This window comes from Alloalcanivorax mobilis (assembly GCF_002864685.1).
GTDB lineage: Bacteria > Pseudomonadota > Gammaproteobacteria > Pseudomonadales > Alcanivoracaceae > Alloalcanivorax > Alloalcanivorax mobilis.
Genome location: NZ_NMQZ01000012.1, coordinates 1 through 114973, shown reverse-complemented (window position 1 = coordinate 114973; position 114973 = coordinate 1). Strand labels below are relative to the sequence as shown.

Below are 114973 nucleotides of genomic sequence, written 5' to 3'. Positions count from 1 at the left end.
TGTGGGTGGCGAACGCCCAGATCACCGCGCCGCTGTAAACCAGGAACGAAAACACGGTGGCCGAGACCACCGCTTCGGCCCGGGGCATCGGCAGGGTCACCGCCAGCGCGGCGGTGCTGGCGGCGCTCAGCGCGTAACCGCCGAGCACCGCCGCCACGGTACGCGAGGCCACGGAAAGCCGGTAATAAAACAACCTGGAAGAGGCGGATCTGGACATGGGGCGCTCTTATTGGCGGGCTGGATAGGGCGCGAATGATAATTGTTATTAGGCGTAAATCGCAACGGCGTTGTGCACGGGGGCGGTTTTAGGGGCGGGAGCGGTCCTTGACCGCGAAGGGGCGCTGCCAGGCTGTTCCTCGCCTTCGGCTCGGTTCGCGGTCGGGGACCGCTCCCACGGCGGCTCCGTAGCCGGGGCCGAGCCTGGAGCGGGCACTGTGTTTTGTGGGAGCGGTCCTTGACCGCGAAGCGGCGCTGCCAGGCTGTTGCTCGCCTTCGGCTCGGTTCGCGGTCGGGGACCGCTCCCACGGCGGCGTTGTAGCCGGGGCCGAGCCTGGGGCGGGCACTGTGTTTTCGTGGGAGCGGTCCTCGACCGCGAAGGGGCGCTGCCAAGCTGTTGCTCGCCTTCGGCTCGGGTTCACGGTCGGGGACCGCTCCCACGGCGGCGTTGTAGCCGGGGCCGAGCCTGGAGCTGGCACTGTGTTTTCGTGGGAGCGGTCCTCGACCGCGAAGGGGCGCTGCCAAGCTGTTGCTCGCCTTCGGCTCGGGTTCGCGGTCGGGGACCGCTCCCACGGCGGCGTTGTAGCCGGGGCCGAGGCTGGGGCTGGCACTGTGTTTTTGTGGGAGCGGTCCTTGACCGGGAAAGGGCGCTGCCAGGCTGTTCCTCGCCTTCGGCGCGGTTCGCGGTCGGGGACCGCTCCCACGGCGGCGTTGTAGCCGGGGCCGAGGCTGGGGCTGGCACTGTGTTTTTGTGGGAGCGGTCCTTGACCGGGAAGGGGCGCTGCCAGGCTGTTCCTCGCCTTCGGCTCGGTTCGCGGTCGGGGACCGCTCCCACGGCGGCTCCGTAGCCGGGGTCGAGCCTGGAGCTGGCACGGCCTTCAGCCTGTTCCCGGTCCGCCTCAAGCGGCGCGTTCCACCTCGACCGGGCGAGACCTTTCCGGCAGGGGCTGGCGCAGGCGCCAGCGCAGGCGCAGGGAGAGCAGGGCGGCGGCGGCGGTGAGGCCGGCGAGCAGGCCGATCCAGAAGCCGGCCGGGCCCATGGCGGGCACCCAGAGGTCAGTGAGGGCGAGCAGATAACCCACCGGCAAGCCGACGCCCCAGTAGGCCAGCAGCGTCATCAGCATCGGCCAGGCGGTGTCTTCGAAACCGCGCAGGCAGCCGCTGGCGCTGACCTGGATCGCGTCGGAGACCTGATACAGCCCGGCGAACAAAAGCAGGTGCGCGGCCAGGGCAATGACTTCGGCGTTGTCGGTGTAGATGTGCGGCACCCAGCCGCGCAAGGCCATCAGCAGCAGGCCGGCGGCGACGCCGATGGTGGCGATCATCAGCATTGCGCAGCGCACCGCCAGATGCAGGCCGGCGGCGTCGCCACGGCCGCGCGCGTGGCCCACGCGCACGGTGGCGGCGAGCGCGAAGCTCAGTGGCAGCATGAAAATCAGCGAGGTGAAATTCAGGGCGATCTGGTGGCCGGCCACCACTTCCGGGCCCAGGCTGCTGATCAGCAGGGCGATCACCGCGAAGATGCTCACCTCGAAAAAGATCGACAGCCCCACCGGCAGCCCCAGGCGCAGCATATAGCCCATGCTGGCCAGCTCCAGGTGGCGCTGGCGCAGGGTCAGCCGCGCCGGGCGGTAGACCGGGTGACGGCGAATGTAGAACGCCATCATCAGCGCCATCGACCACATCACCAGGCTGGTGGCCCAGCCGCAGCCGGCGCCGCCCAGTGCCGGCAGGCCGAACTTGCCGTGAATCAGCACGTAGTTGGCGGGGACGTTGATCAGCAGACCGATCACGCTCACCCACAGCACCGGGCGGGTGTGGTTCATGGCTTCGGTGTAGCTGCGCATCGCCAGCAACAAGGCGGCGCCGGGCATGCCCCAACTGAGCCCGTGCAGATACCCTTGCACCTTCGGGAGCAGGGTCGGATCGACATCCATCCAGTGCAGCACCGGCCCCATTGAACGCAGGATCAGCGCGCTCACAAGCCCCAGGCCCAGCGCCAGCCACAGGCCCTGCTGGGCCAGCGGGTTGACCCGATGGTAAGCTTTGCCGCCCAGATGCCGGGACAGGATCGGCGTGGCGCTCATCAGTACGCCGGTCATGAACAGAAACAGCGGCACCCAGATGCTGGCGCCCACCGCCACCGCGGCCAGATCCGCGGCACTGACCCGCCCGGCCATCATGGTATCCACGAAGCCGTTGGCGGTTTGCGCCAGCTGGCCACCGAGAATCGGCAGAGCAAGTAACAGTTGGGCACGGAGTTCGTGACGATGGGCGGACATAACACGCAGCAGGGTAGTGGGCAAAGGGCGGCTACCATACCGCAAAGCGCCGCCGCTGGGCACCGGGCCGGCGATCTGGAGGCGCTGTTTCGCGCCAGTTTTTTCGCCGACTACCGGACCCTCCTGATTGGCGGCGCGGAAGAGCCCAGCTACCACCCCGGCGCCGAACTGAACACTGAAAACCGAACACTGAACACTGTGTCCACCATCCATTACACCCGCGATTATTTCCGCAGTGCCCTGCACGAAGTGGCCCACTGGTGCGTGGCCGGCGCCGCGCGCCGCGCCCGGGAAGACTACGGCTACTGGTACGCCCCGGACGGCCGCGATGCCGCCCAGCAACTTGAGTTCATGCGCGTGGAAGTGCGCCCCCAGGCCCTGGAGGCGTTGTTCTGCGCCGCCTGCGATCACCCGTTCCGGGTGTCCCTGGACAACCTGCACGGTGACCCCGGTGACGAGCGGCAATTCGCCGCCGCCGTGCGCGAGCACGCCGTCGAGCTGATCGCCACCGGCCTCGCCGAACGCCCACGGCGCTGGGTCACTGCGCTGGCCGGGCACTACCGTCCTGGCCCGTTCGATCTGGCCGCCGCGCTGGAGCGGGTGTGGCGGTAGAGCGGGGAAGCCGGGAATTGGGAGAGGCCGTGCCAGGGCGGGGGCTTCCACGTTGTCGATCGAGCAGGTAGCTGCAAGCCACAAGCTTCAAGCAAGAACAACGCAGTCCGTAAGGAGACAGCTACATCGCCGCCCTTGTAGCCTGCAGCTTGAAGCTTGAAGCTGCTCTCCTTGAAGCACCTTTTCACCGCCGGCACGGCCTGATCTCCCACCGCTCTCTACAGCACCCCTGTGGGAGCGATCCTTGATCGCGAACCGAGCCCGAAGGGCGACGAGGCCCGGCCAACGCCCGCCGCCCTGCCGGGCGGTTCGCGGTCAAGGACCGCTCCCACACCAGAATCAAATCCCGGCAGTAGGTCCGGCCCGCCTGTTCCCTTTAACCTGTTCCCTGTCCCCCGCTTGCCCGGCCGCGCTGCCCTCGTCTAGAATGATTCTCTATTAATAATCATTACCATTCCTGTCTGGCGCCGGGCCATTGTGGGTTCGCCGGGTTTTCCCATGAGCAAAGCACTGCAAAGTGAAATCGGATCGCTTTACCACGATCACGCCGGGTGGCTGTTTGGCTGGCTGCGCGGTCGTTTGGGGGGCGATACCGCCGATGCCGCCGATCTGGTGCAGGACACCTATGTGCGCTTGATGGTCTCGGGGCGTTATCCGGGGCCGGGGGAGTCACGGGCGTTCCTGACTCAGATCGCCAAGGGGCTGGTGATCGACATGCACCGGCGGCGGGCGCTGGAGTCGGCCTATCGAGAGGTGCTGGCGCAGCAGCCCGAGGCACAGGCGCCGTCGTCGGAGCGCCAGGCGATCACCCTGGAAACCTTGGCGCGCATCGATAAGGCATTGGACGCCTTGCCAGCCCGGGTGCGGCGTGCGTTTCTGTTGTCCCGGTTCGAGGGGCGCACCTACCCGCAGATCGCCGCCAGCCTGGGGGTATCACAGAGCGCGGTGCGCAAATACATGTTGCGGGCGTTGCAGGCCTGCCTGCTGACGTTGAACGAGGCATGAGCACGCCGGCGGCGTTGCGCGGCTATGCCGAACGTCAAGGGGTGGACCCGGCGCGGCTGCAGGCAGCGTTGGATTGGCAGGTGGCGCTGTGGGCCGGGGAGGGCGATGACACCGCTGTGAAGCGCGATTGGGCCGACTGGCTCGCCGCCGACGCCGCCAACCGCCGTGCCTGGGAGCAGGTCGAGCGGATGGCCCAGGCGCTGGAGGGCATCGCTCCGGAGGTGGGCCGGCACACTCTCAAGCCGGACAATCGGATTAGCCGCCGGCGCGCTCTGGGCCTGCTGGGCCTGGCCGGCGCCGGCGTGGTGTTGGGCCCGATGCTGGCCAGCTCCACGCCGGTGCGCCGGACGCTGGCGGATTATCGCAGCGGGGTCGGTGAGCGGCGCCGGTTCGCTCTGCCAGACGGCTCCGCGCTGATGCTCAACACCGACAGCGCGGTGGGTCTGGATTTCAGCGCCGGCCAGCGGCATTTGACCGTGTTGCCGGGCAGCGAGATCGCCCTGGACAGCCGCGCCGCCGGCGATCCACGGCCGTTGTCGGTGGCCCTGGGCGGGGCGCGTTTGCAGCCCGACCAGGCCCATGCGCTGCTGCGCGATGTGGGCGGCGCGCGTGAAGTGGGCGTGCTGGCGGGCACGGTGACATTGAGCCCCGGCGCCGGCCAGCCGCCGCAGCGGTTGGCGGCCGGCCAGCGTGCCCGGTTGTCCGCGGCCGGGGTTCGCATCGAGGCGCTCTCGGTGGCCCAGCGGCATGGCTGGACGGAAGGCGTGTTGCAGGCCGACCGCCTGCGCCTGGAAGACTTCCTTGCCGAACTGGGCCGCTATCGCCATGGCCTGTTGTATTGCGACGATCAGGTCGCCGATCTGGTGCTGTCCGGCGCCTATCCGCTGCGCGACACCGACTATGTGCTCGAATCCCTGGTCCAGGCGCTGCCGATCGCGGTGCACTATCGCACCCCCTGGCTGGTGCGGGTCAGCGCGCTTTCGTGACCGTTCTCATTAACAAATAAAAATTATTCTTATTTGGTGTCACTTTTCCGTTCCCGTTCGGGGTAGAGGTGTTTGGCCCGAAATCGAACGACGACTTTAAGGATCGGATGATGACCTGTTCTGACTTATTTTCCCGCCGGGTAGTAATGGGGCAGCGCCGGGGGCGCTTACTCATGGGGACGCGCCGGGGGCGCTCCGGCCTGGCGATTCTGGCGCTTTGCGCCACCCTGGGAGGCACGGTGGCGCTGGCTCCGCCCGCGTTGGCGCAGACCTCCGCGAGCCAGTCATATCGCATTGAAAGCGGCCGTCTCGACGCCGCGCTCAGCCAATACGCCAGCGAAGCCGGCCTCACCCTGGTGATCGACGGCGCCCTCACCCAGGGCAAGAGCAGTGCCGGCCTGAACGGCCGCTACGGCACCGAGCAGGGGCTGCGCACGCTGCTCGCCGGCACCGGCCTGCGCGCGGTCAAACAGGGTAACGGCAGCTATGCCCTGCAGCTTGACCCGGCCAACGTGAATCGCGGGGAGAACCGCGCGGATCGCCGCGAGCCGCGCCGCAACGCCCTGTCCACGGTGACGGTGACCTCGGCGTCCGCGTCGGGCCGGGCGGTGGACGTCACCAATGCCCCGGCCAGCATTTCCGTGATTGGCAAGGAAGAGCTGGAAGGCAAATCCTACCGCGACATCACCGAAGCACTGCAGGACGTGCCCGGCGTTTACGTGGACGATGGCCCCTCGGGCAAAGGCGGCACCGAGGAAATCTCGATCCGTGGCATGGATTCCAAGTACACCCTGATTCTGGTGGACGGCAAACCCCAGGGCTCCGGCCAGGCCTATTACAACGGCTTTGGTTCCGGCGCCGAGTTTGGCTGGCTGCCACCGATTTCGGCGATCGAACGCATTGAGGTGATTCGTGGGCCGATGTCGTCGTTGTACGGCTCCGACGCCCTCGGCGGTGTGATCAACGTGATCACCAAGCGGGTGCCGGACCAGTGGGGTGGCACCGTCACCGTGGATCGCATGATCCAAGAAGACTCCGAAGCCGGTGATCGTGACCAGCAGCGCTACTATCTCAGTGGCCCGCTGGTGTCCGACACACTGGCACTGACCGTGTTCGGCTCGCGCTTCCACCGCGATGAGGACGAGCGTGACACTGGCTATCTGCAGAACGACCGTGACAACACCACCGCCAAATTGAACTGGACGCCGAACCAGGCCAACAACATCGAACTGGAGGCCGGCTACGCCACCCAGGACGTGAACGGCACGGTGGAAGGCACCGGCAGCGCCCGGGATCTGGTCACCCGCCGTCGCCACCAGGCGATCACCCACGATCTGGAGTGGGGCGGTGACTTCAGCACCAAGAGTTACGTGCAGCACGAAGAAATGGTCAACGACACGCAGAGCGCCACCTACCAGCGCACCACCGCCAACACCGCCACGGTGTTGCCGTTCGCCAGCAACGTGCTGACCGTGGGCGGCCAGTACCGCACCCAGAAAACCGAGAACCCGGCGCGCGCCATCGGCACCCCGGATCTGGAACGCTGGGACATGGCGGTGTTCGCCGAGGACCAATGGTTCATCACCGATCCGCTGGCGTTGACCGGCGGCGTGCGCTGGGTCAAGGACGAAAACTACGGCGATGAAATCGTGCCGCGCGTGTACGGCGTGTACAACCTCAACCCGCAACTGACCTTCAAAGGCGGCGTCAGCGCCGGCTACCGGACGCCGGATCTGAAGCAGGGCGATTCCAACTGGATCGAAGGCGGTGGCGGCGGCTCCGTGGACGGCGGCGACATCGGCAACTCCGACCTCAAGCCGGAAAAGAGCCTGACCTATGAAATGGGCGCTTTGTGGAACGGCTACAACGGCGTTCAGGCGAGCCTGACCCTGTTTCATACCGACTACGAAGACAAGATCGAAAAGCCGGTGATCTGTGATCGCATCACTGGCCCGGACGCCACCTGTGTCTACCAGGGCTACGACTACGAGAAGCTCTACCAGTACATCAACGTGGACGAGGCGCGCATTCGGGGTGCCGAAGTGACCTTCGCCTTTCCCCTCGGCCATCGCGTGGAGGTGAACACCAACTACACCTTCACCGACAGCGAGCAATTGTCCGGCGACAACAAAGGCAACCCGCTCAACGACCAGCCCCGCCACCGCGCCAACATCGGCGTCAACTGGCGCGCCACCGAAAAAGCCCTGCTGTGGAGCAAAGCGCGCTTCAAAGGCCGATCCGAACAGATCGCCGGCCGAGGCGGCGCCCTGACCGAAAAATACCCCAGCTACACGATGGTCGACACCGGCGTGAAATACCGCCTCACCGACAACGTCGACGTCTACGGCGGCGTCTATAACCTGTTCGACAAAACCGTCGGCAACGACAATTTCGGACGGGTGTTGGATGGGCGCCGCTACAACGCCGGGGTGACCGTGAATTTCTGATCGGGCAGCGAGTGCGACGAAAGCAACTGATGATAGGAAACGGTGGGGCGGGGCGGAACGCCGGCGCCCCCTCTCCCTGTCCCTCTCCCGCAAGGGGAGAGGGAACCCTCCAGAACGGTATGTATTTCCAGCCCCTTCCCGCGAGGGAGAAAGAGCCCTTCAGAAGGGCGTATTACTAGCCCCTCTCCCCTCGCGGGAGAGGGGTTGGGGAGAGGGGGAGAGACAGTCAGCGGCACGGAATACTGAAAACCGAACACTGAAAACTGCCCGTTAACGAAGCATGTGCAGAAAATGCATGTGCTTCTCGTATTGATCGAGCACGTCGCTGATCACCTGTTCGCGGGTGTAGCCCATCAGGTCGTAGTCCTGGCCGCCTTCGCTGAGGAACACATCGGCGCGGAAATACTGGTCACGCTCGGCTTGCCGTTTGGAGTGGTCGAGCTGACGCATGGTGATCGACGGACGGGCGTAGCCGCGTACGCGCACGCCGTAGCTGAAGTCGATTTCCTGGCCGTGGCTGACCACCAGGGTGGCGCGGTCGTCGCCTTCGCGGACGTCCACTTCCAGGCCGTGGCCGCGCAGTTCGTCGGCCACCGCGTTGAGCGCTGGCGTGGCCACCTCGTTGAGGAAGGTCAGCACCTTGGCGCGGGTGGGGAAGTTGACCATGCCGCGCAGGCGCGCTTTCCAGCCGCCGCTGGGCGGGGTGTGGCCGACGTGCACGGCGGCCGCCGGGGCGGTGCCCAGGTTGGCCTGGAAGCTGACCTTGCGAATCCCTTCCACGCGCAGCGAGCGCAGTAAGCCGTAGCAACTGACCAGCAGCACCGCCGCGAACGGCAGCGCCGAGGCGATGGTGGCCGCTTGCAGTGCCTTGAGCCCGCCGGCGAACATCAGCGCGATGGCCACGAAGCCCTCGGTGCTGGCCCAGAAAATACGCTGCCAGACCGGGGTGTCGTCGTGGCCGCCGGAGGCGAGCATGTCGACCACCATGGAGCCGGAATCCGACGAAGTGACGAAGAACACCACCACCATCAGAGTGGCGACGCCGGAGATAAAGGTGGAGAACGGGAACTGCTCCAGGAAATGGAACAGCGCCACCGCCTCGCTGTCTTTTACCTGGGCCGCCAGCTCGGTGTAGCTGCCGTCCAGAATCATCTGAATGGCGGAGTCGCCGAACACGGTCATCCAGAACAGGGTGAAGGCGGCGGGCACCAGCATCACGCCGAGGGCGAATTCGCGAATCGTGCGGCCCCGGGAAATGCGCGCGATGAACATGCCCACGAACGGCGACCAGGACAACCACCAGCCCCAGTAGAACAGCGTCCAGCCACCCAGCCAGTCCTGCGGGCCGTCTTCCACTTTCGGTTGGTAGGTGTAGAGGTTGAACGTCATGTTGACGATCTCGGACAAATAGTCGCCGATGTTCTGAATGTAGGCCTTTAACAGGAAGGTGGTGGGGCCCAGCACCAGCACGAAGATCAGCAGAAGGAAGGCGAGGCCGAGGTTGAGCTCGGAGAGCCGGCGGATGCCGGCGTCCAGCCCGGTGACCACCGATAACGTGGCCAGGCCGGTAATGGCGACGATCAGAATGGTTTTACTGAGCTCGGTATTGGGCAGCCCGAACAGATAACTGAGCCCGCCGTTGACCTGTTCCACGCCAAAGCCCAGCGAGGTGGCCACGCCGAACACGGTGCCGACCACCGCGAACACGTCCACCGCGTGGCCGATGGGGCCGTAGATTTTCTTGCCGATTAGCGGGTAAAGCGCCGAGCGCAGGGTCAGTGGCAGGCCGTGGCGGAAGCTGAAGTAGGCGAGAATCAAACCGACGATGGCGTAGATCGCCCAGGCGTGCAGGCCCCAATGAAAGAAGGTGGCGCGCATCGCTTCCCGGGCGGCGTCGATGCCGCCCGGGTCGGCCATCGGCGGTGACATCAAATGCAGCACCGGCTCGGCGACGCCGAAGAACATCAGGCCGATGCCCATGCCCGCCGAGAACAGCATGGCGAACCAGGAGGTATAGCTGTATTCCGGCTCGGAATGGTCCTTGCCGAGCTTGATGTCGCCGTAGCGGCTGACCGACAAAAACACCACCAGCGCCAGGACAATGCCCACGGTGAGCAGGTAGAACCAGCCGGCGTCGGCGATCACCCAGGCCTTCACATTGGTAAAGAATGCCTGGGCGGTTTCCTGGGCGAGCACCGAAAACAACACCAGCCCGGCGATGATCACCACTGAGCTGTAAAACACCGGCGGGTTGATAAGAATCCTGGGTCGGGTCGAGGTTTCAGGCTGCTGATCGACGGGCGTGTTGGCCATGGCGCGCTCCTGCTTTTGGTCTTTTGCGTCGGGGTGCCTTCCCGACCCCATGGCGAAAGCGTAGCACAGCGCGCCGCCGCCATTTGTGAAGCTCTGTTATAAGGAGGTTCGCGGGTTCTACAGGCGGCCGCTGCTTTTGAGGTCGTGGTAGGCCTGGCCAAGGCGTTCGGAGAGGTGTTCCGGGGTGGCGGCCACCAGATGGGCGCCAGCATGGCGCAGACGCAGTTGCAGGTCGCGGCGGTGTTGTTGCTCCCAGGCGTCGGCGGCCACCGCGATGGCGTCCTCGAACTGGCGCACCGGCGCGTGGCGGGCGCTTTCCTGCTCTGGCAGTTGCAGGTCGGCGATCATCACCAGGTGGCGCTGGGCCAACAAACGCACGGCGGCGAGCAGATCGTCGCTGTCTTCCGGTTGCAGGCGGCTGACAATCACCACCAGCGAGCGGCGCGGCCAGCGCCGGTGGAAGTAACGCGCCGCCTGGCTGAAATCGCTGGCGTGGTCGCCGGGGTGCACGTCGAAGAAGCCTTTTAAAAGCTGGTGGATGCCACTGGCACCGCGCACCGGGTCGATCCAGCGCGGCGGCTCTGCGGAAAACAGCATGGCGCCGCTGCGATCGCCCAGGCGCAGGGCGGACCAGGCCAGCAACAGGGCCGCATTGAGGCCGTGGTCGAAAGCGGTCAATTCGCCAATCGGCAGGCCCATGCGGCGGCCGCCGTCGAGCAGAATCCACAAGGTCTGGTTTTGCTCATCCTGGAAATGCCGGGAGATCAGCCGCTGGCGGCGGGCACTGGCTTTCCAGTCAATGCGGCGCGGGCTGTCGCCGCTTTGATAATCGCGCAACTCATGGAATTCCAACCCCTCGCCGGAGCGCGGCTGCACACGCAGGCCAAACCGGGCGGTGCTTTTGTCCACCGCCAGGGCGGCGCGGGCAATCGGCGAGAAATCCGGATACACCGGCACCTGCCTGGCCGCCGGCACCTGGCAGCGGCCCTCCCAGAGACGGCCCGGCGAGGGCCGCCACAGCTCGATGTCGCCGAACGCCACCCGGCCACGGCGGGTGGGCCGGTAAGGGTAGCGAACTTCGGTGACTGGCTTGCCGGCGGCCAGCGCCACACGCACTGGCAAGCCGGTGTGTGGGTCGTCGGCGGGGTGGTGGTCGGCCACCAGCCAGTGTTCGTCGCGGCCCTGGCCGTGCAGGTGCAGCACCACGCTTTCGGCGACGCCCACCGACAATGCCGCTGGCAGCCGCCGCTCGGCAATGGGCATGGGGCGGGCGCGCAGGCGACGGGCGTCGTTCAACGCCCACAGGGCGCCGGCCAGACCGGCACCGAGCCAGGCCAGCAGCGCCGCCAGGGTCAGCTCCGGCAGCCAGGCCCGCGCCACCAACGGCAGCGCCCCCAGCGCCGCCCACGCCAGCAGACACTGAATCAAGCGCCGTCCTGGTCTTATAGCCATGCTCTCTCCAGCAGGTGACACTCCAGCAGGTGACAGGTGTGCCACTTCTCGCGGTAGCCCACCGAGACTCTCCGTTTGCGGTTAAGCGTCGGACGTCGGACGTCCGACGTCAGACCCAACAACACCGATCATTGCCGCGGTGCCTCTACCTGTTCCAGCAGGTGCACCAGCACCGATTCCACGGTCTGGCCTTCGATGTCGGCGTCCACGCCCAGGCGCAGGCGGTGGCGCAGCACCGGCGCGGCCACGGTTTTGACATCGTCGGGAATCACGAAGTCGCGGCCGCTGAGCAGCGCCTGGGTCTTGGCGCTGCGCGCCAGCGCGATGCTGGCACGGGGGCTGGCGCCCTGCACCAGGGCCGGGTGGTCGCGGGTGGCGCGCACCAGACGCAGCAGGTAATCGAGAATCGCCTCGTCGAGCAGAACCTGCCCGGCGGCGCGGGTCAGGGCAAGGATGCCAGCGGCATCGGTGACCGGGCTCAACGAGGCCGCTTCCAGGCTGTCCGGCAGGGTGCCGTCGAGCACCATGCTGACCATGCGGCTTTCGTGTTGCTGATCCGGGTAGCCGATCACGATCTTGAACAGAAAACGGTCCAGTTCCGCTTCCGGAAGCGGGTAGGTGCCTTCCTGGTCGAGGGGGTTCTGGGTGGCGAGCACCACGAACGGCGCGTCCAGGGCGAAGCTTTCGCCTTCAATGGTGATCTGCCGTTCCTGCATCACCTCCAGCAGCGCCGCCTGGGTTTTCGCCGGCGCGCGGTTGATTTCATCGGCCAGCAGCAGGTTGGTGAAGGCCGGGCCGCGCTGCACTTTGAAGCGCTCTTCGCGGGCGTTGTAGATGGAATGGCCGGTGACGTCCGAGGGCATCAGGTCGGGGGTGAACTGGATGCGCTGAAACGACAGCGCCAGCACCCGCGCCAGGCTGCGCGCCAGCAGGGTTTTGCCGAGCCCGGGCACGCCTTCGATCAGCACATGGCCGCCGGTGATCAGGGCAATCATCACCTGGCGGGTGACCGCCGGCTGGCCGATCAGAACCTGGTTGAGCTGGGTTTCGATGCGCCCGGCCAGCGCCGACGCCTCTTCAAGGGTTTGCGGGGCGGTCATAATCGACTCCTGATCTGTTGCAACAGGGCCACGCGCTCGGTCCATTGCGCGTGCTCCCTGGTGGGTGGGGCGAGTGCCTGATGAAGGCGTTCCGGGGGCACCGCGAGCCGCTCGGCGGCCAGTGTCAGGGCGGTGTCCGGGTCCGGGTGAAGCAGCTGAATGCGGCGCAGCGCCTGGTGTTGCAAGGGGTCGATCAAGGCCCGCGCCTGGCCGGTGCGCCAATGAAAGTGGCCCAGGGCACGCAGGTGGCCCAGGTAATCGGCGCCCTGGGCGACCGGCCGCTGCCAGGTCACGCCAGGGCGCGGCAGGCGCCGCCACAACCAAAATGCCAGCGCCAGCAGCAGGGCCAGCAACGGTGGCCAGGCGTGTTCCCACAGCCACAAGGGCAGCGGCGGCATGGCGATGCCCTGCACGAACCACACCGGCCCGGAACCGGCCAGGGCGGCCAGCAACCAGGCATGATCGAAATACAGCAGGTGGTCGTTGTCCCACAGGGCCAGACCGGTGAGCACGGTGACCTGGCCGGCGCCCACGCGCAGCGCCACCAGCTTGTCGCCCAGGTCGTTGTCGGCGCGGGCGACCACCGTCTGGTCGGCGCCGCCGGTGGGTTCGTGGATCAGCACCAGGGCGTCGTCGAGACCGAAGCGGCGCGGTTGAGTGTCCAGATCGCGGCTGGTCGCTGGCGGCGCGTACTCGGGCGCCTCGCAGGTGAGACGCTCGCATTGCGCCCGTTGCTCATCGGTGGGGTTGTTCAGGCAGTATTCCAGCAGCAGATCCTGGAGCGGCGTAAAGCGGTCGATCAGATCGTCCAGCGGTGCCGCCGCCGTCTGCCCGGGATCGGCGGGCTTGTCGTGGGCGGTGACGCCGACGTCGTAGAGCAGCGGGTCATGGCGCCGCCATTGCGGCGCGGTGGCGCGGGGGTCCCGGTCCCAATCCGGCACCGGCCGGGCCGCCACGATCAGGTGGCCACCGCGGTGCACCCAGCGCAGCAGCTCAGCCACCCGGTCGTCGCCCAGCTCGCCCCGGTTGCCGTCCAGCACCAGGGTGGTGCCTGGGTCGGGCAGGGGAAACAGGGCGCGCGTGCTGAACACCCGGCGGGTGTCGTGGCCCCATTGGCGCAGCAGCGCCTGGGCCGCGTAGTACGGATTGTGGCGCACGCTGGCGTCGAGCTCGCCAGCGACCACCCGGCGTACCGGTTCGGTCAGCGCGAAATAACCGCCTACCGCCGCCACCAGCAGCAGGGCGAACAGCCAGGGCCAGGCGCGCTTCATGGCTGCCCCCCGGGTTTGCCGTGCAGGTGTTGGCCCTGGTCGATCAGTTCATTGACCCGCTCGACGCTGGCCGGCCGGTGCGCCCAGGCGGTCAGCATCCAGGCCTGGGTGACCGCTTCCAGATGCAATACCCGTTCGCTGTCGCCGAGCGCCCGGTGGTAGGCACTCAGGCAGTCCTGTTCGGTGGCGCCGGGTCGCAGCGGCAGCGGGTGGCGCTGGAACAGATCGACCAGGGTCTGGCGCAGCAGTAACGCCAGCGCCGCGCGAACGTCGCCGGCGCGCAACGCCGCCCGGGCCGCGCCTTGCGGGTCCTCGGGCAGGGCTTCGGCGCGGGTGTCGAGCCCGGCCACCTGAACCGGCGTGCGGCGCCGGCGCGTCGGCAACGGTACGCCGCCGCGCGCCCGCTGCCAGAAAATCCACACCAGCAGGGCCGTCAGTGCCACCAGCACCAGGGCGCCGAGGGTCTGCACCAGCCAGTTGGGCATCGATAACGGCGCGTCACCGCGATCGGCGGGCGGCTCGCCGTCCATCAGCTTTCTGAGCAGACGTTCCCACCAGCTTGACGCGTCGCTTTCGTCGGCACCGCGTAACCGCCGCTGGTCACGGATTTCCAGGGGCATGAAGGTGTCCGAGGCGAGCAGCTCCAGGGCGTCGTGTTTCGGGTCCGGCGGCGGCGCGGCGCGGGCCGGCTCGACGCTCCAGGGCAGCAGCAGAACCGCCAGCAAAGCCAGGCTGACGGCGCTCAGCCGGCGCCGCCGCTCGCCGATGCGGGCCAGTCCCAGCTGCAGGTCCCAGCCTTCCAGCCAGGTGCGTTCGTTGAGATACAGCGCGAACGAGGTGGCCACGTAGAGCGGCTCGAGCACGCCCAGCACCAGGTACCAGGCGGCGGCGATCAGCGCCTGATGCAGCACGCCCTGCTGGTCGAACCAGGCGCTCCATTCCAGATTAAGCTGCCAGGGGATCAGGGTCAGGCCGAGCAGAATGACGGCGGCGGTCAGGCATTGTTCCAGCGTCACCATCACCATCATCAGCGTGCCGGCGCGCTGCCCGGGGCGGTGGCGCAGCGTTCGGGCGCGGGCGGCCGCCGCCTCGCCCTGGCTGCCTTCCAACTGCCAGATGCCGTTCAGAAACCCCCGGTTGGGGCTGAAACGGCGCCAACTGAGCTGGCCGCCCAGGCCATTCAGAGCATAGCCCCGGACGCCGCGCAGCAGTGCCAGCGGAGCGGGGTATTCGCCGAACAGCGCGCGGCTGAACAGGGCCAGTTGCGGGCGCTCCCAAAGGGGTTTGAGCCACCAGAACAGCAACAGTGGCCAGAACAGCCCGCCGCTGAAAACGCCGTAGCCGAGCAGGGCGGCGAACGGCACGGCGGTGAACAGCAACCACACCAGGGTGGCCCGTTTCCAGTGCTGCCGATAAAGCCGGGTGCCCAGGTCGATGGCTTGCCAGGGGCCGCGCGGCGCCAGCCGGGCATTGAGTTTATTCGGGTCCATGGCGGTTCCGTCCGGCCAGGCTCAGGTAAAGCGCCAGCGCCAGCCAGCACAGGGCGCCGACGCTGTATTTCACCGCCGGCGCCAACTCACGGGGCGACCAGAACGCCTCGATAAAGGCGGCGAGGATCAACAGCACGAGAACGCCGTACATCACCGGCAAGGTCTCCGCCGCGGCGCGGCGCAATGCCTCCACGCGGCTCCAGGAGCCGGGTGAGAGCACCGCCCAGCCCAGGCGCAGGCCGGCGCCGCCGGCGAGCATGATGGCGATCAGCTCGGGGGCGCCGTGGGCAATCACGAAGGTAAAGAACGGTTGCGCCGCGCCCACCAGGCTCAGGTGCCCGGCGGCGGCGCCGAAGAAACTGCCGTTGAAGAGCATCGCCAGCAACGCGCCCACTCCCAGCAGCAAGCCGCTGGCGAAGGTGCGAAAGGCGATGCCCACGTTGTTGTAGATGTAATAGCCGAACATGCGCAGGTCGGTGGCGCGGTCGCGTTCGGCGCCGTCGCGCAGATCCGGATGGTACATTTCTTCCAGGTTGGCGAGGCCGTCGCCGTCGACCACGGTGTGCACCAGCTCCGGGTCGTGAAGAATCATGCCCCACACCAGCAGCGCGGAGAGCAGGAACGCCAGGGTGCTGATCAGATGCCAGCGCCACAGGTGCCGCACGGCGCGCGGGAAGCCGCTGCCCAGAAACGTCGCCATGGCCGGCAGCAGCGGCGCGCGTTGCCGATAAAGCTGGCGGTGAGCCCGCAACATCAAGGCGTTGAGGTATTCCTGCAGCGCCAGGCTGTAGCCGCGTTCGCGGGCCAGTGCCAGTTGGTGGCAGAGGCTTTGGTAATCGGCGGCGAAGGCCGCCAGAGGCGCTTGCCGGCGCCGCCGACGCGAGCCTTCAAGCCCCTGCAGGGCGGCTTCCAGGCGTTGCCACTGGGGCCGGTAGCGTTGCTCGAACTGGCTTTGCTTCATGCCGCCCCCAGCACGTGGCGGGCCACTCGCCGCAGCCGTTGCAGGGCGGCGGCGGGGGGCAGATCCGGGTAGGCCAGCGCGGCAAGTTCCTGCTGGCGGGCCTCGCTGAGGGCGCCGGCGCGGTCGCTGAAGGCCAGCAGTACCTGTTGGTCCTGGCGGCTCAGAGGCCAGTCGGGCGGCTCCGCTTCACTGTCGGTGGCGCCGCTCAGCGCCGGCGGCGGCGGGCTGTGAATCACCAGGGTGTCGGCGGCCAGGTCGCCAAGCCGTTGTTGACGCGGGCTGATCAGCATCACCACGAAGCCGGTCAGATAAAACATTGGAAACAAGTCCGCGGCGCGCAGCAGATTGCGCACCAGGCTGCCGTTAAAACCCAACGGCGCGCCGTTGCTGTGCACCACCGCCAGCCCGAGCCGTTTTTTGCCCGGCGTGCGCCCCTGGTTGAACGCTTCAAAGAACACCGGGTAAAACCACTCCAGTAAAAACAGCAGCACCAGATAGACACCGCTGCCGCCTTCGCCGAACAGGGTCATCGGCAGCGCCACCACCAGCAGAATCACGCCACGGATCAGAAAATCGATGCCGTAGGCCAACGCCCGCGGCAGCGGGCCGGCCGGTGACAGAGTCAGCCGCGCGCCTTCCGGGGTGTCGATGTGGATCTGGTCATCAATCAGCACGGCTTCCCCGTCGGATCACCACCATGCACAGCACGAACAGCACCACCGTCAGCGAAATTTCCACCACCGCCAGGGTGCGCACCGGCGGTGGGTTGAACGCCTGCACCACATAGCCGCAGAAATAGAACAGCAGCAGGAAACACAGCCAGGTCAGCGAGCGGGGATGCAGGCGCATCGCCGCCAGGCCGACCAGCAGCAACGGGCCGTAAATAATCAGCGCCAGCAGAGCCGGCAAGGTAGCCGGGGCATTCGGTGGCGAGAACCAGAACAAACCGGCGCAGCCGATCACCAGCAGAAACAGGAAGGTCAGGCGCAGCAGGGTGTTCAGCATTGGGGGTCCTGGGGTTCGATTGGTTTTCAGTTTTCAGTTTTCAGTTTTCAGTGTTTGGTGGTTCAGGCGAGTTTGCGGGCCAGTTCGGCGAGGCGGCGGCCGAGGGTGCGGGCGATGGCGCTTTCGTCATCGCTGAGCGTGGCATCGCTGTCCGCGCCGGCCACATGGCTGGCGCCGTAGGGGGTGCCACCGGCGCGGGTTCTCATCAAGGCCGGTTCGGTGTAGGGCACGCCGGCGAGCACCATGCCGTGGTGCAACAGCGGCAGCATCATCGACAGCAGCGTGCTTTCCTGGCCGCCGTGCAGGCTGCCGGTGGAGGTGAACACGCCGGCCGGGCGGCCCACCAGGGCGCCGGACATCCACAGGTCACTGCTCTGATCGAGAAAGTACTTGAGCGGTGCCGCCATATTGCCAAACCGGGTTGGCGAGCCCAGCGCCAGGCCCGCGCAGCCGGCCAGATCCTGCTGGGTGGCGTAGGGCGCGCCGCTGTCCGGTATCGCCGGGGCCACCGCTTCATGATTGGCGGAGATCGGCGCCACGCTGCGCAAGCGCGCTTCCAGGCCAGCGCCTTCCACGCCGCGCGCCACCTGCCGGGCCAGATTGGCGAGGCTGCCGGTGCGGCTGTAATAGAGAATCAGGATGTAGTCGGCCATGCTCACTCCATGAGGGACATTGCGGATGCCGGCGGCGTGTCGCCCGGTTCAGCGATCCCGTGGGTCCGCGATCAGCGTAAGCACGTTTTCCGGCGGGCGCCCCAGCACCGCCTGGTCGCCCTTGACCACCACCGGGCGTTCCAGCAGTTTCGGGTGCGCCACCAGCGCCTGGATCACGGCGGCGTCGCCGGCGTCCGCGCTAAGGCCGGCCTCGGCGTATTCGCTCTCGCCGGTGCGCAACAGATCGTGGGCGCGCGCCAGCCCCAGCTTGTTGACCAGCGCGCGCAGGGTCGCCGCGTCCGGCGGCGTATCCAGATAGCGGATCACGCGCGGTTCAATGCCGTGTTGCTCAAGCAGCGCCAGGGTCTGGCGGGATTTCGAACAGCGCGGATTGTGATAAATCGTGTAATCGGCCATAACGTAACTGTTATCGATGCGAAGGTTCACGCATTGTACGGCAGCGGCTTGAAAAATCACCCGCGGCTCGAGGAAAAATGAGAGTGAGCGACGAACACGAAGACAATCAGGAACCGGTGATCCCGTTCCGCGCCCGCGCCGCGTCGGTGTGGGCCTTTCTGCGCCTGCTGGGGCGTCAGTTCGTGGACGACGGCTGTCAGTCCAGTGCCGCCGCTCTGACTTACACCACGCTGTTCGCCATCGTACCGATCATGACGGTGATGTTCGCGGTGATCGCCGCGATCCCCGAACTCAGTGACCGGGGCATGGTGATTCAGCACTGGGCGTTCGAGTATCTGGTGCCCACCGCCGGCAACCAGGTGCTTGAGCACTTGAGCGAGTTTTCCCGCCAGGCCACCAAGCTGACCGGCGTGGGCGTGGTGTTCCTGGTGGTGACCTCGGTGTTGATGCTGCGCACCGTGGAGCAAACGCTGAACCGCATCTGGAAAGTCAGGGAGCCGCGCAAGGGCCTGACCAGCATGCTCATGTATTGGGCGCTGTTGTCGCTGGGGCCGATGCTGCTCGGCGTCGGCTTGGGGATCTCTTCCTATTTGACTTCGCTGTCGCTGGTCAACGATACGGTGGCGTATTTGGGCGGCGTGCGTTTCTGGCTCTCGTTGTTGCCGTTTCTGCTTACCCTGACCATGCTGACACTGCTCTATACCGTGGTGCCCAATACCTCGGTGCCGTTTCGTCAGGGCCTGCTGGGCGCGGCGGTGGCGGCGTTGTTGTTTGAATTGGCGAAGACCGGCTTCGCCCAGTTCATCAAGCACGCGCCCAGCTATCAGGTGGTGTATGGCGCCTTCGCGGCGGTGCCGGTGTTCCTGCTGTGGGTGTATATCTCCTGGATTCTGGTGCTGCTGGGCGCCGAGCTGGTGCGCGCGCTGGTGGTGTTCGAGGAACATCGCCGCCGGGTGCCACGCCTGCAGGCAATGATGCGGCTGTTGCATGTGTTCTGGACACGCCAGCGCCAGGGCAAGGTGCTTAACGGTCACCAGGTGCGGCGGGTATTGCGCGAATCCGGTGTCACCCACTGGGATGAGTTCCGTAATCTGTTGCAGGACAGCAAACTGATCCGCCGCACCGACGACGGTGGCTATGTGCTGGTGCGTGACCTGCGCGGCATCACCCTGGGTCAGTTGGTGGCGATGATGCCCTGGCCGGTGGAGCAGCAGTTGAGTGTGCACGGCGCCGGCAAACACAGTTGGGAACACGAGCTGAAAAGCCGCTGTGACCTGGCCCGCCAGGGGCTGCACCGGCCGCTCAACCTGGATCTGGAAAGCCTGTTTCAGGAACAGACGGTGCCGATACCGGAAAGCCCGCCCGAGCACGGCGAAGACGGGACCGCGCAACCGGTGGCGGCGAAACCGGATGAGAGCCAAGAGGAAAGCCGAGAGGAAAACCGAGAGGAGAGCCGGGACGCGCCACCGGCCAACAACCCGGCGAAGCAGGGGCAGGCGAACCCGCGCCCGGCCGCGAACCGCCCGGACCAAAAGGAGGAATCCCGATGAGCACGATTGCCAGAGAGGTGCGGGTGCTTGGCCATGTGCAAGGCGTGTATTATCGCGCCAGTACCCGTGAGCAGGCCCGGCTGCTGGCGGTGGCCGGCGAGGTGCGCAATCTCTCTGACGGTGGCGTGCAGGCGTGGCTGGAAGGCGAGGAAGAGGCGGTCACCGCGTTGCTGAAATGGATGCGCCAGGGCCCGCGCCGGGCCCGGGTGGAAGAACTGATCGTCAACCAACGCGCCCCGCGCGGATTCACCGATTTCGAGGTCATTCAATGAACCCTTGCTGCGATCATCGGACACGGAGTGTTGTGTCATGGAGCGCCCAACCATGAAGCAGGTCGAACTGCTCAACGGGCATCTGCGTTTCCCGGCGCTGCTCGCCGGCGATGGCGAGCCGGTGATTCTGCTGCACGGCTTCCCGGACACCTGGGAGAACTGGGCGGTGCAAATGAACCTGCTCGCCGACGCCGGTTACACCGCGGTGGCACCGGCCCTGCGCGGCTATGCGCCCGGTTGTCAGCCCGGCGGCGGCAATTACTCATTGTCCGCGGCGGTGGAAGATCTGCTGGTGTTCGCCAACCAGCTCGGTGGCCGGGTGCATCTGATCGGCCACGACTGGGGGGCGGTGGTGGGCTATCTGGCCTGTGCCCGCTACCCGGACAGCTTCTGCAGTTTCAGCGCGCTGGCGATTCCGCCGCTGAAGAGGCTGCCCCAGGCGCTGCTGAAGGTGCCCGAGCAAGCGCGGCTGAGCGCCTACATGTCGTTTTTCCAACTGCCGCTGGCCCCGGAAACCTGGCTGTCGCGCAATGATCTGCAAGGGGTGGAAACCCTGTGGCGGCGCTGGTCGCCGGGCTGGGAACCGGGGCTGGCGCTGGAGAATGCCAAGCACACCCTGCGCGAGCCGGGTGTGCTGCCCGCCGCGCTGAGCTGGTATCGCCATATGCCGCGCCTGTGGCGGCGCGAGCAACGCGAAGCCCGGGGCTGGCTGGCTGGGAACATTCAGGTGCCCACCCAGGTGTTGATGGGCGAAAACGATGGCTGCATGAGCCCGCGCCTGCTCGACCACGCCGTCAACCACAAGGATTTCCCCGCCGGGCTGTGGCTGGAACGCATTGAAGGCACCGGCCACTTTCTGCACCTGGAGCGCCCGGAAACGGTGGGTGAGCGGCTGGTGGCGCACCTCAAGCGGGGGGAGTGCTCGAGCGTTTGAGGGGGGGGCGCTGGACGCTGGACGCTAAACCCGGGACGGGGATGAATGGCGTGTTTCCTGGAGGGTCGGGCGCGTCAGTAAACACACCCATGCTGCCAGTCGCGGGTTTTAGCGTCCGGCGTCCAGCGTCCAGCGTCGTGCGACAACCGCACCCAGGCGGTGCTCAAGGCCCGCCGCCTGGGTTTCATTCTCGACTGATCAATGGTTCTATTTTACTCTTTGAAATCATAGTTAATGAGCCCGACCATGCGTCTGACCGAAGAACAGCAGCGACAGATCCAACGGATTGTCCAAGCGCGGCTTGGCAACACGGTGGATGTGTCCGTGTTTGGTTCCCGGATCGACGACACGAAGCGGGGCGGTGATTTGGATTTGCTGATCGAATCGGAAGTCGCTGTTCCGCTATTACAGCGCGCGGCGCTGAAAATTGAATTGGAAAGAGCCTTGGCTCTGCCGGTGGACCTGGTTATTACTGAGCGGGGCAAGGCGCTCAGTTCGTTTCAGGCGTTGGCGAAAGCCCGTGCCAGACGCTTGCCGGAGGCCTTCTGATGGCGGATGCCCTGGCAGAAGAGCGTCGTCACCTTGCGCAGTTACTCGAAGCGCTACAGCGTTGCGCCTATTTTCTGGATCATTCCGAACAAAAAATTGATTGGCCGCTGGATGGGGCAACGTTAGCGCGCAAACGCAAGGACACGGAACTCTTCGAGACGCTGGCCGCGATCAATGAACGCTTCGCGAAACTTCAGGATACGTTGGCCGTCGCCATGCGCCACACGGCTTTGCTAATGAGCGAAGCGCCGGACAGTTTTCTCAAGGTTCTGGCGTTTTTCGAGAAACTGGGTGTGCTGGAATCGGCCGAGTACTGGCAGCAAAGCCGAATGGCTCGCAATATGGCGGCTCATGACTACGAAACCAACTACGACGCCATCGCGGAGCATTTCAATGCTCTGGAATCCTTAACCGGTTTGCTTCTCCGGACGGCTCGGAATCTTATTGGTCGCGTTGCGATGGACCTGGATATTCATCCTGCCAGCGGCGACTTCTCCACGGAGTTTGACCAGCTTTTCGACTGACGTCCCCGCGATAGAGTCACCGGGGTGGAGATCGCTCTGACGCTGGACGCCGGACGCCGGACGCCGGACGCCGGACGCCGGACGCTAAAACCCTTGACTGGCAGCAAGGGTGTGTTTACTGACGCGCCCGACCCTCCAGGAAACACACCCTTCATCACCGTTCCGGGTTTAGCGTCCAGCGTCCGGCGTCTGGCGTCCAGCATCCAGCGTGCCCAAACCCCAACGGTCCGCTATAATGCGCGCCCCGAATCCCAGCAGTCAGGAGTAGCCCCGATGACGGTGATCCGCCAGGACGATCTGATCCAGAGCGTGGCCGATGCGCTTCAGTACATCTCTTACTACCACCCGGTGGATTTCATCCGCGCGGTGAAGGAAGCCTACGAAAAGGAAGAGAGCAAAGCGGCCAAGGACGCGATGGCACAGATTCTGGTGAATTCGCGCATGGCGGCCATGGGCCACCGGCCGATCTGCCAGGACACCGGCATTGTCACCGTGTTCGCCAAGGTCGGCATGAACGTGACCTTTGAAGGCGACATGAGCCTGGACGACATGATCAACGAAGGCGTGCGCCGGGCCTACAACCACCCGGACAACGTGCTGCGCGCCTCGGTGCTGGCGGACCCGGACGGCAAGCGCGCCAACACCAAGGACAACACGCCGGCGGTGATCAATTACTCCATCGTGCCCGGCGACACCCTGGAAATCGACGTGGCGGCCAAGGGCGGCGGCTCGGAGGCGAAATCCAAGTTCGCCATGCTCAACCCGTCCGATTCCGTGGTCGACTGGGTGCTGGAACAGATTCCGAAAATGGGCGCCGGCTGGTGCCCGCCGGGCATGCTCGGCATTGGCATCGGCGGCACCGCCGAGAAGGCCATGCTGATCGCCAAGGAAGCGCTGATGGACCCCATCGACATCCACGAGTTGCAGGCCCGGGGCGCGCAAACCCGCGCCGAGGAACTGCGCCTGGAGCTGTTCGAGAAGGTCAACGCCCTGGGCATCGGCGCCCAGGGCCTGGGTGGCCTGACCACGGTGCTGGATGTGAAGGTGGCGGATTATCCCACCCACGCGGCCAACAAGCCGGTGGCGATCATCCCCAACTGCGCCGCCACCCGCCACGCCCACTTTATTCTCGACGGCAGCGGCCCGGCGGATCTGAAAGCGCCGGATCTGGAAGAGTGGCCGGACATTGCCTGGGGCAACGACGAGGGCGCCAAGCGCGTCAATCTGGACACGGTGACCCCGGAAGAGGTGCAGACCTGGCAGCCCGGCGACACCATTCTGTTGTCCGGCAAGCTGCTCACCGGTCGTGACGCGGCGCATAAACGCATGGTGGACATGATTTCCAAAGGCGAGGAACTGCCGGTGGACTTCACCAACCGCTTTATCTATTACGTCGGCCCGGTGGATCCGGTGGGCGACGAAGTGGTGGGCCCGGCGGGCCCCACCACCGCCACGCGCATGGACAAGTTCACCCGCACCATGCTGGAAAAGACCGGTCTGATCGGCATGGTCGGCAAGGCCGAGCGCGGCGACACCGCCATCGAGGCGATCAAGGACAACAAGGCGGTCTACCTGATGGCCGTGGGCGGCGCCGCCTACCTGGTGTCCAAGGCGATCCGCAAATCCCGCGTCGCCGCCTTCGAGGATCTGGGCATGGAAGCGATCTACGAATTCGAAGTGGAAGACATGCCGGTGACCGTGGCGGTGGATTCCAACGGCGAATCCGTGCACAAAACCGGCCCGGTGATCTGGAAAGAAAAGATCGCCGCGACAAGAGCGTAGATAAAGTGTTCAGTGTTCAGTTTTCGGTGTTCAGTCACTGAAAACTGAAAACTGAAAACTGAAAACTGAAAACCGGAGAACCCCCCGTTTCCATGCCCCGTATCCCGCCGTTTATCTTCGCCGCCCTGGTCTGCCCGTTGCTGTTGTCCGGCTGCGCCAGCCTGGGCGAGACCAGTGCTGGCTGGGTGGGGCGGGTTAAGGCGCCGGACTCGGTGGCCGGGCTGGATTACCCGTCGATCAAGGAATTGGGTGCGCTGCGCGGCGAATGCGCCGAGCTGGCCGAGGCACGGCGGCGCGGTGCTTATGTGTCCCGTCACTGGTTGAATGACACCGCGTTACCCGGCTGCCAGCGGCGCATTGACACGGCCCAGGCGCTGCGCCGCGAGCGACAGCTCGACGCCTTGGTGGACCAGGCCTACCGCGACCAGCAGGCCATCGCCGCGCAACGGGCACGCGCCGCCGCCGAACGGCGCCGCATCCAGGAGGACATGGAAAACCAGCGCCGCGAAGCACAAGCGCGCAGCCGGGCCGCCGATCACAAGGCGCTGACGGTGCTGCGCGAACGCCTCGACGACGCGAACATTCGCGCTTTGCTCAGTGACGTCCCCGATCAACCCCTGGCCTACGCCGTGGGCCAACCCTCGCAACGCAGCATGAAGGATTTTCTCTCTTGCCTGGAAGTGGGCTACCCCAACCAGGGCTATCGCATCGAACGGGACGACGGCCGGCTCAGCGTCACCGCGCTGGGCGCCAACATGCTGCGCGGCGATGTGGACATCCGCGCCCGCTTCGTCAATGTCTGGGACACCTGGCTGTTGGAATCCCTCACCGTGGCGGAAATGAACGCCACCACCCCCCAGGACCGTTTCCTGCTCGCCCAGAATCTGCTCGCCGGGCACTGCTACGGGATTGATGATTTGTTGTAGGGTTCGGGATTCGGGATCTGGGGAAGCGGTCGGCGGAGGCCTCGGGTTTGGCGAGGCCGTGCTTGCGGTTTGGGGTTGGGTTTTCAGTTTTCAGTGTTCAGTTTTCAGAAAAAAATCAAATCCAACTACGAAGCCGCTGTGGGAGCGATCCTTGATCGCGAACCGAGCCGAAGGCGAGGCGGGCCTGGCAAAGCCGATTCGCGGTCAGGGACCGCTCCCACACCGGAATCGAAACCGGGTGCGGGCCTGACTGTTTCCTGCATCCTGTTCCCTGTTCTGGCCAGGCTATAGCGCCGCTGTGGGAGCGGTCCCCGACCGCGAACCGAGCCGAAGGCGAGGCGGGCCTGGCAAAGCCGATTCGCGGTCAGGGACCGCTCCCACACCAGAATCCAACCCCGGCGCGGGTCTGCTGTTCCCTGCCTGCCGTTAAATCACCCCTCCACTGAACACTGAACACTGAAAACTATCGATCACCCCCTAAGAAACCCGCCAATGGCCCGATAGGTCTGCGCGCAGGCTTCCGGTACCAGATCTTCGAGGTTGAGGTAGGCGTGGATCATGTCGTCCAGGTGCAGGTGCTGGTTGGGGACGCGCGCCTGGTCGAGGCGCTCCAGGTAGGCGAGGGCTTCGTCGCGCAGGGGGCAGAAGCCGGCGGTGACCATCAGCGTTTCGGGAAGGCGTTCATTGACGCCCATGTGCAGGGGCGAGGCGGCGCGGCGGTCGTCGCCGGGTTTGAAGTAGGCGTCGAAGTACCAGTGGATGCGTTCTTCTTCGAGCAAATAGCCGCGTCCGTTTTCGTGGATCGAGGGATGTTCCAGGGCGTAGTCGAGGCTGGGGTAGATCAGCACCTGTTTGTCGATGTGCAGCGCGTCGTCGTCGCGGGCCAGGGCGCTCACCGAGGCGGCCAGGGTGCCGCCGCCGGAATCGCCGACCAGCGCCAGGCGGCGGCGCACTTTGCGTTGTTTGTGCTCCAGGGTTGGCCAGATATGGCGGGCCACCGCCAGGCAGTCTTCCAGGCCCAGCGGGTAGGGGCATTCCGGTGCCAGGCGGTATTCCACCGATACCACCAGTTGACCGCTGGCGCGGGCCAGCTTGCGGCAGATCGGGTCGTACACGGTAATGCTGCCGGCCATGTGGCCGCCGCCATGGAAAAACAGGCAGACCGGTTTTTCTTTCTCCGGTGCCGGGTCGTACAGCCGCACCGGCACGGGATAAGCGCCGGTGTCGACCATGGCGTCGCCGACCCAGGCGGTGTCCGGGCGCTCGCTGACCAGCGCGGCGGTCATGTTGGCGAGCGCTTCGCGCACGTTCACCGGGGTGGCGGTGGCGTGGCTGGCGCGGGCGGCGTCCATCAGTTGATTGAGATTGTCGAGCCAGGGGCGTAGCCCGGGGTTGACGGTACTCATTGTTCTCACTCCGGGGCTATTGCTCGAACAGGACCAGGGCGTCGCCGGCGCAGATGACACGGCCATCTTCCCCGGTGCACAACGTGTCCAGGTTGACCAGGGCCTTGCCCGGGCGCAGATGGGTGACGGTGACGCTGGCGGTGAGCGCTTCGCCGATGCGGCCTTGCTCTTCGAAGCGCATGTGCTGCTTCAAGTAGTTGGTGCCGTGGCCGGGCAAATGCTCGCCCAGCAGGTAGGAAAACAAGCCGGCGATGAGCGGTTCGGGGACCTGGTCGAAGGGGGCGTCGACGCCGGCCAGATCACACCACTCGCGTACATCCTCGGCGCTGAAAGTGCGCGCCACGGTGGCCTGGTCTTCCAGTTTCAAGGCGTGAAAGCGGGGCAGGGCACGGGCGTTCATGGTGTCTCCTCGGCGGTCAGGGTGAGGCGGCAGTGGCCTTCCAGGCAGCGCCGGCCATCGGCTTTGATCACGTGGGTGGCGAGCCGCAGCTCGCCATCCTGGGCCGGACCTTGCGGCTCCAGCACCAGGGTCAGCGTTTCGTCGGCGTAGGCCGGTGCCGGGAACTTCACGTCTTGCAGATCCAGGCGGGCGTTGGGGTAATGGCGGCTGAGCAGGCCGCGCAAGGCGCTGAACAGCAACATGCCGTGGGAGACGGTGGCGCCAAAGCGGCTGGCGGCGGCGAACACCGGGTCCACGTGAATCGGGTTGTGGTCGCCGCTGAGGCGGGCGAAACGGTCGAAATCCGCCTGGCGCAGGGTGCGTTTGACTTCCACGCGGCCGCTGGCCGGCGACGGGTTAGCGGGGGCGTGCGGCATCGCGCAACTCCTGTTTGGTCACTTTGCCCAGCGCGTTGCGGGGCAGCGCATCGACCACCTCGAACAGCTTGGGAATCTTGTAGCCGGCCAGCCGTTCGCGGCAGTAGGCGCGCAGGCTGTCCTGATCCGGCGTGGCGGCGCCGGGGCGCAGGCCAATGCAGGCCTTGCCCACTTCGCCCCAGCGATCATCGGCGATGCCGATCACCGCCACCTCGGCGATGTCCGGGTGCGCCTCCAGCACTTTTTCCACTTCGGCGGGGTACACGTTCTCGCCGCCGGAGATGAACATGTCTTTCCAGCGGTCAACGATGAAGTAGTAGCCGTCTTCGTCGCAGCGCGCCACGTCGCCGCTGCGCAGCCAGCCGTCCGTGCCGATCGCCTCGGCGGTGGCCTCCGGGCGGTTCCAGTAGCCGGGGGTGATGTTGGGGCCGCGCAGCAGCAGTTCGCCGGCCTCGCCACGGGGCAGGTCTTCGCCGTCGGCGTTGACAATGCGCACCTCGGTGAGCAGTTGCGGCCGGCCCACCGAGCCGATCTTGTTGATCACCTGGTCTTCGTCGAGCAGGAACACGGTGGGGCCGGTTTCGGTCATGCCCATGCCGGTGCGCACGCGAATGCCCTGGTCCACGTAGCGTTGCGCCACCGGCAGAGAGAGCGCCGCGCCGCCGCAGCCCCACGAGCGCACCCGGCGCAGCCGCTCGCCACTGAAATCGGGCTGTTCGAGCAATGCCTGGTAGACCGCCGGCACGCCGAAGAACACGGTGGCGCGCTGCTCCAGAATCGCCATGGCGTCGGCCGGCTCGAAGGCGCGCGATACCAGCACCGCGCCACCGACCATGAACACCGCCGAGGAATAAAGATTGATGCCGGCGGTATGAAACAGCGGCAGCACATTGAGCAGCACGTCGTCGCCGTTCAGGTTCACCGCCAGGCCGATGTTCAGATAATTGGCCAGCATCATGCGGAAGGTCTGAATCACGCCCTTGGGCTTGCCGGTGGTGCCGGAGGTGTACAGCAGGTACCAGGGCGTGTCCGGGCTTTTTTCCGGGTGCGCATTGAGGTCCGGCCGGGTGGCGGCCAGATCGCCGTGGTAATCGCGGCTGCGCCCGGGGGTGCCATCCAGGCCGATCAGGATCATGCCCGGATGGGTTTCGCCCAGGGTGGCGGCGGTGTCGTCGAACTCGCCGCCGTGAATCAAGGCGGCGGGCTGGCAATCTTCCAGCAGCACTTCCAATTCCGGCACCGCCAGGCGCCAGTTGGCCGGCACCAGGATCACCCCGGCTTTGGCGCAACCGAACAACATCACGAAAAATTCCGCGCGGCTGTGGCCCAGATACACCAGGCGGTCGCCGGGTTCCAGCCCCCAGGCGCCGAGCGCCGCCGCGGCAAACCGGGCGGCGCGCTCGTTGAATTGGGCATAGGTGTAACGGCTGCCGTCGTGCAGATCTTCCAACGCCAGCCGCTCCGGGGTTACCCGCGCGCGATGGGCGAGCAGGTCGAACATCTCCATGGAGACCTCCAGGTATAAAAAGTTTTCAGTTTTCAGTTTTCAGTGTGCGCTCGCGGAGGCCGCTTTATCGGGTGAGTTGCGGCAGGCGCGGGTGCCGCCGAAAGGCGGTGCCCGCGAACACTGAACACTGAACACTGAACACTGAACTCTGAACACTGAACACTGAACACTGAACACTGAACACTGAACACTGCTTCTAAGGTTCAATCTCGCTCCAGTCGAAGCGGGTAATGCGGTTGCTGATCAGCGAGAACACATAGATGTCGCCGCCGCCCACCGCCACTTGTTCGGTGTCGAACAGGCCGCCGGGGCGGGTGCCCAGCGCCGGGTCCAGCCATTGGCCTTGGTAGTCCGGGTCGATCACGCCGGCGCCGTTGGCGCTGTAGTGGTCCGGGTTGCTCCAGGCGCGGGCCGCCATGTTGAAGCCATCGGCGACGATCACGGCGTCGTGGTCGGCGTCGTAGGCGAGGCCGGCGGGCAGGAACAGGCGATCCGGGTCGAAGCCGTCCGGATGGTCGTAGGTGCCGCCGCCCACGCCGACCTGGCCGATCAGAGCGCCGGTGGCCGGGTTCAGCGCCTGCAGGCGCTGGTTGCGGCGGTCGGTGACGTAGATCCGATTGTTCAGGGCCAGCACGCCGCCGATCTGATCAAAGGTGCCGGCGTCGCCCTGGTTGAAGAAATCCGGGCCCAGGCTCCAGTTTTCGCCCAGGTCGTTGCCTTTGTCGTCGTCCACGCCGCCGGCGTACCAGTCGCCATTGAGGGTGCTGCTGCCGCTGTCGTAGTCGAAGCGCCAGACATAGTTGTCGAAGCTGGTGATGTAGATGGCGTGCTGATCGGCGGCGCCGTCCTGGATCACGCTCACCGCCACCGGGTAATTGGTGTTGCTGGTGGACAGGCCGATTTCCGGCACCGGCAGGCCACCGGTGCGGTAGCTCAGGTTGAACAGCTCTTCGAGATTGCCGTTGGCGTCGTAGATGCGCAGGCTGGCGTCGCCAATGTAGGGCCAGGGCAGGGTGGCGTCGGCGCCCACCAGCACCGCCACCGCCTCACCGATATTGGGGTCGGTGAAGGTGGCGATGCCGGTGACGCCGTAGCTGATGCTGGTGCCCGGGAAACGGCCCTGATAGTTGCCGGCGCTGTCGTACATATTGATGCGGGTGTTGGGAGTGTCGCTGACCAGCAGACGGTTCTTGCTGCCCAGCCAGGCCATGCCGCTGGCGGAATGAAGCTGGCCAGCCAGAGTGCGCGGGTAACCCCAGAATTCATGGTTGGCGACGGTGCCGACCCCGGCGGAGACCGAACAACGCAGCAGTGTGGTGCCGCTGGAATTGCTCCAGCACTTTTTGATGCGGTTGTTGCCGGAATCGCTGACCAGGTGCACCCGGGCATTGCTGTAGTAATAGCCGTAGGACCAGATGTTCTCGCGGTAGAAGCTGCCGTCGGCGCGCAGCACCGGCACCAGGTCGTTGGGCAGTTGGAAGGCGGCGTCTTCGTTGCCGGCGGTGGTGGGTGAGCGCATTTCCACCTGATGAATGCCGAGGTGGCCGTACATCCAGGTCGCTTCGGCGTCGGCGCTCAGGCTGGCGCGGTAGTGGATCGGCTGCGGATCAGCCAGATCGCCCTGATTGGGGAACAGGATAATGCGACCGTTGTAGGTGTCCGCCACGTAGAGATTGCCGTCGGCATCGGTGCGCACGCCACGGGGACGCTTGAGATGGTCCACGTTGCCGTGGTCGTCGCGGAAGCGGCCGAGCATGTCGCGCAGGGTGAGCTCGCCGGTGAGCGGATCAACCTGGAAAATCTTGATGCGGTTGTTGCCGTTGTCGGCCACGTACAGATAGGTGGCGTCGCTGGCGGGTGCCTTGTAATAGGTCATGCCCTGGGGAATGCGGAAGCCGTCGCGCTTGGCCGGCTCGCCGGCGTAGTCGTCGTAGTGGCTGGAATCGCTGCCGTAGTCCTTGTCGACACCGCGCAGAATCGGGCCGGCGCCGACGTAATCGCCGCTGCCGTTCTGATACCCCAGGGTTTCAATCAGCGTGGCCTGGTAGCCGTTGTCCGGGTCAATGCGAAACGACTTGATGCGGTGATTGAACTCATCGGAGACGTAAATAAAGCCCTGCGGGGTGATGGTCATGTTGCGAGGCAAGTGCAGATCGGTGCCGCCGCCGCTGCCTTCCTGGCCAATCGAGGTGACGTATTCGAACGCGCCGGGGCCGCTGGCGACGGTACGGAAGAAGTGGATCTGGTGGCGGCCCACGTCGTTCACGTAGAGCCCGGCGAGGCGGTCATCCTCGGCTTCGCTGGCGGACAGAAAGGCGATGCCCAGCGGCGCGCGAATGTCCGGCACGGCGCTGGCCGGGCTGTCCGCGGCCAGGGTCTGGTCGGCGTCGTCCAGAGTGCCGGTGAGCTGGCCGTTGAGGTTGAGCACCTGCACGCGGTGATTGCCCATGTCGGCCACGTAGACGCGCGCCGAGCTGGCGCCCAGGCTGACGGTGTCGCGGTCATAGGTGACCGTGGTGGGCGTATTGAACTGATAGCGTTGATGCGCCACCTCACCGCTCAGCTCGGCGCTGCGGTCTTCATCGGCGAAGGTGTCAAAAGCACTCGCGGCGATTGGCATGCCGGACAGCAAAAAAACGCCGCCGGCCAGCCAGGACAGACTTTTCTTGTTCATCTTCTCTCTCCCGGTTTTTATTTTTAATCTTTAAGAAAGTGTTCAGTTTTCAGTGTTCAGATAAGAGAAAAGAAAAAGTCAAAAACCGCCACAATCTTTTACTGAAAACTGAAAACTGAAAACTGAAAACTCTTTTTCCTATCTCTTCAAAAACTCTTTCATCCCCTGGTCAGCTTCGTCGCTGACGATCTGTTCGAGAAAATGGCGGTATTCCGCTTCCAGCCCGGCCGCCACGCGCTGGCTGTCGGGGCGGTTGAGCGTCAGGGTATGGGCGACACTGGCCGGTTTGGCGGCGGCGATGGTGGCGGCGATGGCGTTGGCCTGATCGAGCACGCCGTTGTCGTCCGCCTGGTATTGCAGCAGCCCCAGCCGCAACGCTTCGTCGGCGTCGATGGCGCGGTTGGTGAGCTGCGCGTCGAGCGCGCGGGCGCGGCCGATGCGCTCGGGCATCAGCGCGCTCCAGCCACCGTCCGGGCTGAATCCGACCACCGTGTACCAGGGCGCGAAGTGGGTTCGCGGGCCGCCCACGGCGATGTCGCAGGCCAGCACCAGGCCCACTGATCCACCGGTGACGGTGCCGTGCACCGCCGCCACCGTGGGGCAGGGCAGCGTGAGCAAATCCAGGATGGTGGCGTTCAGTTCGCCGACCACGCGGGCGGCGTAGTCGTAACGCTGGGCTGGCGGGGTGTCATAAAAGGCGCCGACGTCGCCGCCGGTGGAAAACGAACGGCCCGCGGCCGCCAGGATCAGTACCCGTGGCGGGTCGCGACGCAGTTCGGCGAGCGCGTCGCGCAGGGCGGTGAGCAAGTCCGGCACCAGGGCGTTGTGGCGCGCGCCGCGATTCAGGGTGAGCCGGGCAATGCCGTTGTCGCGCTCGGCGAGCACCAGGGGCGCGTTGTTGGTGGTCATGGTTTGTCGTCGCTCCGTGGTTGTGGAGCGAGCCCCAGGCGCAGCATGTCGTCCACGGCGGCGACCACGTCGTCGGGGGACACATCGGATTGCCACAGCCCGTAGCGCATGCCCAGAAAGTGGGACATGCCCATCAGCGCCCAGGCGCGCACCCGGTTGTCGCCGGGGCGCACTTCCCCACGGCTGACCGCGTCGGCGAGCAGGGTGGCGTAGGCGTCGCCAAAGGCTTCGTAATATTCCTGATAGATCTCTTCGTCGACGAACTGTGCTTCCTGGAGCACGCGGTACATCCACGGGTTTTCAGTAACGTAGCCGAGGAACGCCCGCAGGCCACGCGCCTCCGCATCGAGGCGGTCCTGGGCGCCATCCACGTGGCGGGCCAGGTGGGCGCGCACCTTGTGGCCCATGTCGCGAACCAGCTCGCGCAGGGTTTCTTCCTTGCCGGTGAAATAGCAATAGAAGGTGCCCTGGGCGACGCCAGCGCCACGGGTGATGTCGGTGATGCCGGCGCGGTAATAGCCGAGCGTGCCGAAGGCTTCCTCGGCGGCTTTGAGAATGCGCGCGCGGGTGCGGGCACCACGGGCGGTTTTCGGCGTGCCGGGGCCGGCGTCGGTGGCTTTGCGTTGGGGTGTGGAGCTCATGGCGCAGCGGGTATCCGGTCGGTTGTCGTTGTTTTGAAAACTGAATCAGTATTCAATAACGTTAAGGCTCGGCCGATAAGCTGTCAAGCAGGTCAAGCTTCAGACGCCGCCCGGACTTCCCGGTCAGCTTGTTCAAACGCCCTTGAATAAAGGGCTTGAGACGGATCAGGCGAAACCAGCGGGAGGGGGCCGGGAAGGCCGGCGTGGGAACGGCGAAATCTTTCGCGCTTGCAGAAAGGTGAATCAGTTGTCATATTGTGGGGTAAGCCGGTGCCGTAGACAATGCTCTCCGCCGGGCCGAACACTCCAACCATAATAACGCTGCACCCTGGCTCCGACGTTTTGGAGCCTGACGGTTCGAACAACAACGACAAGACTCACGGCCTCGGCCTGAGCGAGAAAGGGAGACATCACATGAAGCGTCTTTTGACCGCTACGGCGTTCACCCTCACTGCCCTTGGCGCCGCCACTTCGGCGAGTGCCGCGGAGGCGATCAAAATCGCCCACGTCACCGGTTTTACCGGCGCGCTGTCCGCCTACGCGGAACAGCTGCAGGTCGGCATGGAGATGGGCTTCGAATACGCCACCGACGGCAAGATGGAAGTGGATGGCCGCAAGATCGAGCTGATCAAGAAAGACACCCAGCTCGATCCCGCCCGTGCCCGCGCCCTGGTGGAAGAAGCCTACGCCGAGGACGATGCCCAGATCGTGGTGGGGCCGGTGGCCTCCGGCGTGGCGTTGGCGACGCTGCCGATCGCCGAGGAATATGAGCGCATCATCATGCCCGAGGGCGTGGCGGACGCGATCACCGGGGATCAGTGGAACCGCTACGTGGTACGGATCGGGCGTAACTCTTCCCAGGACGCCGTTTCCAATGCGGTGGCGTTGGGTATGCCGGGGGTGTGCGTGGCCACCATCGCTCAGGATTACGCGTTCGGTCGTGATGGCGTGTCCGCGTTCAAGAAAGCCATGAAGACCCAGGGCGGCGAAGTGGTGCATGAGGAATATCTGCCCACCGACGCCACCGATTTCACCGCCGCCGCGCAGCGTTTGTTCGCGGCCCTGAAAGATCGTAAAGGCTGTGACGAAGGCAAATACATCTTCGCCATCTGGGCCGGCAGCGCCAACCCGCTGAGCCGTATCCAGGATCTGCACCCGGAACGCTACGACATCAAACTGGCCACCGGCGGCAATATTCTGCCAGCGCTGGTCAGCTACTCTGAGTTCCCGGGCATGCAGGGCGCCGGCTTCTACTACTTTGAGTCTCCGGACAACAAAGTAAACGACTGGTTCGTGAAGGAGCACTTCAAGCGCTACAACGCGGCGCCGGATTTTTTCACCGCCCAGGGTTTCGCCCAGTCCATGGCGATCGTGGCGGCGGTCAAGAAAGCCGATGGCTCCACCGATTCGGAAGATCTGATCAAAGCCTTCGAAGGCCTGATCTTCGAAACGCCGAAAGGCAAGATGATCATCCGCAGCGAAGACCACCAGGCGTTGCAGTCCATGTATCACTTCCGCATCAAGGTGGAAGAGCGTGATGACTGGTTCGCTGATCGCAAGGTCACCGCCGGCGTGCCGGAGTTGGTGCGCACCATCGGCATCGACCAGATGAACATTCCGATCCTCAATAAGTGAAGGCGGTTGAAAGTTAAACGTTAAAAGTTGAAAGCGCGGGCCGGTTTGTACCATCCGAAACGCCGTGCCCGCGCCCGGTTTTCCTTTCAACTTTGAACTTGCAACTTTCAACTGACGATTTTCGCGACTCGTGTTCCCCTTATTCCGATAACACGAAGGGACCATCCATGGCCTCCTTGCAACCCGAAACCGTCTCCCGCCCGGTGCTGGAAACCCGTGACCTGACCATCAATTTCGGCGGACACGTGGCCGTGAACCGGGTTTCGTGCGCGTTCCACGCGGGAACGCTGACTTCCATCGTGGGCCCCAACGGGGCGGGTAAAACCACCTGGTTCAATCTGATTTCCGGGCAGCTCGCCGCCTCCGCGGGCAGCGTGCGCCTTTTTGATGAAGACATTACCTCCCTGGGCGCGCCGGCGCGTGCCGACAAAGGCCTGGGCCGTGCGTTTCAGCTGACCAATTTGTTTCCCAACCTGAGCGCGCTTGAGAACGTGCGGCTGGCGGTGGCCTCGCGCCATCGCATCGGCCATGTGTTCTGGCAAATGGCGTCCAAGCGGCGCGACATCAGTGACCGTGCCGCCGCCTATCTGGAGCAGGTCAATCTGGGCAAACGCGCCGACACGCCGGTGGCCAATCTGCCCCACGGCGACCAGCGCAAGCTGGAAGTGGCGTTGATGCTGGCGCTGGAGCCGGAAGTGTTTATGTTCGACGAACCCACCGCTGGCATGAGCGTGGATGAGGTGCCAGTGATTCTGGAGCTGATCGCCAATATCAAGCATCAGCAGAACAAGGTGATTCTGCTGGTGGAACACAAGATGGACGTGGTGCGCTCATTGTCTGATCGCATCGTGGTGTTGCACAACGGCGAACTGGTGGCCGATGGCGAGCCCGCCGAGGTGATCGCGTCGCCCATCGTTCAAGAGGCTTATCTGGGCGTGAGCCCGGATCAGGAGCCGCGCGACAGCCAGGGAGCCGCCGTATGAGTGACGCCATTCTCACCCTATCCGGGGTCAGCGCCGACATCGACCAGTACCACATTCTGCACGGCGTGGATCTTGAAGTGCCCGCCGGCGAGCTGACCGTGCTGCTGGGTCGCAACGGCGCCGGCAAGAGCACCACCTTGCGAACCATCATGGGCCTGACCACGGTCACCGCCGGCGAGGTGCGTTTTCGCGGCGAGCCGATCACCGGCCAGCCGACCCCGCGCATCGCCCGCCAGGGGATTGCTTTCGTGCCGGAAAGCATGGGCATTTTCAGCATGCTCACGGTGCGTGAAAACATGGTGCTGGCGGCGGTGTCCGGGCGCATGGACGAGCAGCGGCTGAACTGGATTTTCGATCTGTTTCCGCCGATCAAGAAATTCTGGGATCGACCCGCGGGCAACCTCTCCGGTGGCCAGAAGCAGATGCTGGCGATTGCCCGCGCGGTAATCGAACCCCGTGAATTGCTGCTGGTGGACGAGCCCACCAAGGGGCTGGCACCGGCCATCATTAACGATCTGGCGGACGCCTTCGAGCAACTTAAATCCCAGAACGTGTCGATTTTGCTGGTGGAACAGAACTTTAATTTTTCCCGGCGGCTGGGGCAGTCCGTGGCGGTGATGAGCGACGGCAAGATCGTGCATCGCGGCAGCATGGCGGACCTCGCCGACAACGAAGAACAGCAGCACGAATTGCTCGGGTTGGGGCTGGGCGAACACCAGTAATGATCGTCAACGGGTTGGCGGCGCCGGCCGCGTTAGGGCCTGTTCACACTAATTTAGATGGCCGCGTTGCCGCCCCAAAGCGGGCCAGGCAAGGCGCGAGGAGGGAGGTTTAGCATGCTAAATGAACGACGAGCAACACCGCCTGGCCCGCTTTGGGGCGCAACCCGAAGGGCCTCCGGCGCGACCATCAAAATGAGTGTGAACAGGCCCCAATAAGGAGAACACCAGGATGTCCGCTCTCGAGAAGACATTGGACAATAAAAGCGCGAGGCGCGAAAGGCCGTGGAAGGCGCTGGGGAAAGGGCCGCGTGCCCGCTTTGCCGCGTTCCGCGAAGAGAAGCCACACCTGTTTTTGCTGGCACTGATGATGCTGGTGCCGTTGTTTATGATTAACCCGACCACCTGGGCGGTGCTCACCATCAGCGGCCTGGCGATGGGCGCCATGGTGTTTCTGATGGCGTCGGGCATGACGTTGACGTTCGGTTTGATGAACGTGCTGAATCTGGCCCACGGCGCTTTCATTTCGTTGGGCGCCTTCGCCGGTGCCACGGTGCTTACCGTGTGGTTGAACGGCTATTCCGGAGACAGCTCCCTGCTGGTCAATCTGGTCGCTATTTTACCGGCGCTGGGGTTCGCGCTGGCGGTGGCCGGGCTGGTCGGGCTGCTGTTCGAGCGTCTGGTGATCAAGCCGGTGTACGGCGATCACCTCAAGCAGATTCTGGTCACCGTGGGCGGCTCGATCATCCTGCTGGAGCTGATCCAGGTGATCTGGGGCCCCAACGAGATTCCGGTACCGCGTCCGGACGCGTTGCGCGGTGCCTTTATCGTCAGCGATGCGATTCCCCTGATCGGTGGCATCGCCTTGGAAAAATACCGTTTGATCGCGGTGCTGTTGGGGCTGGCCGTGTACGGCCTGATGACCTGGGTGATTGATCGCACCCGCGTCGGGGTGCTGATCCGCGCCGGTGTCGAAGACCGGGAAATGGTGGAAGTGCACGGTTATCGCATCCGCCTGCTGTTTCTCGGCGTGTTCGTGGCCGGCTCCGCGCTGGCCGGCCTGGGTGGCGCCATGTGGGCGATGTACCGCGAGATCATCACCGCGCACATGGGCGATGAGCTGATGATCTCGGTGATCGTGGTGATCATTCTGGGCGGCCTGGGTTCCATCAAGGGCTGTTTCTACGGCGCCATTCTGGTGGGCCTGATCAATCTCTACGTGGGCTTTCTGGAGCCGCGGCTGGCGGCGGTGGCCACGGTCGGGCTGATGGTGGGCGTTCTGATGTGGCGCCCCCAGGGGCTGATCCCCGTGATCAAGGTGTGAGGGCAAAAGCGATGTTGAATGCGATTTTTTCCGGCGACACGCCGCGCAGCCGTCCGCTCACCGCGATTCTGCTGGTGATCCTGGTGTGCCTGGCATTGGGGCCGTTTCTGTTCGATGGCACCCGGGCGTTTTCCACCCTGGGCATGATCTGCGTGTTTATCGTGGTGGTGGCGTCTTACGATTTGATGCTGGGCTATACCCACATCGTTTCGTTCGCTCACACCATGTTTTTTGGCATTGGCGCCTATGGCATGGCGATCGCCACCGACGCCATGGGCAATAATTTCACCGCCATTCTGGTCGGGCTGGCCGGGGCGATCGCGCTCAGTGTGGTGCTCTCACTGCTGCTCGGGCTGCTGTCGCTGCGGGTCAAGGCGATCTTCTTCGCCCTGGTGACACTGGCGGTGGCGTTCGCGTTTCTGAGCCTGGCCACCCAGCTCTATAACATCACCGGCGGGGAAGACGGCCTGCGCGTGCGCGTGCCCCGGGAGTTGGGCCCGGCGTTCCGCCCGTTCGACGGTGAGCTGCGCGGCTTCAGCATCGTGACCTTTCTGAGCGGCCTGTTCACGGAGCCGGGCAATCTTGGCGAGGTGCTGCGCGAATCCGTGTTCAAGGTGCGTTTCAGCGGCCGCGAATTGATGTACTACGTGGCGTTCGTGGTCTCGCTGCTGGTCTTCCTGTTCCTGTTGCGCATGGTCAACTCGCCGTTCGGTCGGGTGTTGCAGGCGATTCGCGAAAACGAGTTCCGCGCCCAGGCGCTGGGTTACCGGACCGTGTTCTACCGCACCGCGGCGGTGATTGTCTCGGCGGTGCTGGCGACCCTGGCGGGGGTGATGTTCGCGTTGATCAACCGCTATGTGAACCCGGAAAACACCCTCGACTTTCAACTGATGGTGTTCATTTTGCTGATGTGCGTGATCGGCGGCATGGGTACCCTGTATGGATCGGTGGTGGGGGTGGCGTTGTTCCTGCTCGCCCAGAATTACCTGCAGGATCTGCTGCGGCTGTTCGCCGCCCAGGTGCCGGAGGGTGGGGTCATGGCGGAGCTGGTCGCTCCGGATCGCTGGCTGTTGTGGTTTGGCGTGTTGTTCGTGCTGAGCGTGTATTTCTTCCCCACCGGCATCGTTGGCCAGCTTCGCATCTGGTCGCAACGCCGCAAGCCCGCTGCCTGAGCGATGCGTGGCGTCCATTGGTTCTATGGTTGGTAATCCGAGGAGTTCCCCATGCGTTTGCAGCAGCGTGTTGCATTGATTACCGGCGCCGGCCGGGGCATCGGCCGCGCGGTGGCCGAAGGCTACGCCCGTGAAGGTGCCCGGGTGGCGGTGGCCGACCTGGACGGCGATAACGCAGAGCAAGCCGCCCAGGCGATTCGCGCCGCTGGCGGTGAGGCCATGGCGTTGACCATGGATGTTACCGATGAGCAGGCGGTGGAGCAGGGCGTGCAGGCGGTCATCGATCAGTGGGGCGTTCTCGACATCGCCTTCGCCAACGCCGGTGTCCAGCATATCGACCCGATCGACAAACTCGACTACGCGGACTGGCGCCGGGTGGTGGGCGTGCACCTGGACGGCGCTTTTCTGCTGACCCGGGCGGCGCTGAAACGCATGTACGCCGGCAACGGTGGCCTGATGCTGTTTATGGGGTCGGTGCATTCCCTGGAGGCGTCACCGCTGAAATCCCCCTACGTGGCGGCCAAGCACGCCTTGCTCGGCCTGTGCCGCTCGGTGGCCAAAGAGGGCGCCGGCCACAACGTGCACAGCAACATCATCTGCCCGGGCTTCGTGCGCACCCCGCTGGTGGAGAAACAGATTCCCGAGCAGGCCCGGGAACTGGGTATGACCGAGGAGGAGGTGGTCCGCAACGTGATGCTGAAAAACACCGTGGACGGCGAGTTCACCACCGTCGAGGACATCACCCAACTGGCCATCGACCTCGCCGCTTTCCCCTCCAAAGCCCTGACCGGCCAGGCGATCACCGTCAGCCATGGGTGGAATATGCATTGAAAGCGGAAAGAAGTTGAAGGTTAAAAGTTGAAAGTTAAAACGCGGGCCCAAGCCGTGCCCGCTGAGAGGATATCGCCACGCCTACGTCATGAACGCGGGCACGGTGGTCCATTTCGCTCGGGCTTGCGGCGCGTTCAACTTTTAACCTTTAACTTTTAACTGCAGCTTCCAACCTTCAACTTGTTTACAGCGGCGCAGCCGTCCTTGACTTACTGTCCATAAGAACAGTATTCTTTGCTTCCGGCGGGCCCCCTTCAGGTGATCGTTCTGCGACCCCTCCGAAGCCTGATTGATCTCCAGGTTCCAGGGATGGAACCGGGCTCCCGGCTTGATTTCAGTTCAGCGGTGCCGCCGCCGTTTTCTGTACGGTGGCGGCCTCGTCGGGTGCGCCCTCAGGCTTGCCGGCCCTGCTCCTCGTGTTCGGGCAGGGTGATGTTCAACTCCAGAATCTCACAGCCGGATTCCCGGTCCACCTGCACCATTACCGCGTCCTGATCCACCGGCACGTACTTGCGCACCACCGCCAGCAGTTCTTCCTGAAGCTGGGGCAGGTAGTCCGGGCCGCCGCGGGTGGAGCGTTCGCGGGCCACGATGATCTGCAGGCGTTCCTTGGCCACCGAAGCGGAGCTGTTTTTCTTGGGTAGCAGGTAGCTGAAAATGCCCATCACTGACCTCCAAACAGACGCCCGAACAGGCTTTTCTTGTTGGCGGTCAGGAAACGGTGTGCCCGGTCTTCGCCAAGAAAGCGACCGACCGCGTCTTCGTAGGCCTGGCCGGCGTCGGATTCGCCTTCCAGGATCACCGGTGCGCCGGAGTTGCTGGCGTTGAGCACCGCCTGGGATTCCGGAATCACGCCGAGCAGTTCGATGGCGAGAATGTCCTGCACGTCTTCCACCGACAGCATCTCGCCGCGCTCCACCCGTTGCGGTGAATAGCGGGTCAGCAACAGCCGGGCGGGAATGTCGCCTTCGCCCCGTTCCGCTTTGCGGGTTTTGCTGGAGAGAATGCCCAGAATACGGTCCGAGTCACGCACGCTGGAGACTTCCGGGTTGGTGACCACGATCGCTTCGTCGGCGAAATAGGCGGCGGTGAGCGCGCCTTTCTCGATGCCCGCCGGGCTGTCGCAGATCACGTAATCCATGCCCAGCTCGATCAGGCCTTGCAAAACCTTTTCCACGCCTTCCAGGGTCAGGGCGTCTTTGTCGCGGGTTTGCGAGGCAGGCAGGATGAACAGATCGTCGACTCTTTTGTCCTTGATCAGGGCCTGCTTGAGGTTGGAGTCGCCGTTGATCACGTTGACCAGGTCGTACACCACGCGCCGCTCACAGCCCATGATCAGATCCAGATTCCGCAGGCCCACGTCGAAATCGATCACCGTGGTTTTATAACCACGCATAGCCAGACCGGTGGCTATGGCCGCGCTGGTAGTGGTTTTGCCCACGCCGCCCTTGCCGGATGTCACGACCACGATTTTTGTCACGATCTCATCTCCTCGAAATCCTTGCTTGCTGTGTAAGTGGAGTCTGGCCAGGTGTCCGGCAGACGTTAAAGACCGGTGAAGCGCATCGCGTCGCCGTCCAGGGTGATGTGCACGGCTTTGCGGCGGTGGTCGTCCGGCAGGCCCTCGGCGACCCGGTAATGGCCGGCGATGGACACCAGTTCGGCGTCCAGATCCTGGCAGAAGATGCGCGCATCGGTGTCGCCGCGCACGCCGGCCAGGGCGCGGCCGCGCAGCTTGCTGTAAACGTGAATGTGCCCTTCGGCCATCAGTTCGGCGCCGGTGCTCACCGGCGCCAGCACGATCAGGTCGCCGTGGCTGTAGATTTGCTGGCCGGAGCGCACCGGCTGGTCGACCACCAGGGTGCCGGTGCGCCCGGTGGAGGCGTCCTCGCCATGGCCTTCGCCGGCGCCGGGCGCGGGGGTGTCGGCGCGCGGCACATCGCGGCCGCCGCTCAGGCTGATGCTGCCCAGGCCCAGCATCAGGGCGGTGTCGCTGTCGAGCACCTCGTTGCGCGCCAGCGCCACCAGGTTAACGCCCAGCCCGCGCAGGGTGTCCACCGCGCTCATCAGCTCCACCTGGCTGATCTCTTCCGGGTTGCTGACGTCCACCACCACCGGCGCGTCACGGAGCCAGCGGCCGTCCTGTTCAAGACGCTGGCTGACCTGCTGGTGCAGGGCGTTGGGGTCCAGGCTTTTCAGATTCAGGACCGTCATCATCAACATGCGGCCCTTGAATTCCAGAACCGACTTTTCCTCGAATGCCACCGTCATTATGGAGTCTTTTTTGATGTGGGTTGACGCCCGGGCAGGGCACACCGGCCCGCCGGGGCGGAACGGGGAAAGCCTAGTCGAAACCGACAGGCGGCGAAAGCCGCGCGCCGTCCGGTGTTTGTTAAATTTCACGGGAGTGGGATGGGATGGTCAAAAAAGACGCGATATGGGGGGGCGCCGGACGCCAGACGCCAGACGCCAGACGCTTAAAGTCAAAACCCTGGTCTGATGGGCCTTGCGGCTACGCAACTCTCTGTTGCAACGCCGCAACGCTCTCCGGATGGGGTTTTAGCGTCCGGCGTCCGGCGTCTAGCGTCTAGCGTCCAGCGTCCAGCGTCCAATCAAATCGGCCGGGCGGTGTGCATGTCCACGTCCTTGAGGTCCTTGTCGAAGGCGTCGGTGAGCAGGCAGTCGTAACGCATGGCGTCGTATTCGAACACCGCTTCCAGTTTGTCCGCCGGGAACACCCCCTTGGCCACCGCGTCTTCGAATTTCTCACGGATGGTGGTGCCAGAGAGCTCGCCTTTGCCGTCCGCCTTGAGGAAGGCCAGGTATTCGGTCTCCACTTCCAGCAGTTTCTTGTAGGTGACCTCGACCCGGCCGATGTTGTCTTCCGGGTCCTGGGGCAGGTAGGCGTTGGCGGCCAGGGCGTCGCGCACGCTGGTTGGCGACATGATTTGCTCGCCCAGTTCCCGCACCAGATCGTCGCTGGCCGGGTGCGCCAGGCACGGCCGGCCGATCGGGAAGAACAACCCCTTGAGAACCCGGGCGATGCCGAAATGCCCGAAGTTGCGGCTGAAGTCGTCCAGCGCGTCGTGGGCGTGGTTGAAGGCCCGGTGCAGCGCATAGGCGGCGTGGGCATCGTTGGCGGCGTCGCGGGGCAGGGTGGCGTGGAACTTGAGGATCGCGCAGGCGATCAGCAGCTCGCTGTGCACGTCGCCAAGCCGGGCGGAGAGCATTTCACGACGTTTCAGGTCGCCGCCGAGCAGGGCGAAGGCGACGTCGGCGAAGCTGGCCAGCACCGCGGAATAGCGGCTGATCTGGCGATACCAGGGCGCGCTGAAGCTGTCCGCGTTGTCGGGCAGGCCGGCCAGGCGGCCGCCGGTGAGGCCAAACACCAGGCCACGGCTCATGTTGCTCAGCGAGTGCCCGGCGTGTTTGAAGAACAGGCCATCGAAGGTGTCCAGGCCGCGTTCCTGATCCTCGTCCTGGATCGCCTGCAGTTCGTCGTACAGATAGGGATGGCAGCGCATCGCGCCCTGGCCGAAGATCATCAGCGAGCGGGCCAGCACGTTGGCGCCCTCCACCGTGATCGCCACCGGAATCGACTGGTAGGGCAGGGCCATGAAGTTACGCGGGCCCATTTGCACGGCCCGGCCACTGGCCACGTCCATGCCCTTGTTGATCAGAATCCGCATCAGTTCGGTGGAGTGGTACTTGGCCATGGCGGTGACCACCGAAATGGTGCCTTCCTCCAGGCCCCGGGTGACCAGGTGCCGGTAGGCTTCCAGGGTGTAGGCAATGCCCGCCACGTCGGCGGTTTGTTCCTGAACGCCCTCGAAGTCGCCGATCGCCACATTGAACTGGCGGCGGATGCGGGCGAAGGCGCCGGTCATGCGGTAGCCGATCTCGCCGCTGGCGGTGGCCAGCGAGGGCAGGGACACACCGCGCCCGGCCCCCAGGCACTCGATCAGCATGCGCCAGCCCTTGCCGGCCATCTCCGGCCCGCCAATGATGGCGTCCAGGGGCACGAACACGTCCTCGCCGTTGATCGGGCCGTTCATGAACGGTGAACCGCCGGGATTGTGGCGCCGGCCGATTTCCACCCCGGGGGTGTCGGCGGGCAGCAGCGCGCAGGTGATGCCGATTTCTTCCTGGTCGCCGAGCAGGTGGTCCGGGTCATAAAGCTTGAACGCCAGGCCGACCACGGTGGCGATGGGCGCCAGGGTGATCCAGCGCTTGGCGAAGTTCAGGCGCATGCCGAGCACTTCTTCGCCGTCCACGGTCTGTTTGCACACCACGCCCTTGTCGGGGATGGCGCCGGCGTCGGAGCCGGCTTCCGGGCCGGTCAGGCCGAAGCAGGGGATCTCGGTGCCGGCGGACAGCCCCGGCAGCCAGCGTTGTTTCTGTTCATCGGTGCCGTATTTGGCGAGCAACTCGCCCGGGCCCAGGGAATTGGGGACCATGGCGGTGACCGCCGTGGTCAGTGAGCGGGTGGCGATCTTGCTCATCACCCGGCTCTGCGCGTAGGGGCTGAAATCCTTGCCGCCGTATTCCTTGGGAATGATCAGGCTGAAGAAGCCTTTGTCCTTCAGGAACTGCCAGACTTCCTCGGGCAGATCGCGCAACTCATGGTAAATCTTCCACTCGTTGAGCATGCCGCACAGTTCTTCGACTTCGTTGTCGATGAACGCCTGTTCCTCGTCGGTGAGGCGGGTGAAGGTGACCTTGGAGAAATCTTCCCAGTCCGGCTGGCCGCTGAACAGCTCCGCCTCGAACCAGGTGGCCCCGGCCTCGATGGCTTCGCGTTCGGTGTCGCCAATCGGCGGCATCATCTTGCCGAGCATGCCGTACACCGGTTTGCTGATCAGTTTGCGCCGCAGCCCGGGGTGGTTCAGCACCACCAGGGCGCCGATCAGCAGGATCAGCAGAATCGGGTTGTACAGCCAGTGCGCCAGCAGTCCGCACAGCAGCCAGACCACGGCGAACACGACACTGCCGATGGTCAGCGAGACTTGTGCGTAAAACAGGGAAATCAGCGTGGCGACCAGTATCAGCACGGCCAGCAGGCTTAGCATGGTCCTCTCCTTTGCCAGGGTGGGTTCCGCGAAGGGGTATCAAACCCCGAGAATAAGTCGTTCCGATGCGAAACAGATGAACGTGCGTACGAGTGTATCTGGATGATGCCGATTTGGTCCGGCTTTAACAGTATTTAATTAATCGGCGTGGACATGATGGCCACCGCCGGTGCGGCGACCCCTGAAAACGCGGCACTGAAAACTGAACAGCGGGCCTCGAATCCCTTACAATCGGGCCGGTTTCATTTTCCTAAGGAGCACCCGGTGCAGGACAACCCCTCGATCATCGACGTCAACGAACAGAACATTCAACAGGTTCTGGAAGCCTCCCGGCAGATTCCCGTGCTGTTCGACTTCTGGGCCTCCTGGTGCCAGCCCTGCCAGCAGATGGCGCCGTTGTTGGAGAAACTCGCCAACGAATACCAGGGCAAGCTGGTGCTGGCCAGGGTCAACGCCGATGAGCAACAGGCCATCGCGTCCCAGTTCGGCGTGCGCAGCCTGCCGTCGTTGAAGCTGGTCTATCAGGGGCAGTTGGTCAACGAACTGGACGGCGCGCAAACCGAGGGCGCGCTGCGCCAGTGGCTGGCGCCGGTGCTGGACCCGGACGCCGCCGAGAAAGAGCAGGAAGAGGGCTTCCTGGAGCAGATTCGCATGGCGATCAGCGCCGGTCACGGCGACCAGGCCGAACAGGCGCTGCGCCAGACCTTGGAGCAGCAGCCGGATAAGCACGCCTTCCGGGCGCTGCTGGTCGAGTTCCTGCTCGGCGAAGGACGTCTGGACGAGGCGCAATCGGTGCTGGCGGAGATCGCCGAAGACGTGGAAGAACTGCGCCCGTTCCGGGCCCGCTTCGCCCTGCTGGAAAAAGTGCAAGGCAACGGCGAAAGCCTGACGGAGCTGGCTCAACGCATCCAGAACCAGCCGCAACCCGAGGACCTGCACGCCTACGGCCTGCGCGCCGCCGCCGCCGGCCAGTTCGAGGCGGGCCTGGAAGCACTGCTGACACTGCTGCGCGATCACCCGGACTACCAGGACGGCGCCGCCCGCGCCGCGCTGTTGCAGGTGTTCGACTGCCTGCCCAAAGGCGATCCCCTGGCCAGCCAGTATCGCCGGCGCATGTTTACGTATCTTTATTGAGTGGGGCGGTTCGGGTTTCAAGCTTCAAGCTACAGGTTACAACACGGGCAAGGCCGGGGTGGGGCAAAGGCCATGCCCGCGCCCTGCTGAACACGGAACATTCCTCTTCGCTCTGAGCGCGTCAGCGCGTTTCTGCAACGCCGTGTAGGAGCAGGCCCAGCCAGCGACGTCTTTTGGCCGAAGGGCATGGCGTCTTTGCCCCGCGCCTGAGGGTTTCAGCGCGAGACACTGGACGCTGGACGTCCGACGTCCGACGTCAAGATCAAAGTCAAAACCCCGTTCAGATTGATGCCGGCCCCATTTCGGGGCTCCTCCTTTTCGTTTTGCGCACAAAAACGGTGCCCGATTCCGGGTTGGTGCCCTTTATTGGGGCCGTTTATTCGGATTTCAGGCCGGTTTGTCTCTGCAGCGCCCTGTTGACGGCGGTTTTTGTTCTGGCTCGATTCTTGTATGCCCAGGTCCGGTGCAATGTCGGCGGGCTGCTTCCCGCTGGTGCAACGACGATCAGGGAGAACCCGATGAAGATGATTACCGCGGTGATCAAGCGGTGCGAGGCCGCTATGAAACTCCGTATCCTGGCTCCGCTCACGCTGGCTCTTACGCTGCTGCCTTCGTTGGCGCTGGCGGACACCCTGGAGCGCAGCGACACCGCCTGGATTCTCACCGCCACCGCGCTAGTGCTGTTCATGACCCTGCCCGGTCTGGGGTTGTTTTATGGTGGCCTGGTGCGCGCCAAGAACGTGCTCTCGGTGCTGATGCAATGCTTCGCCATTGCCTGTGGGGTGTCGTTGCTGTGGATGCTGGTGGGCTATTCGCTGGCGTTTACCGATGGCGGCGCCGCCAACGCCTGGATCGGCGGCTTTGATCAGGTGTTTCTGGCCGGCATGACCCGCGACACCTTGGCCGGCAATGTGCCGCAGAGCCTGCACGCCCTGTTCCAGATGACCTTCGCGATCATTACCCCGGCGCTGATTGTCGGCGCCTTTGCCGAGCGCATGCGCTTCGGCGCCATGCTCGGTTTTTCCTTGCTCTGGGTGCTGGCGGTGTACGTGCCGGTGTGTCACTGGGTGTGGGGCGGCGGCTGGCTGGCGCAGCTCGGGCTGTATGATTTCGCCGGCGGCACGGTGGTGCACATTACCGCCGGCGTCGCCGCCCTGGTGGCGGCGCTGGTGTTGGGCCGCCGCAAGGGCTGGCCGGGGCAGGGCATGATGCCTCACAACATGACCATGACGGTGACCGGTGCCGGCATGCTGTGGGTGGGCTGGTTCGGTTTCAACGGCGGCTCCGCCCTGACCGCCGACGGCAACGCCGCCATGGCCATGCTGGTGACCCACCTTTCCGCCGCCTCCGGCTCGCTGGCCTGGCTGGCCATGGAGAAAATCAAATTCGGCAAACCCTCGGCCCTGGGCATCGCCACCGGCATGGTCGCCGGCCTGGGAACCATCACGCCGGCATCGGGCTACGTGGGCCCCGGTGGTGGCGTCGTGATCGGCGCCGCCGCTGGTGTGATCTGCTTCTATATGGTGCTGCTGGTGAAGCAGACCTGGCGCATCGACGATTCCCTGGACGTGTTTCCGGTGCACGGCGTGGGCGGCATGCTCGGCACCGTGCTGGCTGGAGTGTTCGCCTCCACCGAACTGGGCGTGTTCTCAGGCTACGGCTTCGCCAAGCCGGACTACGGCATGCTTCAGCAAGTGGGCGTTCAGGTGCTGGGTGTGGTGGTGACCTGTGTCTACACCGCCGTGATCACCTGGGGGCTGCTTAAACTGGTGGGCGTGTTCACGCCGTTGCGGGTCACCCCGGACGAAGAGAGCCAGGGTTTGGATATCGCGCTGCATGAGGAGCGTGGGTACGATTTGTGAGGGGGCGTCGGACGCCAGACGCCAGACGCCAAGATCAAAACCCGGCGCTAAGAGCATTGCGGCTACGCAAGAGCAATTTGCGCGCACCAAACGCCACGGTGCCTGGGTTTAGCGTCTGGCGTCCGGCGTCCGGCGTCCGGCGTCCAGCGCCCAGCGCCCAGCGACCCTTTTGTCCCGCCCGGACCGGTGCCGGGCTATTGTCTCTCCGGGGGGCTTTGTATAAGGTACGGGAAAGTTTCGAACGCACGTTTGAATCGGGTCTCGTTCATGTCACCCAGGGCGTCGAAGCCATCGTAACCAAGGAGAATACAATGAGCCTGGAATTTCTGTCCGACGAGTGGTTTGCCAAGGTTAAGGAAATCCGCGAATCCGCTGGCGAGGTAAGCACCCCCGCCGCTCTGGCTGATCTGGTGATCAACATCACGGTCAAAACCGACGACGGCGAAAAGCAGATGGCGCTGGTTGGCGGCATGATCGAACAGGGCCACCACGGTGACGCGCCCACCACTCTGATTCTGCCGGCCGATCTGGCCAAGCGGATCTTTATTCAGGGTGACCAGTCCGCGGGCATGCAGGGTTTCATGAGCGGCCAGATCAAGATCGAAGGCGACATGAGCAAACTGATGGCGCTGCAATCCGCCCAGCCCAGCGATGACCAGAAACAGCTGATGAAGCAGATTCAGGACGTCACGGCGTAACGCCATCGCCGCGCACAAAAAACCCGCCTTGGTGCGGGTTTTTTTGTGATCCGCATTTTTGATGGTGGTGTTGGGGGCGAGGTTGGAGGTGTTAAAAGTTAAAAGTTAAAAGTTAAAGGCGGCTTCGTTGATGAGGCGGTGTGTGTTGATGGCTGTGAGACTTTCGCTTGGTTCGCGTGCATGGCCTTACGGTACGCGAAGGCCTTTAAGCGCGCCTTCAACTTTTAACTTTTAACCTTCCACTTTTCTATAATGAATTCAAATTCCCCAGTCGCCCTTCGATCACGATTCGCTGGTGGGCGACGTTGGCGAGCCAGCCGCGGGCGCTGCGGCCGCCCTGGTCCAGGTAGGCGCCGAGGGCGTTGCGCCAGGGTTCGGCGTGCAGGGCCAGGCACAGGGGCTGAAGACCGCTTTGGTCTTCGATCACGTTCACCTGGCCGGGGGTCAGGTGCGCCAGCAACAGGGCGGCGAGGCGCGCGGGTGGGTCGATCAGGTCGCAAGGCAGGCACAGTAGCGGCCCCTGGCTGACCTGAAGGCCCGCTTCCAGCCCCGCCATCGGGCCGCTGAAATCCGGGCGCAGGTCGGGCACCACCCGATCCGCCCAGCGTTGGTAGCGCTCGGCGTTGCGGTTGGCGCTGATCACCACCCGGGTGGGGGCCGGGTTGAGGGTTTCCAGCAGGCGCGCCACCAGCGGGTCGCCGTCCAGGCGCACCAGCCCCTTGTCGCGGCCGCCCATGCGGGTGCCGCGTCCGCCGGCGAGGATCAACAGGGTGTAGATATCGCTCATTGCTCTGCCACAGGTTGGGGTCCGGGGGCGTTATCCGCTATTCTCTGCTGCCCCACGTGCCGGGGCGACGCACGCAGCCTAAGGAACGCCATTGGACAGCGCCCGCGACTATCTTAACGACAGCGACCGCTTCGGTCGCCTGCTGGAAGGCTACCGCCCCCGGGAAGCCCAATTACTGATGGCGGACGCGGTGGCGAAGGCCATCGACGAACGCGGCACCCTGCTGGTGGAGGCGGAAACCGGCACCGGTAAAACGCTGGCTTATTTGTTGCCGGCGTTGCTCTCGGAAGGCCCGACCCTGGTGTCCACCGGCACCAAGAGCTTGCAGGACCAGTTGTTTTTCAAGGATCTGCCGGTGGTGCTCAAGGCGCTGGGGTTGCCGCGCAAGACCGCCCTGTTGAAGGGGCGCGCCAACTACCTGTGCCCGTATCGCCTGGAGCTGCATCAGCAGGAGGCGCGCTTCCTGACCCGTGAAACCGCCGAGCAGTTGCAGATTGTCGCCCATTGGGCGGAGCGCACCCGCAGCGGCGACATCGCCGAGCTGCGGCAACTGCCGGAAGACGCTCCGGTGTGGCCCTGGGTCACCAGCACCGCCGACAACTGTCTGGGCACGGAATGCCCGAAATACAGCGAATGCCCGTTGATGAACGCCCGCCGCGAGGCCCAGGAGGCGGATCTGGTGGTGGTCAACCACCACCTGTTTTTCGCGGACGCGGCCCTGCGTGGCGAGGGCGTGTCCGAGTTGCTGCCGCGCGCCAACACGGTGATCTTCGATGAGGCCCATCAATTGCCGGAGGTGGCCGCCAATTTCTTCGGCGATTCGCTGAGCACCCGTCAGATTCAGGAATTGGGCCGCGACAGCCTGTCCGAAGCGGCGCATTCGGCCCTTGATCTGGCCGAGCTGAACAAGCGCATCGCGGCGGTGGACAAAGCCAGCCAGGATCTGCGCCTGAGCCTGGGCGACATGGAGCGCCGCGCGCCCTGGTCCGAGGTGGCGGACACACCGGCGGTGGCCGACGCCGGCGAGGCGCTGCTGGAAGCGCTGTGCGAACTGGAGGCGTTTCTGGAGCCGCACGCCAAGGAGGGCCGCGGCATGGAATCCTGCGCGCGCCGCGCGGCGGAGCAGGTATTGACGCTCAAGGCGATTCTGGCGGCGGCCACGCCCAATCGGGTGTACTGGTTCGAGACCTTCCGCCGCACCGTGGTGTTGCACAGCACGCCGCTGTCGGTGGCCGCGCAGCTGCGCGCGGAGCGTGAGAAGAATCCCTGCACCTGGGTGCTGACCTCGGCCACTTTGTCGGTGGCGGGGCGTTTCGAGCATTTGCAAAACCGGCTCGGCCTTGAGCAGGCCAGCACCTTGCGGCTGGAGAGCCCGTTCGATTTCAAACGCCAGGCGGTGTTCTATGTGCCTGAAGGTTTGCCGGCGCCGTCGTCGCCGCAGTACACCACCGCGCTGACCGAGTGCATGATCCCGGTGATCCGCGCCGCCGGCGGGCGCACCTTCTTCCTGTTCACCAGCCACCGGGCATTGCGCGAGGCCGCCACCTTGTTGCGCGCCGCTGCGCTGGAGTTTCCCTTGCTGGTGCAGGGCGAGTCCGGGCGCCGCGAGCTGCTGGATGAATTTCGCCGGCTTGGCAACGCCGTGTTGCTGGGCACCAGCAGCTTTTGGGAGGGCATTGATGTCCGTGGCGAGGCGCTCAGTTGTGTCATAATTGACAAGCTGCCGTTCGCCTCGCCCGGTGACCCGGTGGCGGCGGCCCGCATTGAGCACATCAACCGCAGCGGTGGCAACGCGTTCCGCGATTACCAGTTGCCGCAGGCGGTGCTGGCGCTGCGCCAGGGTGCTGGCCGTCTGATCCGCGATCCCAGTGACACCGGGCTGTTGGTGGTGGGTGATCCAAGGCTGGTGAGCAAAGGGTACGGCCGGCTGTTTCTGGACAGCCTGCCGAGCATGACGCGCACCCGTAAGGCGGACGTCGTGCAACGTTTTTTCAACTATCTCCGACAGGAAGTCTGAGTCATGGCTACGCGAATTCTCGCCATTGAGACAGCCACCGATGCTTGCTCAGTGGCGCTATGGCAGGATGGCCGGGTTCTGGAGCGCTTCGAGCCCGGCGCCCGCCGTCAAACCGAACGGGTGTTGCCGCTGGTGGACGCGGTGCTGGCGGAAGCCGGCGTGCGCCTTGCCGATCTGGACGCGCTGGCCTTTGGCCGCGGCCCCGGTGCCTTCACCGGTGTGCGCGTGGCCACCTCGGTGATACAGGGGCTGGCGTTTGCCTGTGATTTGCCGGTGGCGCCGATATCGACGCTGGCCGCCTGTGCCCTGGCGGCGTTCGATGCGCACCCCGGCCACCCGCGTGTGATCGCCGCGTTCGATGCGCGCATGGGCGAATTGTATCTGGGCGCGTATCACTGCCAGGGCGACGAAGCCCGGGTGGTGCTGGAAGACGGCCTGTTTGATCCCGAGAAGGTGCCGGAACCGGGTGGCGACGACTGGCTGCTGGCCGGCTCCGGCGTGGCCTACGAAGAGGCGATCCGCGCGCGCATACGGGTGGCGGCGGTGGACATCGGCGTGACACCACGCGCCGGCGCCGTGGCGCGGCTCGCCGCGCCCCTGGTGGCCCGGGGGCTGACGGTGCCCGCCGAGCAGGCACAGCCGGTGTATTTGCGGGATAAAGTGGTATAGACAACCACGGAACAGGTTGCAAGGAACAGGGCGCCGTGACACGCCGGGTTTTTCGGATGCGTGGTTTGTTGTTCCCTGCAACCTGTTCCTCTTGAAGGAGAGTCTTGATGATCGAGTGGGACCTGCCCGGCGTGCACCAGCTTGAAGTGGTGGTGGCGGCGGAGTCGATCGACGTGATGGGCCACGTCAACAATACCGAGTACCTGCGTTTCATGGAAAAAATCGCCTGGCAGCACACCCAGGTGCTGGGGCTGGGCTGGGATGTGTATCAACGCCTTAACCGTGGCATGGTGGCGCGCCACACCGAAGTGGATTATCTGGCGCCGGCGTTTGAAGGCGAGAAACTGCTGATCGGCACCTGGATCGTGGAGAACGATCAGCGCCTCACCCTGACCCGGCGTTATCAGATTATTCGTGAATCCGATGGCGTCACTTTGTTGCGCGGGCGCACCAAGTGGGTGTGCGTGGCGTTGGATTCCGGCAAGCCCAAACGCATGCCCGCGGAATTTCTCGCCGGTTATCAGGTCACTGCAACGGAACAATGATTGATGGGCCGCGTTCACCGATGAGCGCGCGCCCGCACCCGCGCCATACCCGGCCCCGATAAGGACACTTCAATGGATGCCATGCAGGCTTTTATCCTGGCTCTGGTTCAGGGTTTTACCGAATTCCTGCCGATCTCCAGCTCCGCGCACCTGATTCTTCCCTCGCAAATTCTTGGCTGGCCCGACCAGGGCCTGGCGTTCGACGTGGCGGTGCATCTGGGCACCTTGCTGGCGGTGGTGGTGTATTACCGTCGCGATTTATGGGCAATGACCACCGGCGCCGGGCGCGGCCTGGTGGAGCGGCGTATGAACCCGGATCTGAAGCTGGGTTTGCTGGTGGTGCTGGCGACCCTGCCGGCGGTGCTGGGCGGCTTTCTGGCCAAGGACCTGATCGAGCATCAACTGCGGTCCGCCTGGGTGATCGCCACCACCACGGTGGTGTTCGGCGTGTTGCTGTGGCTGGCGGACCGCGCCGGCAAGCGCACCCGTGGTATGGACAGCATGGGCGTGCGCAGCGCGCTGCTGATCGGTCTGGCCCAGGCGGTGGCGTTGATTCCCGGGACCTCGCGCAGCGGCATCACCATGACCGCCGCGCTGGCCCTGGGCTTTCGCCGCGAGCAGGCGGCGCACTTCTCGTTTCTGCTGTCGGTGCCGGTGATTCTCGGCGCCGGCCTGTTGAAGATCGTGGATCTGGTTGAAAGCAGCACCCCGGTGCATTGGGGCTACATGGCCCTGGGCGTGGTGGTCAGCGCCGCCACCGCTTATGTGACCATTGTGTTTTTTCTCAAGCTGCTTGAGCGGCTCGGCATGTTCCCGTTCATGGTTTATCGCCTGATACTGGGCGGCGCGCTGTTTCTGTGGCTGATCTGATCGGCCTGTTACCGGGGGCACCGCCGCTAGCGGTTGGCATCCCGGTGGCGGACGAGGCCGGCGCCGGCGAACGGGGCTTGGCGCTGGTGCTGGGCGTGGTGGAGCGGGGGTTATCGATCTGGGCACCCGGCGACAAGGCGGCGCCGCTGTGCGTGGACTTTACTGGCGGCCGGCAGGGTTATCGCCTGGCGGCGGATCGGGTGCGGCACGAGCGGCTGATCAAAGCCCTCGGCAAGCCCAAACACACGTCACCCCGAGTATTGGACCTGACCGCCGGGCTGGGCCGCGACGCGGCGCTGATGGCGGCCGCCGGCTTTGCCGTGACCCTGATCGAACGCCAGCCGGTGCTGCACGCCTTGCTGGCCGACGGCCTGGCCCGCGCCGCCGACACGCCATTGGCGCAGCGGCTGACGCTGATGCCGGTGGGCGAGGCGCTCAGCGACCCACTGCCCGCCGGCCCCTGGCACGCGCTCTATCTGGACCCGATGTTCCCGGCCCGGGATAAAAGCGCGGCGGTGAAAAAAGATCTGCAATGGCTGCAGACGCTGTGCCGCTACCCGGACCTGGACGAAGAACGGGCGCTGCTTGCGCTGGCCCGCCGCCAACCCTGCGACAAGGTGATCGTCAAACGCCCCCGCCGCGCGCCCCCGCTCGGCGGCACCGCCCCGCACCATTCATTGGATGGCAAGACGGTGCGGTTTGATGTGTATTTGCCGGGGGGCTAGAAGCTGCAAGCTTCAAGCTGACTGTGCTGGAAGAAGCGCCGTGCCGTGGGCAAGGCGCTGGTTGAAAGTTAAAAGTGAAAAGTTAAAACGCGGGCGGGGCCCACAAGACGGCAGGGCCGTGCCCGCGCTTCAGGGAGTTCAAACCCGCGCTGATCTTCCACGGCCGTAGGCCGTGGGAAGGCGTTTCGGCTACGACCTTTTAACTTTGGGTATACGGATTTAATGGTTGATGGGGCACCTTCACCCCATCAATCTGATACCACCCTCAGATGGTTGATAGATCGACTCCGTAGTTGAGTTCCTCTGCGAAGTCCGGCAGTCCGTAACCGATGGTTTTCTTGTAGAAAGGAGAGACCTTCGCAGTCGGTGCCTTCTTCTTGTGCTTCGTGGTGTAGAGCATTCGTGCCCGCATCACCTCGAAGGAGTAACCGCGCCCTTCACGGTTCTTGTCCTTGGCCAGTCGGTTGATGGACTCCGTGTAAGCGTTGGTGACGGGCATGTCCGTCTCGAAGTAGGTCATGGTCTCTTCGCGCCAGTTTCCCACTGCCCTGACCAGATCGCTCCAGACTTCCTTTTGGCCCTTCGGGATGGTGGCTATCCACTCGTCCAGGGCGGCTTCTGCCTGGAGCCGTGTGGTGGCGTCCCAGATGCCGTAGAAGCGCTCCTTGTGCTCGTAGGCGGCCAGCAGTTGCGGGAACGCGCCTGTCCAGGTCTCCATGATGAGGCGCTCCCGGTCTGAGACTTCGTGAGCGCGTTTCAGCAGGATTTTCCGGTCTCCCTTGAGAGTCCGGCTCTGGGACGGTTTCAGCTCCTTTCTGAGGCCCTTGCGCACTCTCTCTAGGGCATCGTTGGCCATGCGCACCACATGGAACTTATCGACCACGATACGGGCCTGGGGCAGCACAGCCTTGACCGCTGCCCGGTAGGGGTTCCACATGTCCATGCTGACGATCTCGACCTTCTGCCGGTCTTTCAGCTTCATCAGGTAGTTGGTCACCACGTCCTGGCGGCGGGTGGCCAGCAGGTCGAGCAGGGTTCGCTCCTCAATGTTGGTCAGAATGCAGCGGTAGCGCTTGTTCAGGTATAGCTCGTCAATGCCCAGGATGCGGGGCGTCTCGAAGCGGTGCCAGCGCCCCAGGAACTCGGCGCGGGCGTTGAAGATGTCGCGCACCGTCTTCTCGTCCAGGCCGGTCTGTGCCGCCACAAAGGTGTAGGGGTGGTTGAAGGATTCCTTCTCCACGTACTCATGCAGCCGCAGTGTCATACGGAATCCGTCCACCATCTCCGGTAGCTGGGGCCTGAATGTTGTCTTGCAGGCCCGGCAGGTGTATCGGCGGCGGACCACCCAGAGAGTGACCCGCTTGCCGTGGATGGGCAGATCACGATAGGGAACGTCACGCTTGCCGAACCGTACGAACTCACCCTGCACGCCGCATTCCTCGCAGGCGATGGGATCGGGCACGTCCACCTGGAAGTGCATTTCGTCGTCGGTTGATTTGCAGCCCAGTACTTGGTATTGCGGCAGGTGAAGGATGTTGTCGGGAAGTTCGGTCATGGTGTTGTATAGGCGTAGGTGTCAGTCAGATCCATCCGGCTCGGCATTGGTGTTTGCTTTTTTACCCAACAAGCTGCTGGAAACGAAAAGTAAGGCACCGAGGACAATTGCAATATCAGCCAGGTTGAAGGCCGGCCAATGCCAGTCTCGCCAATAGAAATCAAAGGAATCCACAACATAGCCGCGAAAGACCCGGTCAATCAGGTTGCCCATGGCGCCACCGAGGATAAGACTGTAAGCGATGGCTTCTCCTTTATGACGATTTTCAAGGATCAGCTTGATCAGAAAAATCGAGACCACTACCGCGATTCCGATAAAAAAGTAGCGCTGCCAGCCTCCACCATTCGCAAAAAGACTGAATGCGGCACCGGTGTTCCATAGGTGCACCCAGTTAAAGAACGGGGTCACCGAAACATACTCGCCATAGGCCATTGATTGCTGCACCAGCCACTTTACAGCCTGATCAGACGCTGCCAGCAGGCCCGATATGGACAATAGGGCATACGGCGAGAGCTTTTTGCCAATAATGAGCATTATTTAACCCTTCAACGCCAAAATGCGTCTGGCACCGTTAAGTACAATGCCCCCCGCGATGGTGCCGATAATCAGATCCGGATAATTGGAACCGGTCCACGCGACCAGGGCGCCGGCGGTGATGACCCCCAGGTTGATCACCACGTCGTTGGCCGAGAATATCCAGCTTGCCTTCATGTGCGCCCCGCCTTCCCGATGTTTGGATATGAGCAGCAGACAACTGGTATTGGCAATCAATGCGACGAATGCGATAGCCATCATCACCAGCGATTCAGGCTCACTACCGAATACAAAGCGTCTCACCACCTCTACGAGCACGCCCACAGCCAAGATCAGTTGCAGTACACCAGCAAGATGCGCGGCACGTACCTGCATTTTCACGCTATGTCCAACCGCATAAAGGGCAAGCCCGTACACCGCCGCATCGGCAAAATTGTCCAGGGATTCTCCAATCAGGCCGGTGGACTGGGCGATCAGACCGGCAGTCATTTCCACCACGAACAGAAGTGCATTGATGCCGAGCAACCAGCGCAGGGTCCCGGATTCTTGCTTAGCAGAAGCTGCCGAAAACTCGGCGGCCTTGATGGTCTCCGGATTTGCAGCGACGGTTTCCTGAAGCGAGGCGCCTAGCCCCAAGGTCTTCAGTTTCGAGGTGACGGGCTCGACCTCGCCGTCATGCACGACCTTCAGCCGGCGGTTCGACAAGTCGAAGGACAGCGCCCGAATCTCCTCAAAGCCGTTCAGGGCTAGGCGAATCATTCGTTCTTCTGATGGACAGTCCATCTTCGGCACGGCATAAACACTGACCCATCTCCCTGGCGCCTCGGAGGAGGCCTGTATATCGGTATCCGCTGCGGACGTTGCATCACCGCCACAGGCGCCACCACAGGATTTGCTCATGATACGACTCCACTTGAACAATGTTGTGGTACCATTTAAAACTATAAAGCTACTATAAGGTCAATAGAGTAAAGAATCCGTTGGGGAGGAGGCTGATGCGCATTGGTCAGTTGGCGCAGTTGGTAGGGGTCGAAACACAGACGATCCGCTTCTATGAACAGCAGGGCTTGTTGCCGCCGCCTGATCGGCAGGACAACGGTTACCGTGTCTATACCGAGAAGCATGGTGAGGGGCTGGCCTTCATCCGTCGCTGCAGAATCCTGGGCCTGTCACTGGCTGAGATTCACGAACTACAGAGCTATCAGGACGACCCTCATCAGCCTTGTACCGCCGTCAACGCCTTGCTCGATGATCACATCTCTCATGTGCGGTCGCAGATAACCGCTCTGCAAGCGCTTGAGAAACAACTCGTTTCACTGAGAGCGAGTTGCAACGATGACCGGGAAGTTGAGGCGTGTGGGGTTCTTGCTGGAATTAGCGAAGGAAACATGCACCAGCAGTAGGTGAAGCATCAACCAGATAATCCGATGAGATGCCGGTCTGTCTCACTCTCATGCAAAGGTAAGATCAACCATTTAATCCGCTTACCCTTAACTTTTAACTTTTAACGGGCTCTTGACCGGCACGGCCCCTCCGCCACAATGCGCTGGCTTGCAGCTTGCAGCTTGCAGCTTGTTACTTCCCCGCTTCGGTGCCTTTGGCCGGGTTGCCGGCTTGTTGATGGTCAGTGGCGGCGAGGGCGGTGTCGAGTTCCGGGACGCGGGTGATGCGCTGAATCGCCTGGCTGATGTCGGGGCTGAGGATGCGGCGGGCTTCGTCGTCCAGGGTGCGCAGGGTGTCGCCGAAGGTGAGCTGTTGTTGCGGGTCGAGATCCACCAGGCCGGCTTCCACCAGTTGGCCGATAAAGTTGCGCAACACCACCTTGTCGAAAAATTCCGGTGAGTTGAATTCATAAAGCAGAGAGAGCCGTTGCGCGGTGTGGTGCGCCAGCTCGCCGAGCTGGTCGGTGGTCAGCCGGCCGCTGCCGTATTGCACCAGCAGGCGGATGGTCAGGTAGTAACGCTCCAGGGAGGGCATCACCGTCTGGCCAAGGTGGGCGAGCAGATCGGAGGCGTAACTGTGAATGGCGGCGCCGTGCAGGCAGTCGCCTTCGCGGCTGATCAGGCCGTTGCTCTCCAGCACCGAGACAATGCGCTCCACCGCGTCGGGCAGGTCGTCGTCCTGGCGCCAGTGCAGAAGATATTCGTTGCGGAAAAACGGGTAGAGCAGGGCGACCATGCTTTGCAGCATGGGCAGACGAATCGAGCGGGCGTTGAGAAACAGCGAGCAGATCAGCCCGGGCAGCACGAACAGGTGCAGGCTGTTGTTGCGCACGTAGGCCATCTGCAGGGCGGTTTTCGGATCGGTGGTGACCACGTCGCCCAGCGAATGCGGCACGCGAATCAGGAATTCATGCTCCAGGCCATACTCGATAATGGTGTCCGGGTCGGTTTCCGCCAGGCGCGCGGTGTCACTGTACGGCGCCTGCTCAAGCAGATTGATATAGAGCTGCAACTGTTGGCGAAGTTGCTGCAGATCCATGGTGTGTTTGGGCGTGGCCAGCAACGCCAGGCTGATCAGATTGACCGGGTTGGCCACCGCGGCGGCGTTGATGCGGGTCACCACTTCCTCGCCCAGGGCATTGACGGTCTGCTTGAACCAGGTCGGGCTGTCGTGGGGGGCCAGCTCCTCGTTGCGCCAGCCCTCGCGGTGATCGTCGAGAAAGTCCACCAGCCGGATCGGCTCGCCGAAATTCACATGCACCTGGCCGAAATGGCTGCGCAGCACCTTGAGGGATTTGAGCAAGCCAAACACCGACTCTTTCTTTTTCTTACCGCCGTGCAACTCGCCAATGTACGAGCCCGCCTCGATCACTTTTTCGTAACCCACATAGACCGGCACGAAGGCAATCGGTTTGCGCGCGTCACGCAGGAAGCTGCGTACCGTCATCGCCAGCATGCCGGTACGCGGCTGCAGCATGCGGCCACTGCGGCTGCGGCCACCCTCGACGAAGTACTCAATCGAAAAACCGCGCGTGGTGATGCTGTGCAGATACTCATAGAACACCGCCGAATAGAGCGGGTTGTCGCGGAAGCTGCGGCGCATGAAGAAGGCGCCGCCACGGCGCAGGATGGTGCCCACCACCGGCAGGTTGAGGTTGATGCCGGCGGCGATGTGCGGCGGCACCAGACCGTTGCGGTAGACCACGTAGCTGAGCAGCAGGTAATCGATGTGACTGCGATGGCAGGGCACATAGATGATCTCATGGTCGCGCGCCAGATGGGTAAGGTGGTCCAGGTTGTAAAGACGGATGCCGTCGTACAGGCGGTTCCACAGCCAGTTCAGAAACAGCGCCAGGGCGCGAATCACGGTGTGTGAATAGTCCGCCGAAATTTCCATGGCGTAGCCGCGCGCGCGCTCCAGGGTTTTCGCTTCGCTTTCGTTGTGGGTGGCGGCCGCCTCGCGAATCGCCTCGCGCACCGGCGGCGCTTCCATGATGGCGTTGGAGAGCGTGCGTCGGTGGGACAAATCCGGGCCGATGGCGGCTTCCTGCTGGCGGCGGAAATGCACGCGCAGAATGCGCGAGGTCTTGCGCACGATCTGGTCGTCGGTGCGCCCCTGGTCGACCAGCGCGCGCAGCGACAGGGGCGAGCTGAACTGCACGTAGAGTTCGCGACCCTGGGTGATGATGATAAAAAATTTCTTAATGAAACCCGGCGGTGCCCAGTTGTCGGAAAAAATGATCCGCCACAGGGAATTTTCCTTTTCTGGCTGGCGGCCCCAGAACACCGACACCGGCACCAACTGCACGTCCAGCTCGGGGTTGTTCTTGAGCCCGGCGACCAACCGTTGCAGCCGCGCCGGTGTCACCGCCAGACGCTCACGGCTGACCGTGCGAGCGCGCTTGTAAAGATGAAAGTAGCTGCGCGACAAATGCTGCTTACCCAGGGTCAGCGACGCCTTCGGGGCACTCAGCCCGAGCCGGCGGGCGGCCTGATCGGCCACCGCCGCGTCCGCCACCGAGCGGTCCCGCACCACATAGACCACCGGTTTGTTGGGGTCCAGTTGCAGTTCCGCCGGGTCCTCGGGCAGCGCCCGGATACGGGTGCACAGCCGCATAAAAGCGCGAATAAGCAGAAAAAAGAGGCGATCCAGTCCTAACCAGGGCGTCATAAGAGCCAAACGGGTAATCAAAGGTGAGGGAATTCTACCCGAGGGGTGGCGGCACCGACATCGTCGGATATTGCAAGATGTTACCGGATTGCAACCGCTGCCCGCAGGGCCGGTGCGTGCTGTCGCACCCGCGCAACCATCAGGGTCGCAGGCAAAGGTTTCAACAGTGCCGCCACGGCGATATGTTACTCCGTTGCCGTGGGCGGGCGCGGCGGTACCGCATCCGCCGCCTTGATCCTTTCTTTGTGGGGAATTCGCTTTGTCTTGGACGCTTCTGGTTGGCCACTTTACCTGTCGCTGGCGCACCGCTGGCCGGCGATCATGACCGCCGTGGCCGCTCCGGCGGCACGCCCGCTGATCGGCGTACTGTTGATGGCCCTGGGGGTGAGCATCCTGCCGGTGATGGATGGGCTCGCCAAACACCTCAGCGACAGTTACCACGTGATTCAGGTGACCTGGGCCCGCTATTTATTTCACTTTCTGCTGCTCGGCGCCCTGTTGCTGTGGCGCCTGCCCCTGGCCGAGCTGAGGCCGCAGCATCCGCGCATGCAGATGCTGCGTGGCGCCTTTCTGCTCTCCACCACGCTGTGTTATTTCGCCGCGATTTCGTTTCTGCCCCTGGCCAACGCCCTGGCGCTGGCGTTCATTGGTCCGCTGGTGAGCACCGCTCTGGCGCCCTGGTTGTTGAACGAAGCCGCCGGCGCGCGGCGCTGGCTGGCGGTGGCGGTGGGCTTCGCCGGCACCCTGGTGGTGATCCGCCCCGGTTGGGGCGAGTTTCACTGGGCCTCGCTACTGGGCCTGGCCGCCGGCGTGTCCTACGGCCTCTACCAACTCACCACCCGGCGCCTGTCCGGCAGTGGCCGGGCGTCGGTGACGCTGTTCTATACCTCGGTGTTCGGCCTGGCGGTGTTAAGCCTGGCGGTACCGTTCGTGTGGAGCCTGCCCAGCGCGTCGGGCTGGGCCCTGATGCTGGCGATGGGCGCGGTGGGCGCGCTCGCCCACTTTCTGATTATCTGCGCTTTTGAATACGCCTCCGCGCCGGTGCTCTCGCCGGTCAGTTACATGGAAATGGCCGCCGCCGTCGCGGTCGGCTGGTTCGTCTTCGGCGATTTTCCCGACGCCTGGACCTGGGCCGGCATCGCCCTGATCGTGGTCAGCGGTTTGCTGGTGGTGGTCGGCGAACGGCGGCCGGTGGTTTGAAAACAGGATTCAGGATGCTGGTTCAGCGTGGGTCATGGAGAGGGCCGCAAGCTTCATGCCACAAGCTGCAAGAGGCGCTACGTAGCCCGCCCGTGGCTTGGGGTTTGAAGCGCATAGCCTGAGGCTTGCAGGCCCTGTGGGCGCGGCCTTGTAGGGAGGGCAGCGTTACCGGCCGCGGGCTCGTCTGGTCGCCGACCCGGCCATCAAGTTCCCGTCTCCCTTCATAGACAGGACGGGCAGCCGAAGGGGGGCACAACGGGGTGTCCTTCTTGATTTCGGCCGGCCAATAAAGTCTGGCGGGAGCTGTGGCGCCGTTCGGCTGCGCCGGTTCGCGGTCAAGGACCGCTCCCACAGCGGCTTCGTTGCTAAGGGGTGCGAATCTGACTTAAAACAAGCAAGACCCGCCGCTTGCGGCGGCCCGAAGGGTGAGTGGCAACGCCACGAATCAAGTACAACGCCCAACAGGGCGTCAGCGGCGAAGAGCAGTGGACCAGCATGAGTCAATTCCCGCTATTCCGCGAACCAAAAAAGGGATTGCGAATCCATCGGCGTGGCCGGCGGCGTCGGGTTTGGCGTGCCAGTGTGCGGCGTGACAGCGTGTTGCGTCTCCCCCTTCAATCCACCTTCCATCGGCTGAACATCTTTCTGATCAAGAACGGCGTCAATTTGAGGCTGGCGCCCAGCCATTGGCCGGCGTTTTTTGGGAAGGCGAAGCGCAGGGCGTTGAGCAGGCCTTTGTAGGTGGCGCGGTCGGCGGGGTACCACCAGAGGTTGCGTTTGGCGGGCAGCAGGTCCCAGTTGATCACCTTGGGGTGGGTCATTTCCAGCAGGCCTTCCGGGCCGTGGGTGCGGCCGATGCCGGATTCTTTCCAGCCGCCCCAGGGCGCTTCGGAGAGGCCGTGGGTGTAGAGGTGATCATTAATGGTGGTGACGCCGGTTTCCAGGCGGGCGGCGAGGGCGCGGCCCCTTTTGTTGTCGCCGGTCCAGACCGAGGAGGTCAGCGCCAGGTTGGAGCGGTTGGCTTTCTCCAGTGCCTGTTCGGCGTTGTCGACTTTTTCCACCGCCAGAAGGGGGCCGAAGGTCTCTTCGCAAACCGTGAGCATGTCATCCCGGAGCCCGGTCAGCAGAGTGGCGGGGAAGAACAGGCCTTTTTCCACGTCGCCAACCGGTTGCGATTGCGCTTCGATGCGCGCGCCTTTGGCGAGGGCGTCCTCCAGATGCTGCTGGACGGTGCGTAACTGGCCCTCGGTGGTGAGGCTGCCGATGTCGACGTTGACCTGATCCGCGTGTCCGGGGCCGTGGCGCAGAGCGCGGGTCTTTTTCGCCAGCCGTTCGACAAAGTCGTCGTAGACCGGCGCTTCCACATAGATGCGCTCGACCCCGCCGCAGCTCTGGCCGGCGTTCTGGTAGCCGGCCCAGGCGGCGCCGTTGCTGGCCCGTTCCAGGTCGGCGTCGGCGAGCACGATCATCGGATCGTTGCCGCCCAGTTCCAAAGACACCGGGGTCAGGGTGTGCGCGGCCTGGGCCATCAGTGTTTTGCCGGCGTTGACGCTGCCGGTGAAAAACAGTTTGTCGATGCCGTGCTCGAACCAGGCGCCGGCCACTTTGGAGCCGGAGCCGACCAAGTGCTGGAACAGACCCTCGGGCAGTTCGCCGGCACTGACGATGTGTTCGATGGCGCGGCCCACCGCCGGGGTGGCGGCGGCCACTTTCAGTTGCACCGCGTTGCCGGCCATCAGCGCCATGACAATCTCGCCGAACGGAATCGACAGCGGGTAGTTCCAGGGGCTGATGATGCCCACCACGCCCAGCGGCAGATGACTGACCTGGGTGCGTTTGTTGGCGAACAGCAGGCTGCCGGGGCGGCGCATCGCCGGCCTGAGCACTTTTTCGGCGTTGCCGGCGTACCATTGGCAGGCCAGGGCGCAGGGCAGCACCTCAGTGGCGAGGGCGTCGATGCGGGTTTTGCCGTTGCTTTCGCTGACGGTGCGCGCCAGGTCCTCGGCGCGGTCGACCAGGTAACGGCGCATCAGATCGATGTGCGAGGCGCGCTCCTTGAAGCTTTTCGCCGCCCATCGGCGCTGGGCCTGGCGAGCGCGCGCCAGGCGCTCGGGCACGCTGGCCAGATCGGTTTCGTTGAGTTCGGCGACCGCCGTGCCGGTGGCCGGGTTGATGTCGATCACGCTGTTCGAGGCGGATGAGGTAACGTCGGTCATGGCAGTGTCCGGTGGCGAATCTGGAGAGGGTTAATAGAGCATACCGTTGGCGGTGGCGGTATGGCGACAAGGCCTGACAGGCCGGCGCCGATGCCAGCGTCGCTTTGCGCTGGGGGTGAGGGCCGGCTAAGCTCGCCGCAGTTGAATCGGGGCAGTGATCGGGAGGAGACCGCGATGGCGGAGCATATGAGTCTGTTGGTGGGTGTGATGGCGGTGTGGATGGTGGTGTGCACCGCGCTGAGCTATGTGATCGCCAGGCGCAAGCGAATGAAGCCACTGTTGCCGACGCTGGCGGGCCTGGCCACTTCGGTGGTGCCGTTGGTGGGGGTGATTTATCTGGTGGTGCTGGGGACCCGGCCGGCGGTGAAATAGAGCGCCGGGCCGGGTTGTGGCGCGGACCTAGACCAGTAAGTTTTCCAGGATCTGGCGGTAGATGTCGGTCAGCACGTCCAGTTCGGCGATGTCGGTGTGCTCATCGATCTTGTGGATGCTGGCGTTGACCGGGCCCAGTTCCACCACCTGGGCGCCGGTGGGGGCGATAAAACGGCCATCGCTGGTGCCGCCAGCGGTGGACAGTTCGGTGTCGCGGCCGGTTTGCGAGCGGATCGCGGCGACGGTGGCGTCCACCAGCGCGCCCCGGTCGGTGAGAAACGGCTGACCGGACAGCGTCCATTGCAGATCGTAGTCCAGGCCGTGCCGGTCGAGAATCGCCTCGGTGCGCTGGCGCAGATCCGCCTCCGTCAGTTCGGTGGAAAAACGGAAATTGAACACCACCTCGCAGGTGCCCGGGATCACATTGGTGGCGCCGGTGCCCGCGTTGAGGTTGGAAATCTGGAAGCTGGTGGCGGGGAAGAACGCATTGCCCTGGTCCCATTCGATGGCGGCCAGTTCCGCCAGGGCTGGGGCCACATCGTGCACCGGGTTGCGGGCCAGGTGCGGGTAGGCCACGTGGCCCTGCACACCCTTGACGGTGAGCCGGGCGCCCAGCGAGCCGCGCCGGCCGTTCTTGATCACATCGCCGACGGTGTCGGTGGAGGAGGGCTCCCCCACCAGGCAGTAGTCGATGGCTTCGCCGCGCTCGCCGAGCGCTTGTACGACCTTGACGGTGCCGTCCACCGAGGGGCCTTCCTCGTCGGCGGTGATCAGGAACGCGATGCGGCCGTGATGATCGCCGTGCTCGGCGACGAACCGTTCCACCGCCACCATCATCGCGGCGATCGAGCCTTTCATGTCCGCCGCGCCGCGCCCGTACAGCCGGCCTTCATGCTCGCTGGGCTGGAACGGTGCAAAGCGCCAGGCGCCTGGCTCGCCGGTGGGCACCACATCGGTGTGGCCGGCGAACACGAACAACGGCCCGCCCTGGCCACGATGCGCCCACAGGTTGCGGACCTCACCGAACCACAGGGTTTCGCACTCGAACCCCGAGGCCTGAAGGGTCTCCGCCATCCATTCCTGGCAACCCGCGTCCTCCGGTGTCACCGATGGACGACGAATTAACTCCTTGGCGTAATCGAGGGTACGAGACATTAAATCGGCTCCAAGCCGCAAGCCACAAGCTTCAAGCTCGCAGACCGCCGGGGCCTGCTTGTGGCTTGAGGCTTGCGGCTTGTGGCTGCTCAGTTGTGCTTATGCAACTCTTCGTTGAGGGCGATGGCGGTTTTGTTGGTGCGGCATTGGACCGCGCCGGTCAGGGAATCGCGGCGGAACAGCAGGTCGCTTTTGCCGGCCAGGTCGCGGGCGCGCACGGTGTCGACGTTTTCGCCCTGGTCATCGAGCAGTTCCACCTTGGTGCCGGCGGTGATGTAGAGGCCGGCTTCGATGGTGCAGCGATCACCCAGCGGAATGCCGGTGCCGGCGTTGGCGCCGAGCAGGCAGTTTTCACCCAGGGCGATGATCATGTTGCCGCCCCCGGAGAGGGTGCCCATGGTGGAGGAGCTGCCGCCCAGGTCGGAGCCCTTGCCCACGAACACGCCGGCGGAAATGCGGCCTTCGATCATGCCCGGGCCTTCGGTGCCGGCGTTGAAGTTGATGAACCCTTCGTGCATGACGGTGGTGCCTTCACCCACGTAGGCGCCCAGACGCACGCGGGCGGTGTCGGCGATGCGCACACCTTTGGGCACCACGTAATCGGTCATCTTGGGAAACTTGTCGACGCTGTTCACCGCCAGCACGCGGCCGTCCAGGCGGGCCATCAACTGACGCTCGGGCAGTTCGTTCAGATCAACGGCGCCTTCGGCGGTCCAGGCCACGTTGGGCAACAGCGGGAAGATGCCGCTGAGCACCACGCCATGGGGTTTGACCAGACGGTGCGAAAGCAGGTGCAGTTTCAGATAGGCTTCCGGGGTGGAAGCGGGCTCCGCGTCGGTTTCCAGAATGGTCAGCACCAGCGGTTGCTGACATTCCTGGAACGCCACCGCGTAGCTGGCTTCGTGTTCGAAGCCGGCGTCGCGCCATTCCCGCGCGATGTGCTGAATCTGACGGTGGGTCAGTTCCAGCGCCGCGTTGCCACCCTGGTAACCCACTTCCTCGCGCACCACCTCCACCAGCCGCGGATCAGGCTTGATGGCCGGGTCCGGGTAGTACACTTCCAGCCACAGATCATCGCGGTTCTTGGTGCCACAGCCCAAGGCCAGTGCAAAAATGTCGGTCATGTTGCCTCCTGTTGGGGCGCCGGACGCCTGACGCTGGACGCCTGACGCTAAAACCCGGAGGGGTTTGCTTTAAGCGTCCGGCGTCTGGCGTCCGGCGTCCAGCGCTTAAATCAATTGCTTCCAGTCTTGCTCGTTGAAACCGGCGCGCAGGGCGGTGCCGGTTTCCAGAATCGGTCGTTTAATGATGGACGGATTGTCCATCGCCACGGCAAGCGCCTGCTCGCGGTCCATGTTGTCGCGCAGCGTGGCGTCCAGTTTACGCCAGGTGGTGCCGCGACGGTTGATCACGGTCTCCCAGCCCAGGGTGGCCAGCCACTCGCGCAGGCGCGCCTCGGGGACGCCTTCTTTCTTGTAGTCGTGAAAACGGTAATCCACGCCCTGGGCATCCAGCCACGTCATGGCTTTTTTCATGGTATCGCAATTCTTGATGCCGTAGATCGTTGTCGTCATCGGGTTTCCTTTTGTTAGCGCTGGACGCTTGACGCCGGACGCTAAAAACACCGCTCGGACAACTTGGGTTTAAGCGTCTGGCGTCAAGCGTCCGGCGTCCAGCGTCTTCACCCAAGCCGTTCGATCAGGGCGCGGATGCGTCTGGCGCCTTCCACGCACTGGTCCAGTTCCGCCACCAGCGCCATGCGCACCCGGTTCGTGCCCGGGTTGCGGCCATCCACGGTGCGTGACAGGTAGCGGCCAGGCAGCACGGTGACGTTCTCTTCCGCTTTCAAACGGCGGGCGAAGGTTTCATCGTCGATGGGCGTCTTCGGCCACAAATAAAAGCCCGCGTCCGGGGCGGATACCTTAAGTGGCGCACCGAGAATGTCCAGCACGGCGTCGAATTTTTCCGCGTAAAGACGGCGGTTGGTCTGCACGTGGGTTTCGTCTTCCCAGGCTTTGATGCTGGCCAGTTGATGGTGCACCGGCATGGCACAACCGTGGTAGGTGCGGTAGCGCAGGAACGGCTCCAGCAGGGCGGCATCCCCGGCCACGAAGCCGGAACGCAAACCGGGCAAATTGGAGCGCTTGGAGAGCGAGTGAAACACCACGCAACGGCGGTAATCGTGGCGGCCCATCTCGGCGCAGGCCTGCAACAAGCCGGCGGGGGGCTTGTCCCGGTAAATTTCCGAATAGCACTCGTCGGAGGCGATCACGAAGTCGTACTTGTCGGCGAGCTGAATCAGGGCCTTCATCTGCGCCTGGCTGAGGGTGGCGCCGGTGGGGTTGCCGGGGCTGCAGATAAACAGCAGCTGGGTGCGCCGCCAGGTGTGCTCGTCGACGGCGTCGAAATCCGGTTGCAGGCCGCTGGCTTCAGTGCACGGCAGATAAACCGGCTGGCCGCCGGCGAGCAGGGCGGCGCCTTCGTAGATCTGGTAGAACGGATTGGGCATCAGCACCAGCGGCGCCTGGCTGCGATCCAGCACCGCCTGGGTAAAGGCGAACAGCGCTTCGCGGGTGCCGTTGACCGGCAGAATCTGGTCCTCGGCGCTGATGCTGCGCAGCTTGAAGCGGCGCTGCAACCAGGCGGCGATGGCCTCACGCAATTCCGGCAGGCCGGCGGTGCCCGGATAGCGGCTCAGCAGGGCGGTGCTGTCGCGCAACGCCTGCTGCACGAATTCCGGCGATGGATGTTGCGGCTCGCCAATCGACAACGCCACCGGCGGTTTGTCGCAGACCGGCAAGCCGGAAAACAACACGCCAAGTTTCTCAAACGGGTAGGGGTGCAACCGTTGCAGATCGGGATTCATGGGTTTCCTTAAAGATTCAAGTCGTCTGACGTCCGACGCCGGACGTCGGACGCAAAATCAAATCGTCACGGACAGCGAGTCGTTTTTGCTGCGCTCGTCCAGTTCCTGTTTCAGGGTGTTTTGCAGGTCCTGGCAGAGGTCCGGGTCGGAGACCGGGTTGCCGTCCAGGTCGGTGATGAAGAAAACGTCCTCGACCCGTTCGCCGAGGGTGGCGATGCGGGCGTTCTGCACCAGCAGTTCGAAGCGCACGAAAATGCGCCCGATGTGCGCCAGCAGGCCGGGGCGGTCCAGGGTCTGAATGTCCACCACGGTGCGGTCATTGACGATGTCGTTGCTGATCACCACCTGGGTGGGCACATCGAAATGCTTATGCCGGCGCGGCATGCGTCGGCTGACGCTGGCGCCGAAATTTTCCGGCTGCTTGAGCGTTTCGGTGAGGGTTTTGCGAATGTGTTCAACGCGCGGCCAGTCGTCGCCGATGGGGGTGCTGTTTTCGTCCAGCACGATGTAGGTGTCCAGGCTGAAGCCGTCGGCGCTGGTGATAATGCGCGCGTCGACGATGGTCAGCCCCAGGGCGTCGATGGCGTTGACGGTGGCGGCGAACAGGTTGCGCGTGTCCGGTGTGTAGATAAAGATCTGCGAGCCGCCTTCCTGCTGATTGCCCTGGTTGGTTTCCGATTCACGGATCAACACCAGAGGATCGCGGTTGTCGCGGCGCTCCAGCAGGGCCTCGGTGTGCCAGGCGATGTCCCAGGGCGTTTCGCGCAGAAAGTATTCGTCGCCGATGTTGGCCCACAGCGCTTCGATGGCGGGCGCGTCGTAGTCGCGGTCGGTGAGCAGTTTCAGCGCTTCGTCACGGGTCTCGTCGATCCAGTCCTGTTTGTCCTGGGGATTGCTGAGCCCGCGGCGCAGGGCCCGTTTGGTTTCCAGATACAGCTGGCGCAGCAGTGAGGCGCGCCAGGAGTTCCACAGCGCCGGGTTGGTGGCGTTGATGTCGGCCACGGTCAGCACATAGAGATAATCCAGGTGCACCAAGTCGCCCACCGTGCGCGCGAATTCGTGCACCACGTCCGGGTCGGAGATGTCCTTGCGCTGGGCGGTCACGCTCATGGTCAGGTGGTTGCGCACCAGCCAGGCCACCAGTTTGCCGTCCCAGCTGGTCAGGCCATGGCGCTGACAAAAGGCAATGGCGTCGTCGGCGCCGAGCTCGGAATGGTCGCCGCCACGGCCCTTGGCGATGTCATGGTAAAGGCCGGTTACGTACAGCAGCTCCGGTTTGGGCAAACGGTAGAACACCTCGCAGGCCACCGGGAACGCTTCACGCTGATCTTCGTAGCGCAGCCGGCGCATGTTCTTGACTACCAGCAGGGTGTGCGCGTCGACCGTGTAAATATGAAACAGGTCGTACTGCATCATGCCGATGATGCGGCCAAACTCGGGCAGGTATTTGCCAAGAATGCCGTAGCGTTTCATGCGCCGCAGCTGGGTGAACAGGGCGTGCGGGCTGCGCAGCAGTTGCATGAACAGGGCGGTGTTGGCCGGATCGTCGCGGAATTCCTTGCCAATCAGACGCCGCGACTGGATCAAGGCGCGCACGGTGGCGGCGCGGATGCCCTTCAGATCCGGGTTTTGCGCCATTAATACAAACACTTCCAGCAGCGCCGAGGGGTGCTTTTGGAACACGTCCGGGGCGCTCATTTGCAGGTAGTCGTTGCGGACCTGGAAACGGCGGTTGAGCGGGCGCACCTGTTCGGGCTCGTCGGCGCGCAGGATGACCTCGTCGAACAGCTGCAACAGCATCTCGTTGAGCACCGACAGCGCCAGCGCAACGCGGTAAAACTCCTTCATGAACAACTCCACCGCCAGGTTGGCGTTGGAGTCCTTGTGGCCGAGCCGTTCGGCGAGCTGGCGCTGGTGGTCGAACAGCAGGCGGTTTTCGTTGCGGCCGGTCAGGTTGTGCAGTTGCCAGCGCACCCGCCACAGGTAGTCCAGGCAGCGGCGCACCGCGCCGTATTCCCGCTCGGTGAGAAACCCGGCGCGCACCAGGGCCTCCAGACTGTCGGCGCCAAAATGCCGCTTCGCCACCCAGGCGATCATCTGCACGTCGCGCAGCCCGCCGGGGGCGTTCTTGATGTCCGGTTCCAGGTTGTATTCGGTGTCGTTGAACTTGCGGTGGCGGCCCATCTGCTCTTCCCACTTGGCGGCGAAAAAGCGGTCGTTGGGCCACATATTGGCCGGGCCGGTGAGCCCCTCCAGATCGGCGCGCACCCGGTCATCGCCGGCCAGAGTGCGTGCTTCCATGATGTTGGTGGCCACGGTGATGTCCTGGCTGGCCAGGCTCACGCACTCTTGCAGGGTGCGAACGCTGTGGCCGATTTCCAGGCCGATGTCCCAGAGAAAGGCGACGAACCCCTCCAGGGCGGCGCAGGCCGGCTGCGCCGGGGTGTCCCGGAACAGCACCATCAGATCGACGTCGGAATGTGGGTGCAGCTCGCCACGGCCATAACCGCCCACCGCCACCAGGGCGCTCTGGTCGAACTGATCCAGCCCGAACAACGACCAGGCGGCGATCAGCACCCGATCCACCAGGTCAGCGCGGCCGGTGACCAGATCCGAGATCGGCGCGTCTTCGAAGGCGGCGTCCAGGCGTGCCTGGCCCTCTTCGAGAAAGCGGCGGGCCGCCATGCCGGGCTGCTCGCTGGCGCGCAGCGCGTCCAGCAGCTCGGTCTGGGTCAGGGGAGGGGTCAGATTCATGGCGCGGGCACCGGTTGGGAACAGGAGGGCGCCGGCGATGAGGCCGGCGCCGGCTGCTAAAGTCAGTAGAGGTCGCTTTCTTCCTGGCGGGCGGTCAGCACTTCATAGCCGTCGGCGGTGACCGCCAGAGTGTGCTCCCACTGGGCGGAGAGCTTGCGATCCTTGGTCACTACTGTCCAGCCGTCGGGCAGCAGTTTGGTGGTGGCCTTGCCGGCGTTGATCATCGGCTCGATGGTGAACACCATGCCCTCGCGCAGTTCCATGCCGGTGCCCGGCTTGCCGTAATGCAGCACCTGCGGCTCCTCGTGAAACACCTGGCCAATGCCATGGCCGCAATACTCGCGCACCACCGAGAAACGCTCGGATTCCGCCAGCTTCTGAATGCGGTGGCCGATGTCGCCCAGGCGCACGCCGGGCTTGACCATGCGGATGCCCTCCAGCATGCACTCCCGGGTGGTCTCCACCAGACGGCGCGCCAGCACCGAGGGCTCGCCCACGAAATACATCTTGCTGGTGTCGCCGTGCCAGCCGTCCTTGATCACGGTGACATCGATGTTGACGATGTCGCCTTTCTTAAGCAGTTTTTTGTCGTTGGGGATGCCGTGACAAATAACGTGGTTCACCGAGGTGCAGATCGATTTCGGGAAGCCCCGGTAGCCGAGACAGGCGGGGATCGCGTGCTGCTGGTTGACGATGTGGTCGTGGCAGAGGCGGTCGAGCTCCTCGGTGCTGACCCCGGGCTGGACGTGTTCGCCGATCATTTCCAGCACTTCGGCGGCGAGGCGGCCCGCTTCGCGCATTTTGGCGATGTCTTCCGGGGTTTTCGTGGTCACGTTCATGTTGATGAGAGAAACTCCAGCGTATTCAAGGGTTTGGGCTGCAAAGGCGGGCCCGGGCCGGTAACCTGTATACCGCTTTCACGTTGCCCGGGGAAGGCGCTTATGGTATAAAGCGCGCGCCTTTGTCGCTCGTCGGCGGTTCAGCATTGTACCTGCTCGGCGGCGCGAGGTGGAACCTGGCATCAGCGGAACCATAACGGAGCCGCGATGGCCGGGTCACTAAATCACACATACCCCGACACATGGCTCTGGGTGCCGGCTGTTTTGCCTTCCTTCTATAAAGGGGCGGACAGGCTGGTTGGGTCATGCGGGGGTATGGAGGCCTAACCCAACGTGGAGTATAGACAATGTCCAGCGTAACCATGCGCGATATGCTGAAGGCCGGTGTGCACTTCGGCCACCAGACCCGTTACTGGAACCCCAAGATGAAGCCCTTCATCTTTGGCGCCCGTAACAAGATTCACATCATCAACCTGGAAAACACCCTGCCGTTGTTCACCGACGCCATGTCGTTCCTGAACAAGCTGGCGGCCAGCAACAACAAGATCCTGTTCGTGGGCACCAAGCGCGCCGCTCAGAAAGCGGTTCGCGAAGAAGCGCGCCGTTGCGGCATGCCCTACGTGGATCACCGCTGGTTGGGTGGCATGCTGACCAACTGGAAGACCATTCGCCAGTCCATCAAGCGTCTGCGTGATCTGGAAGCTCAGGAAGAAGACGGCACCCTGGGTAAGTTGACCAAGAAAGAAGCCCTGATGCGTCACCGTGAAATGGAGAAGCTGGAACGCTCCATCGGCGGTATCAAGGACATGGGCGGCCTGCCCGATGCTCTGTTCGTGGTGGACGTGGACCACGAGAACATCGCTGTTCTGGAAGCCCGTAAACTGGGTATTCCGGTAGTGGCGGTGGTGGACACCAACTCCAACCCGGATGACATCGACTATGTGATCCCGGGCAACGACGACGCCATCCGCGCCATCCAGCTGTACGTGGCGGCGGCCGCCGACACCATCCTGGAAGGTCGTGAATACGCCCGCACCCAGTCCGGTGGCGAGAGCGAGTTCGTCGAAGTCGAGGAAGCCCAAGGCGAGCAAGCCGAAGGTTGATCACGCCGGGGCGGGCCTGGCCCGCCCCGCGCATCGCACTACCCGAATTAAAGATTCAACGAGGTAAGCATGGCTGCTGTAACTGCTGCAATGGTGAAAGAGCTCCGTGAGCGCACCGGTCTGGGCATGATGGAATGCAAAAAGGCATTGGTGGAAGCGGGTGCCGACATCGAGAAAGCCATTGACGATCTGCGCAAGTCCGGCCAGGCGAAGGCTGCCAAGAAAGCAGGCCGTACCGCCGCCGAAGGCGCCGTAGTGATCGCCACCACCGCCGACAATTCCCGCGCGGTGATGGTGGAGATCAACTCCGAAACCGACTTTGTCGCCCGTGACGACAACTTCCTCGGCTTCTCCAGCAAGGTGGCCCAGGCCGCCCTGGACGCCGACGAAACCGATCCCGCCAAGATCGCCGAGCTGAGCATCGAAGGCGGCACCGTGGAAGAGGCCCGCCAGGCCCTGGTGCAGAAAATCGGTGAGAATATCCAGGTGCGCCGCGCGGTGCGTCTGAGCGTTGATGGTGGCGTCGTGGGCAGCTACGTGCACGGCGGCAAAATCGGCGTTCTGGTGGCCATGAACGGCGGCGACGCCGAGCTGGGCAAGGACGTTTCCATGCACGTGGCCGCGGTGGCCCCGATGGTGGTGAAATCCGACCAGGTGCCCCAGGAAGTGCTGGATAAAGAGCGCGAGATCATCCGCGCCCAGCCGGACATGGAAGGCAAGCCCGCGGAAATCGTCGAGAAGATGCTGGGCGGTCGGATCAACAAGTATCTGAAAGAAGTCAGCCTCAACGATCAGCCGTTCGTTAAGGACCCCAACGTGACCGTGGGTGGCCTGGTGAAAGATGCCGGCGCCGAAGTGGTGGCGTTCGAGCGTCTGGTGGTGGGCGAAGGGATCGAGAAAGAAGAGGTCGATTTCGCCGCCGAGGTGATGGCTCAGGCGAAGAAGGGCTGAATTTCCTTCGCCGCCGGTTGTCTCTGTAGAGAGCGTCCCAAGACGCCTTGCTGGCCAGCCCAGCAAGGCGTTTTTTTCGACTTTCGTCACCGGTCGGGCGGGTCGGGCACCGCCGGGCCTTGCATCCTGCTTCCGGGCGGGTAGTGTGCTTGAAGGTTTGCGCCCTGACGCCGTTGGCGAGCATCGCCACGGCGGCCATCGGGACCGCCGATCCGGTACGGTCCTGATTCGCATGACCGCCTGTGCGGAGCTGTGCCGCAGAGGCGGCTTGAGAGAGCCCCAAGCGGCTTTTCCAACACCCAGTTAATCGATCCGAGGGCGGCTATTCCATGAGTGGCGGAGAACAAGACATGGCCAAGAGCAAGGAGCGCTCACCGCGCTACAATCGTATCCTTCTGAAACTCAGCGGCGAGGCGCTGGCGGGCGACGAAGGGTTTGGCATCGACCCGCGAGTGCTCGACACCATGGCGCTGGAAATCGGCCAACTGGTGGGCATTGGCGTGCAGGTGGGGCTGGTGATCGGTGGTGGCAATCTGTTCCGTGGCGCGGCCCTGCAAAGCGCCGGCCTGGACCGGGTGGCCGGCGATCATATGGGCATGCTGGCCACGGTGATGAACGCCCTGGCGCTGCGCGATGCCCTGGAGCGCTCCAATATCCGTACCCGGTTGATGTCGGCGATTCCCATGAGTGGCATCGTGGAGCATTATGACCACCGCCATGCCACCCGCTATCTGAAGAACGGCGAGGTGGTGATTTTTTGCGCCGGTACCGGTAATCCGTTCTTTACCACCGACTCCGCGGCTTGCCTGCGTGGCATCGAGATCAGCGCCGACGTGGTGCTTAAGGCCACCAAGGTCGATGGGGTCTATAATGACGATCCCGTGACCAACCCCCAGGCGCAAAAGTACGATCGCCTCACCTACGACGAGGTGCTCGACCGCAAGCTGGGGGTGATGGATCTGACCGCGATTTGCCTGTGTCGGGACCATGACATGCCGTTGCGGGTGTTCAACATGAATAAGCAGGGCGCCTTGCTCAGCCTGATGCTGGGCGGCAACGAAGGCACCCTGGTGGAAGCGGCTAAAGAAGACGAGGAAATACGGTGATCGAGGACATCAAGAAAGACGCGCAAGAGCGCATGAAAAAGAGTCTGGAATCCCTGGAGACGGCGCTCAAGAAGGTGCGTACCGGACGGGCCCATCCGAGCCTGCTGGACACCATCACGATCTCCTACTACGGCTCGGACACGCCGTTGAGTCAGGTCGCCAATATCTCCGTGGAAGAGGGCCGCACCCTGGTGGTGTCGCCGTTCGACAAGAGCCTGATCCAGGACGTGGAGCGGGCCATCATGACCTCCGACCTGGGCCTCAACCCGTCCACCGCCGGCACCGTGATCCGCCTGCCATTGCCGCCGCTCACCGAAGAGACGCGCCGCGATCTGGTTAAGGTGGTGCGCAGCGAAGCCGAGCACGCCAAGGTGGCGATCCGCAATATCCGCCGTGACGCCAACGGTGATTTCAAGGATCTGCTCAAGGAAAAGGAGATTTCCGAAGACGAGGCCCGCCACGGCGAGGAGCAGATTCAGCAACTGACCGACCGCATGGTGGCGGAGGTGGACAAGATGCTGAAGACCAAGGAAGAGGAACTGATGACGGTATAAGCCGCCGTTGCGGCCGTGTGCCGTAACCGCCACCGTCTTCAAAAGTCACTGCAACCTGTGGTGTCGGGGTGCCCGGTTGGATCGCTGCGCGAACAGGCGATCCGGTCAGGCAGCCCGTTTCTATTTATGGATAAATCCTCAGCGCCGGACATCGACTCTCATCAGGGCTCAGTGCCCCGCCACATCGCTATTATCATGGATGGCAACAACCGTTGGGCGCGGCGCCAGGGGCTGCCCGGCGCCGACGGTCACCGCGCCGGCGAGCGCGCCGTGCAGACGGTGATCCGGCAGGCCGGCCGGCGCGGTGTCGAGGCGGTGACACTGTTCGCCTTCAGTTCCGAGAACTGGCGTCGCCCGGAGGATGAGGTCAACCATCTGATGGCGCTGTTCGTGCGGGCGCTCTCCGAGCGGGTCGACGAGCTGCACGACAACGCCGTCCGCCTGCGCTTCCTGGGTGATCGCAGTGCCTTCGCTGAAGAGCTGCGCACCGGCATGGCCGAAGCCGAGCGGCTGACCGCCGACAACCAGCGCATGACGGTGGCCATCGCGGTGAACTATGGCGGCCAGTGGGACCTGGCCCAGGCCGCCGCCGCGCTGGCCCGGCAAGTCCGCGATGGAGAAATGGCCCTGGAGGCCATCGATGCCCACACCCTCGGCCAACACCTGTGCCTTGCCGATCTGCCACCCTTGGACCTGCTGATCCGCACCGGCGGCGAGCAGCGCCTGAGCAATTTCCTGCTCTGGCAGGCGGCCTACAGCGAGCTGTATTTCACACCGCTGCTGTGGCCGGATTTCGACGCCGACGCACTGGATGCGGCGTTGCGGGATTACGCCGGGCGGCAGCGCCGCTTCGGCCGTTCCGGCGATCAGGTTGATCGCCTACATGGAGAACAAGAATGCTGAAGTTGCGGGTGATTACCGCTCTGGTACTGCTGCCCGTCGTATTGGGGGCGGTATTCGGCCTGTCCCGGGAACCTTTTGCCCTGGTCGCCGGCGTGTTCTTTCTGGTGGGCGGCTGGGAATGGTCGGCAATGATGCGCGACATCAGCGTGCCGTTGCGGGCGCTCTGGTGCGTTAGCCTGGCGCTGTTGATGGTGATGGCCGAGCTGTGGCAACCGGCCTGGCTGCTCAATGCGCTGCCGCTGTGGTGGCTGTTGGCGTTGGTGGCGGTGCTTGGCTATCCGCGTAACGCCGGCCTGTGGTTCCGCCCGCCGCTGCTGGTGGTGGTGGGCTGGTTGTTGCTGGTGCCGGCCTGGATGGCGGTGGTGACGATCCAGGATCAGGGCGCGCTGGGTCTGGCCGGACCCTGGGCGCTGCTGTTCGTGCTGGTGTGGGTGTGGGCGGCGGACACCGGCGCCTATTTCGCGGGGCGTGCGTTCGGGCGTCATAAACTGGCGCCGTCGGTGAGCCCGGGCAAGACCGTGGAAGGCCTGATCGGCGGCGCCGTGCTGGCGTTGCTGGTGGTGGCCGGGGTTTATGCCAGCGGTTGGCTGGAGGCGACTCTGCCGCCCTTGATGGTGGTGGCGCTGCTGACGGTGCTGGCGTCGGTATTGGGCGATCTGTTCGAGAGCATGGTCAAGCGCGAGCGCGGCATCAAGGACAGCGGCACGGTATTGCCCGGCCACGGCGGCATGCTGGACCGCATCGACAGCGTCACCGCGGCGCTGCCGGTGGCGCTGCTCGGCCTCAACTGGTTCGCGCTGCCCGGGGGCTCACTATGAGCGAGGCGATCACCATACTCGGCGCCACCGGCAGCGTCGGTTGCCAGACCCTGGATGTGTTGGCGTTGCATCCGCAACGTTACCAGGTGGTGGCGCTGACCGCCGGGCACCGTTGGAAAGAGCTGGCGGTGCACTGCCTGAAATGGCGGCCCCGCTACGCCGCCCTGGCGGATGAACGCGCCGCCGAGGCGCTCCGGAACCATCTTCGGGAGGCCGGGTCAGACACCGAGGTGCTGGCCGGGCACGCGGGTGTGTGCGCCCTGGCGGCGCTGGATGAGGTGGACACCGTGGTCGCCGGCATCGTGGGCGCCGCGGGCGTGCGGCCGACCCTGGCGGCGGTGCGGGCGGGCAAAAAAATCCTGCTTGCCAACAAGGAAGCCCTGGTGGTGACCGGTGCGTTGTTCATGGACGCGGTGAAGCGCCACGGCGCCACGTTGTTGCCGGTGGATTCCGAGCACAACGCGATTTTTCAGTGCCTGCCCCGCGAGGGCGTGGGCCCCGGGGTCAGGCGCCTGTTGCTGACCGCCTCCGGTGGCCCGTTTCTGGGCTGGAGCCGTGAGCAGCTCGCCGCCGTGACCGCCGAGCAGGCGGTGCGCCACCCGAACTGGGACATGGGCCCGAAGATTTCGGTGGATTCCGCCACCCTGATGAACAAAGGTCTGGAGTTTATCGAAGCGTGCTGGTTGTTCGCAGTGGCGCCCTCGCGCATCGATGTGGTGGTGCACCCGCAAAGTGTGGTCCACTCCATGGTCGAGTATCTGGACGGTTCGGTGTTGGCGCAGATGGGCACCCCGGACATGCGCACGCCGATCGCCTGCGCCCTGTCGTGGCCGGAGCGGATCGAATCCGGGGCCGCGCCGCTGGACTTCGGCCAGCTCGCCGGGCTGGATTTCCGCCAGCCGGATGCGCAGGCATTTCCCTGCCTGGGGCTGGCCCGTCAGGCCATGGAGACCGGCGGCACCGCCACCGCCGTGCTCAACGCCGCCAATGAAGAAGCGGTGGCCGCCTTCCTGGCCGGACAGTTGTCGTTCAACCGGATCGGTGAGGTGGTGGCGGAGAGCCTGCAACGCCTGCCGGTGATTCCCTGCTCGGATGTGGACGCGGTGATGGAACAGGATGACAAAGCGCGGGATGTCGCCCGTGCGCTGATCAAGGAGTGGGCATGCTGACGGTGCTGGCGTTCGTCGTCACCATTGTTGTCATTGTTGCCTTCCACGAATGGGGGCACTTTCTGGCCATGCGCGCCTTCGGCGTGCGCGTGCTGACCTTCTCCGTGGGCTTTGGCCCGCGCCTGGCCCGGTTGACCGACAAAAAAGGCACCGATTGGGTGATCAGCGCGATCCCCCTGGGTGGCTTCGTTAAACCGTTGGACCGCCGCGACAGCGATTTGCCGGAAGACGCCGACTGGACCGGCGAGTTCAGCGCCAAACCCGCCTGGCAGCGGGTCATCACCTACGCCGCCGGGCCGCTGTTCAACTTTATTCTCGCGTTCCTGATCTACTGGGTGCTGATGATGGCGGTGGGCGAGCGCGACAGCCTGCCGGTGATGGGCGCCGCCGCTCAGGATTCGCCGGCGCGGCAGGCGCAATTCCAGCCCGGTGACCAGTGGCTGAGCGTCAATGGCGAGGCGGTGCGTGGCTGGCAGGATGTGTTCAACGAAATGGTGTTGCATCTGGGCGAGCGCGAACCGTTGTCGGTGACGGTGCGCCAGGCCAACGGTGAGCGCGCCCAACGGCGGCTGCCCATCGACGCCTGGTCCCAGGACCCGGAGCAATCTCCCCTGGAAGTACTCGGGCTGAATCAGGCGGTGATCATCGGCGACGTGGCCGAAAACAGCGGGGCGGTGCGCTCCGGACTGCGCGCCGGCGATCAGGTCATCACCACCAATGGCGAACCGGTGGCCGGCTGGGGCCAATGGCGCGCGCTGTTACAGAACAGTCCGGGCAAGGAACTGCCGGCCACGGTGCTGCGCGACGGACGCACCGTGGCGCTGACCCTTTACCCGCAAGCGGTGGACTACCAGGGCCAGACTCTGGGCCAATTGGGTGTGTTGCCCGGCGGCCTGGTGGAACATACTTACAACCCGATCGGCGCCGTGGGCGCCGCCGGCGAGCGTTTCGCCCAGCAGGTCAATCTGATTGGCTCCAGCCTGGCGAAACTGTTTACCGGGCATTTGCCCCTGGACAGCCTCGGCGGTCCGGTTACCATCGCCCAGGTGGCGGGGCAGAGCGCCTCGGTGGGGTTGGCCAGCTTTTTGATGCTGCTGGCTTACCTGAGTATCACTCTGGGTGTTATCAATCTGCTGCCCGTGCCGATGCTGGACGGCGGTTGGATTCTCTTCGGCATCATCGAAATGATTCGCGGGCGCAGCCTGCCCGAGCGGTTCCTTATGACCGCCCAGGGCCTGGGGCTGACGCTGGTGGTGAGTTTCATGTTGTTGGCCATCTACAACGATCTGGTGCGACAGTTTTCATGAATTTTGGATCCAAGGCCCTCTTCGGCGGGGCCATTTTGCTGGTTTGTGTTCTGGTATCCACGCTCACCCAGGCAACGGCGGCGGACAGTAGCAGCCCGTTGCCGTTCAAGGTGCGCGATATTCGCGTTGAAGGTCTGCAGCGGATACCGGTGGAGCGTGTTTACGCCGCTTTGCCGATTCAGGCTGGCGACACCATCGGCCAGACGCAGGTCGAGCAGGCGGTGAAACGTCTGTTCGCCACCGGCAACTACGAGGACGTGCAACTGGGCCGCGACGGCGATGACCTGGTGGTGGTGGTCGCCGAGCGGCCCAGCGTCGCGCGCATCGAGATCACCGGCAACAAGTCGATCCAGGAAGAGGACCTGCGCAAAGGCCTCACCGAGGCCGGCCTGACCGAAGGCGAGGTGTTCCAGCGCTCCACCCTGGAGGCGATCTCCGGCGAGCTGGAGCGGCAATACATCGCCCAGGGCCGCTATGGCGCCGACATCAGCACCGATGTGACGCCGTTGCCGCGTAACCGGGTGGGCCTGAAGATCAACATTTATGAAGGCAAGTCGGCGCGCATCAGCGACATCAATATCGTCGGCAATACCCTGTTCAGCGATGAAGAGTTGCTCGATCAGTTCGAGTTGCAGTCGAGCCATTTCTGGTCGTTCATCAAGGGTGACGACAAGTATTCCCGGCAGAAGCTGGGCGGCGATCTGGAGCGGCTACGCTCCTATTACCTGGATCGCGGCTACATCAACTTTTCCAACGAATCCACTCAGGTCTCGGTGACCCCGGATCGCGAGCGGGTTCAGATCACCATCAACATCGCCGAGGGTGAGCAGTACACCGTCAATGACGTTAAGCTGACCGGCGATCTGGTGGTCGGCGAAAAAGAACTGCGGCCGCTGGTGGTGATGCAGAAAGGGCAGGTGTTCAGCCAGCAGCTGGTGACTTACACCAGCGATCTGATCAAGCGTCGTCTTGGCAACGAAGGCTATACGTTCGCGGAAGTGCAGGGCGTGGAGCAGGACACCGGCAACGCCGATCACACCGTGGACGTGACCTTCTTTGTCGACCCCGGTCGCCGTGTCTATGTGCGCCGTATCGGCTTCAAAGGCAACGCCAAGACCTCCGACGAAGTGATTCGCCGGGAACTGCGACAGTTCGAGAACGCCCCCGCCAACACTTCGCTGATCGATCTTTCCCGTGAGCGCATGCAGCGTCTCGGTTTCTTCAGCAACGTGCAAGCCGACACCGACAAGGTGCCCGGCAGCGATGATCTGGTGGACGTGGATTATACCGTGGAGGAGCAGCCGTCCGGGTCGATTGGCGCCAACGTCGGTTATTCCGACGCGTCCGGTGTGATTTTCGGCGCCAACGTCAGCCAGAACAATTTCCGGGGCACCGGTAACCGGGTGTCATTCTCGGTGAGCCGCAGTGATATCCGTGATTACTACAGTTTCTCCCACTACAACCCCTACTACACGCTGGATGGCGTGAGCCGGGGCTTCAGCCTGTTCTATTCGAAGATCGATTTCGACGAAGCGCGCATTTCCTCCTACGCGGCGGACCGCTCCGGTGGCTCGGTGACCTTCGGTTACCCGATCTCCGAATACACGCGCCTCAACTTCGGCGGCACCTTCGAGCGCACCTCGGTGGAGCCGGGCGACTACATTGCCCAGTCGATCGACGATTTCGTGCAGCAGGAAGGCAGCAAGTTCAACGAATGGAAAATGAACCTCGGTATCCGCACCAGCACCCTGAACCGGGGTGTGCTGCCGGACCGTGGCTGGTCCGCCAGCGCCAATATGGAAGTGGCGGTGCCCGGTTCCGACTACCTGTTCTATAAGGTCAACCTGGACGCCGAACGCTACTTCCCGATTACTAATCGCTGGACCCTGCGCGCCAAAGGGAACGTGGGCTTCGGCGACGGTTATGGCGACGGCGAGATCCTGCCGTTCTTCGAGAACTACTACTCCGGTGGCATCGGCTCGGTGCGTGGCTATGAATCCCGATCTTTGGGGCCGCGCTCGCCGGCACTGGTGTACGTGAACCAGGGCAGCACCGACCCGGACCCGGATCCGATTGGCGGTAACTTCCTGACCGAGGCGACGCTGGAGTTGATTTTCCCGACGCCGTTCGCGCCGGAATCGCGCAGCGTGCGCACGTTCCTGTTCGCCGACGCGGGTAACGTCTGGGAGACCGAGCGCACCGACATCGGCGCCGACTTCGACGTCAACGAACTGCGCACCTCCGTGGGGATCGGCTTGAGCTGGCTGACCGCCATTGGTCCGCTCAGCTTTAACCTGGCGAAAGCGTTCAACAACCAGCCCGGCGATGACACCGAGGTATTCCAGTTCTCACTGGGCCAGACATTCTGATAACGATCGGGTAATAAGGGCTTAACGCCCAGGGAGTGTGTTTATGAAGAAAGTATTGTTTGCCGCTGTTCTGATGCTGCCTCTGCTGGCCCACGCCGCCGGCAAAATCGGCGTGGTCGATGCGATCGGCGCGCTGCAGGAGGCGGACGATTTCCAAAGCCGTTATGGCAAGCTGGAGTCGTCGCTGAAGGATGAGCAGAGCCGCCTGGACCAGCTCGGCGCCGATGTGAAACGCATCCGTGAGCGCCTTGAGAAAGAGGGCATGACGATGAGCGAGGACGATCGTCAGAACCTTCAGACCCAGGGGCAGCAGAAAATGATCGAGCTGCAGAATCTGCGTCAGTCGGCGCAGCGCAAACTGGCCAAGGGCCAGCAGGAAATCCTTCAGGTGATGGAGCCCAAGCTCAAGCAGGCGGTGCAGAACATCGCCAACCGCGAGGGCCTGGACATGGTGATCAACGCCCAGGCGGTGGTGTTCACCAAGCCGGACCTGGACATTACCGACGCGGTCACCGACCAACTCAACAAGATGAAGTAACCGATGACCGTCACTCTTGAAGCCCTGGCGGCGAAACTCGGTGCCGAGCTGCACGGAGACGGCGCCATCGAAATCCGTGGTATCGGCACCATCGGTGCCGCCGGCGAAGACCAGCTCACTTTTCTGGCCAACCCGCGTTACCGGGTTTATCTGGAACAGACCCGGGCGGGCGCGGTGCTGATCGGTGAAGACCAGCTTGAGCATTGCCCGGTGGCGGCGCTGGTGGTGAAGGACCCGTACCTGGCCTTCGCCCACGCCAGCCATTTGTTCGACACCGCGCCGGCGCCCGCCGCCGGGGTGCACCCCAGTGCCTGCGTGGACCCGTCCGCGCGGGTGCCGGCCAGTGCCGCGATTGGCCCCAACGCGGTGATCGAAGCGCAGGTGGAGATTGGCGAGGGCGCGATCATCGGCGCCAATACGGTGATCGGCGCGCGCAGTCGCATTGGTGAGGCGGTGCGCATCTGGCCCAATGTTACAATTTATCATGGTGTAACCATCGGGCCGCGCTCTATCATACACGCCAACTGCGTACTGGGGGCGGATGGCTTCGGCTATGCGTTCAACGGTGCCGGCTGGACCAAGGTCGCGCAGGTCGGCGGTGTGGTCATCGGCGCCGACGTTGAGATCGGCGCCGGCACCACCGTGGACCGTGGCGCCATCGAGGACACCGTGATCGGCAACGGCGTGATTCTGGATAATCAGATCCAGGTCGCGCACAACGTGCGGATCGGCGATCACACCGCGGTGGCGGGAAAAGTCGGCATCGCCGGCAGCAGCCGCATCGGCAGTTTCTGCATGATCGGCGGCGCCGTCGGCATCTCCGGCCACCTGGAGATCTGCGACAAAGTGCAGATCCTCGGCATGTCCCTGGTCTCCCGGTCGATCACCGAGCCCGGCACCTATGGTTCCGCGCTGCCGGTGGACAAGCAGGAGCGTTACCGCCGGAATGTGGCCCGTTTCCGGCATCTGGATGAACTTCACCGCCGGGTTCGCCGACTCGAGCGCGACGCCGGCTAGCTATGGTCGCCCTGGCACTGCCCGGGCGGCCTTTTGCCTTTTGGAAAAAGATCATGATGGACATTCAACAGGTGAGGGAATACCTGCCTCACCGTTATCCGTTTTTGCTGGTGGACCGCGTGGTCTCGGTGGAGCCCGGCAAACGCATCGAAGCCTATAAAAACGTCACCATCAATGAACCGTTTTTTAATGGCCATTTTCCCCAGGAGCCGATCATGCCCGGCGTCCTGATCATCGAGGCGATGGCGCAGGCCGCCGGAATTCTCGGGTTTGTCACCGAGAACAAGCGGCCCGCCGATGGCTTTATTTACCTGTTGGTGGGCACCGATAAAGCCCGTTTCAAGCGCCAGGTGGTGCCCGGTGACCGCTTGATGCTGCACGCCGAATGGCTGATGCATCGCCGCAATCTCGCCAAGTTTATGTGCCGCGCCGAGGTGGATGGCCAGTTGGTGGCCGCCGCCGATATCCTGGTGGCCGAACAGCGCGTCTGAGCATCGCCGCCGGGCGGCGGCGTGGGTATACTCGCTAGCCAGATCGTCAAGAAGCGCTGACACTCCGGAGCCGCGCCGCGGCCCTGGAGCGGCAAATCGACGCTTCTCCTGTCTCCCTTCCAACGCCAGGGCGGAACCCGATAATCATGATTCACCCGACAGCCATCATCGACCCCAAAGCGGAACTGGCCGAGGACGTCCAGGTGGGCGCCTACAGCATTGTCGGCCCGCACGTGACGATTGGCGCCGGTACCGTGATCGGCCCCCACGCGGTGATCCAGGGGCCCACCACGATCGGTGCCAACAACCGCATTTTCCAGTTCACTTCGGTGGGCGAGGAGTGCCAGGACAAAAAATACCGTGGCGAGCCGACCCGGCTTGAGATCGGCGACAACAACGTGATCCGCGAGCATGTGACGATCCACCGGGGCACGGTCCAGGACCAGGGCCTGACCCGCATTGGCAACAACAACCTGCTGATGGCGACGGTGCACGTGGCCCACGATTGCATGATTGGCAACGACAATATTTTCGCCAACACCACCGGCATCGCCGGCCATGTGCACATTGGCGACGGCGTCATCCTGGGTGGCATGACCGGCATCCACCAGTTCTGCCACATCGGCTCCTACGCCATGACCGCGGGCTGCTCGCTGGTGCTCAAGGACGTGCCGGCTTTCGTCATGGTGGGTGGCAACCCGGCCGCCGCGCGCAGCATGAACTTCGAGGGCATGCGCCGGCGCGGCTGGGACGCGGACCTGATCGCCGCTTTGCGCCGTGCCTACAAAATCGTGTACCGCCAGGGCCTGACCCTGGAGCAGGCCCTGGCCGAACTGACGCCGCAGGTCGAGGGCAATGAACCGATGCGTTTGTTCGTTGACTCGCTGCGCGGCTCCCAGCGGGGCATCACGCGCTGACATGGCAGCCGGCCACGCTCCCCTGATTGCCCTGATCGCCGGCGAGACCTCCGGCGATACCCTCGGCGCGGGTCTGATCGAGGCCCTGCGCCGGCGCTATCCCGAGGCCCGCTTTATCGGCGTCGGCGGCGAGCAGATGATCGCCGCCGGTCTGGATTCGCTGTTCCCGATGGAAAAGCTGTCGGTGATGGGCATCACCGAGGTGCTCGCCCATTTGCCGGAACTGTTTCGCCTGCGTCATCGCCTGGTCAAACATCTGCTGGCGCGGCGCCCGGCGCTGGTGATCACCATCGACTCACCGGATTTCACCCTGGGCGTGGCCCGGCGCATGCACGCCGCCGGCATCCGCACCGCCCATTATGTGAGCCCATCGGTGTGGGCCTGGCGCCAGGGCAGGGTGAAGGGCATTCGTCGTGATGTGGACCTGATGCTCACCCTGTTTCCCTTCGAAGCGCGTTTTTATGAAGAGCACGGCGTGCCGGTGGCGTTTGTTGGCCACCCGCTGGCGGACATGATCGAGATGAGCGTGGACACCATCGCCGCTCGCCGCGAGCTGGCGCTGGAGGAGCAGGGCGGACCGTTGGTGGCGGTGCTGCCCGGCAGCCGTGGTGGCGAGGTAGTGCAATTGATGCCCGAGTTTCTGGCCGCCATGTCCCGGTTGTTCGCCGAGCGGCCGTTGATCCGCTTCGTGATTCCCGCCGCCAACGCGGCCCGCCGCCAGCAGATCGACACCCTGCTGGCGGCGATGCCGTCGCTGCCGGTGACGGTGGTGGACGGCCAGGGCAGAACCGTGATGGCCGCCGCCGACGTGATCTTGATGGCCTCGGGCACCGCCACTTTGGAAGGTTTGCTGCTGAAAAAGCCAATGGTGGTGGCTTACCGGGTGGGGGCGGTGACCTACGCGATTGTCTCGCGAATGGTCAAGAGCGAGCATATCTCGCTGCCCAACCTGCTGTGCCGCAAAGCCCTGGTGCCGGAATTGATGCAAGAGAAAATGAGCGGCGCGGCCCTGGCGGACGCGGTGCGGGCATGGTTGGATAGTCCCCAGCGGGTGGCGGCTCTGAAACAGGACTTCACCCGCGTGCACCAACAACTGCGCGGTGGCGCCAGCGAAAAGGCGGCGTCCGCGCTGGCGGAATTGCTGGAGCGCCCATGACCCACCCGTTCGCCGAATACCCGCATATCGAGCCCTTTATGCCCAGCGCCTTTGTCTGGCGGCGCGGTATGCGGGTGGCGGGGGTCGATGAAGTCGGGCGCGGCCCTCTGGTGGGCGCGGTGGTGACCGCCGCCGTGGTGCTTGACCCCGAGCGGCCCATCGACGGCCTGGCGGATTCGAAGACGCTCAGCGAAACGCGCCGCAATACGCTCGCCGAACTGATTCGCGAGCACGCCCTGGGTTGGGCCCTGGGCCGTGCCGAACCGGAAGAAATCGATCGTCTCAATATTTACCACGCCGCCCATCTGGCGATGGTGCGCGCGGTCGATGCGCTGGTGCACAGCCTGCCGGTGGACGCGGTGCTGGTGGACGGCAATCGTGGCCCGCGTTTTTGCTGCCCCTCGGAACCGGTGGTCAAGGGTGACAGCCGTATTCCAGCGATTTCCGCCGCCTCGATTCTCGCCAAAGTGGCTCGCGACGCGGAAATGGTGGCGCTGCATCAGCGCTACCCGGCCTACGGTTTCGACCGCCACAAAGGCTATTCCACCCGCGATCACCTGCAAGCGCTCAAGCAACACGGCCCGCTGGCCGAGCATCGCCGTTCTTTTTCGCCCGTGGCGATGCTGCTTGACGGCGCCATCTTGCCATCCTCAACCGGAGTGTCGTCTTGAGTGATCCCCGTTTTGTCCATCTGCGTCTGCACACCGACTATTCACTGGTGGACGGGGTGGTGCGCGTCAAGGAACTGGTCAAGACCTGCGTGGCCAGCAACATGCCGGCGGTGGCGGTCACCGACGAGAACAATCTGTTCGCCTTGATTAAATTCTATTCGGCGGCCATGAACGCCGGCATCAAGCCGATCGTGGGCGCGGATTTGTGGGTGCAGGCGGACGACCCGGAAGACGCCCCCTACTATGTCAGTTGCCTGGTGCAGAACAATAAGGGCTATCACAATCTTACCCTGTTGATCAGCCGCGCCTGGCAGACCAACCAGCATCGTGACCGGGCGCTGGTGAAACGCGAATGGCTGATGGAGCTCAATGAGGGGCTGATCCTGCTGTCCGGTGCGCGCGCCGGCGATGTCGGCCACCTGCTGGTTAACGGCAAAACCGACCAGGCCCGGGACCGGGCGTTGGATTATCAGCGCCATTTCGGCGATCGCTTTTATCTGGAAGTGCAGCGCACCGAGCGCCCCGGCGATGAAGACTGCCTGCACGCCACGGTGGCCCTGGCCGGGCAGATGGGCATTCCGGTGGTGGCCACCAACGACGTGCGCTTCCTTGCCCGGGAGGATTTCGAAGCCCACGAGGCGCGGGTCTGCATCCACGATGGCAACACCCTGGAAGACCCGCGCCGGCCGCGCAAATATTCCGAGCAGCAGTATCTGAAGTCCGCCGAGGAAATGGCGGAGTTGTTTTCCGACCTGCCCGAGGCCCTGGAAAACAGCGTCGAGATCGCGCGCCGCTGCACCCTGGACATGCGCCTGGGCAAAAACTTCCTGCCCGACTTCCCGATTCCCGATGGCCTGACCATCGAGCAGTATTTCGACAAGGTGTCCCGGGAGGGGCTGGAAGCACGCCTGGCGGTGATCCTGGACGACAACGATCCGGCCAGCGCGGAGAAGCGCCGCGAGTATGAAGAGCGGCTCACCTTCGAGCTGAATATCATCAATCAGATGGGCTTCCCCGGTTACTTCCTGATCGTCGCCGACTTTATCCAGTGGGGTAAGCAGCACGAGGTGCCGGTGGGCCCCGGGCGTGGCTCCGGCGCCGGCTCGCTGGTCGCCTACGCGCTCAACATCACCGATTTGGACCCGATCGAATACGACCTGCTGTTCGAACGCTTCCTCAACCCGGAGCGGGTGTCGATGCCTGACTTCGACGTCGATTTCTGCATGGAAAAGCGCGACCGGGTGATCAATTACGTGGCCGACAAATACGGCCGCGACGCGGTCAGCCAGATCATCACCTTCGGCACCATGGCGGCCAAGGCGGTGGTGCGCGACGTGGCGCGGGTGCAGGGCAAGCCCTACGGCCTGGCGGATCGGCTTTCAAAAATGATCCCCGGCATTCCCGGCATGACGCTCAGCAAGGCGCTGGAGCAGGAAGAAACGCTGCGTGATTTCCTGGAAGACGACGTCAACTCCGATAAGGAATCCGCCAACGAGATCATGGAGATGGCCTTCAAGCTGGAAGGCCTGACCCGCAACGTGGGCAAGCACGCCGGCGGCGTGGTGATCGCGCCGGGTAAGCTCACCGATTTCGCGCCGCTGCACTGTGACGAGGAAGGCAACAACCTGGTCACCCAGTACGACAAGGACGATGTGGAAGCCGCCGGCCTGGTGAAGTTTGACTTTCTCGGCCTGAAAACGCTGACCATCATCGACTGGGCGGTGAAAGCCGCCAATGTGAAGCGCGCCCGTGAAGGCGAGGACGACCTGGAAATCGAGCGGATTCCGCTCGACGATGCGCCCAGCTTCGACCTTCTCAAAAAAGGCGACACCACCGCCGTGTTCCAGCTCGAAAGCCAGGGCATGAAAGAGCTGATCAAGAAGCTCAAGCCAGACGTGTTCGAGGACATCATCGCGCTGGTGGCGCTGTACCGCCCGGGCCCGCTGGAATCGGGCATGGTGGACAACTTCATCAACCGCAAACACGGCCGCGAACCGGTTTCCTACCCGGACCCGCAATACCAGCACGATTGGCTCAAACCGATTCTCAAGCCCACCTACGGCGTGATCCTGTATCAGGAACAGGTGATGCAGATCGCCCAGGAACTGGCCGGCTATACGCTCGGCGGCGCGGACATGCTGCGCCGGGCAATGGGCAAGAAGAAGCCCGAGGAAATGGCCAAGCAGCGCGCCATTTTCGAAGACGGTGCCAAGGGCAAGGGCGTGGACCCGGACCTGGCGATGAAGATCTTCGACCTGGTGGAAAAGTTCGCCGGCTACGGCTTCAACAAATCCCACTCCGCCGCCTACGCCCTGGTGGCCTATCAGACCGCCTGGCTGAAAGCGCACTATCCGGCGGAGTTCATGGCCGCGGTGATCTCCGCGGATATGCAGAACACCGATAAGGTCGTGACCTTTATCGATGAAAGCAAAACCATGGGCCTCAAGGTGCTGCCCCCGGACGTGAACTCCTGCGGCTACCGGTTCACCGTCAACCCGGACGGCGACATCATCTACGGCCTGGGTGCCATCAAGGGCCTGGGCGAAGGGCCGATTGAAGCCATCGTTAACGCCCGTGGTAATAGCGGCGCCGAGAAAGCCTTCGAGGATCTGTTCGATTTTTGCCGCCGCATCGATCTGAAGAAAACCAACAAGCGTTCCCTGGAAGCGCTGGTGCGCGCCGGCGCCCTGGACAAACTCGGCCCCAACGGGCACTTCAGCGACCGCGCCGTGCTGATGGCCACGCTGCCGGACGCCATCGCCGCCGCCGAACAGGATGCCCGCAACCAGGAAGCGGGCATGATGGACCTGTTCGGCAGCCCCGGCGACGACGCGCCGGCCACCGTGGTGGCCTGGAAACCGGCCCGGGAATGGAACGACGAACTGCGCCTCAACGGCGAGCGCGACACCCTCGGCCTGTTTCTCACCGGCCACCCCATCGACCAGTTCGAAACCGAAGTGCGGCAGTTCGTCAGCAGCCGCCTCAATACCGTGCAGCCCACCGGCAAGGGCGAGGTGGCGATCGTCGCCGGGCTGGTGGTGGCGCTGCGCATCACCCGCAGCAAGCGCAGCGGCGAGCGCATGGCGTTCATCACCCTGGACGACAAAACCGGGCGCATCGAAGTGTCGGTGTTCGGCAAGACCTTCGCCCAATACGGCGAGCGGGTACAGAAAGACACCCTGCTGATCATTCGCGGCGGCGTGCGCGTGGACGATTACTCCGGCGGTTTCAACCTGGTGGCCGACGAAGTCATGGACATGCGCCAGGCCCGCGAAGCCTTCGCCCGCCGCCTGCGCGTGAAAGTGCCGGTCAACGAACAACTGGCGGACATCCTCAACCGCACCCTGACCCCCTACAAAGGCGGCGGCACCCCGGTAACCCTGGAACTGGCCCACCAGGAAGCCGACGCCCTGATGGCGCTCGGCGACGACTGGAAAGTGATCCCCGACGAATCGCTGGTCGACGACCTGCGCGGGCGGTTTGGGGATAAAGCGGTTGTTGTGGAGTATTAAGGCGGCCTTTGGCCGCGATACAGGATACAGGATTCAGCGCGAACAATGGCGGTGCCGCCGTAAGTGCTATGCCCGCGCTGCCCTTTGAGCGCGAAACCGCAACGGTGGGAATTATTCCAAAGCGGTTTCCGCGCTGTATCCTGAATCCTGCATCTTGTATCGCCCGCGGAGCGGGCTTCCCCGTAACAACTTGCAACCTTAGATCAATACCCGTGGCTCGACGCTGTTGGTGGCTTGCGGCTACACTTGTCGGCACTGTAGAAAGGGGTAGCACATGAATCCGAATTTCCTCGAATTTGAACAACCCATCGCGGAACTGGAAGCGAAAATCGAGGAACTGCGTCTCGTGGGGACCGGTAGCGAGGTCAATATTTCCGAGGAAGTGGCCAAGCTGCAAGAGAAAAGCATTACCCTCACCGAGAATATATTCAGCAATCTGAGTTCCTGGCAGATTTCCCAGCTCTCCCGCCACCCCAAGCGTCCTTATACTCTGGACTATATTCGCCGTGTGTTCGGTGAGTTCGATGAGCTGCACGGTGATCGCGCCTTCGCCGACGATCCGGCGATTGTCGGTGGCATTACCCGGCTGGAGGATCGCCCGGTGATGTTGATCGGCCATCAGAAGGGTCGTGAGGTCAAAGAGAAGGTGCGCCGCAATTTTGGCATGCCCAAGCCGGAAGGCTACCGCAAGGCGCTGCGTCTGATGGAGATGGCGGAGCGTTTCAAGATGCCGATCTTCACCTTTATCGACACCCCGGGGGCATTCCCGGGCATCGATGCCGAAGAGCGCGGTCAGTCCGAAGCGATTGCCCGCAATCTGCGCGTGATGTCCCAACTCAAGGTGCCGGTGATCGCCACCGTGATCGGCGAGGGCGGCTCCGGCGGCGCACTGGCGATTGGCATATGCGATCATTTGCAAATGCTGGAGTTCTCCACCTATTCGGTGATCAGCCCGGAGGGCTGCGCCTCGATTCTCTGGCGCAGCGCCGACAAAGCCCCGGAAGCCGCCGAGGCCATGGGCCTGACCGCCGGCCGCCTGCACGAGCTCGGCATTGTCGACGAGGTGATCAAGGAGCCGCTGGGCGGCGCCCACCGCGACTACGATCAGGCCGCCGAGGCGGTGCGCCGCAGCCTGGCCGCGCAACTGGCCGAACTGGACACGCTGCCGATTCCGGATCTGGTGCAGCGTCGCTATGAGCGGCTGATGAGCTATGGCAACTTCACCGCCGACCCCGCCGACGAATAACCTGGCAACGCTGGCCGCCGGTCTCGCCCGGCGCGCTCCCCCGGGGCCGCTGTGGCTGGCGTTCAGCGGCGGCCTCGATTCCACCGTACTGTTGCATTTGCTGGTTGAAGCCGGCCTGGGCGAACGCCTGGGCGTGCTGCATGTGGACCACGGTCTGCAGGCGGACAGCGCCGCCTGGGCGGCGCACTGTGTGCGCCACGCCGCCGGGCTGGGCCTGACCTGCCGGGTCGCGAACGTCACCGTGAGCGGCAACGGCGGCCTGGAAGCGAACGCACGCACCGCTCGTTATCAGGCGCTGTGTCGGCACGCCGGCGGCGCCACCCTGATCACCGCCCATCATCTCAACGACCAGGCCGAGACGCTGCTGCTGAGGCTGTTGCGCGGCGCCGGGGTCGGCGGCCTGGCGGCCATCGGCGAGCACGGCCGCTGGCATGGCACGCCGTTGTGGCGACCATTGCTGACGGTGCCACGCGCCACCTTGCACGGGCTTGCCGAACAGTACGGCTGGGACTGGATCGAGGACCCCAGCAACCGCCACAACGATCTGCGCCGTAACCATTTGCGCAACGACATTCTGCCGCGCCTGCAACAGCAATGGCCCGGGGCCGTGGCCACCCTGGCGCGCGCCGCCGGCCACCAGGCCGAGGCGGCCGCGTTGCTGGCCGAACGCGCCACCGAGGATCTGGCGGCGTTGGGCGGCGCGGCGCGGCACTTGCCACTCGCCCCCCTGAAGGCGCTGTCGCCGGCCCGGCGCGGCAACGTGCTGCGCCACTGGCTGGCGGGCGCCGGGGCGGTGACCAGCGAAGCGCAGCTTAACCAGATCGAAGCCCTGCTTGACGCCGCCGCCGACCGCGCCGCGCGGGTGGAGTGGGGCGATTGGCAACTGCGCCGCTTCGCTGGCGCTCTGCATCTGCTCAGCGGCGCGCAATGCGTCGCGCTGACTGGCGAATGGCACTGGCACCCAAGCCAGGGTGGCCTGGATCTGGGGCCCTGGCGGCTGTGCGACGGCGTCACGCCGGAAAACGACCGAGTGCCGGTATGGCTGGCCGCCGACAGCGCCCCGTTGCGGCTGGCCCCGGCGTGCGGGGGCGAGCGTCTGCTGCGCCAGGGCTGCCATCAACGGGTGTCGGAACTGTGGCGCGCCGCCGGCGTGCCGCCCTGGCGGCGACGCCAGTGGCCGCTGATTTACCAGGACGGCGAGCTGGTCAGCGTGCCCGGCGTGGGCGTGGCGGACGGCTGGCGCCAACGCTCTCTGCGGCTGTGGCACCTGTGCTGGCGGGGCGCGGCTTCCTCACAGGGGGCGGATGTTTGACGCCGGACGCCGGACGCCGGACGCCAGACGCCAGACGCTTAACCCTTTACTGGGATGATCGGTGTGTTTCCTGCGGACTCTCGGCACGCCCACAGGAAACACACCTGACCTCTAAGCCTCGGGTTTAGCGTCCGGCGTCTAGCGTCAGGCGTCCAGCGTCCAGCGTCCAGCGTCCAGCGTCCGTTAATGGTTTCCCGCACCGGCGCCTTCTGCTAACATTTCCTCCCATCCTGGCGCAGGGTCTGCGAGCGGATTCTGGCGCAACTCCCTGATATTTCAGGGTTACCGAGCAGCCGATCTACCCCGAGACACAAACACCTTTGCTCAATCTCCGAGCAGGGGTATTTTTTTTGTAATGCGTCCGGGATGTCACCGGCCGGTCGGAACCGGCCTGGCAATGGTGGCGGCAGGCCGGTGGCTCGTTCACACGACTTATTCTGGTGGGTGCATGGCACGTTTTATTTTCGTCACCGGTGGGGTGGTTTCTTCCTTAGGCAAAGGGATCACGTCCGCATCGCTCGCCTCCTTGCTGGAGGCCCGTGGCCTGAAGGTCACGCTGATCAAGATGGATCCTTACATCAACGTTGACCCCGGCACCATGAGCCCGTACCAGCACGGTGAGGTGTTCGTGACCGAGGATGGCGCCGAGACCGATCTTGATCTGGGGCACTACGAGCGCTTTATCCGCAGCCGTCTGTCGCGGCGCAACAGTTTCACCACCGGCCGTGTCTACCAGGACGTGCTCGACAAAGAGCGCCGGGGCGAGTATCTGGGCGCCACCGTGCAGGTGATTCCGCACATCACCGATGAGATCAAGCTGAAAATCCAGCGTGGCGCCGGCGATGCCGACGTGGCGATCGTCGAAATCGGCGGTACCGCCGGCGACATCGAGTCGCTGCCGTTCCTGGAGGCGGTGCGGCAGATGCGCGTGGAGCTGGGTTCCAGCCGTTCATTGCTGGTGCACCTGACCCTGGTGCCCTACATCGCCTCCGCCGGCGAGATCAAGACCAAACCCACCCAGCATTCGGTCAAGGAGTTGCGCTCCATTGGCCTGCAGCCGGACATGCTGGTGTGCCGCTCGGATCACCCGATTCCGCGCAGTGCCCGCGAAAAAATCTCGCTGTTCACCAACGTGGAAGCCCGCGCGGTGGTCAGCGTGCCGGATTCAAAGACCATCTACCAGGTGCCACGCGGGCTTCATGAACAGGGCATGGACGACATCATCGTCGAGAAATTCGGCCTGCAATTGCCCGCCCCGGACCTGAGCGAATGGGACCGGGTGGTGGAAGCCCAGCTTAACCCCGAGCGCGAAGTCACCATTGGCATGGTCGGCAAGTACATCGATCTGGCGGACGCCTACAAGTCGCTGAACGAAGCGCTGATGCACGCCGGCATCGCCACCCGCGCCAAGGTTAATATCCGCTATATCGACGCCGAGGACATCGAACGCGAAGGAACGGCGGTGCTCGACAGCGTGGACGGCATTCTGGTGCCCGGCGGCTTCGGCGACCGTGGCACGGAAGGCAAGATCGCGGCGATCCGCTATGCCCGCGAGAAAAAGATTCCCTACCTGGGCATCTGCCTGGGCATGCAACTGGCGGTGATCGAATTCGCCCGCAACGTGGCCGGCATCGAGCAGGCCCATTCCACCGAGTTGCGCGCGGACACCCCCGACCCGGTGGTGGCGCTGATCACCGAATGGACCCGGGAAGACGGCTCCAAGGAGCTGCGTTCGGCGGCCTCGGAACTCGGTGGCACCATGCGCCTGGGCGGCCAGGAGTGCCACCTGGAAGCGGACACCGTGTCGGCGCGCTGTTACGGCAAGAGCGACATCGTCGAGCGCCATCGGCATCGCTACGAGGTCAACAACCATTACCTGGATCGCCTGCAGGCCGCCGGCCTGAAGATCGCCGGCCGTTCCCATGACGGCGAGCTGGTCGAGGTGATCGAGGTGCCCGACCACCCCTGGTTCGTGGCCTGCCAGTTCCACCCGGAATTCACCTCCACGCCCCGTGACGGGCACGGCCTGTTCAAAGGGTACGTGGAAGCGGCGCTGGCGGCGCACAAGGAATAGCCCATGACAGCATCCACCTCCGCCCCCGGGCAGGACATCACCATCGAACTCGGTGATCTGGCGTTCGCCAATCACCGGCCGATGGCCCTGTTCGGTGGCATGAACGTGTTGGAATCCCGCGACCTGGCGATGCGGGTGGCCGAGGCCTACGCGGACATCACCGGCCGGCTGGGCATCCCCTGGGTGTTCAAAGCCAGCTTCGACAAAGCCAACCGCTCGTCGCTGCATTCTTACCGGGGCCCGGGGCTGGATGAGGGGCTGAAGATCTTCCAGGAGATCAAGGACACCTTTGGCTGCCCGGTGATCACCGACGTGCATGAACCGTATCAGGCGGCGCCGGTGGCGGAAGTGGCGGACATCATCCAACTGCCGGCGTTTCTGGCCCGGCAGACCGATCTGGTGGTGGCGATGGCGAAAACCGGCGCCATCATCAACATCAAGAAGCCCCAGTTCCTGGCCCCGCATGAGATGAAGCACATCCTGCACAAGTGCGAGGAGGCCGGTAACGATCGGCTGATTCTCTGCGAGCGTGGCAGTTCCTTCGGGTACAACAACCTGGTGGTGGACATGCTCGGGTTTGGCATCATGAAGCAATTCCGCTACCCGGTGTTCTTCGATGTCACCCACGCGCTGCAGATGCCGGGTGGCCGCTCCGACTCCGCCGGTGGCCGCCGCCAGCAGGTGGCCGAGCTGGCCAGCGCCGGCCTCAGCCAGGGCATCGCCGGGCTATTTCTGGAAGCCCACCCGGACCCGGACAACGCCAAGTGCGATGGCCCCTGCGCCCTGCGACTGGACCGCCTGGAGCCATTTCTTTCGCAGATGCGGACCCTGGATAATACCGTTAAGGCATTCCCCGCTTTCGACAACCAATGAGTCAAAGAGCCTGAATACCCGGTTATAGCCTGGCCAGGCTATTCAGGTTCCCATTTAGAGAGACCTTCCCATGTCCAAGATCGTCGACGTCAAGGCCCGCGAAATCCTCGATTCCCGCGGCAACCCCACCATCGAAGCCGATGTGATTCTGGAATCCGGCGAGCGCGGCAGTGCCTGCGCCCCCAGCGGTGCTTCCACCGGTTCCCGGGAAGCGCTGGAACTGCGTGATGGTGACCAAGCCCGCTATCTGGGCAAGGGCGTAACTCACGCGGTGGGCAACGTGAACTCCGAGATTCGTGAGCTGCTGGTGGGCCGCGACGCCGGCGACCAGCGCGCCCTGGATCAGGCGATGATCGACGCCGACGGCACCGAGAACAAAGGCAAGTTCGGCGCCAACGCGATTCTGGCGGTGTCCCTGGCGGCCGCCAAGGCGGAAGCCGAAGCGCAGAAGAAGCCGCTGTACGAGTACATTTCCGACCTGCAGGACGACGACAACGAATACTCCCTGCCGGTGCCGATGATGAACATCATCAACGGTGGCGAGCACGCCGACAACAATGTGGACATTCAGGAATTCATGATCCAGCCGGTGGGCGCGCCCACCATCGCCGAGGCGGTGCGCTGCGGCGCCGAGATATTCCACGCTCTGAAAAGCGTGCTGAAGAAGCGTGGCCTGAACACCGCGGTGGGCGACGAGGGCGGTTTCGCCCCGGATCTGCCCAGCAACGAGGCGGCCCTGGAAGCGATCATGCAGGCCATCGAGCTGGCCGGTTACAAGGCCGGTGACGACGTGACCCTGGCACTGGATTGCGCCGCCAGCGAGTTCTACAAAGACGGCAAATACGTGCTCGCCGGCGATAATCTGAGCCTGGACGCGGAAGGCTTCGTCGATTACCTGGCCAATCTGTGCGACCGCTACCCGATCATTTCGGTGGAAGACGGGCTCGACGAATCCGATTGGGCCGGCTGGAGCGTTCTGACCGGCAAGCTGGGGGATCGCATCCAACTGGTTGGTGACGATCTGTTCGTCACCAACAGCAAGATTCTGCAGCGCGGCATCGATGAGAAAGTCGGCAACTCGATCCTCATCAAGCTCAACCAGATCGGCTCACTGTCGGAAACCCTGGACACCATCAAGCTCGCCAAGGACGCCGGTTACACCACGGTGATCTCGCACCGCAGCGGTGAAACCGCCGACACCACCATCGCCGATCTGGCGGTGGCCACCGCCGCCGGCCAGATCAAAACCGGCTCGCTGTGCCGTTCCGACCGGGTCGCCAAGTACAACCGCCTGATCCGCATCGAGGAAGAACTCGGCCGCGCCGCCTACCATGGCCGCAAAGAGTTCCGGTTTCTGGGCTGATTTGACGATGCTGGCCGGTCGCACTGGCACCCAGGCAGAGCCCGCCATCGGCGCCACCGGGGCGGGTCCGTTGACCGGACTCCGCCCGGAGCGCCGCCCATGAAGCTGTCCCCGGCCCGCCAGGTGGTGATCGCCGTGCTCGCCCTGTCGCTGCTCGGCTTGCAGATTCGTCTGTGGTTCGGTGAGGGCAGCCTGCGCCATGTGGCGGCGCTGGAGAACGAAGTGGAATCGCTCGATCAACAGAACGCCAAACTGGCCGAGCGCAACCGCTTGCTGGCCGCCGATGTGCGCGATCTTAAAGAGGGCAGCGAGGCGGTGGAGGAAATCGCCCGCAAGGATCTGGGCATGATCCGCGACGGTGAAGTGTTCTTCCAGATTCTCGAACCCGAGCAGGAAAAACCCGACCATGCGCCGTGACGTGGCGATCCATGCGGTGGTGCCCGCCGCCGGCGTGGGCGCGCGCATGGGCGCCGGCCTGCCGAAACAGTATCTGACCCTGGCCGGGCGCACCCTGGCGGAGCATACCCTGAGCCGGCTGTTGGCGTTCGCGCCGATCCGCCAGGTGGTGGTGGCGGTGGCCGAGGCCGACCCCTGGTGGCCGGAGTTGAGCGTCGCCCGGCAGCCGCGTGTCACCACCGTGCACGGTGGCGACACCCGGGCGCACTCGGTGCGCGCCGGTCTGGCGGAGGTGCTGGCGCGGGACCCGGACGCCTGGGTGCTGGTGCACGACATGGCGCGCCCACTGCTGCGGCTGTCGGACATGCAGGCCCTGCTGGACAGTTGCGCCGGGCAGGACGATGCCCAGGGCGCGATTCTGGCCCTGCCGGTGAGCGACACGGTGAAACAGGCCGGCCCCGGCGCACTGATCGAGGCGACCCTGGATCGGGCTCTGATCTGGCGCGCCCTGACGCCGCAGTTGTTTCCCGCCGCCGCCCTGCATGACGCCCTGACCGGCGCCCACGCCGGCATCACCGATGAAGCCTCGGCCATGGAAGCGGCCGGCTGGCGGCCACGGCTGGTGCCTGCCCGCGCCGACAACATCAAGGTCACGCTGCCCGAGGATCTGGCGCTGGCGCGATTCTATCTGGAAGCACAACGGCAAGAGGGGCTGGCATGGCGATTCGCATAGGGCAGGGGTTCGACGTGCATGCCTTTACCGAGGGCGACCACGTGATGCTCGGTGGCGTGCGCATCGAGCACAGCCAGGGGCTCAAAGCTCACTCCGACGGTGACGTCGCGTTGCACGCGCTCAGCGATGCCCTGCTGGGCGCCCTGGCGATGGGCGACATTGGCCATTATTTTCCCGACCACGACCCGCGCTGGAAAGGCGCCGACTCAGCGGCGCTGTTGAGCACCATCATGGCGGACATCCACGCCGCCGGTTGGCGGGTGGGGAACGTCGATCTCACCCTCATCTGCCAGGCGCCGAAGATCGCCCCGCACGTGGCCGCCATGCGCGAGCGTATCGCCGCCTTGCTGGAGGTCGACAGCGGCCAGGTATCGGTTAAGGCGACCACCACGGAACGGCTGGGATTCACCGGACGCGGCGAAGGCATCGCCGTGCAGGCGGTGGCGTTGCTCGATAATGAGTGATCTGCCGCGGTGTCCGGCTGCCCACGGCGGGCCCGCCGCCAGTGCCGTGCTGCGTGCCGAGCCAGAGGATTTCCGCGTGGTGGAAATCATGAACGTGGTGCCCGAAGGCGAGGGCGAACACCTCTGGCTGGAGATTGAAAAGACCAACTGGAACACCGAGGACGTGGCGCTGTGGCTGGCGAAAAGCGCCGCCATTCACCGCCTGTCGGTGGGTTACAGCGGGCTCAAGGATCGCCGCGCCATCACCCGCCAGTGGTTCAGCCTGCATCTGCCCGGCAAGGACGATCCATCGTTCGACTGGCCGGCGGGGCTGCGTCTGCTCAATGCCCGCCGCCACCGCCGCAAACTCAACCGGGGCACGCACCGGGGCAACCATTTCGAATTGCGGCTGCGCGCCGTGGACGGCGACCGCGACGTTCTGGAACACACCTTGCAACGCATCGCCCTGGACGGCGTGCCCAATTACTTCGGCGAGCAGCGCTTCGGCCGGGACGGCGCCAACTGGCAGCGCGGTCTGGCCTGGCTGGCCGGCGGCGAGGCACCACGCAAGCGCACCCTGCGCGGGTTCTGGTTGTCGGCGGTGCGTTCCGGGCTGTTTAACGCGGTGGTTGCCGAGCGAGTGCGCCAGGGTGTCTGGAACCGGCTGCTTGACGGTGATCTGCTACAGCCCGAGGGCAGCCGAGGGTTGTTTCCGGCCCATGACGACGAGCACGCCGGGGCACGGGTGGTGGCCGGAGAGGTGCACCCCACCGGGCCTTTGCCCGGTGCCGCCGGCATGGCATCATCCTTGGCTTGTTCGCGCCTTGAGAACGAGGTGCTGGCGGCCTGGCCCGGGGTGGTCGAGGCGCTCGCCGGGCAAGGCGTGGAGGGCGCCCGGCGCGCCACCCGGTTGCCGGTGAGCGGGTTGCAATGGCAATGGCGGGGCGAGGACCTGACACTGACCCTGGGATTGCCCACCGGGGCGTTCGCCACCACCGTGCTGGCCGAGTTGATTACCCAGCGCGGGTCATAATAACGGGTTTACGATCGGGGATGTCGACGGCTCGCCCACGGGGGGCGGGCCGCGAACAGATAACATTATGGATACTCAGTTGCGCGGTATTGGCATGACATCGGCTCGCACCCGCGAGCGCTTGATCAACCGGCTCCGGGAGGCGGGTGTCAGCAATGAGCGGGTGCTGGAGGTGATCCGCACCACGCCGCGGCATTTTTTCATCGACGAGGCGCTCGCCCACCAGGCCTACGACGATACCGCGCTGCCGATCGGCTATGGGCAGACCATCTCCCAGCCCTGGGTGGTGGCGCGCATGACCGAACTGCTGATCGAGCCGGGCACGCCCGCCAAAGTGCTGGAGATCGGCACCGGCTGTGGTTACCAGAGCGCGGTACTGGCGGCGCTGTGCGGTTCGGTCTACTCGGTGGAACGGATTCGCCCGCTGCAGGAACAGGCGCGCCGCCGGCTGGTCGAACTGGGGTTGGCCAAGGTGCGGCTCAAACACGCCGATGGCGGCCTGGGCTGGAACTCCGAGGCGCCGTTCAATGGCATTCTGGCGGCCTGCGCGCGCCCGGACATCCCCGCCGAACTGCTCGCTCAGCTCGCCGATGGCGGCCGGTTGGTGATGCCGGTGGGCGACCGGCTGCAAAAACTGACCGTGGTGGACCGGCGCGGCGATGAGTTCACCACCCGACAACTGGACGCGGTGCGTTTCGTGCCGTTCCAGCGAGGCATTCAATGAGCAACGGAATTCGTCCCTCGGTGTATCTGAGGGGCATGGCCATGGGAGCGGCCGACGTGGTGCCCGGTGTGTCCGGCGGCACGGTGGCATTGATCACCGGGCTCTACGAAGAGCTGATCGACACGCTCGGCGGCATCGGCCCGGGCCTGCTCGGCGTCTGGCGCCGGCAGGGCTTTGCCGCGGCCTGGCGGGCCGGCAATTTTACCTTCCTTTTGACCCTGTTCGCCGGCATTTTCACTAGCATTGCCTTGTTGGCGCGTCTGCTGACCTGGTTGCTGGAAACGCACCCGGTGCCGGTGTGGTCGTTTTTCTGTGGTTTGATCCTGGCGAGCATCGTATTGGTGCTGCAACCGCTTGGCCGGCGTGGCCCGGCCCAGGCCATCGGCTTCGTGCTGGGCGCGGGCGCCGCCGCGTTGCTGGGCATGGCACCGGGGCTGGCCGCCATCGGGGTGTCGCCGCTGATCTTTTTTTGCGGCGGCGCCATCGCCATCTGCGCGATGATTCTGCCGGGCATTTCCGGCAGTTTCATTTTGTTGCTGCTGGGGCTCTATCCGGCCGTGCTGGCGGCGGTGGAGCAGGGCGACTGGCCTTTGCTGGCGGCGTTCGTGGCCGGTTGCGGCTGTGGTTTGCTGGCGTTCGTGCGGTTATTGAAATGGATGCTTCATCGTTATCACGATACGGTAATGGCGGTGCTCGGCGGTTTTATGGCCGGGTCTCTGGTGAAACTCTGGCCCTGGCGGTTGCCACTGCCGGATTCGCTCAGCGAGCGCTGGGTGTCGCCCTCGACCTACGCGGCGGCGGTACAGGGCGAGAGCCATTTGCTGCTGGCGCTGGTCATGGTGGTGGTGGGTTTGGCGGCGGTCTGGCTACTGTCGATCGTGGCGCCCCGGCATAACGAGGCCAGCAAAACAGACGAGTAAGCTATTGCGAGTTCTGCTCTGCACATTGATTCTCCTGACCTTTTGCGGGTGCGCCGTGGGCAACCCGCCACCGGTGGTGGATCTCTATGGAAAGGAGAGCCGCGCCGCCCCGGTGCGCTCGGGCAGCCATCAGGTGCAGCGCGGAGAGACGCTCTATTCCATCGCCTGGCGTTACGGCTGGGATTACCGGGCCCTGGCCCGGGCCAACCACATCCCCGCGCCCTATACCATCTATCCTGGCCAGACCATTGTGTTCGCCGGTGGCCCCTCCAAGCCGGCCACGCCGACCACGCCAGCGCCGGCGGCCAGCCCGAGCCGGCCCTCGGCGTCCGGGGCCACCAGCACGCCAGTGCAGGCGCCGGCGCCACCCAAACCCAGCAGCCCGGCCCAGGCCGGCCCGGTGAACTGGCAGTGGCCCGCTAACGGCAAACTGGTGGAGCGCTTTTCCAGCAGTTCCGGCGGGCGCCGTGGCGTGGCCATCGCCGGGCATCACGGCGAGCCGGTGCTGGCCGCCGCCGCCGGGCGTGTGGTGTACAAGGGCAGCGGCCTGACCGGCTATGGCAATCTTCTGATCATCAAGCACAATGAACGCTGGTTGAGCGCCTACGCGCACAACGACGAAATGCTGGTCAAGGAAGGGCAAAGCGTAAAAGCCGGCGAGCGCATCGCCACCATGGGCGCCAGCGGCACCTTCCGCACCCAACTGCATTTTGAAATCCGCAAGGATGGCCAGCCGATTGACCCGCTGACCGTCTTGCCGAGCCGGTGAACCGACCATGAACCGCACCCAACCTGTTCACGTTAGCGAGGCCCAGGCCCGCCGCCTGCTCAACCTGGCGGCGATTGCCTCGGTGCTGGTGGCGCTGTTGCTGATCGCGGTGAAAACCGTGGCCTGGCTGCTGACCGGCTCGGTCAGCCTGCTTGCCTCGCTGATCGATTCGATCATGGACTCGCTGGCGTCGCTGGTGAACTTCGCCGCGATTCGCTATTCGCTGGTGCCGGCGGACGCCGAGCATCGCTTTGGCCACGGCAAGGCCGAGGCCCTGGCCGGCCTGGGGCAGGCGCTGCTGATCGCCGGTTCGGCGTTGTTTCTGGTGCGCGAGGCGGTGGACAAGCTGATCCACCCCCGGCCCATCGAAGCGACGTCCGTGGGTGTGGCGGTGATGGTGTTCTCCATCGTCATGACGGTGTTGCTGTTGCTGTGGCAACGCCACGTGGTGAAGCGCACCGGTTCCACCGCCATCGAGGCCGACGCACTGCACTACGCCTCGGACCTGGCGATGAACCTGAGCATCATCGTGGTGTTGCTGGCCTCGGGTTTTGGTTTCGAACAACTGGATGGCGTGGCCGGCCTGGTGATCGCCGCCCTGATTCTGCGTTCCGCCTGGAAAATCGGCTGGCAGGCCAGCCAGTTGCTGCTCGACCGGGAGCTGCCCGGCGAGGTGCGCGATGTGATCAGCACGGTGGTGGCCGAGCACGAACAGGCGCTGGGGTTTCACGACCTGCGCACCCGCCAATCAGGCCGCACCCAATTTATTCAGCTGCACGTGGACATGGACGAAACGCTGCCCCTGCGCGTCGCCCACGACCTCGGCGAGAGCATTCGCAAACGCATCAACGAATATTATCCCAGCGCTGACGTCATCATTCACCACGACCCGGTCGCCGAACGGCCCCATGTGGCGGTCAAAAGGGGGCGTTGAAAGTTAAAAGTTAAAAGTTAAAACGCGATCCGGGGCTTGTGTGGATGGGTAGCATCGTGCCCGCGCCCCAACGCGGGCACGATGACATCCGCTGGCACCAGCCCGACCCGCGTTTTAACTTTTAACTTTTAACTTTTAACTCCCTTCTTCAACTCCCCATCTTCAACTCCTCAACTTCGGCTTCACCGTAATCAACAACGCCGGCAACAGAGTCAGATTGCTGAACAAAGCCACCAGCATCGCCAGACCAATCAGCAGGCCGAAGTAAACGGTGGGGTTGAAATTGGAGAACGCCAGTATCGAGAAACCGACTATGATTACCACCGAGGTGTAGTACATGGCTTTGCCGATGGAGCCGTGGCAACGGCGCATGGTGGCCAGGTAGTCGTTGTCTCTGGGCAGCTCCTCGTGGAAGCGGTGCACGTAGTGGATGGTGTCGTCCACGGCAATGCCGATGGTGATCGCGGTAATGGTGATGGTCATCAGGTCCAGGGGCAGGCCGATCCAGCCCATCAGCCCGAGCACGGTGGCGGCGCTGATCAGGCTGGGCACCAGGCTGATCAAGGCGATCGGCACCGAGCGGAACAGAATCAGCAGCATCACCAGAATCGCCAGGAACACGTAGCCCAGGGTTTTGATCTGCGAGTCGAACAGGCTTTGTAGCATGTTGTTATAGAGCACCATGGCGCCGGTCAGATGGACCTGCTCCGGCGCCAGATCAAACTGTGTGGTGAGATCGTGTTCGATCTTTTTCAGCAGATCATTGCGATTCAGATTGGGCTGCGAATCGATCACCCGCACGCTGATGCGGATCTGCCGGCCGTCGTCGGAGAGATAAGGGCTCACCAGCTGGCTGCGAAGGTCCTCGGGAATAAAACTGGCCAGCAACATCAGCTGCACATAACTCAGCGGGCCGTCGTTGATCTTCTTGGCCACCTCGTAGGTGGTGGCGATGGAGAGCACCTTGCCGGTTTCCGGCAGCGACTGCAGGTAGCGCTCGATGGCAATGATCCGGTCCAGGCGTTGCGGCGTGTACCAGTAAGCGCTTTGCAAATCCGGGCCGGCGCTGGCGTCGTTGCCGTTGTCGGCGAACGGGTCCTGGCCGCCGCCCGCGGCGAACGGATCGTCGCCGCCGTCACTGGCGAACGGGTCCGCGTCCACCTGGCCGCCGAAGTCCTCGCCGCCGCCGAACGGATCGTCCTCGACCGCCGCGAAGCCGTCGTCGGATGTGGCCTTGTCCGCGCCGGCCGCGCGCGCTGCGCTGGCCGGGCCGGGCGCCGGCGCGGCTGGCGCGTCGATGATGATGTCCAATGGCGTGGTGCCGCCCAGCTTGCGGTCGATCTGCAACATGCCCTGGTGGATCTCGGTGCTGTCCTGGAAATAGTCGATAAAGCGGTTTTCCACGCTCAGCCGGCTCACCCCCCACACCGCGGCGATCACCAGTGCCACGGCGGCCACCAGCAGGGCGCGGCGGTAACGGCCGGTGAAGGTCGCCAGGCCCAGGGTCACCGCGCGGGTCAGATCGCGGCCCTGGCGGGGCGCCTCCGGAGTCAGCCGCATCAGCAGGGCCGGAAACAGCAGAAAGCACACCAGCAGTGCCACGCCCAGGCCCAGGGTCATCATCCAGCCGAAATCAATCACCGGACGGATGTCACTGACCACCAGCGAGGAGAAGCCGACCATGGTGGTCAGCATCATGTAGACGATCGGACGCATCATGTGCGCGCTGGTGTCGCGCAGCAGGGTTTTCTGGGTGGCGTCGGGGCTTTCTTCCAGCAGTTCCTGATAGCGCACGATCAGATGCAGCGTGGTGGACATGGTAATCACCAGCAGCAGAGCCAGATAGTTGCTGCTGATCACGGTGACTTTCCAATCCATCAGCCCCAGCCAGCCGGTCACCACCAGTGCGGTGACCGCGCAACAGGCCAACGGCGCCACCACCCAGCGCACGCGGCGGAAAATCAAAAACAGCGCCAGCATCAGGAACAGGAACACACCGCCACCGAAGATTTCCAGATCGGAGCGGATAAAACCGACCATGTCCGAGGCGATCATCGGCACGCCGCCCAGGAACAACTGCGCGTGGTCACGGTAACCGTCCATGATGCCGCGAATGGTTTTGATCTCTTCGGCGGTGCGGGCCTGGGTGGCGCTGTTGTAATCGCTGAATTGCTGGCTGACACGTTGCAGTTCGCGCTCGCCCTGGTCGTCGAGCTGGTCGGCGCGTTGCTGGTCACGCAGGGCGTTTCGCCGGTTCAATAAATCGTGGTAGCGCTGGTCTCGTTCGAAGCTCACCAGCATGGCGGTGGTGTTGCCATCGTCGCTGACCAGAAGGTCCTGATAGAGCGGGTTTTCCTCGGTGAATTCGCGCTTCGCCAGATTCAGGTCCACGTTGCCATCAAGCAGAGTGCGATAGCCGTCGGCGAGATCGGTGAATTCGACCTTGGGGCTGAACAGCAGCGGCACATCCAACAGGCTGTACACCGAGGCGACCCGGTCCACGCCCTTGAGCCGTTGCTGCAGATCGCGAACACGTTGCAGGGTGTCACGCTGAAACAGCGGCGCCTGTTTGGGCGTGTAGGTGATCACCAGGAAATCGCTGCCGCCATATTGCTTGGCGATGGTGCGGTAGTATTCCAGGGCCTGATCATTTTCCAGTGTCAGCGATTCCGCCGAGGCATCCAGCTTGAAATCGCGGGCTTCCCAGGCGGCGCCGGCGCACAGCAACGCCAGCAGCACCAGCCACACTGCCGGGTGATTGAGAACCAGTCGTTCATAGAGGCGAAACAGTTTGGCGGTCATGGGCAAGGGTTCCGGCCGGAGTGGCGATTAGCGGTGCAAAAGGCGGAGCAGCGCTTAAAACAGCGCCGCGAATTCAGCGGCGAAGCGCTGATCAAAGCGGTGCAGGACACGGCCCAGGGGCAGGGTCAAAAGGGTGAGCGCGCCCTCCGACCACTCTTGCTGGTGCACACGGCATTCGCCCTGGCCGTCATCGATAAAGGTGAAGCGGTGCACCAGTCTCGCCATCGGCAGATCGATGCCCCAGGCAATGCATTCGTGTTCGCGGTATTCCAGCACGGTCACCACCACCGGGGCGGGGGGCAAGCCGGGCAGATCAGCCACGAACAACAGCCGCGCGCCGGGGCGCCAGCGGCCACCGAACAGGCGTGCGTAACGCACCACCGAGCACCAGTCGGACCAATCGGAAACCTGACTGAACAGGTTAAAGGCCTGCCGGCGTGAGGCCCGCGTTTCGGTCACTTCATCAATGAAATAGCGTGTGAGCATACGTTCCTCGTGATGCCCGCGGCGCCCGCCGCGAATGCGTTTGGTCCCGGCCACTGGTGGCCTTTGACTGGCACCCAAGGTTACCCGCAGAGCCGCTCAGCTACCACTCCCGCACCCGGCGGATCGGGCCATTTACATCCATTCACTTGACCGCCGTGGTCACACTGCATAGCGTCGAAAACAAAAAGGGACAACCCATGGTCGGTAAACTGTTGCCCGCATCGATTCTGCCGGGTCTGCTGGAAATCGCCTTACGCAGCCGGCTGGACGTTCAGTCGCTGTTTGAGCACGCCGGTATCGATGTGGAAACCGTCGGCCGCGCCGATCGTTACATTACCCTGGTTCAGGTGGATACCCTGCTGAACACCGCCTTCCATCAGACCACCGATCCGCTGTTCGGGCTGCACGTGGGCCAGGACAACCATTACACCAATCTGGATCTGCTCGGTAACCTGATGGCCACCTCGGCCACCTTCGAGCAGGCGCTGTCGCTGCTGTTCCGGTATAAAGACCTGCTGGTGCCCTATCTGGAATTCCGGTTGCACACGGTGGCTGGCTATTGCCGCTTGTCGGTGGCGGAGGCGCAGGGGTTGTCGTTCACCCGCAATCGCGCCCACAACGAGTTGGTGACCGCCACCATGGTGGCGATCGGACGCTCTTTGCTGGGTGGTGTGATGGAGGTACGCCGGGTTGCCCTTCGGCATCCGGCTCCGCCGCCGGCCGAGCAGGCCGAATACCGCCGGTTCTTTCAATGCGATTTGCTGTTCGAGGCGCGCGAGAACGCCATCGAATTCCCGTCCGCGCTGCTGAGCGTGGCGCTGCCGGGCGCGTTCCCCAAATACCGCCTGCGTCTGGAACACAGTGCCGACCAGCTGCTGGGCTCGTTGCACCGCGCTGGCGGCATCACCGGGCAAGTGCTGAACCAGCTGCGCGACAGCCTCGGCCTGGGGGCGCTGTCGGTGGAGCGCACCGCCGCCCACCTGAACATGACGTCGCGCACCCTGCAGCGGCGGCTGCGCGACGAGGGCGTGCAGTTCGCGCAACTGCGTGATCAGGTGCGCATGGAGTACGCCTGCGGACAACTGTGCGAGAGTGGTTGTGATATGCAGACGCTGGCCGCGCACCTGGGTTTTTCGGACATCGCCAACTTCTACCACGCGTTCAAACGCTGGAAGGGCTGCGCCCCCGGCGAATACCGACGCCGTTTGCACGCTTAAAATTGGTTCATCGCGGATTGACGGGAACGCGTGCTGATTTATCGGGCTCGCTGGGCGGTGGCGGTGTGCTGAGGGTGAATCGAGGACAAGGCGGGCCCGCCCGGGACACGCTACGAGCACGTCCCTGTGCGCTCGGGTTTGGCCGTCCATGGCCAAACACGGTCCCGGGCGGGCCCACCTTGACCTCGATTCGGTGCCACTCGAGACGTTGCTCGCCGTCCTGGACGGACCCGACTTCAGCGAGCCCACGGTGACACCCCGGGCGGGTCCTGCTACCCAAGGCGGGCAACCGGGTCGGGCTGGCCAGGACCGTGTCCGGCCATGGACGGCCGGACTCGAGCCTGCACGGATGCGTCTTTTTGCGTGTCCTGGCCAGCCCGCCCCGGTTGCCCGACCCCCGATGGAGAGCCCAACCCCACCCCAAAAAGCCGACCGCAAAACCTCTAGTCAGAAACGGATTCCCGCCAAAACGCTATGAACCCTAAAATTCCCTCTGTCGGCGACCCGGTAATGTTCCAGCGGCACGCAAGGTGGCCACAGGCTGTATCATGGGGCCACTTCCTGTTCTGGTGGTCGTTGCCCTGACGATGCGGTTGCCTGCCTTTCCCGTTAGACTTTCAACCGGCGCTTGCGGGACCATCAGGGCGTCTTCTCACGCCCTGGGATTACTCCATGCCCTGGAATCACTCTATGCTCCGGAATCACTTCATAAAAATCATCGCCGATGAAAACATGCCCGGCCTGGAGCCCTTCGAGCGCTTCGCCGAGGTACACCGGGTGGACGGGCGCACGCTCACCCGCGCTCAGTTGGACGGCGCCGAACTGCTGCTGGTGCGCTCGGTGACGCCGGTGACCCGCGAGCTTGTCGAGGGCAGCGCGGTGCGGTTCGTGGGTTCGGCCACCATTGGCACCGACCATGTGGATCGTGCCGCGCTGGCCGATCTGGGCATCGCCTTCGCCCATGCTCCGGGGTGCAACGCCCGCGGGGTGGCGGAATACGTGCTGCAAGCGCTGTTGCTGGCCTGCCAGCGGCAGGGGCGTGAGTTGCGAAACAGCCGCGTGGGGCTGGCCGGGCTGGGCAATGTGGGCGCCCGCGTGGCGCTCTGGTTGCGTGAACTGGGGGTGCAGGTGATCGCCAGTGATCCGCCGCTGGCCCGTGCCGGTGTCTCCACGCCAGTGCCGCTGGCTTCCCTGGAGCAGGTTCTGGAGGCGGATCTGATCAGCCTGCATGTGCCGCTCACCGGTGACGGCGATGACGCCACGCGGCACCTGCTGGATGCGCCGCGTCTGGCCCGGCTGAGCGCGGCGCAGACGCTGATCAGCACCTGCCGGGGCGCGGTCATCGACAACGCGGCGCTGCTGGAGCGCCTGCGCGGCGGCCAGGGCCCGCTGACGATACTGGACGTCTGGGAGGGTGAGCCCCGCCTGGACGCCGGCTTGCTGGAGCAGGTGTGGCGGGGCTCGCCGCACGTGGCCGGTTACAGCGTGGAAGGTAAGTGGCTGGGCACCCGCATGTTGTACGACGCCTACCGCCAATGGCGCGGCGAGCCCGCCGAGCCGGCGGCGCAACCGGCGGCGCGGCCTGTGCTTGAGCACGGCGTCGACAATGAAGCCGCTTTGCTGGCTCTGTTGCGCCACGCCTACCGTCTTGAAGACGACGACGGGCGCCTGCGCGAAAGCCTGGGCGCGGCTGATCCCGGTGCCGCCTTTGATGCGCTGCGCAAGCACTACCCGAACCGGCACGAGCTGCACCACTGGTGCCACCGGGGGGCGGTGGCGGCGCCTTTCCAGACGTTGGTTACACGGCTATTCGAACCGTTCGCAGCGCCGGCGACGCCTCACGGCGAGCCGGCGGCGGATAATGCCAATGCCGCTCCAGGGTCTCGCAGGCCTGAAGGATCATCGATTCGGTGATCGGAATTTCCTGACCGTGTTCGTCGATCAAGGCGGCATGGCGCAGACTGGCAGCCGGAGTGCGAAAAGCGTGAACGGAGCTCATGGCGGTATCTCCCTGTATGGCGATATGAGCATTGAACGCCACCATTGTTTGCATTGGGTGTGATCGTTTTATGACAAAGCAAAGCGAAATGTTGACGGTGGCGGTTCTGGTCAACCCGTTCGCCGGCATCGGTGGCGCGGTGGGCCTGAAAGGCTCCGACGGTGCGGCCACCCGCGACGAAGCGTTGCGCCGGGGCGCCACGCCCATGGCGGTGGCGCGCATGACGCGGGCACTGGCGGCGCTGGGCCCGCAACGCCCGCCGGTGCGCTGGCTCACCTGGGGCGGCGCCATGGGCGAACAGAGTTGCCGCGACGCCGGCCTCGACGCCGAGGTGCTGGGGCATTCGCCGGCGGGCAGTGAAGCCGCCGACAGCCGTGAGGCGGCCACGGCGATGGTCGCCGCCGGGGCGCAACTGTTGCTGTTCGCCGGCGGTGACGGCACCGCCCGTGATCTGGTCGATGCGGTGGGCCTGGCGGTGCCGGTGCTGGGCGTGCCCGCTGGCTGCAAGATGCACTCGGCGGTCTATGCGATCAACCCGGAGGCGGCCGGCGCGCTGTTGGACGACCTGCTGCGCGGCGCTCTGGTGGCCCTGCACCACGCGGAGGTTCGCGACATTGATGAACAGGCGTTCCGTGAGGGTCGGGTGCAGGCCCGCCATTACGGCGAATTGAACGTGCCCGCCGAGGGGCGTTACCTGCAGCAGGTGAAATGCGGCGGCCGTGAAGTGGAAGACCTGGTCATCACCGAGATCGCCGCCTGGGTGATCGACAATCTGGAACCGGACACCTTCTACCTGGTCGGCTCCGGCTCCACCGTGGCGGTGGTCATGGAGCAGCTTGGCCTGGCCAATACGCTGCTCGGCGTGGACATCGTGCAAAACGGCGAAGTAGTGGCCAGTGACGTGGGCGCCGAACGTATTCTCGAGGTGATTGGCGACGCCCCCGCCCAGGCCCTGATTACCGTGATCGGGGGCCAGGGCCACCTGTTCGGGCGCGGCAACCAGCAGCTCAGCCCGGCGGTGATCCGCCGCCTCGGCAAACACAACATCCGGATTCTCGCCAGCCGCACCAAACTCGCCACCCTGGACGGCCGCCCCCTGCTGGTGGACACCGGCGACGCCACCCTCGACCAGCAATTGTGCGGCCTCTGGCCGATCACCAGCGGCTACCAAGACACCTTGCTGTATCGGGTTGGCACGGATGCGGGGGAATAAGACTCAGGCGGAACAGGGAAAGGCGCTGCCGGCACGCTCCTGCATTGTCGTACAAGCCTCAAGCCACAAGCTTCAAGCTAACCATCAGCCCCCGTGGTTTTGTAGCTTGCAGCTTGTAGCTTGCAGCCCTCGTTACCCGTACCGCTGCTCGCTGAGTGCCTGGATGCGATCATCCAAAGGCGGGTGGGAGCGGAACAGGGCGGCGAGGCCGTGGCGGACGCCGCCGTTGATGCCGAAGGCCACCAGCGAATCGGGCATTTGATTGGGCACTTCCTGCTCGGCCTTGAGCCGTTGCAGGGCGCCGATCATGGCGCGGCGGTCGGCCAGTTGCGCGCCGGCCACGTCGGCGCGGTATTCGCGGCGACGCGAGAACCACATGACGATGGTGCTGGCGGCGATGCCGAAAATGATCTCGGCGACGAACACGACGATGTAATAGCCAAACCCCAGGCCGCCCTGGCCGTCGCGGCGCAGGAAGCTGTCCACTACCGAGCCAACCACGCGGGCGGCGAAGATCACGAAGGTGTTCACTACCCCCTGGATCAGGCTCAGGGTGACCATGTCGCCGTTGGCCACGTGGCCGATTTCATGGGCCAGCACGGCGCGCGCTTCTTCCGGGCGGAAGCGTTGCAGCAAGCCCTGGGAGACCGCTACCAGGGCATTGTTCTTGTTCCAGCCGGTGGCGAAGGCGTTGGATTGCTGGGCCGGGAACACACCCACTTCGGGCATCTTGATGCCGGCCTTGTCGGCCAGCTCCTGCACGGTGTTGATCAGCCAGCGCTCGGCGTCGTTGCCGGGCTGTTTGATCACCTGGGTGCGGGTGGACCATTTCGCCATGGGTTTGGACAGCAACAGCGAAACAAAGGAACCGGCGAAACCGAACACGGCGCTGAAGATCAGCAGGTTGCCAAGATCCAGGCCGGTGCCGCTTTGCGCCAGATAGGAGTTCACGCCCAGCAGGCTGAGGGTGATGCTGGCGACCACGATCACGGCCAGGTTGGTGAGCAAAAAAAGCGCGATGCGCATCATGGGGTGTTTTCTCCAGTCTTTAACGGAACAGTCATGAACGTTCTTTAATGAGACAGTCCTGAACGCTCTTTAATGAGACAGTCATGAACGTTCTTCAACAAAACAGTCGTGAACGTTTTTTAAAAAAGTCGTAAGCGTTGTTCGGAGGTTCTTAAATGGGGCAGCGCCCGGTTGCGTTCAAGCGCATGGCCCGGGATACTTCGCCGGTTTTTCATGCTGCCTGAATCGCTATGACCCTGCCCCTGAAAATAGACCTGTTGGACGCCGCTCTGGTTCCGCCCGAGGACGCCAGAATCCGCCTTTTTCACGGCCGTGGCAAAACCGTGCCCGGCTGGGAAGGGCTGAGTATTGACCGATATCCGCCGGTGCTGGTGGCCACCTTGTTCGACGATTACCCGCCGGATGTGCTGGCCGCGTTGCGACAGCGCCTGACCGACGCCCTGCCGGCACTGGCATGCGATGCGCTGCTGTTGCAGCACCGGCAGCGGCGGCCGGTGCACAACGAATGGGCGGTGGGGCAGGCGCCGCGGTCGCATTGGGTGGAAGAGGACGGGTTGCGTTATCGCCTTGATTTTGAGCGCGGCCAGAACCTGGGCTTTTTCGCCGATATGGCGCCCGGCCGGCAGTGGCTGCGGCACCGTGCCGCCGACGCCAACGTGCTTAACCTGTTCAGTTTTACCTGCGCCTTCTCGGTGGCGGCGTTGGCCGGCGGTGCCCGCCGGGTGGTCAACATCGATCTGTCCGCGCCGGCGCTGGCCCTGGGCCGCGAGAGCCAGTGCGAAAACGGCTTCGCCGACGCCGCCGTGCATTACCTGCCGCACAACATCTTTCGCAGCTGGAAGAAACTGCACAGCCTGGGGCGCTATGAAACGATCGTGGTGGACCCGCCAAGCGCCCAGAAAGGCAGCTTCATGGTCGAGAAAGACTACCCCACGGTGTTGCGCCGGCTCAGCAAACTGCTGGCCCCGCGGGCATCGCTGCTGGTGTGCCTGAACGCGCCCTGGCTGGATCGCCAATGGCTGCAACGGCAGGTCGCCGAGCATCTGCCCGGCGCCGAGCTGGAGGCGGTGCTGCCCGGCGCCCCCGGTTTTGCCGAGGCCGGCGAACCGGCGCTGAAAGTGCTCGCCTATCGCTACCGGCGGCCGGAGCACCTCGATCAGGATTGAGTAGAGCTTCAAGCTTCAAGCTGACTGTGCTGGAAGAAGCGCCGTGCCGTGGGCAAGGCGCTAGTTGAAAGTTAAAAGTGAAAAGTGAAAACGCGGGCGGGGGCCACAAGACGGCAAGGCCGTACCCGCGCTTGAGGGAGAACCCGCGTTGATCTTCCACGGCCGTAGGCCGTGGGAAGGCGTTTCGGCCAGGACCTTTTAACTTTTAACCTTTAACTTTCAACGGGCTCTTGACCGGCACGGCCCCTCCGCCACGATGCCCTGGCTTGCAGCTACTTTTTCCGAACCCTATCCAGGTAGTTGGCGATGCGCCCGATGGAATCTTCCAGGTCGTCCAGGCGCGGCAGAAACACTACCCGGAAATGGTCCGGGTGGGGCCAGTTGAAGGCGGTGCCCTGAACGATCAGCACTTTTTCCTGGCGCAGCAGATCCAGGGCGAAGGCTTCGTCGTCCTGGAACGGAAACACTTTCGGGTCCAGGCGCGGAAACAGGTAGAGCGCGGATTTGGGTTTCACGCAACTGACGCCGGGGATCGCACTGAGCATCTCCCAGGCTTTGTCGCGCTGGCGGCCCAGGCGCCCGGTGGGCAGCACCAGATCGCTGATGCTTTGATAACCACCGAGGGCGGTCTGGATCGCGTGCTGGCTGGGCACGTTGGCGCACAGCCGCATGCTGGCCAGCATGTCGAGCCCTTCGATGTAATTCTCGGCACGGTACTTGGCGCCGGAAATCACCATCCAGCCGGCACGAAAACCGGCCGCCCGGTAGTTCTTGGACAGGCCGTTAAAGGTAATGAACAGCAGGTCGTCGGCCATCGAGGCGATCGAATGGTGCTCTTCGCCGTCGTAGAGAATCTTGTCGTAGATTTCGTCGGCGAACACGATCAGGTCGTGCTGGCGGGCGATTTCCAGCATTTCCTGCAGCAGCGCCTTGTCGTAGTTGGCGCCGGTGGGGTTGTTGGGGTTGATGATCACCAGAGCGCGGGTACGGTCGGTGATCTTGGCGCGCAGGTCATCGAGCGCCGGCTGCCAGTCCTGTTGTTCATCGCAGAGATAATGCACCGGGTTGCCGCCGGAGAGTCGCACGGCGGCGGTCCACAGGGGATAATCCGGTGCTGGCAGCAGCACTTCGTCGCCGTAATTCAGCAGCGCCTGCATCGCCATGACGATCAGCTCGGAGACGCCATTGCCGATAATGATGTCATCGACGGTGACATTCTCGATGCCCTTGGTCTGGGTGTACTGCATGATCGCCTTGCGGGCCGGGAACAGGCCCTTGGAGTGGCAGTAGCCAGTGGAATCGGGCAGGTTATGGATCACATCCTGAAGCAGCTCTTCGGGTGCTTCGAAGCCGAACGGCGCCGGGTTGCCGATGTTCAGTTTGATCACCCGGTGGCCTTCGTCCTCGAGCCGGTGCGCCTCGCGCAGTACCGGCCCGCGGATGTCGTAGCAAACCCCTTTGAGTTTGTCGGATTTGTTGATCGTGGTTTGATGCCCGCTCATGAATGCTGCTCGCCCTGATCCGAAGGTGCGTTGCGCTACGCCGCCCGGCGATGCCCGACACGCGCCTGAAGCGGTGAATTCTACAATGGGTCGAAAACACTGTATACGAAGGGAGCGGGGTGGCGCGCCGTCCGGCTCCGGGCAGTGTCGGAGATCACCGAGGTAACGATGATTGAGTTCAAGGAATTAATGACCCTGGCGGTCAATCGCAAGGGTGGGCTGAAGCCGGTTCAGGCCCAGCTTCCGGCGGTGAAAAGCGCCGCGCAGTTGCGTAAGCCGGACGATGCGTTCTATTTTTCGGCGATGACGCGCCGGGTGTTTCGTGCCGGGCTCACCCACTCGCTGGTGGACGCCCGCTGGCCGGCGTTCGAGCAGGCCTTTTTCGGCTTTGATCCGGAAAAGCTGGTGTTGATGCCGGACGCCATGCTCGAAGAGCGCATGCAGAACGAAAAGTTGATCCGCCACTGGGGCAAGATGAAAGCGATCCGACACAACGCCCAGTTGATCCTGGATCTGCGGCGCGAATACGGCAGTGTCGGCAACTGGCTGGCGGGCTGGCCGAGCGAAGACACGGTTGGCATGTGGCAACTTCTCAAGAAGCGCGGTAAACAGATGGGTGGCAATTCCGGCGCTGCGTTTCTGCGCATGGTCGGCCGTGACACCTGGTACCCCACCGACGACGTGGCCGCGGTGCTGCGCGCCCACCGGGTGATCGACAAGGGATTGGCCAGCCAGCGCGACCAGCGCGCCGCCCAGGCGGCGTTCAACCAGTGGCAAGCGGAATCCGGTTATCCCCAGGCGCACATCAGCAAA

102 protein-coding genes (1 of these 102 cut by a window edge) are annotated in these 114973 nt (G+C 64.2%); 62 read left to right on the top strand and 40 right to left on the bottom strand.

The window, feature by feature from the left end:
• Positions 1–217 carry the 5' portion of a DUF3649 domain-containing protein gene (locus CGS25_RS08705; RefSeq protein WP_198588734.1) on the bottom strand. The gene continues 80 nt to the left of window position 1, outside the view, so the window shows 217 of its 297 coding nt (coding positions 1–217); its start codon is at positions 215–217; its stop codon lies off the left edge, out of view.
• Positions 218–1115: 898 nt separating this feature from the next.
• A complete protein-coding gene (locus CGS25_RS08700; RefSeq protein ID WP_101675246.1) occupies positions 1116–2498 on the bottom strand; it encodes an MATE family efflux transporter in 1383 nt (460 codons plus the stop codon).
• On the opposite strand from CGS25_RS08700, the gene CGS25_RS08695 reads away from it, so the two are divergent.
• The 4 genes from CGS25_RS08695 (at position 2487) to CGS25_RS08680 (ending at position 7548) form a co-directional block, all read left to right on the top strand.
• Positions 2487–3110: an elongation factor P hydroxylase gene (locus CGS25_RS08695; RefSeq protein ID WP_101675240.1), complete on the top strand. Its 624-nt coding sequence runs from the start codon at positions 2487–2489 to the stop codon at positions 3108–3110. The genes CGS25_RS08700 and CGS25_RS08695 overlap by 12 nt on opposite strands.
• 498 nt (positions 3111–3608) lie before the next feature.
• A complete protein-coding gene (locus CGS25_RS08690; RefSeq protein ID WP_089031821.1) occupies positions 3609–4115 on the top strand; it encodes a sigma-70 family RNA polymerase sigma factor in 507 nt (168 codons plus the stop codon).
• The gene (locus CGS25_RS08685) at positions 4112–5101 is read left to right on the top strand and encodes a FecR family protein (RefSeq protein WP_101675239.1); all 990 of its coding nucleotides are present in this window, start codon (positions 4112–4114) and stop codon (positions 5099–5101) included. Before CGS25_RS08690 ends, CGS25_RS08685 begins: the two co-directional genes overlap by 4 nt.
• Before the next feature lie 173 nt (positions 5102–5274).
• Positions 5275–7548 (top strand): TonB-dependent receptor, encoded by a 2274-nt coding sequence (locus CGS25_RS08680; protein ID WP_101675238.1) that lies wholly within the window; start codon positions 5275–5277, stop codon positions 7546–7548.
• 270 nt (positions 7549–7818) lie between these two features.
• On the opposite strand, the gene betT is transcribed toward CGS25_RS08680, so the two are convergent.
• From betT to arsC, 10 genes are all read right to left on the bottom strand, one after another.
• Positions 7819–9861 carry a choline BCCT transporter BetT gene (gene betT, locus CGS25_RS08675; protein WP_101675237.1) on the bottom strand — a complete coding sequence of 681 codons (2043 nt, stop codon included), beginning with the start codon at positions 9859–9861 and terminating at the stop codon, positions 7819–7821.
• A gap of 117 nt (positions 9862–9978) precedes the next feature.
• On the bottom strand, positions 9979–11313 hold the full coding sequence (locus CGS25_RS08670) for a DUF58 domain-containing protein (protein ID WP_232802330.1): 1335 nt from the start codon (positions 11311–11313) through the stop codon (positions 9979–9981).
• A gap of 128 nt (positions 11314–11441) precedes the next feature.
• Positions 11442–12413 carry an AAA family ATPase gene (locus CGS25_RS08665; protein ID WP_089031825.1) on the bottom strand — a complete coding sequence of 324 codons (972 nt, stop codon included), beginning with the start codon at positions 12411–12413 and terminating at the stop codon, positions 11442–11444.
• Positions 12410–13684 (bottom strand): DUF4350 domain-containing protein, encoded by a 1275-nt coding sequence (locus tag CGS25_RS08660; RefSeq protein WP_101675236.1) that lies wholly within the window; start codon positions 13682–13684, stop codon positions 12410–12412. The genes CGS25_RS08665 and CGS25_RS08660 overlap by 4 nt, the downstream gene beginning before the upstream one ends.
• Positions 13681–15174 carry a DUF4129 domain-containing protein gene (locus CGS25_RS08655; RefSeq protein ID WP_101675235.1) on the bottom strand — a complete coding sequence of 498 codons (1494 nt, stop codon included), beginning with the start codon at positions 15172–15174 and terminating at the stop codon, positions 13681–13683. Before CGS25_RS08655 ends, CGS25_RS08660 begins: the two co-directional genes overlap by 4 nt.
• Positions 15161–16135: a stage II sporulation protein M gene (locus tag CGS25_RS08650; protein WP_101675234.1), complete on the bottom strand. Its 975-nt coding sequence runs from the start codon at positions 16133–16135 to the stop codon at positions 15161–15163. Before CGS25_RS08650 ends, CGS25_RS08655 begins: the two co-directional genes overlap by 14 nt.
• A complete protein-coding gene (locus CGS25_RS08645) occupies positions 16132–16809 on the bottom strand; it encodes an RDD family protein (protein ID WP_101675233.1) in 678 nt (225 codons plus the stop codon). The genes CGS25_RS08650 and CGS25_RS08645 overlap by 4 nt, the downstream gene beginning before the upstream one ends.
• Positions 16799–17140, bottom strand: a complete 342-nt coding sequence (locus tag CGS25_RS08640) for a DUF2069 domain-containing protein (protein ID WP_198588733.1) — start codon at positions 17138–17140, stop codon at positions 16799–16801. The genes CGS25_RS08645 and CGS25_RS08640 overlap by 11 nt, the downstream gene beginning before the upstream one ends.
• Positions 17141–17202: 62 nt before the next feature.
• Positions 17203–17793 carry an NAD(P)H:quinone oxidoreductase gene (gene wrbA / locus CGS25_RS08635; RefSeq protein ID WP_101675232.1) on the bottom strand — a complete coding sequence of 197 codons (591 nt, stop codon included), beginning with the start codon at positions 17791–17793 and terminating at the stop codon, positions 17203–17205.
• Positions 17794–17841: 48 nt separating this feature from the next.
• Positions 17842–18210, bottom strand: coding sequence for an arsenate reductase (glutaredoxin) (arsC, locus tag CGS25_RS08630; protein WP_089034476.1), 369 nt, complete (start codon positions 18208–18210; stop codon positions 17842–17844).
• A gap of 77 nt (positions 18211–18287) precedes the next feature.
• Between arsC and CGS25_RS08625 the strand changes: the two genes are divergently transcribed.
• The 7 genes from CGS25_RS08625 (at position 18288) to CGS25_RS08595 (ending at position 24747) form a co-directional block, all read left to right on the top strand.
• Positions 18288–19760: a YihY family inner membrane protein gene (locus CGS25_RS08625; RefSeq protein WP_101675231.1), complete on the top strand. Its 1473-nt coding sequence runs from the start codon at positions 18288–18290 to the stop codon at positions 19758–19760.
• The gene (locus CGS25_RS08620; protein ID WP_089031832.1) at positions 19757–20032 is read left to right on the top strand and encodes an acylphosphatase; all 276 of its coding nucleotides are present in this window, start codon (positions 19757–19759) and stop codon (positions 20030–20032) included. Before CGS25_RS08625 ends, CGS25_RS08620 begins: the two co-directional genes overlap by 4 nt.
• 52 nt (positions 20033–20084) lie before the next feature.
• Positions 20085–20966 carry an alpha/beta fold hydrolase gene (locus CGS25_RS08615; RefSeq protein ID WP_089031833.1) on the top strand — a complete coding sequence of 294 codons (882 nt, stop codon included), beginning with the start codon at positions 20085–20087 and terminating at the stop codon, positions 20964–20966.
• A 246-nt stretch (positions 20967–21212) separates the two neighbouring features.
• Entirely contained in the window at positions 21213–21515 is a 303-nt protein-coding gene (locus CGS25_RS08610; protein ID WP_101675230.1) for a nucleotidyltransferase domain-containing protein, read from the top strand.
• Positions 21515–22039 (top strand): hypothetical protein, encoded by a 525-nt coding sequence (locus tag CGS25_RS08605; RefSeq protein ID WP_232802326.1) that lies wholly within the window; start codon positions 21515–21517, stop codon positions 22037–22039. Before CGS25_RS08610 ends, CGS25_RS08605 begins: the two co-directional genes overlap by 1 nt.
• Before the next feature lie 273 nt (positions 22040–22312).
• On the top strand, positions 22313–23821 hold the full coding sequence (locus CGS25_RS08600; RefSeq protein WP_101675228.1) for a fumarate hydratase: 1509 nt from the start codon (positions 22313–22315) through the stop codon (positions 23819–23821).
• A 92-nt stretch (positions 23822–23913) separates the two neighbouring features.
• Entirely contained in the window at positions 23914–24747 is an 834-nt protein-coding gene (locus tag CGS25_RS08595; protein WP_101675227.1) for a hypothetical protein, read from the top strand.
• 470 nt (positions 24748–25217) lie between these two features.
• On the opposite strand, the gene CGS25_RS08590 is transcribed toward CGS25_RS08595, so the two are convergent.
• From CGS25_RS08590 to CGS25_RS08560, 7 genes are all read right to left on the bottom strand, one after another.
• Positions 25218–26153 carry an alpha/beta hydrolase gene (locus CGS25_RS08590; protein WP_101675226.1) on the bottom strand — a complete coding sequence of 312 codons (936 nt, stop codon included), beginning with the start codon at positions 26151–26153 and terminating at the stop codon, positions 25218–25220.
• 16 nt (positions 26154–26169) lie between these two features.
• Positions 26170–26553, bottom strand: a complete 384-nt coding sequence (locus CGS25_RS08585) for a hotdog family protein (protein WP_089031839.1) — start codon at positions 26551–26553, stop codon at positions 26170–26172.
• Entirely contained in the window at positions 26550–26969 is a 420-nt protein-coding gene (locus CGS25_RS08580; RefSeq protein WP_089031840.1) for a MaoC family dehydratase, read from the bottom strand. The genes CGS25_RS08585 and CGS25_RS08580 overlap by 4 nt, the downstream gene beginning before the upstream one ends.
• Positions 26950–28476 (bottom strand): acyl-CoA synthetase, encoded by a 1527-nt coding sequence (locus tag CGS25_RS08575; protein WP_101675225.1) that lies wholly within the window; start codon positions 28474–28476, stop codon positions 26950–26952. The genes CGS25_RS08580 and CGS25_RS08575 overlap by 20 nt, the downstream gene beginning before the upstream one ends.
• Before the next feature lie 196 nt (positions 28477–28672).
• Positions 28673–31150, bottom strand: a complete 2478-nt coding sequence (locus tag CGS25_RS08570) for an NHL repeat-containing protein (RefSeq protein WP_101675224.1) — start codon at positions 31148–31150, stop codon at positions 28673–28675.
• Between the two features lie 138 nt (positions 31151–31288).
• Entirely contained in the window at positions 31289–32059 is a 771-nt protein-coding gene (locus tag CGS25_RS08565) for an enoyl-CoA hydratase/isomerase family protein (RefSeq protein ID WP_101675223.1), read from the bottom strand.
• The gene (locus tag CGS25_RS08560; protein ID WP_101675222.1) at positions 32056–32700 is read right to left on the bottom strand and encodes a TetR/AcrR family transcriptional regulator; all 645 of its coding nucleotides are present in this window, start codon (positions 32698–32700) and stop codon (positions 32056–32058) included. The genes CGS25_RS08565 and CGS25_RS08560 overlap by 4 nt, the downstream gene beginning before the upstream one ends.
• Before the next feature lie 414 nt (positions 32701–33114).
• Here CGS25_RS08560 and CGS25_RS08555 point away from each other — a divergent pair, with 414 nt between their 5' ends.
• The 6 genes from CGS25_RS08555 (at position 33115) to CGS25_RS08530 (ending at position 39364) form a co-directional block, all read left to right on the top strand.
• Complete coding sequence (locus CGS25_RS08555; RefSeq protein WP_101675221.1) at positions 33115–34335, top strand: substrate-binding domain-containing protein; 1221 nt, start codon at positions 33115–33117, stop codon at positions 34333–34335.
• Positions 34336–34502: 167 nt separating this feature from the next.
• Positions 34503–35318: an ABC transporter ATP-binding protein gene (locus tag CGS25_RS08550; RefSeq protein WP_089031846.1), complete on the top strand. Its 816-nt coding sequence runs from the start codon at positions 34503–34505 to the stop codon at positions 35316–35318.
• Positions 35315–36040 (top strand): ABC transporter ATP-binding protein, encoded by a 726-nt coding sequence (locus tag CGS25_RS08545; protein WP_101675220.1) that lies wholly within the window; start codon positions 35315–35317, stop codon positions 36038–36040. Before CGS25_RS08550 ends, CGS25_RS08545 begins: the two co-directional genes overlap by 4 nt.
• Before the next feature lie 229 nt (positions 36041–36269).
• On the top strand, positions 36270–37361 hold the full coding sequence (locus tag CGS25_RS08540) for a branched-chain amino acid ABC transporter permease (protein ID WP_101675219.1): 1092 nt from the start codon (positions 36270–36272) through the stop codon (positions 37359–37361).
• An 11-nt stretch (positions 37362–37372) separates the two neighbouring features.
• Positions 37373–38533 (top strand): branched-chain amino acid ABC transporter permease, encoded by a 1161-nt coding sequence (locus tag CGS25_RS08535; RefSeq protein WP_101675218.1) that lies wholly within the window; start codon positions 37373–37375, stop codon positions 38531–38533.
• A gap of 51 nt (positions 38534–38584) precedes the next feature.
• Entirely contained in the window at positions 38585–39364 is a 780-nt protein-coding gene (locus tag CGS25_RS08530) for a 3-hydroxybutyrate dehydrogenase (RefSeq protein WP_101675217.1), read from the top strand.
• Between the two features lie 392 nt (positions 39365–39756).
• On the opposite strand, the gene minE is transcribed toward CGS25_RS08530, so the two are convergent.
• The 4 genes from minE to CGS25_RS08510 all read right to left on the bottom strand — a co-directional run bounded on the left by minE (position 39757) and on the right by CGS25_RS08510 (position 44433).
• Positions 39757–40029, bottom strand: a complete 273-nt coding sequence (gene minE, locus CGS25_RS08525) for a cell division topological specificity factor MinE (RefSeq protein WP_089031851.1) — start codon at positions 40027–40029, stop codon at positions 39757–39759.
• The gene (gene minD, locus CGS25_RS08520; RefSeq protein WP_089031852.1) at positions 40029–40844 is read right to left on the bottom strand and encodes a septum site-determining protein MinD; all 816 of its coding nucleotides are present in this window, start codon (positions 40842–40844) and stop codon (positions 40029–40031) included. Before minD ends, minE begins: the two co-directional genes overlap by 1 nt.
• A 65-nt stretch (positions 40845–40909) precedes the next feature.
• Positions 40910–41635: a septum site-determining protein MinC gene (minC, locus tag CGS25_RS08515; RefSeq protein ID WP_101675216.1), complete on the bottom strand. Its 726-nt coding sequence runs from the start codon at positions 41633–41635 to the stop codon at positions 40910–40912.
• A 341-nt stretch (positions 41636–41976) separates the two neighbouring features.
• Entirely contained in the window at positions 41977–44433 is a 2457-nt protein-coding gene (locus tag CGS25_RS08510; RefSeq protein WP_101675215.1) for an acyl-CoA dehydrogenase, read from the bottom strand.
• 153 nt (positions 44434–44586) lie between these two features.
• On the opposite strand from CGS25_RS08510, the gene CGS25_RS08505 reads away from it, so the two are divergent.
• From CGS25_RS08505 to CGS25_RS08495, 3 genes are all read left to right on the top strand, one after another.
• Positions 44587–45567 (top strand): tetratricopeptide repeat protein, encoded by a 981-nt coding sequence (locus CGS25_RS08505; protein ID WP_332872153.1) that lies wholly within the window; start codon positions 44587–44589, stop codon positions 45565–45567.
• Between the two features lie 518 nt (positions 45568–46085).
• A complete protein-coding gene (locus CGS25_RS08500; protein ID WP_232802325.1) occupies positions 46086–47429 on the top strand; it encodes an ammonium transporter in 1344 nt (447 codons plus the stop codon).
• 311 nt (positions 47430–47740) lie between these two features.
• On the top strand, positions 47741–48127 hold the full coding sequence (locus CGS25_RS08495; RefSeq protein WP_089031856.1) for an SCP2 sterol-binding domain-containing protein: 387 nt from the start codon (positions 47741–47743) through the stop codon (positions 48125–48127).
• Positions 48128–48374: 247 nt separating this feature from the next.
• Here CGS25_RS08495 and CGS25_RS08490 read toward each other — a convergent pair whose 3' ends face one another.
• Complete coding sequence (locus CGS25_RS08490) at positions 48375–48914, bottom strand: molybdenum cofactor guanylyltransferase (RefSeq protein WP_101675213.1); 540 nt, start codon at positions 48912–48914, stop codon at positions 48375–48377.
• A gap of 91 nt (positions 48915–49005) precedes the next feature.
• On the opposite strand from CGS25_RS08490, the gene CGS25_RS08485 reads away from it, so the two are divergent.
• The 5 genes from CGS25_RS08485 to CGS25_RS08465 all read left to right on the top strand — a co-directional run bounded on the left by CGS25_RS08485 (position 49006) and on the right by CGS25_RS08465 (position 53740).
• On the top strand, positions 49006–50931 hold the full coding sequence (locus CGS25_RS08485; RefSeq protein WP_089031858.1) for an ATP-dependent DNA helicase: 1926 nt from the start codon (positions 49006–49008) through the stop codon (positions 50929–50931).
• Between the two features lie 3 nt (positions 50932–50934).
• Positions 50935–51600, top strand: a complete 666-nt coding sequence (gene tsaB, locus CGS25_RS08480; RefSeq protein ID WP_101675212.1) for a tRNA (adenosine(37)-N6)-threonylcarbamoyltransferase complex dimerization subunit type 1 TsaB — start codon at positions 50935–50937, stop codon at positions 51598–51600.
• A gap of 107 nt (positions 51601–51707) precedes the next feature.
• Positions 51708–52145 (top strand): acyl-CoA thioesterase, encoded by a 438-nt coding sequence (locus CGS25_RS08475; protein ID WP_089031860.1) that lies wholly within the window; start codon positions 51708–51710, stop codon positions 52143–52145.
• 72 nt (positions 52146–52217) lie between these two features.
• Entirely contained in the window at positions 52218–53015 is a 798-nt protein-coding gene (locus CGS25_RS08470) for an undecaprenyl-diphosphate phosphatase (RefSeq protein WP_089031861.1), read from the top strand.
• Positions 53003–53740: a class I SAM-dependent methyltransferase gene (locus tag CGS25_RS08465; protein WP_089031862.1), complete on the top strand. Its 738-nt coding sequence runs from the start codon at positions 53003–53005 to the stop codon at positions 53738–53740. The genes CGS25_RS08470 and CGS25_RS08465 overlap by 13 nt, the downstream gene beginning before the upstream one ends.
• Positions 53741–54005: 265 nt before the next feature.
• On the opposite strand, the gene CGS25_RS08455 is transcribed toward CGS25_RS08465, so the two are convergent.
• From CGS25_RS08455 to CGS25_RS08445, 3 genes are read right to left on the bottom strand one after another with little or no spacing between them, the layout of a single operon-like run.
• Positions 54006–55295: an ISL3-like element ISPpu12 family transposase gene (locus tag CGS25_RS08455; RefSeq protein WP_004574636.1), complete on the bottom strand. Its 1290-nt coding sequence runs from the start codon at positions 55293–55295 to the stop codon at positions 54006–54008.
• A gap of 21 nt (positions 55296–55316) precedes the next feature.
• Positions 55317–55829: a signal peptidase II gene (gene lspA / locus CGS25_RS08450; protein ID WP_004863699.1), complete on the bottom strand. Its 513-nt coding sequence runs from the start codon at positions 55827–55829 to the stop codon at positions 55317–55319.
• A gap of 3 nt (positions 55830–55832) precedes the next feature.
• Positions 55833–56729 carry a cation transporter gene (locus tag CGS25_RS08445; protein ID WP_004574643.1) on the bottom strand — a complete coding sequence of 299 codons (897 nt, stop codon included), beginning with the start codon at positions 56727–56729 and terminating at the stop codon, positions 55833–55835.
• Between the two features lie 95 nt (positions 56730–56824).
• Here CGS25_RS08445 and cadR point away from each other — a divergent pair, with 95 nt between their 5' ends.
• On the top strand, positions 56825–57232 hold the full coding sequence (gene cadR / locus CGS25_RS08440) for a Cd(II)/Pb(II)-responsive transcriptional regulator (protein WP_004364961.1): 408 nt from the start codon (positions 56825–56827) through the stop codon (positions 57230–57232).
• A gap of 172 nt (positions 57233–57404) precedes the next feature.
• Here the strand turns inward: cadR and plsB are convergent, their stop codons facing one another.
• Positions 57405–59942, bottom strand: a complete 2538-nt coding sequence (plsB, locus tag CGS25_RS08435) for a glycerol-3-phosphate 1-O-acyltransferase PlsB (RefSeq protein ID WP_101675211.1) — start codon at positions 59940–59942, stop codon at positions 57405–57407.
• A 264-nt stretch (positions 59943–60206) separates the two neighbouring features.
• On the opposite strand from plsB, the gene CGS25_RS08430 reads away from it, so the two are divergent.
• Positions 60207–61142 carry a DMT family transporter gene (locus CGS25_RS08430; protein WP_157933798.1) on the top strand — a complete coding sequence of 312 codons (936 nt, stop codon included), beginning with the start codon at positions 60207–60209 and terminating at the stop codon, positions 61140–61142.
• A gap of 614 nt (positions 61143–61756) precedes the next feature.
• Here CGS25_RS08430 and CGS25_RS08425 read toward each other — a convergent pair.
• Complete coding sequence (locus CGS25_RS08425) at positions 61757–63358, bottom strand: aldehyde dehydrogenase family protein (RefSeq protein ID WP_101675209.1); 1602 nt, start codon at positions 63356–63358, stop codon at positions 61757–61759.
• 174 nt (positions 63359–63532) lie between these two features.
• Between CGS25_RS08425 and CGS25_RS08420 the strand changes: the two genes are divergently transcribed.
• A complete protein-coding gene (locus tag CGS25_RS08420; RefSeq protein WP_089032211.1) occupies positions 63533–63730 on the top strand; it encodes a hypothetical protein in 198 nt (65 codons plus the stop codon).
• 27 nt (positions 63731–63757) lie between these two features.
• On the opposite strand, the gene dapE is transcribed toward CGS25_RS08420, so the two are convergent.
• The 6 genes from dapE to map form a co-directional block, all read right to left on the bottom strand.
• A complete protein-coding gene (gene dapE / locus CGS25_RS08415; protein WP_101675208.1) occupies positions 63758–64885 on the bottom strand; it encodes a succinyl-diaminopimelate desuccinylase in 1128 nt (375 codons plus the stop codon).
• A gap of 89 nt (positions 64886–64974) precedes the next feature.
• The gene (dapD, locus tag CGS25_RS08410) at positions 64975–66009 is read right to left on the bottom strand and encodes a 2,3,4,5-tetrahydropyridine-2,6-dicarboxylate N-succinyltransferase (protein WP_101675207.1); all 1035 of its coding nucleotides are present in this window, start codon (positions 66007–66009) and stop codon (positions 64975–64977) included.
• Positions 66010–66114: 105 nt separating this feature from the next.
• Positions 66115–66459 (bottom strand): ArsC family reductase, encoded by a 345-nt coding sequence (locus CGS25_RS08405; RefSeq protein WP_101675206.1) that lies wholly within the window; start codon positions 66457–66459, stop codon positions 66115–66117.
• Positions 66460–66566: 107 nt separating this feature from the next.
• Positions 66567–67751 carry a succinyldiaminopimelate transaminase gene (gene dapC / locus CGS25_RS08400; RefSeq protein WP_101675205.1) on the bottom strand — a complete coding sequence of 395 codons (1185 nt, stop codon included), beginning with the start codon at positions 67749–67751 and terminating at the stop codon, positions 66567–66569.
• A 57-nt stretch (positions 67752–67808) separates the two neighbouring features.
• Positions 67809–70505: a [protein-PII] uridylyltransferase gene (locus tag CGS25_RS08395; protein WP_101675204.1), complete on the bottom strand. Its 2697-nt coding sequence runs from the start codon at positions 70503–70505 to the stop codon at positions 67809–67811.
• 62 nt (positions 70506–70567) lie between these two features.
• Positions 70568–71344, bottom strand: coding sequence for a type I methionyl aminopeptidase (gene map, locus CGS25_RS08390; protein ID WP_089032205.1), 777 nt, complete (start codon positions 71342–71344; stop codon positions 70568–70570).
• A gap of 347 nt (positions 71345–71691) precedes the next feature.
• Between map and rpsB the strand changes: the two genes are divergently transcribed.
• From rpsB to CGS25_RS08245, 29 genes are all read left to right on the top strand, one after another.
• Positions 71692–72447: a 30S ribosomal protein S2 gene (gene rpsB, locus CGS25_RS08385; RefSeq protein ID WP_089032204.1), complete on the top strand. Its 756-nt coding sequence runs from the start codon at positions 71692–71694 to the stop codon at positions 72445–72447.
• Between the two features lie 69 nt (positions 72448–72516).
• Positions 72517–73398: a translation elongation factor Ts gene (gene tsf / locus CGS25_RS08380; protein ID WP_101675203.1), complete on the top strand. Its 882-nt coding sequence runs from the start codon at positions 72517–72519 to the stop codon at positions 73396–73398.
• 350 nt (positions 73399–73748) lie between these two features.
• Positions 73749–74504, top strand: coding sequence for a UMP kinase (pyrH, locus tag CGS25_RS08375; RefSeq protein WP_198588732.1), 756 nt, complete (start codon positions 73749–73751; stop codon positions 74502–74504).
• Complete coding sequence (gene frr / locus CGS25_RS08370) at positions 74501–75058, top strand: ribosome recycling factor (protein ID WP_101675202.1); 558 nt, start codon at positions 74501–74503, stop codon at positions 75056–75058. The genes pyrH and frr overlap by 4 nt, the downstream gene beginning before the upstream one ends.
• 126 nt (positions 75059–75184) lie before the next feature.
• Positions 75185–75961 (top strand): polyprenyl diphosphate synthase, encoded by a 777-nt coding sequence (gene uppS, locus CGS25_RS08365; protein WP_101675201.1) that lies wholly within the window; start codon positions 75185–75187, stop codon positions 75959–75961.
• A complete protein-coding gene (locus CGS25_RS08360) occupies positions 75955–76779 on the top strand; it encodes a phosphatidate cytidylyltransferase (protein ID WP_089032199.1) in 825 nt (274 codons plus the stop codon). Before uppS ends, CGS25_RS08360 begins: the two co-directional genes overlap by 7 nt.
• Complete coding sequence (ispC, locus tag CGS25_RS08355; protein WP_089032198.1) at positions 76776–77948, top strand: 1-deoxy-D-xylulose-5-phosphate reductoisomerase; 1173 nt, start codon at positions 76776–76778, stop codon at positions 77946–77948. The genes CGS25_RS08360 and ispC overlap by 4 nt, the downstream gene beginning before the upstream one ends.
• Entirely contained in the window at positions 77942–79255 is a 1314-nt protein-coding gene (gene rseP / locus CGS25_RS08350) for an RIP metalloprotease RseP (RefSeq protein WP_101675200.1), read from the top strand. The genes ispC and rseP overlap by 7 nt, the downstream gene beginning before the upstream one ends.
• Positions 79252–81624 carry an outer membrane protein assembly factor BamA gene (gene bamA / locus CGS25_RS08345; protein ID WP_089032196.1) on the top strand — a complete coding sequence of 791 codons (2373 nt, stop codon included), beginning with the start codon at positions 79252–79254 and terminating at the stop codon, positions 81622–81624. The genes rseP and bamA overlap by 4 nt, the downstream gene beginning before the upstream one ends.
• Positions 81625–81667: 43 nt before the next feature.
• Complete coding sequence (locus tag CGS25_RS08340) at positions 81668–82162, top strand: OmpH family outer membrane protein (protein WP_101675199.1); 495 nt, start codon at positions 81668–81670, stop codon at positions 82160–82162.
• A gap of 3 nt (positions 82163–82165) precedes the next feature.
• Positions 82166–83179, top strand: coding sequence for a UDP-3-O-(3-hydroxymyristoyl)glucosamine N-acyltransferase (lpxD, locus tag CGS25_RS08335; RefSeq protein ID WP_101675198.1), 1014 nt, complete (start codon positions 82166–82168; stop codon positions 83177–83179).
• A gap of 53 nt (positions 83180–83232) precedes the next feature.
• Positions 83233–83670 (top strand): 3-hydroxyacyl-ACP dehydratase FabZ, encoded by a 438-nt coding sequence (gene fabZ, locus CGS25_RS08330; protein WP_198588731.1) that lies wholly within the window; start codon positions 83233–83235, stop codon positions 83668–83670.
• Between the two features lie 146 nt (positions 83671–83816).
• Positions 83817–84587: an acyl-ACP--UDP-N-acetylglucosamine O-acyltransferase gene (gene lpxA / locus CGS25_RS08325; protein WP_089032195.1), complete on the top strand. Its 771-nt coding sequence runs from the start codon at positions 83817–83819 to the stop codon at positions 84585–84587.
• Between the two features lies 1 nt (position 84588).
• Positions 84589–85743, top strand: a complete 1155-nt coding sequence (lpxB, locus tag CGS25_RS08320; RefSeq protein WP_101675197.1) for a lipid-A-disaccharide synthase — start codon at positions 84589–84591, stop codon at positions 85741–85743.
• The gene (rnhB, locus tag CGS25_RS08315) at positions 85740–86414 is read left to right on the top strand and encodes a ribonuclease HII (protein ID WP_089032193.1); all 675 of its coding nucleotides are present in this window, start codon (positions 85740–85742) and stop codon (positions 86412–86414) included. Before lpxB ends, rnhB begins: the two co-directional genes overlap by 4 nt.
• Positions 86411–89926 (top strand): DNA polymerase III subunit alpha, encoded by a 3516-nt coding sequence (gene dnaE / locus CGS25_RS08310; protein WP_089032192.1) that lies wholly within the window; start codon positions 86411–86413, stop codon positions 89924–89926. The genes rnhB and dnaE overlap by 4 nt, the downstream gene beginning before the upstream one ends.
• Positions 89927–90200: 274 nt before the next feature.
• Complete coding sequence (accA, locus tag CGS25_RS08305) at positions 90201–91172, top strand: acetyl-CoA carboxylase carboxyl transferase subunit alpha (RefSeq protein WP_089032191.1); 972 nt, start codon at positions 90201–90203, stop codon at positions 91170–91172.
• On the top strand, positions 91138–92484 hold the full coding sequence (gene tilS / locus CGS25_RS08300; protein ID WP_101675196.1) for a tRNA lysidine(34) synthetase TilS: 1347 nt from the start codon (positions 91138–91140) through the stop codon (positions 92482–92484). The genes accA and tilS overlap by 35 nt, the downstream gene beginning before the upstream one ends.
• 448 nt (positions 92485–92932) lie before the next feature.
• Complete coding sequence (locus tag CGS25_RS08295) at positions 92933–94558, top strand: CTP synthase (protein ID WP_101675195.1); 1626 nt, start codon at positions 92933–92935, stop codon at positions 94556–94558.
• Between the two features lie 3 nt (positions 94559–94561).
• A complete protein-coding gene (gene kdsA / locus CGS25_RS08290; RefSeq protein WP_101675194.1) occupies positions 94562–95431 on the top strand; it encodes a 3-deoxy-8-phosphooctulonate synthase in 870 nt (289 codons plus the stop codon).
• 70 nt (positions 95432–95501) lie between these two features.
• Positions 95502–96794 (top strand): phosphopyruvate hydratase, encoded by a 1293-nt coding sequence (eno, locus tag CGS25_RS08285; RefSeq protein ID WP_101675193.1) that lies wholly within the window; start codon positions 95502–95504, stop codon positions 96792–96794.
• 99 nt (positions 96795–96893) lie between these two features.
• Positions 96894–97211 carry an FtsB family cell division protein gene (locus CGS25_RS08280; protein ID WP_101675192.1) on the top strand — a complete coding sequence of 106 codons (318 nt, stop codon included), beginning with the start codon at positions 96894–96896 and terminating at the stop codon, positions 97209–97211.
• Positions 97201–97923 carry a 2-C-methyl-D-erythritol 4-phosphate cytidylyltransferase gene (ispD, locus tag CGS25_RS08275; RefSeq protein WP_101675191.1) on the top strand — a complete coding sequence of 241 codons (723 nt, stop codon included), beginning with the start codon at positions 97201–97203 and terminating at the stop codon, positions 97921–97923. Before CGS25_RS08280 ends, ispD begins: the two co-directional genes overlap by 11 nt.
• Positions 97908–98387, top strand: coding sequence for a 2-C-methyl-D-erythritol 2,4-cyclodiphosphate synthase (ispF, locus tag CGS25_RS08270; protein ID WP_089032185.1), 480 nt, complete (start codon positions 97908–97910; stop codon positions 98385–98387). Before ispD ends, ispF begins: the two co-directional genes overlap by 16 nt.
• The gene (gene truD / locus CGS25_RS08265; RefSeq protein WP_101675190.1) at positions 98380–99399 is read left to right on the top strand and encodes a tRNA pseudouridine(13) synthase TruD; all 1020 of its coding nucleotides are present in this window, start codon (positions 98380–98382) and stop codon (positions 99397–99399) included. The genes ispF and truD overlap by 8 nt, the downstream gene beginning before the upstream one ends.
• 67 nt (positions 99400–99466) lie before the next feature.
• On the top strand, positions 99467–100123 hold the full coding sequence (locus CGS25_RS08260; protein ID WP_089032183.1) for a protein-L-isoaspartate(D-aspartate) O-methyltransferase: 657 nt from the start codon (positions 99467–99469) through the stop codon (positions 100121–100123).
• A complete protein-coding gene (locus tag CGS25_RS08255) occupies positions 100120–101043 on the top strand; it encodes a DUF368 domain-containing protein (RefSeq protein ID WP_101675189.1) in 924 nt (307 codons plus the stop codon). Before CGS25_RS08260 ends, CGS25_RS08255 begins: the two co-directional genes overlap by 4 nt.
• A 55-nt stretch (positions 101044–101098) precedes the next feature.
• Positions 101099–101812 carry a peptidoglycan DD-metalloendopeptidase family protein gene (locus tag CGS25_RS08250; protein ID WP_232802322.1) on the top strand — a complete coding sequence of 238 codons (714 nt, stop codon included), beginning with the start codon at positions 101099–101101 and terminating at the stop codon, positions 101810–101812.
• Positions 101813–101819: 7 nt separating this feature from the next.
• Positions 101820–102746 (top strand): cation diffusion facilitator family transporter, encoded by a 927-nt coding sequence (locus CGS25_RS08245; protein ID WP_101675188.1) that lies wholly within the window; start codon positions 101820–101822, stop codon positions 102744–102746.
• A gap of 162 nt (positions 102747–102908) precedes the next feature.
• On the opposite strand, the gene CGS25_RS08240 is transcribed toward CGS25_RS08245, so the two are convergent.
• A complete protein-coding gene (locus CGS25_RS08240; RefSeq protein ID WP_101675187.1) occupies positions 102909–105548 on the bottom strand; it encodes an efflux RND transporter permease subunit in 2640 nt (879 codons plus the stop codon).
• A gap of 54 nt (positions 105549–105602) precedes the next feature.
• Entirely contained in the window at positions 105603–106034 is a 432-nt protein-coding gene (locus tag CGS25_RS08235) for an SRPBCC family protein (protein WP_101675186.1), read from the bottom strand.
• A 197-nt stretch (positions 106035–106231) separates the two neighbouring features.
• Here CGS25_RS08235 and CGS25_RS08230 point away from each other — a divergent pair, with 197 nt between their 5' ends.
• Positions 106232–107251 carry an AraC family transcriptional regulator gene (locus CGS25_RS08230; protein WP_101675185.1) on the top strand — a complete coding sequence of 340 codons (1020 nt, stop codon included), beginning with the start codon at positions 106232–106234 and terminating at the stop codon, positions 107249–107251.
• Positions 107252–107941: 690 nt separating this feature from the next.
• Entirely contained in the window at positions 107942–109165 is a 1224-nt protein-coding gene (locus tag CGS25_RS08225; RefSeq protein ID WP_232802321.1) for a 4-phosphoerythronate dehydrogenase, read from the top strand.
• Here CGS25_RS08225 and CGS25_RS19340 read toward each other — a convergent pair.
• Positions 109050–109295, bottom strand: coding sequence for a PA1571 family protein (locus CGS25_RS19340; protein ID WP_332872154.1), 246 nt, complete (start codon positions 109293–109295; stop codon positions 109050–109052). The genes CGS25_RS08225 and CGS25_RS19340 overlap by 116 nt on opposite strands.
• 25 nt (positions 109296–109320) lie before the next feature.
• Here CGS25_RS19340 and CGS25_RS08215 point away from each other — a divergent pair, with 25 nt between their 5' ends.
• The gene (locus CGS25_RS08215; protein ID WP_101675183.1) at positions 109321–110463 is read left to right on the top strand and encodes an ATP-NAD kinase family protein; all 1143 of its coding nucleotides are present in this window, start codon (positions 109321–109323) and stop codon (positions 110461–110463) included.
• 132 nt (positions 110464–110595) lie between these two features.
• Here the strand turns inward: CGS25_RS08215 and htpX are convergent, their stop codons facing one another.
• Positions 110596–111492, bottom strand: coding sequence for a protease HtpX (gene htpX / locus CGS25_RS08210; RefSeq protein WP_089032174.1), 897 nt, complete (start codon positions 111490–111492; stop codon positions 110596–110598).
• A 230-nt stretch (positions 111493–111722) separates the two neighbouring features.
• On the opposite strand from htpX, the gene CGS25_RS08205 reads away from it, so the two are divergent.
• Positions 111723–112658 (top strand): class I SAM-dependent methyltransferase, encoded by a 936-nt coding sequence (locus tag CGS25_RS08205; RefSeq protein WP_089032173.1) that lies wholly within the window; start codon positions 111723–111725, stop codon positions 112656–112658.
• Positions 112659–112930: 272 nt separating this feature from the next.
• Here CGS25_RS08205 and CGS25_RS08200 read toward each other — a convergent pair whose 3' ends face one another.
• A complete protein-coding gene (locus CGS25_RS08200; RefSeq protein WP_089032172.1) occupies positions 112931–114160 on the bottom strand; it encodes a pyridoxal phosphate-dependent aminotransferase in 1230 nt (409 codons plus the stop codon).
• A gap of 168 nt (positions 114161–114328) precedes the next feature.
• Here CGS25_RS08200 and CGS25_RS08195 point away from each other — a divergent pair.
• Positions 114329–114973: DNA-3-methyladenine glycosylase I (locus tag CGS25_RS08195; protein ID WP_101675243.1), on the top strand; the 645-nt coding region annotated here is incomplete at its 3' end.

Bases quoted from the DNA above. Each gene is read 5' to 3' on its own strand.
- CGS25_RS08695 (WP_101675240.1), top strand. From the start codon at position 2,487: ATGGGCGGACATAACACGCAGCAGGGTAGTGGGCAAAGGGCGGCTACC.
- CGS25_RS08700 (WP_101675246.1), bottom strand. From the start codon at position 2,498: ATGTCCGCCCATCGTCACGAACTCCGTGCCCAACTGTTACTTGCTCTG.
- CGS25_RS08690 (WP_089031821.1), top strand. From the start codon at position 3,609: ATGAGCAAAGCACTGCAAAGTGAAATCGGATCGCTTTACCACGATCAC.
- CGS25_RS08685 (WP_101675239.1), top strand. From the start codon at position 4,112: ATGAGCACGCCGGCGGCGTTGCGCGGCTATGCCGAACGTCAAGGGGTG.
- CGS25_RS08680 (WP_101675238.1), top strand. From the start codon at position 5,275: ATGGGGACGCGCCGGGGGCGCTCCGGCCTGGCGATTCTGGCGCTTTGC.
- betT (WP_101675237.1), bottom strand. From the start codon at position 9,861: ATGGCCAACACGCCCGTCGATCAGCAGCCTGAAACCTCGACCCGACCC.
- CGS25_RS08670 (WP_232802330.1), bottom strand. From the start codon at position 11,313: ATGGCTATAAGACCAGGACGGCGCTTGATTCAGTGTCTGCTGGCGTGG.
- CGS25_RS08665 (WP_089031825.1), bottom strand. From the start codon at position 12,413: ATGACCGCCCCGCAAACCCTTGAAGAGGCGTCGGCGCTGGCCGGGCGC.
- CGS25_RS08660 (WP_101675236.1), bottom strand. From the start codon at position 13,684: ATGAAGCGCGCCTGGCCCTGGCTGTTCGCCCTGCTGCTGGTGGCGGCG.
- CGS25_RS08655 (WP_101675235.1), bottom strand. From the start codon at position 15,174: ATGGACCCGAATAAACTCAATGCCCGGCTGGCGCCGCGCGGCCCCTGG.
- CGS25_RS08650 (WP_101675234.1), bottom strand. From the start codon at position 16,135: ATGAAGCAAAGCCAGTTCGAGCAACGCTACCGGCCCCAGTGGCAACGC.
- CGS25_RS08640 (WP_198588733.1), bottom strand. From the start codon at position 17,140: ATGCTGAACACCCTGCTGCGCCTGACCTTCCTGTTTCTGCTGGTGATC.
- wrbA (WP_101675232.1), bottom strand. From the start codon at position 17,793: ATGGCCGACTACATCCTGATTCTCTATTACAGCCGCACCGGCAGCCTC.
- arsC (WP_089034476.1), bottom strand. From the start codon at position 18,210: ATGGCCGATTACACGATTTATCACAATCCGCGCTGTTCGAAATCCCGC.
- CGS25_RS08625 (WP_101675231.1), top strand. From the start codon at position 18,288: ATGAGAGTGAGCGACGAACACGAAGACAATCAGGAACCGGTGATCCCG.
- CGS25_RS08620 (WP_089031832.1), top strand. From the start codon at position 19,757: ATGAGCACGATTGCCAGAGAGGTGCGGGTGCTTGGCCATGTGCAAGGC.
- CGS25_RS08615 (WP_089031833.1), top strand. From the start codon at position 20,085: ATGAAGCAGGTCGAACTGCTCAACGGGCATCTGCGTTTCCCGGCGCTG.
- CGS25_RS08610 (WP_101675230.1), top strand. From the start codon at position 21,213: ATGCGTCTGACCGAAGAACAGCAGCGACAGATCCAACGGATTGTCCAA.
- CGS25_RS08605 (WP_232802326.1), top strand. From the start codon at position 21,515: ATGGCGGATGCCCTGGCAGAAGAGCGTCGTCACCTTGCGCAGTTACTC.
- CGS25_RS08600 (WP_101675228.1), top strand. From the start codon at position 22,313: ATGACGGTGATCCGCCAGGACGATCTGATCCAGAGCGTGGCCGATGCG.
- CGS25_RS08595 (WP_101675227.1), top strand. From the start codon at position 23,914: ATGCCCCGTATCCCGCCGTTTATCTTCGCCGCCCTGGTCTGCCCGTTG.
- CGS25_RS08590 (WP_101675226.1), bottom strand. From the start codon at position 26,153: ATGAGTACCGTCAACCCCGGGCTACGCCCCTGGCTCGACAATCTCAAT.
- CGS25_RS08585 (WP_089031839.1), bottom strand. From the start codon at position 26,553: ATGAACGCCCGTGCCCTGCCCCGCTTTCACGCCTTGAAACTGGAAGAC.
- CGS25_RS08580 (WP_089031840.1), bottom strand. From the start codon at position 26,969: ATGCCGCACGCCCCCGCTAACCCGTCGCCGGCCAGCGGCCGCGTGGAA.
- CGS25_RS08575 (WP_101675225.1), bottom strand. From the start codon at position 28,476: ATGGAGATGTTCGACCTGCTCGCCCATCGCGCGCGGGTAACCCCGGAG.
- CGS25_RS08570 (WP_101675224.1), bottom strand. From the start codon at position 31,150: ATGAACAAGAAAAGTCTGTCCTGGCTGGCCGGCGGCGTTTTTTTGCTG.
- CGS25_RS08565 (WP_101675223.1), bottom strand. From the start codon at position 32,059: ATGACCACCAACAACGCGCCCCTGGTGCTCGCCGAGCGCGACAACGGC.
- CGS25_RS08560 (WP_101675222.1), bottom strand. From the start codon at position 32,700: ATGAGCTCCACACCCCAACGCAAAGCCACCGACGCCGGCCCCGGCACG.
- CGS25_RS08555 (WP_101675221.1), top strand. From the start codon at position 33,115: ATGAAGCGTCTTTTGACCGCTACGGCGTTCACCCTCACTGCCCTTGGC.
- CGS25_RS08550 (WP_089031846.1), top strand. From the start codon at position 34,503: ATGGCCTCCTTGCAACCCGAAACCGTCTCCCGCCCGGTGCTGGAAACC.
- CGS25_RS08545 (WP_101675220.1), top strand. From the start codon at position 35,315: ATGAGTGACGCCATTCTCACCCTATCCGGGGTCAGCGCCGACATCGAC.
- CGS25_RS08540 (WP_101675219.1), top strand. From the start codon at position 36,270: ATGTCCGCTCTCGAGAAGACATTGGACAATAAAAGCGCGAGGCGCGAA.
- CGS25_RS08535 (WP_101675218.1), top strand. From the start codon at position 37,373: ATGTTGAATGCGATTTTTTCCGGCGACACGCCGCGCAGCCGTCCGCTC.
- CGS25_RS08530 (WP_101675217.1), top strand. From the start codon at position 38,585: ATGCGTTTGCAGCAGCGTGTTGCATTGATTACCGGCGCCGGCCGGGGC.
- minE (WP_089031851.1), bottom strand. From the start codon at position 40,029: ATGGGCATTTTCAGCTACCTGCTACCCAAGAAAAACAGCTCCGCTTCG.
- minC (WP_101675216.1), bottom strand. From the start codon at position 41,635: ATGACGGTGGCATTCGAGGAAAAGTCGGTTCTGGAATTCAAGGGCCGC.
- CGS25_RS08510 (WP_101675215.1), bottom strand. From the start codon at position 44,433: ATGCTAAGCCTGCTGGCCGTGCTGATACTGGTCGCCACGCTGATTTCC.
- CGS25_RS08505 (WP_332872153.1), top strand. From the start codon at position 44,587: ATGATGGCCACCGCCGGTGCGGCGACCCCTGAAAACGCGGCACTGAAA.
- CGS25_RS08500 (WP_232802325.1), top strand. From the start codon at position 46,086: ATGAAGATGATTACCGCGGTGATCAAGCGGTGCGAGGCCGCTATGAAA.
- CGS25_RS08495 (WP_089031856.1), top strand. From the start codon at position 47,741: ATGAGCCTGGAATTTCTGTCCGACGAGTGGTTTGCCAAGGTTAAGGAA.
- CGS25_RS08490 (WP_101675213.1), bottom strand. From the start codon at position 48,914: ATGAGCGATATCTACACCCTGTTGATCCTCGCCGGCGGACGCGGCACC.
- tsaB (WP_101675212.1), top strand. From the start codon at position 50,935: ATGGCTACGCGAATTCTCGCCATTGAGACAGCCACCGATGCTTGCTCA.
- CGS25_RS08475 (WP_089031860.1), top strand. From the start codon at position 51,708: ATGATCGAGTGGGACCTGCCCGGCGTGCACCAGCTTGAAGTGGTGGTG.
- CGS25_RS08470 (WP_089031861.1), top strand. From the start codon at position 52,218: ATGGATGCCATGCAGGCTTTTATCCTGGCTCTGGTTCAGGGTTTTACC.
- CGS25_RS08455 (WP_004574636.1), bottom strand. From the start codon at position 55,295: ATGACCGAACTTCCCGACAACATCCTTCACCTGCCGCAATACCAAGTA.
- lspA (WP_004863699.1), bottom strand. From the start codon at position 55,829: ATGCTCATTATTGGCAAAAAGCTCTCGCCGTATGCCCTATTGTCCATA.
- CGS25_RS08445 (WP_004574643.1), bottom strand. From the start codon at position 56,729: ATGAGCAAATCCTGTGGTGGCGCCTGTGGCGGTGATGCAACGTCCGCA.
- cadR (WP_004364961.1), top strand. From the start codon at position 56,825: ATGCGCATTGGTCAGTTGGCGCAGTTGGTAGGGGTCGAAACACAGACG.
- plsB (WP_101675211.1), bottom strand. From the start codon at position 59,942: ATGACGCCCTGGTTAGGACTGGATCGCCTCTTTTTTCTGCTTATTCGC.
- CGS25_RS08425 (WP_101675209.1), bottom strand. From the start codon at position 63,358: ATGACCGACGTTACCTCATCCGCCTCGAACAGCGTGATCGACATCAAC.
- CGS25_RS08420 (WP_089032211.1), top strand. From the start codon at position 63,533: ATGGCGGAGCATATGAGTCTGTTGGTGGGTGTGATGGCGGTGTGGATG.
- dapE (WP_101675208.1), bottom strand. From the start codon at position 64,885: ATGTCTCGTACCCTCGATTACGCCAAGGAGTTAATTCGTCGTCCATCG.
- dapD (WP_101675207.1), bottom strand. From the start codon at position 66,009: ATGACCGACATTTTTGCACTGGCCTTGGGCTGTGGCACCAAGAACCGC.
- CGS25_RS08405 (WP_101675206.1), bottom strand. From the start codon at position 66,459: ATGACGACAACGATCTACGGCATCAAGAATTGCGATACCATGAAAAAA.
- dapC (WP_101675205.1), bottom strand. From the start codon at position 67,751: ATGAATCCCGATCTGCAACGGTTGCACCCCTACCCGTTTGAGAAACTT.
- CGS25_RS08395 (WP_101675204.1), bottom strand. From the start codon at position 70,505: ATGAATCTGACCCCTCCCCTGACCCAGACCGAGCTGCTGGACGCGCTG.
- map (WP_089032205.1), bottom strand. From the start codon at position 71,344: ATGAACGTGACCACGAAAACCCCGGAAGACATCGCCAAAATGCGCGAA.
- rpsB (WP_089032204.1), top strand. From the start codon at position 71,692: ATGTCCAGCGTAACCATGCGCGATATGCTGAAGGCCGGTGTGCACTTC.
- tsf (WP_101675203.1), top strand. From the start codon at position 72,517: ATGGCTGCTGTAACTGCTGCAATGGTGAAAGAGCTCCGTGAGCGCACC.
- pyrH (WP_198588732.1), top strand. From the start codon at position 73,749: ATGGCCAAGAGCAAGGAGCGCTCACCGCGCTACAATCGTATCCTTCTG.
- uppS (WP_101675201.1), top strand. From the start codon at position 75,185: ATGGATAAATCCTCAGCGCCGGACATCGACTCTCATCAGGGCTCAGTG.
- CGS25_RS08360 (WP_089032199.1), top strand. From the start codon at position 75,955: ATGCTGAAGTTGCGGGTGATTACCGCTCTGGTACTGCTGCCCGTCGTA.
- ispC (WP_089032198.1), top strand. From the start codon at position 76,776: ATGAGCGAGGCGATCACCATACTCGGCGCCACCGGCAGCGTCGGTTGC.
- rseP (WP_101675200.1), top strand. From the start codon at position 77,942: ATGCTGACGGTGCTGGCGTTCGTCGTCACCATTGTTGTCATTGTTGCC.
- bamA (WP_089032196.1), top strand. From the start codon at position 79,252: ATGAATTTTGGATCCAAGGCCCTCTTCGGCGGGGCCATTTTGCTGGTT.
- CGS25_RS08340 (WP_101675199.1), top strand. From the start codon at position 81,668: ATGAAGAAAGTATTGTTTGCCGCTGTTCTGATGCTGCCTCTGCTGGCC.
- lpxD (WP_101675198.1), top strand. From the start codon at position 82,166: ATGACCGTCACTCTTGAAGCCCTGGCGGCGAAACTCGGTGCCGAGCTG.
- fabZ (WP_198588731.1), top strand. From the start codon at position 83,233: ATGATGGACATTCAACAGGTGAGGGAATACCTGCCTCACCGTTATCCG.
- lpxA (WP_089032195.1), top strand. From the start codon at position 83,817: ATGATTCACCCGACAGCCATCATCGACCCCAAAGCGGAACTGGCCGAG.
- lpxB (WP_101675197.1), top strand. From the start codon at position 84,589: ATGGCAGCCGGCCACGCTCCCCTGATTGCCCTGATCGCCGGCGAGACC.
- rnhB (WP_089032193.1), top strand. From the start codon at position 85,740: ATGACCCACCCGTTCGCCGAATACCCGCATATCGAGCCCTTTATGCCC.
- accA (WP_089032191.1), top strand. From the start codon at position 90,201: ATGAATCCGAATTTCCTCGAATTTGAACAACCCATCGCGGAACTGGAA.
- tilS (WP_101675196.1), top strand. From the start codon at position 91,138: ATGGCAACTTCACCGCCGACCCCGCCGACGAATAACCTGGCAACGCTG.
- CGS25_RS08295 (WP_101675195.1), top strand. From the start codon at position 92,933: ATGGCACGTTTTATTTTCGTCACCGGTGGGGTGGTTTCTTCCTTAGGC.
- kdsA (WP_101675194.1), top strand. From the start codon at position 94,562: ATGACAGCATCCACCTCCGCCCCCGGGCAGGACATCACCATCGAACTC.
- eno (WP_101675193.1), top strand. From the start codon at position 95,502: ATGTCCAAGATCGTCGACGTCAAGGCCCGCGAAATCCTCGATTCCCGC.
- CGS25_RS08280 (WP_101675192.1), top strand. From the start codon at position 96,894: ATGAAGCTGTCCCCGGCCCGCCAGGTGGTGATCGCCGTGCTCGCCCTG.
- ispD (WP_101675191.1), top strand. From the start codon at position 97,201: ATGCGCCGTGACGTGGCGATCCATGCGGTGGTGCCCGCCGCCGGCGTG.
- ispF (WP_089032185.1), top strand. From the start codon at position 97,908: ATGGCGATTCGCATAGGGCAGGGGTTCGACGTGCATGCCTTTACCGAG.
- truD (WP_101675190.1), top strand. From the start codon at position 98,380: ATGAGTGATCTGCCGCGGTGTCCGGCTGCCCACGGCGGGCCCGCCGCC.
- CGS25_RS08260 (WP_089032183.1), top strand. From the start codon at position 99,467: ATGGATACTCAGTTGCGCGGTATTGGCATGACATCGGCTCGCACCCGC.
- CGS25_RS08255 (WP_101675189.1), top strand. From the start codon at position 100,120: ATGAGCAACGGAATTCGTCCCTCGGTGTATCTGAGGGGCATGGCCATG.
- CGS25_RS08245 (WP_101675188.1), top strand. From the start codon at position 101,820: ATGAACCGCACCCAACCTGTTCACGTTAGCGAGGCCCAGGCCCGCCGC.
- CGS25_RS08240 (WP_101675187.1), bottom strand. From the start codon at position 105,548: ATGACCGCCAAACTGTTTCGCCTCTATGAACGACTGGTTCTCAATCAC.
- CGS25_RS08235 (WP_101675186.1), bottom strand. From the start codon at position 106,034: ATGCTCACACGCTATTTCATTGATGAAGTGACCGAAACGCGGGCCTCA.
- CGS25_RS08230 (WP_101675185.1), top strand. From the start codon at position 106,232: ATGGTCGGTAAACTGTTGCCCGCATCGATTCTGCCGGGTCTGCTGGAA.
- CGS25_RS08225 (WP_232802321.1), top strand. From the start codon at position 107,942: ATGCTCCGGAATCACTTCATAAAAATCATCGCCGATGAAAACATGCCC.
- CGS25_RS19340 (WP_332872154.1), bottom strand. From the start codon at position 109,295: ATGGTGGCGTTCAATGCTCATATCGCCATACAGGGAGATACCGCCATG.
- CGS25_RS08215 (WP_101675183.1), top strand. From the start codon at position 109,321: ATGACAAAGCAAAGCGAAATGTTGACGGTGGCGGTTCTGGTCAACCCG.
- htpX (WP_089032174.1), bottom strand. From the start codon at position 111,492: ATGATGCGCATCGCGCTTTTTTTGCTCACCAACCTGGCCGTGATCGTG.
- CGS25_RS08205 (WP_089032173.1), top strand. From the start codon at position 111,723: ATGACCCTGCCCCTGAAAATAGACCTGTTGGACGCCGCTCTGGTTCCG.
- CGS25_RS08200 (WP_089032172.1), bottom strand. From the start codon at position 114,160: ATGAGCGGGCATCAAACCACGATCAACAAATCCGACAAACTCAAAGGG.